This is a genomic window from Nocardioides ultimimeridianus (genome assembly GCF_054777895.1).
This window is the reverse complement of the sequence record NZ_BAAHAB010000005.1, coordinates 1-110,723: the sequence shown is the minus strand read 5'-3', so window position 1 is coordinate 110,723 and position 110,723 is coordinate 1. Positions and strand designations below refer to the sequence as shown.

The window sequence follows — 110,723 nt, the reverse complement described above, 5'->3', positions numbered from 1 at the left end:
CGCCGGCGCCACGCCCTACACCGTGCTCACCGGGTCCATGCGGCCGCACTACCCGCCCGGGACGTTGGTGGTGGTCAAGCCGACCGACACCGACGACCTGCAGACAGGTGACGTGGCGACGTACCAGATCACCTCGGGCGAGCCGGAGGTGGCGACGCACCGCATCCTCGCGGTGGGCGTCAACCTCAGCGGGGACCGGGTGTTCACGTTCAAGGGCGACGCCAACGATGCTCCTGATCCGAGGCCGGTCCTCCCGGTACAGATCAAGGGCAAGCTCTGGTACGCGGTGCCGTACCTCGGATATCTCAACAACGCTCTCAGTGGCGGCCAGCGGCAGATCGCCGTCTGGGTCGTCTCGGCCCTGCTGATCGGGTACGCCGCCTTCATGTTCGTCGGCGCCATGCGCGATCGGCGGCGAAGGCCGGAACAGCCCGCACGGCTCGAGCCGGTCGCAGCCACGGGGAGCACGACACCGGTCCGCGGTCCCTACGTCCCGCGGCCCCCGGACGCGGTGCCGCTGCTGCTCGTCGGCGGCGGAGCCGCAGCATTCATGGTGGTCGCCGGCTTCATCAACAGATCTCGACGCCGATCAACCACCTGATCCTCCCCCTCACCAACGACATCGAGGAGTCCCACCGATGATCCGCAGCTTCGTCGTCAGCCTGACGATCGCCCTCGTGGCGCTCGTCGCGGCTGCGCCGGCGCACGCGGACAACGAGCTGGGACTGAGCAGCGACGGCGTGCACTGGTCCTCGGCGCTGGCATCGCCGCTGTTCCCCGCGAGCCTGCACCTGGTGCCCGGCGAGTCCGAGCAGTCGACGTTCTACGTCCGCAACCAGGGGCCTACCAACGGACAGATGACGATCAACGCCTTCTCGACCGATGCCCAGCACCTGCTCGCCTCGGGATCGCTGGTCATCGCCGCGCGGGTCGGCTCCGGCGCGTGGACCAGCCTTCGGGTCGGTCGTACCCGCGTCCTGCCGGCCGTGCTCAAGATCGCCCGGAACGCCACGAGCAGCGTGACGGTGAAGGTGACGCTGCTGGCGTCGACCACCGCCCAGATGGACCTGGCGGCGGCGTTCCGGCTGCGGATCTTGATGTTCCAGGGCGACGTCAAGGGCATCAACACCGGCCACGGCGGCAATGGGAACGGCAATGGGAACGGCGACGGCAACGGCAACGGCGGGGGACAGGTCAAGGGGATCAACGTCGGCAACGGCGGCGGGCTGCCGAACACCGGCTCGCCGATCACGATGATGTGGATCTGGATCGCCGCCGGTCTCATCGGCTCGGGCATCGCGCTGGTGGCGCCCCGGCGTCGGCGGGAGGCCAGGGATGACTGAGCGCCCGCAGCGCCGGTGGTTCGGCCACGGCCGGACGCGCGCCCTGCTCGCGACGGGCCTGCTCCTCGGGACCGGAGCCGTCGCGACCTCGGCGTACTGGACCACGAAGAAGACCGTCACCGGGACGAGCTTCACCACCGGCACGATGCACATCGTGCTCGGGTCCACGTCGCTGAACCTGAGCGGCATGACCGCAGGATCGAGCGCAGCGTCGCTGTTCCCGGTGTCGAACACCTCCACCGGTGCCGTCGCGTTCTCCTACCGGATCAAGGCCTCGGCGACGAACACGCTCGGGTCCGCCCTCACCACGACCGTCCGCGTGGGCGGGTCGGTGAGCGGCAGCACCTGCACCGGAGGAACGCTGGTCGGCAGCGCCGGGGCCGCGTTGAACGGCTTCAACCAGCCGGCCGGAGCCGACCTCGCGCAGGGCGGAGCGGCCAACGTGTGCATCCAGGTGACGCTCCCCAGCACGGCCACCGTCGCCCCCGGCTCGACGTCGACCGTCACCTTCACCTTCCCCGCGACCCAGAAGCCATGATGACTGCACTGACGACGACCAGGCGGATCGCCCGCGAAGCGGCGCTGTGGACCGGTGGGGTCCTCGGCGCACTCTGCGCGATCGCCCTGCTGCTGGGCTGGGTCCTGCACGTGACGCCGCTGGTCTTCGCCTCAGGGTCGATGAGCCCGGCGTACCCCGTCGGCTCGCTCGGTGTGGCGCACGAGGTGCCGGTCACCGACCTGCGGATCGGTGACGTCGTCAGCGTCGTCAACGACCAGGGCGTGCGGGTCACGCACCGCATCGTCGCGATCGAGCCGCATGCCGACCTGGCCGCGCTCACGCTGCAGGGCGACACCAACGACGTACCCGACGACCAGAGCTACCTGGTCGGTGCGGTCCCGCGGGTCTCCTTCGGCATCCCGTACGCCGGCTACGTCCTCAACGCCGCAGCCAGCCCGTACGGAGTGGCCGTCACCGCGGCCGCCGTCATCGGGCTGCTGTTCCTCGGCTTCGGCTCGAGCAGTGGTACGCCGGGCGGCCCGGCCCGCCGGCGTACCCGCACCCTGATCCCGGTCGGCGTGGTGTCCGTCCTCGCCGTCGGCGGTCTGGCCGGCGCGAGCGGCGCGGCGCCGTGGGCGTTCACCTCGGCGTACTGGACCGACTCGGCGAGCCTCACGACGACCGCCACGGTCGCGGGCCCGGTGGACACGACCGCCCCGGTCCTGACCAACCCGCTGCCCGCCAACGGCGCCAAGGCCTCCTCGTGGGCGTCGCTGAGCACGTGCTCGGCGACCAGCCAGCTCTGCGTGAGCGCGACCGACACCGGGGGCTCGAACCTCAGCACGGTGACGGTCAAGCTCGTCCGCACGAACACCAACGAGTGCTGGAACGGGACCTCGTTCGTGAGCGGCACCGGGTGCGCGGCCCAGACGATGGTCGTGAACTCCGGCAGCCAGTACCGCACGTCGGGCCTCACCGCGGCGGCGATGACCGTGGGCGTCTACCAGGCCACCTACGTCGCGACCGACGGGGCGGGCAACACGACCTCGCTCGTCACCACCTTCGCCACCGACAACACCGCGCCGACGATCAGCGCCTCGGGCCCGGTGGCCGGCGTCCGGTACGCATCGAGCAACAGCGGCACGAACTCCTGGCGCCAGGCGTGCACCGCCGCCGACAGCGTCGTCTGCGTGACGGCGACCGATCCGGGCGGCGTGGGTGTGGACGTGAGCGCGACGACCTTCACGCTGGTCAACACGACCTCGAACACCTGCTGGAACGGCACCGCCTTCGTCGCCGGCTCGAGCTGCTCGGTCAGTGCGACCAACACCAACGCGACCTTCCCGAACGTCATCTACAGCGGACCGATCGACCCGAGCCTGCTCGGGAACGGCAGCACCACGTTCAGCTACACGCTGACCTGGCGGGTGAAGGACCTCGCGGGCAACCTGCAGACGGTGAGCATCGGCTTCACCCTCAAGTAGCACGCTGAAGCCTCAACCGGGACCTCAGGGTGCCGATAGGTGGGCATGAAGTCCCACCGCCGACGCCGCGTCGCGCCGCTGATCTGGATCAGCGGCGGGCTGGCCGCGGTACTGCTGATCCTCGGGGTCAGCGGCACGCTGTCCAGCTGGACCCGGGCGATCATCACCAACGACACCAACACCGTGCAGGCAGCCGACTCGCTGATCCTGCAGGAGTCCGGCCCCAACAGCGCGGTCTGCAACTCGACCGACAGCGGGGGCGTCGGGAACAGCTTCACCTGCTCCACGATCGACAAGTACGGCGGCATCGCTACCCCGCTCGCGCCCGGTGACGACCAGAGCGTCACCGTGACGCTCAAGAACACCGGCACCACCAGCGGCAAGCTCGACCTGGCGCCCGGGACCTGCGTCAGCACCGGTGGGAGCGTCACCGCCTCGGTGAGCATCTGCGACGTCGCGCAGGTGACCGTCGCATGCACGGCGCCGAGCGCGCTCGACACGACGGCCACGCCCGTGATCCTGTCGTCCTTCGCGAGCGCCACCGTCGTCGTGACGCTGCCGAAGAACACCTCGACCGACTGCACCTTCGACGTGACCGTCCCGTCGGACGCGAACCCGCAGATCGCCGGCCAGGTCGCCACCCAGCCCCTGGTCTGGACGCTGAGCTGAGGGACGGGTCATGGCACAGCACGCAGCACGACGCAGGCGCAGGCGCCGTCCCGGTCCGCGCAGCCTGCTGCTCGGCGCCTGCGCCGTCGCAGCCGCCCTGCTGACCCTCAGCGTCAACGGCACGCTGTCGGACTGGACCACCGCGGTGCTCTCCAACACCACCAACACCGTGGCCACGGCGACCGCCGTGATCCTCCAGGAGGTCGGCCCCGACGGCACGGCCGGACACGTCTCGCAGACCTGCCGCTCGAGTGACGCGGCGAGCAACTCCGCCACCTGCACCACCATCAACAAGTACGGCGGCACGACCTCCCCGCTGAGCCCCAACTCCAGCCAGTCGACCGATGTCGTCTTCACCAATCTCGGCGCCGCGAACGCGACCAGCTTCGTGCTGACGCCCGGCACCTGCTCCTCCACCCCGTCCAGCGGGACGCCCACCCCGAACAACCTGTGCACCACCGACCTGACGGTGGCGGTCAGCTGCTCGAACGGCGCGACCTACGCGGCCGGCTCGGCCTGGACCGACCTGGTCTACGCGGCGGGCGCCGTCAACAGCATGGGCACCCTGACCCACGCGGCCGGGCTGGCCTCCGGAGCGTCGGCGACCTGCCGGATCACCGTGGCGCTGCCCACCAACGCCTCGGTCCTGGACCAGGGCCTCACGCTGAGCCAACCCCTGAGCTGGACCCTGAACAAATGAGCCGGGGCCGGCACCGGCGGCGGCACCGCGCGCCGGGCCGCTGGATCGCCGCGACGGCGGCGGTCGCGCTCGCCGGGCTGACCTGGGGAACCTCGACCACCTTCTCCGGCTGGGTCGCCGGCTCGGTGACCAACGGCACCGACAGCGCGGCGATGGGCACGCTCGCGGTGACCCACGCCTACACCGGCGGTCCCTGCGTGGGTGGCCCGCGGATGTCGACCGTGCCGTGTGCGGTCGCGCTCGCGCCGGCCACGAGCCCGGCCGGGACCCTGTCGGACTCGATCACCAACAACAGCGGGGCCGCGATCACCCAGAGCCTGGCCGCGTCGTCCTGCGCCCCGGTCCGCTTCCTCAACAACCAGCAGGCGAGCGACCCGCTGATGCCCCGCAACGCCGTCGCCTTCCAGCAGGCCGACCCGTGGGGGAGCGCCACGGCGGCGGGCTTCAGCGGCTCGGGCTACGCCACCGACCTGGTCGGTACGTCGGGCAGCGGGCTGCTCGGGCTGCTGTCGAACAGCTACAGCATCGGGGTGTGGTTCAAGGCGTCCGACGCCCAGGGCGGCGGGCTGATCAGCCTCGACGCCAGCTACTCGAACGCGACCTCGGCCACCGGCAACCCGATGGTCTGGCTGGACACGACCGGCCACGTGAGCTTCTCCGCCAACGGGACGCTCGGGCTCAACGTCACCGGGACCAGCCCGGCGGCGTACTCCTCGGGCTGGCACCTGGTGGTGCTGACCGTCGACACGACCGGTGTCATCACGCTGACCAAGACGGTGAGCCTGTACGTCGACGGTGCGCTGGTGAAGAGCGCATCCGGCCTGACCCTGCTCACCAGCACCACCGGCATCTGGCACCTGGGCTGGGCCGACTTCACCAACCTGACCGCGCCGACGTCGGCGTACTTCCACGGCACGCTGGCGGGCGGCTTCGTCAACCAGTCGGCGGTGCTCACCGCCGGCCAGGTGAGCACGCTCTACGCGAGCGCGTCGGCGACGGCGTACCGGACGTCGCTCGCGGGGATCGGCGGCACGGCATCGATCTGGATGCTGGGCGACGACGGCATCACGACGTACGCCGGCGTGCTGCCCAGCCCGATGACCGACCCGTGCGGCCAGGTGAACGTCGCGCTCGCCTTCACCAACCCCACGGCCAGCGTGGCCTCGATGACCCTCAACGCCTTCGTCAGCGGCGGCAGCAGATCGATCGCAGCGCCCGCGGCAGGGGCGACGCAGAGCCTGACGGTCAGCACCTCGAAGGCGGGCGGCTACAGCAACGACATCGCGGGGCTGCACCTCTACGTGCCGCTGACCTTCACCTACGGGACCAGCCCGGCGACGGCGTGGACGATGGCGATGCAGTGGTCGGGCGATCCGAGGGACGTGTTCCTCGGATGAGCCGGCGACTCCTCACCCTCGCGCACTGGCTGCTGCTCGCCGTACTCGTCGGCGCCGTCGCCACGGCGGGCGGGTGGCGCCTGACCGGCGGCCGGTGGGAGCGCGTCGAGACCGCGTCCATGGGCACCGTGGCGCCGGTCAACACGCTGCTGTGGGTGGAGCCGGCATCCTTCGAGACGTTGCGGCCGGGGGACTTCATCACCTTCCACCCGCCCGGGCACCCCGACCTCACCTACAGCCACCGGGTGGCGGTCGTCGACGCCGACGGCACGATCCAGACCCAGGGCGAGATCACGGCACGCGACCCGTGGCGGCTGACCCGCGGCGACCTGGTCGGGAAGGTCGTCCTGCGGTGGAAGGGCGTGGGCTGGCTGATCGTCGCCGCACCGGTCCTCCTCGGCGGCGGGCTGGTGCTGTGGGTGCTGGTGTGGTCGGTCCGCGACCGCAGCTGGCGCGCGCCGGTCGCGATCGTCGGGGGAGCGCTGCTGCTGAGCGTCGCGATCGTCGTCTACCGGCCGCTGATCCGGGCCGAGCAGCTCGGCTTCGGCGAGGCGCCGGGCGGGGCGCGGGCGACGTACGTCTCGACCGGACTGGCCCCGATCCGGCTGCAGGCCTACCGCGGCGCGCACGTCGACCTGCGCGACGGCCAGGTCGGCTCGGTGACGATCACCCAGAAGGATCCCAGCGGGCGGTACGGCGTCGCGGTGCACCCGCACCTGCCCCCGTGGTGGTGGCTCGCGATCGTGGCCGTCTGCTTCCTGCCCGCGCTTTGGACGCTCGTGATCGGGCAGCCGGACCGGGCCACGCCGAGGCGCGGACCCACTCATAGAATGGCCGATCGTGCCCTCGATCGGAGTCTTCGCCCTGCAAGGTGACGTCCGCGAGCACCTCGTGGCGTTGACCGCCCTCGGTGCCGACGCCTTCACCGTGCGCCGCCCCGCCGAGCTCGAGCGCTGCGACGGGCTGGTGCTGCCGGGCGGCGAGTCCACGACCATGTGGAAGCTCGCGCGCGCCTTCGACCTCCTCGAGCCGCTGCGCGAGCGGGTCCGTGGTGGCATGCCGACCTTCGGCACCTGTGCCGGGATGATCATGCTCGCCGACCGGATCGTCGGCGGCACGCCCGACCAGGAGACCATCGGCGGCCTGGACGTGACGGTGCGGCGCAACGCCTTCGGCCGGCAGGTGGACTCCTTCGAGGACTCCCTGACCGTCGTGGGGCTGGACGACCCGGTGCACGCGGTGTTCATCCGTGCGCCCTGGGTCGAGCAGACCGGGCCGGACGTCGAGGTGCTGGCGACCGCGATGGATCACCCGGTCGCCGTACGCCAGGGGCACCTGTTGGCCACGTCCTTCCACCCCGAGGTCGACGGCGACGGCAGGATCCACCGAATCTTCCTCGACCTGGTGGCTGGATAGGATCGCTGGGATCGTCGTACGGGTAGGGAAGTAGGGAACGGAAATGTCTGGCCACTCCAAGTGGGCAACCACCAAGCACAAGAAGGCTGCGATCGACGCCAAGCGGGCCAAGAGCTTCGCGAAGCTGATCAAGGTCGTCGAGATCGCGGCCAAGGCCGGCGGCGCCGACCTCGCGGGCAACCCGGCGCTCGTCGACGCCGTCCAGAAGGCCAAGAAGTCCTCTGTTCCCAACGACAACATCGATCGCGCCATCAAGCGCGGTGCCGGCCTCTCGGGTGACGCGGTCGCCTACGACACGATCATGTACGAGGTCTACGGCCCGTCCGGTGTCGCGCTGCTCGTCGAGTGCCTGACCGACAACAAGAACCGCGCCGCGATGGAGGTCCGCACCGCGGTGTCCCGTAACGGCGGCACCATGGCCGACCCCGGCTCGGTCTCGCGTCTCTTCACCCGCAAGGGCGTCGTCGTCGTCGCGAAGTCGCAGGACGGGAAGGACGTCTCGGAGGACGACGTGCTGGAGGCGACCCTCGACGCCGGTGCCGAGGAGGTCAACGACCTCGGTGAGTCCTGGCAGGTCCAGTCCGAGGCGACCGACGTCGTCGCGGTGCGTACGGCGATCCAGGACGCCGGCCTCGACTACGACTCCGCCGACGTCGAGTTCGTCGCGTCGATGGACATCCCGGTCGGCGACGTCGCCACGGCCGAGAAGGTCATGAGGCTCGTCGACGTGCTCGACGACCTCGACGACGTGCAGAACGTCTTCAGCAACGCCGACATCCCCGACGAGGTGCTGGACTCGATCGACGCCTGATCGGAGTGTCGCGGTCGGCCGGCCGACGCGTCGGACTAACGTTCCCTACGAACACCTGTGCGGACGGAAGGCGGCTGCGATGCGTGTGCTCGGGATCGACCCCGGCCTGACCCGGTGCGGCCTGGGGGTCGTCGACGGTGCCGTCGGACGGCCCCTGACGCTCGTCGACGTCGGGGTGGTGCGTACGCCGGCGGACTGGTCGGTCCCCGAGCGCCTGGTCTTCATCGAGAAGGGCATCGAGGCCCGTCTCGACGAGTACGGTCCCGACGCGGTCGCCATCGAGCGGATCTTCGCCCGCAGCGACGTCTCCACGATCATGGGCACCGCCCAGGCCGCGGGCATCGCGATGGTGTGCGCCGCGCGCCGTGGCCTGCCGGTCGCGCTGCACACGCCCAGCGAGGTGAAGGCCGCGGTCTCGGGCAGCGGCCGCGCCGACAAGGCGCAGGTGGGTGCGATGGTCACCCGCATCCTCCGGCTGGACGCCATGCCGAAGCCGGCCGACGCCGCCGACGCGCTGGCGCTGGCCATCACCCACATCTGGCGCGGAGGCGCCCAGGCCCGGATCGACGCGGCGCTGGCCACGGCAAGGAGCAACCGATGATCGCCTTCGTCCGCGGCCGGGTCGCCGACCTGACGCTGAACAGCGCCGTCGTCGAGGTGGGCGGCATCGGGCTGGAGCTGATGTGCACGCCCGGGACCCTGGCGGGGCTGCGGCCCGGCCAGGAGGCGACGCTGCCCACGAGCATGATCGTGCGCGAGGACTCGATGACGCTCTTCGGCTTCGCCGACGAGGACGAGAAGGCCATCTTCGAGCTGGCGCAGACCGCCTCCGGCGTCGGGCCCAAGCTGGCCCAGGCGATCGTCGCGGTGCTCTCCCCGGACGGCGTCCGCACCGCCATCGCGACCGAGGACGTCAAGACCCTCACCAAGGTCCCCGGCATCGGGCAGAAGGGCGCGCAGCGCATCATCCTCGAGCTCAAGGACCGCATCGGCGCGCCCGTCGGCGCCGGCGGTCACGCCGCGATGCCGGTGGGGGAGCCGTGGCGCGACCAGGTGCTGCAGGGCCTGATCGGTCTCGGCTACAACGCCAAGGAGGCCGAGAAGGCGGTCGAGGCCGTGGGCGACGAGGCCGCCTCCGGCGTACCGAACGTGAGCGGGCTGCTGCGCTCCGCACTGCGGGCACTGGCGCGTTGACATGGCCTTCCACGAGGACGAGCTGGCGGCTGCCGAGGAGACCCACCTGCGGTCCCTGACGACCGCCGAGGCCGACGGCGACGAGCGGGCGGTCGAGGCGGCGCTCCGTCCGCGCACGCTCGACGAGGTCATCGGTCAGACGCGGGTGCGCGACCAGCTCGGCCTGGTGCTCGAGGCCGCCAAGCAGCGTGGGCGGGCGCCCGACCACGTCCTGCTGTCCGGTCCGCCCGGCCTGGGCAAGACGACGCTGTCGATGATCATCGCGGCCGAGATGGCCGCCGCCCTGCGCATCACCAGTGGTCCCGCCATCACCCATGCGGGCGACCTCGCCTCGATCCTGTCCGGCCTCAACGAGGGCGACGTGCTCTTCGTCGACGAGATCCACCGGATGTCGCGGCCGGCCGAGGAGATGCTCTACCTGGCGATGGAGGACTTCCGCGTCGACGTCGTCATCGGCAAGGGGCCCGGCGCCACGGCGATCCCGCTGGAGATCCCGCCGTTCACGCTGGTGGGCGCGACGACGCGGGCGGGCCTGCTGCCCGGACCGCTGCGCGACCGGTTCGGGTTCACCGCCCACCTGGAGTTCTACGAGCCGCACGAGCTCGACCTCATCGTGCACCGCTCGGCCGGTCTGCTCGGCGTCGAGCTGACTGACGAGGGCTCCGCCGAGATCGCGTCCCGCTCCCGTGGCACGCCGCGGATCGCGAACCGCCTGCTGCGGCGGGTGCGCGACTTCGCGCAGGTGCGTGCCGACGGGATCGTGACCCGTGGCGTCGCCGAGGCCGCGCTCGACCTGTACGAGGTCGACCAGCTCGGCCTCGACCGGCTCGACCGCGCCGTCATCGACGCGCTGTGCCGCCGCTTCGGCGGCGGGCCGGTGGGCGTGTCGACGCTGGCCGTGGCGGTCGGCGAGGAGCGGGAGACGGTCGAGGAGGTCGCCGAGCCGTTCCTGGTGCGCAACGGCTTCCTGGCCCGTACGCCGCGGGGGCGGATCGCCACGCCGGCGGCCTGGCAGCACCTCGGGCTGGCCCCGCCCGTCGTACCGCCCGAGGGTGGGGACGCGACCCTCTTCTCGGACTGATCCGGACGCGAACAGGTCCGATTGCGGGACGCGAGGGCCCTGCTGGCTATGCTTGCCCGTCGGTCCAGCGGTCCACCCGGGAGAAGGTCTTTCAACAATGCAGCAACTGCTCAGCTGGCTGCCGATCCTGCTGATCGCGGTCGTCTTCTGGCTGCTGATCATCCGGCCCGCGCAACGCCGTCAGTCGGCGACCCTGACCATGCAGAAGACGGTGGACGTCGGCGACGACGTCGTGCTCACCTCGGGCATCTTCGGGACCGTCGTGGAGCTGACCGACGACCACGTCGGGGTCGAGGTCGCCGAGGGCGTCACGCTGCGCGTGCTGCGCGGCGCTATCGGCTCGAAGGTCCACAAGGACGAGGCCGACGACCAGGCCGAGCAGGCCGACGAGCTCGACCCGGCCGACGAGGCCGACGGCGACACGATCCCCGGCAGCGACGACGTCGTCGTTGCCGATCGAGAGGACTGAGACCTTCCATGGCGGCACGACGCCACCGGCCCGGCCGGACGCTCATCATCTTCTTCCTCGGCGTTGCGGTGCTCTACGGGCTCGCGGCTCTGACCGGCACCTGGAAGCCGGCCCTCGGCCTGGACCTCCAGGGCGGCACCCAGATCACGCTGACCGCCACCAAGACGCCCTCGAAGGCGAACCTGGACGAGGCCCGCTCGATCATCGACCGCCGCGTCAACGCGTCCGGCGTGTCCGAGGCATCGGTCACGACCCAGGGCAACAACCACATCATCGTCTCGATCCCCAAGTCGACCAGCAACGCGGCCCAGCTCGAGGAGACCGCGAAGCGTCAGGCCGTGCTCCGGTTCCGGATGGTCGCGTGCCCGCTGATCGACGCGAACAACAATCCGATCGCGTCGCCGTGCGACAGTTCCGCGCCGTCGGGCCTGGCCGCCAACGGCCGACCGGCCCCGGCGTTCGGGAAGGTCGCCGCGAAGCCGACCGCCAAGCCCACCAGCAAGCCGACGGCCAAGCCCTCGGCGACCGCGACCGCGACGCCGCTCGCGACCTCGTCTGCGACGGCCGGCTCCGCCTCCGGCACGCCCTCGTCCGACCCCAACTCCGCCGAGGCCATCATCGCGTGGACGGCCGATCCCGACGCCGCGGCGAAAGCGGAGTACAAGGCGTACAGCTGCGTCCTCCGGCAGGTCAATCCAAACGGCTCGTCGACCGATCCCGGCAACTATGTGACCGAGCTGGTCAAGCCCGGCACTTCGACCGCGGTCCGGTTGCCTGACGATGCCAGTCGACCGCTCGTAGCTTGCGATGCCCCTTCGCTCAACAACGCCGGTACGGCGATGGCGACGCCGCAGAAGTACCTGCTGTCGCGGTCGGTCGTCGAGGGCACCGAGCTGACCGACGCCAAGGCCGAGGTCCCGCAGAACCAGATCGCCTGGGAAGTCGCGATCACCATGGGCAACGACAAGTCCAAGGCGTTCCCGCCCGGTAGCACCGGCGCTGAGGACGACTTCGCCACGATCACCAAGAAGTACAACGGCACGGGCCACCAGTTCGCGGTCGTCCTCGATGGTCAGGTCATCTCCGCCCCGACCATGAACGCCTACATCTCCGACGGGCGCTCCACCATCCAGGGCAACTTCAACGAGGAGTCCGCCCAGTCCCTCGCGACCAGCCTGAAGTACGGCTCGCTGCCGATCGCCTTCGAGCAGCCCAGCACGGAGACCATCGGTCCCTCGCTGGCCGGCAACCAGCTCCACGCGGGTCTCCTCGCCGGGGCCATCGGTCTCGCGCTGGTCATGCTCTACTGCCTGCTCTACTACCGCGGCCTGGGCATGGTCGTCGTGGCCTCGCTGTTCGTGGCGGCCTCGATCACCTACGCGATGGTGCTGCTGCTGGCGAAGGGCGCGGGCTTCACGCTCACCCTTCCCGGCATCGCGGGCCTGATCATCGCGGTCGGCATCACCGCCGACTCGTTCGTCATCTTCTTCGAGCGCATCCGTGACGAGATGCGCGAGGGCAAGTCGATGCGGGTCGCCGTCGAGTCCGGCTGGCATCGCGCCCGGATCACCCGGCTCGCGGCCAACACGGTCTCGGTGCTCTCCGCGCTGATCCTCTACATCTTCGCCAGCGGCGTGGTGAAGGGCTTCGGCTTCGCGCTCGGCCTCTCGACGCTCGTCGACCTGGCCGTGCTGTTCTGGTTCACCAAGCCGATGGTGTCCTACCTGGCGCAGTTCAAGGCGTTCAACTCCGGTCGGAAGTGGTCCGGCCTGAGCCGCGAGACACTCGGCATGGACACTGCGCGCACCGCGGGAGGGGAGGCCTGATGGGCAAGATGTCCCGTCTGGGCAACGACCTGTACCAGGGTCGCAAGTCCATCGACTTCATCGGCAAGCAGTGGCTGTGGTACTCCGTCTCCCTGACGCTGGTCACCATCGCCCTCCTCTCGGCCTTCGTCTTCAAGCCGTTGCACTACGGCGTGGAGTTCAAGGGCGGAACCTCCATCTCGGTCAACGTGGGTGCCGGCAACGCGACCCAGGCCAACGCCGACAAGCTGCAGACCGACATCGGCGACGCCCACATCCAGCAGGCCGGCTCCCCGGTGGTGACCACGGCCGGCGACAAGGCGCTGAGCGTCCAGGTGGAGAGCCTGAACCCCGCTCAGCAGCAGCAGGTCGCGAACGTGATCTTCAAGGACTTCCCGCAGGCCGGCAAGACCGTCGACGACCTCTCGATCACCTCCATCGGTCCGAGCTGGGGCAAGGAGGTCGCCAACCGCGCTGCCCTCGGCGTCGTGGTCTTCCTGATCGCCGTCGTCATCTTCATCTGGGTCTACTTCCGCGAGTGGAAGATGTCGGTCGGCGCCATGGTGGCGCTCGTCCACGACTGCGCGCTCACCATCGGTGTCTACGCACTGTCCGGCTTCGAGGTCACGCCGGCCGCCGTCACCGGCCTGCTCGCGATCCTCGGCTTCTCGCTCTACGACACCGTGGTCGTGTTCGACAAGATCAAGGAGAACACCACCAAGCTGCGCACCAAGACGCAGACGTACGGCGACGCCGCCAACCTCGCCGTCAACCAGACCCTGGTCCGCTCGATCAACACCTCGATCGTGGCGCTCATCCCGATCGGTGCGATCCTCTGGGTCAGCGCCGTCATGCTCGGCGCGAGCACGCTCAAGGACCTCGCGCTCGCGCAGTTCGTCGGCATGGGTGCGGGTGTCTACTCCTCGGTCATGCTGGCTCCCCGGGTGATCGTGCACCTCAAGTCGCGCACCAGCGAGGAGCAGGAGCGCGCCAAGCGTGCCGCCCGGGCCCGCAAGGCCCAGGTCGACCGCTACGCGTCGGTCCCGTCCTTCGCCGAGGACATGCCGGTCGTCGACCCGGACGCGCCGGCTGCCCGTCCGTCCCGCGACGGGGAGTACGACGACCGCGTCGCGCCGACCACACCCCGGCCCGAGCCGAAGACCTCGCCGATGGGCAAGGGCCGCACCCTGCCCACCCAGCACCGGCCGGTCGGCGAGAGCGGCGCCTCGGGCCGCACCCAGCCCGAGCGCAAGCCTCGCTCCAAGCGCGGCAAGTAGCCGGGATGCCCGAGTCGTCGACCGACGTACTCCAGCGGCTGGTGCGGGACGTCCCTGACTTCCCGCAGCCGGGCGTGATGTTCAAGGACATCATGCCGCTGCTGGCCGACCCCGAAGGCTTCCGCACGGTCGTCGCGACGCTGGCCGACGCCGGCCGCGACCACACCGGCGCGGTGGTCGTGGACAAGGTGATCGGCATGGAGTCGCGTGGCTTCATCCTCGGGGCGCCTGTCGCGCTGGCACTCGGTGTCGGGTTCGTCCCGGCCCGCAAGCCCGGCAAGCTGCCCGGTGAGACGCACGCCGTGTCCTACGCGCTGGAGTACGGCGAGGCCACCCTGGAGATCCAGGGCGACGCGCTGCGCCCGGGCGAGCGGATCCTGGTCATCGACGACGTCCTCGCGACCGGCGGTACGGCGCGGGCGACCTGCGAGCTGATCGAGCGCGCGGGTGCTGTCGTCCACCGCCTGGCCTTCCTGATGGAGCTCTCCTTCCTGCCCGGCCGGGATGCGACGGCCGGCCACGACGTCACGGCCCTGCTCACCGTCTGATCTCGGTCCATCCCCGTGCGGTCCTCCGGACGGGCTCACTAGACTGGGCCAATGGCTGAGGAACGCACCGCCCCGCGTCCCTCGGCGGTGCGCGCCCGCCTGGCCCGGATGGGCACGCGGAGCAGCGCCAACCCGGTGCTCGAGTCGCTGTTCCGCGCCGTACGGGCCAACCACCCGAAGGCCGATCTCGCGCTCCTCGAGCGCGCCTACACCACTGCCGAGCGGCTGCACGGCGACCAGAAGCGCAAGAGCGGCGACCCGTACATCACCCACCCGCTCGCGGTGACCACCATCCTGGCCGGCATCGGCATGACCGAGGCGACCCTGGTCGCCGCACTGCTGCACGACACCGTCGAGGACACCGAGTACACCCTCGAGGAGTGCCGCCGCGACTTCGGTGACGAGGTCGCCCAGCTCGTCGACGGCGTCACCAAGCTGGACAAGGTCGTCTACGGCGACAGCGCGCAGGCCGAGACCATCCGCAAGATGATCGTCGCGATGTCGCGCGACATCCGGGTGCTGGTCATCAAGCTCGCCGACCGGCTGCACAACATGCGCACGCTGCGGTTCGTCCCGCAGAAGAGCCAGGAGCGCACGGCCCGCGAGACGCTGGACATCTACGCCCCGCTGGCCCACCGGCTCGGCATGAACACGATCAAGTGGGAGCTCGAGGACCTCGCGTTCGCGACCCTGCACCCGAAGATCTACGACGAGATCGTGCGGATGGTCGCCGAGCGGGCGCCGTCGCGCGACCAGTTCCTCGCCGAGGTGATCAACCAGGTGGAGGCCGATCTGCGCGAGGCCAAGATCAAGGCGACCGTGACGGGGCGGCCGAAGCACTACTACTCGATCTACCAGAAGATGATCGTCGGCGGCCGCGACTTCTCCGACATCTACGACCTGGTCGGCATCCGGATCCTGGTCGAGCAGGACCGCGACTGCTACGGCGTCCTCGGGGTCCTGCACTCGCGGTGGAACCCGGTGCTCGGCCGGTTCAAGGACTACGTCGCGATGCCGAAGTTCAACATGTACCAGTCGCTGCACACGACCGTCATCGGCCCGCAGGGCAAGCCGGTCGAGATGCAGATCCGCACCTTCGCCCAGCACCGGCGCGCGGAGTACGGCGTCGCCGCGCACTGGAAGTACAAGGAGGACGGCCGCAGCGGCACCGACACCGAGAAGCGCGGCGACCTCGACGACATGTCCTGGGTGCGCCAGCTCCTCGACTGGCAGAGCGAGGTCGAGGACCCGGGGGAGTTCCTGGAGTCGCTGCGCTTCGAGATCAACCAGGCCGAGACCTACGTCTTCACCCCGCGCGGCGACGTCATCGCGCTCCCGACGGGAGCGACGCCGGTCGACTTCGCCTTCGCCGTGCACACCGAGGTCGGCTACAAGACCATCGGCGCCCGCGTGAACGGGCGCCTGGTGCCGCTGGAGTCCACGCTCGAGAACGGCGACGTGGTCGAGGTGTTCACGTCCAAGGCGCCGACCGCCGGCCCGTCGCGGGACTGGCTGACCTTCGTGAAGTCCCAGCGCGCGCGCTCCAAGATCCGCCAGTGGTTCACCAAGGAGCGCCGCGAGGAGGCGATCGAGCGCGGCAAGGACGAGATCGCCAAGCTGATGCGCAAGGAGGGCCTGCCCCTCAAGCGGCTGCTCAGCCACGACTCGCTCTCGCAGGTCGCCGAGCAGTTCAAGCTGGCCGACGTCTCGGCGCTGTACGCCGCCGTCGGCGAGCACAACCTGGGCGCCCAGACCGTCGTACGCAAGGTCATCGAGCTGCACGGTGGCGACCAGGGGGCCCAGGAGGACCTCGCCGAGGCGGTCACGATCACCGGGCGCCGGCACCGTTCCCGGCTCGCGGGCGGAGGTGACGTCGGGGTCATCGTCAAGGGCGCCCCGGACGTCTGGGTCAAGCTCGCCAAGTGCTGTACGCCGGTCCCGCCCGACGACATCCTCGGCTTCGTGACCAAGGGCGGGGGAGTCTCGGTCCACCGCAAGGACTGCACCAACGCCGCGAACCTGCTGGGCCAGCCGGAGAAGGTCCTCGACGTCGAGTGGGCGCCCACCGGCCAGTCGACCTTCCTGGTCAACATCCAGGTCGAGGCCCTCGACCGGTCGCGGCTGCTGACCGACATCACTCTCGTCCTCTCCGACGCCCACCTGTCGCTCCAGTCCGCGAACCTCACCACCTCCCGGGACCGGGTCGCCAAGCTGCGCTTCACCTTCGAGATGGCCGACGCCAAGCACCTCGACACGGTCCTCAACGCGGTCCGGTCGGTGCCGGGGGTCTTCGACGTGTACCGGGTCACCGCCTGACTCGCGAGCCGTCACCTCTGCACCCGCGAGGCGTCACCTCTGCACCCGCGAGGCGTCACCTCTGCACCCGCGAGGCGTCACCTTTGCACTGCCGAGGCGTCACCAACGCCTCGGCGTGTACGACGGCCGTAGCGCCAGCCGCAGCTCTCGCAGCCAGGCGTCGAGGCGCGGACCGCTGAAGTCGCCAGAACGGACCACGATGACGGTCCAGTGGTTCTCGCGCAGCCACGCTGCGCGCTCGGCGTCGTTGTCGACCTGCTCGGTCGTTCGCTCGTGCGCGTCGAAGCCGTTGTACTCGATGCACACCCGCTGAGCGACGTACGCGAAGTCGAGCCTGTACGTCGGGACGCCGTCGATCACGATCCAGTGCTGGGGCTCGGGCGCCGCGACTCCCGCGTCGATGATCGCCAGGAGCGTCCATGCCTCGCGCGGCGACTCGAGACGCGCATCGACCAGGGGGAGGAGCTCGCGAAGCTGGATGACCCCACGCCGACCGCGGAAGCGCGCGAGCTCCGAGCCCATGCTGTGCTCGTCGATGCCGTAGGCGCGAGCGAGCCCGCAGAGCGCGGCGAAGGCTTCCCGGCGCCGGAGGTTGCATCCGAGATCGAGGGCCGTCCGCAACGGACTGGTGCACGGGATCCCCGCGACGTCGGTGATGTCGGCCGGAAGAAGGTCGCGGGAGCGTCCCCGGACCGAGGTGTGCCGGCACCGCGTCCCGCCGCGGAGGACGCAGACCTCGGCCTCGGCACCGTGCGACTGCTCAGCGGCCGTATAGCAATCGACGCCCAGCAGCCACGCTGCCGTGCGATCAACCACGACCTGGTCCGGAGCGAGAACCAGACGGAGCGCCGCCACCCGGAGGTCGAGGTCATCGGGAGTCGTCGCGCCGACGTACACGTTGCGCAGGATCCGGCGTAGCGCACCTTCGGCCAGCAGCTTGCTCAGTCGAGCCCGACTCAGGCCCAGCTGCTCGAGCTGGTCTCGGGTGAACGGCCGCCCCGACGCGATCGGATCCATGGCGTGAGCGTGCCCGCCCGAGGACCGCCGAGCCAGAGCTCCGCAGCCGCCTGTGGATAAGTCGTGCACCCGCGACGGCCGACTGCCGCCCCCGAGATGCAGAAGCGACGCTTCGTAGGTGCAGACGTGACGCTTCGGTGGTGCAGAGGTGACGCCTCGCGGGTCAGCCGGAGAAGTCCTCCGAAGCCCGCCGCGCCATCTCCAGGAAGGACCGACGACCCTCGAGGTTCTCCTCGAGCTCGCGCACCTTCTTGGCGTCCCCGGCGGCCCGCGCCTTGTCGAGCTTGGCCTCGGCGTCGGCGATGGCGGTCTCGAGCTTGGAGACCATGTCGTCGGCACGCGCCGACTTCTCCGGGTCGGTACGCCGCCACTGCTCGTCCTCGACCTTGCGGATCGCCTGCTCGACGGTCCGCATCCGGCCCTCGAGGTCCTTGATCCGGTCCCGCGGGACCTTGCCGGCCGCGTCCCAGCGCTCGGCGATGTCGCGGAAGGCGGCCTTCGTGGCGGTCAGGTCGGTCACCGGCAGCAGCGCCTCCGCCTCGAGGAGGATCTGCTCCTTGACCTCGGCATTGGCGGCGAACTCCTGGTCCAGCGCGGCGTTCTCGGCGTCGCGCGCCCCGAAGAACCGGTCCTGCGCCCCGCGGAAGCGGGCCCACAGCTCGTCGTCGACGCTCTTCGGCGCCGGGCCGGCCGCCTTCCACTGCCGCATCAGCTCGCGGTAGCGGCCCGCGGTCGGACCCCACTCGGTCGACTCGGCGATCTTCTCGGCCTCGGCGACGAGGCGCTCCTTGATCACCTGCGCGCCGGCGCGCTTGCTGTCCTGCTCGGCGAAGTGGGCCTTGCGGGCCTTGGTGTAGGCCGACCGGGCGGTCGAGAAGCGCTTCCACAGCGCGTCGTCCACGGCCCGCTCGAGACGGGGCAGCGCCTTCCACTCGTCGAGGAGCTCCCGCAGCCGGTTGGCGCCGTTGCGCCAGTCGCGGCCGTTGGCGATCTTCTCGGCCTCGGCGGCGAGCTTCTCCTTGGCCTCGCGCGACTCGTTCGAGCGGGCGGCCTTCTCGGCCTTGCGGGCCTCGCGCTGGATCGCGATCACCGGGCCGAGCTCGTCGAGCTTGGCGCCGAGCGCGGCGAGGTCGCCCACCGCGTTGGCGTCGACCAGCTGCGCGCGCACGGTCTTCACCGAGGCGGCCGCCTCCTCGGGGGAGAGCAGCGCCGAGGAGACCCGCTTGTGCAGCAGGTCCACCTCGAGCGCGAGCGCTTCGTACCGGCGGGTGAAGAAGGCCAGGGCTTCGTCTGCCGAGACATCGGGCACCTGACCGACGGCGCGTTCGCCGTCGCTCGTCTTCACATAGACGGTGCCGTCGGAGTCGACGCGTCCCCAGTCGGAGGTAGTCACGGTAGGCAATGCTAATCGGGCCCGGCGCGGCCGATAGGCTGGGTCGGTGCTGATCGCCGGCTTCCCCGCAGGACCGTGGGGCACGAACTGTTATGTCGCGGCCACCTCAGCCGGCGCCGAGTGCGTCGTGATCGACCCCGGCAAGGACGCAGCCGCCGGGATCGCCGAGATCGTCCGCGAGCACCGGTTGAAGCCGGTCGCGGTGCTGCTCACCCACGGCCACGTCGACCACATGTGGAGCGTCGCCCCCGTCGCCGGGACGTACGACGCCACCGCATGGATCCACCCCGCGGACCGGCACCTGCTGACCGATCCGGTGGCGGGCCTGTCGCGCGAGTCGGCCGGCATGCTGCTCGGCGGCGACTACGAGTTCACCGAGCCCGACGACGTCCGCGAGCTCACCGACGGCGCCGCGCTCGAGCTGGCCGGGATCACCTTCACCGTCGACCACGCCCCCGGCCACACCGAGGGATCGGTGGCCTTCCGCAGCCCGTACGGCGGCGACGTGCCCGAGGTGATGTTCTCGGGTGACCTGCTGTTCCAGGGCTCGATCGGCCGCACCGACCTGCCCGGCGGCGACCACGCCAAGATGCTGGCGAGTCTGCGCACCAAGGTGCTCCCGCTGGCCGACGACATCGTCGTGCTGCCGGGCCACGGCGGGCAGACCTCCATCGGCCAGGAGCGGGCCACCAACCCCTTCCTCCAGGACCTCCTCGACGCGGGCACGACCGCGGCGCCGACGCGGGGGCTGTGATGGCCAAGCCCACGCCGCTCAGCGGCTTCCCCGAGTTCCTGCCGGCCGACCGGGTGGTCGAGCAGCAGGTGATCGCCACCTTGGCGCGGACCTTCGAACTGCACGGCTTCGGCAACGTCGAGACGCGCGCGGTCGAGCCGATGGACCAGCTGCTGAGCAAGGGGGAGACCTCCAAGGAGGTCTACGTCCTCAAGCGGCTGCACGACACGGACAAAGACGCCGGCATGGGCCTGCACTTCGACCTGACGGTGCCGTTCGCGCGCTACGTGCTGGAGAACGCCGGGAAGCTCGAGTTCCCGTTCCGCCGCTGGCAGATCCAGAAGGTCTGGCGCGGTGAGCGTCCCCAGGAGGGGCGCTTCCGCGAGTTCACCCAGGCCGACATCGACATCGTCGGCCGCGACGAGCTGCCGTTCCACCACGACGTCGAGGTCGCGCGCGTGATGGTCGAGGCGCTGTCGCAGCTCGCCTTCCTGCCCGGCTTCCGGCTGCAGGTCAACAACCGCAAGCTGATCCAGGGCTTCTACTCCGGCATCGGTGCGCCGGACGTCGAGAAGGTCATGCAGGTCATCGACAAGCTCGACAAGCTGCCCGTCGAGAGGATCCGCGAGCTGCTGCAGGACGACGCGGGTCTCGACGAGAAGCAGGCCGACCTGTGCCTCCGGCTCGCGACGATCGAGGCCGAGGACGACTCGTTCGTCGAGCAGGTCCGGGCGCTCGGCGTCGTGGACCCGCTCCTCGACGAGGGCCTCGAGGAGCTCGCGGCCGTCGTCGCGGGCTGTGCCTCGGTCACGTCCGACACGGTCAAGGTGGTGGCGGACCTGAAGATCGCCCGCGGCCTGGACTACTACACCGGCACCGTCTTCGAGACCCGGCTCACCGGGTTCGAGGGCCTCGGCTCGATCTGCTCCGGCGGTCGGTACGACGCGCTCGCCTCCGACGGCCGCAGCACCTACCCGGGCGTCGGCATCTCGCTCGGGCTGAGCCGGCTGCTCGTGCCGCTCGTCCAGAAGGGCGGGCTCACCGGCTCCCGGCCGGTGCCGAGCGCGGTGCTCGTCGCGCTCAACGAGGAGGACTCCCGCTTGGCCGCCGATGCCGTGGCCCAGCGGCTGCGCGCATCCGGCGTACCCACCGAGGTCGCCGCGAGGGCCGACAAGTTCGGCAAGCAGATCCGGTACGCCGAGCGCCGCGGTATTCCGTTCGTCCTCTTCGAGCGGACCGGCGAGACTGGCACGACGTACGAAGTCAAGGACATCCGCTCGGGCGAGCAGGTCACGGTCGACCCGGCCACCTGGATGCCGCCCGCAGTCGACCTGCGCCCGCAGGTCATCACGAAGGAGAACAAGTGATCCGCACCCAGGACGCCGGCACGCTGCGTGCCGAGCACGTCGGCCAGACCGTCACGCTCGCGGGCTGGGTGGCGCGGCGGCGCGATCACGGTGGGGTGGCCTTCATCGACCTGCGCGACGCCAGTGGCGTGGTGCAGATCGTCTTCCGCGACGAGGAGGAGGCGCACGCGCTCCGCAGCGAGTTCTGCATCGCCGTGACCGGCGAGGTCATCGCGCGGACCGAGGCCAACGTCAACCCGAACCTGCCCACCGGCGAGGTCGAGGTCGTCGTCGCGAAGCTCGAGGTCCTCAACCCGAGCGCGCCGCTCCCGTTCCCGATCGACGACGCGACCAGCGCCGGCGAGGTCGGCGAGGAGTCGCGGCTCAAGTACCGCTACCTCGACCTGCGCCGCAGCGGCCCCGCGGCCGCCATCCGCCTGCGCAGCAAGGTCAACAAGGCCGCCCGCGACGTGCTCGACGCCCACGGCTTCGTCGAGGTCGAGACGCCCACGCTGACCCGCAGCACCCCCGAGGGCGCGCGCGACTTCCTCGTCCCGGCGCGCCTGCACCCGGGCAGCTGGTACGCCCTGCCGCAGAGCCCGCAGCTGTTCAAGCAGCTGCTCATGGTCGGCGGCCTGGAGCGCTACTTCCAGATCGCGCGCTGCTACCGCGACGAGGACTTCCGCGCCGACCGCCAGCCGGAGTTCACCCAGCTCGACATCGAGATGAGCTTCGTGGACCAGGAGGACGTCATCGCCCTCACCGAGGACGTCCTCTCGGCGATGTGGGCGCAGATCGGCGTCACGATCCCCACGCCCATCCCGCGCATGACGTACGCCGACGCGATGCGTCTCTACGGCAGCGACAAGCCGGACCTGCGGATGGGCCAGGAGCTCGTCGAGTGCGCTGACTACTTCAAGGACACGCCCTTCCGCGTCTTCCAGGCCGAGTACGTCGGCGCGGTGGTCATGCCCGGCGGCGCGAGCCAGCCCCGCAAGCAGCTGGACGCGTGGCAGGACTGGGCCAAGCAGCGCGGTGCGCGCGGCCTGGCCTACGTGCTGGTGCAGGAGGACGGCGAGCTCGGGGGACCGGTCGCCAAGAACCTGTCCGAGGACGAGAAGGCCGGTCTGGCCGCCCACGTCGGCGCCCAGCCCGGTGACTGCATCTTCTTCGCGGCCGGTGCCACCAAGCCCAGCCGCGCCCTGCTCGGAGCGGCCCGCCTGGAGATCGGCCGCCGGTGCGGACTGATCGATGAGGACGCCTTCGCGTTCACGTGGGTCGTCGACGCCCCGATGTTCGAGCCCGCCTCCGACGCGGTCGCCTCCGGCGACGTCGCGGTCGGTGCCGGCGCCTGGACCGCTGTGCACCACGCGTTCACCGGCCCCAAGCCGGAGTTCGCCGACACCTTCGACACCGACCCGGGCAGCGCCCTGGCGTACGCCTACGACATCGTCTGCAACGGCAGCGAGCTCGGTGGCGGCTCGATCCGGATCCACCGCGAGGACGTGCAGAAGCGCGTGTTCAAGGTGATGGGCATCGACGACGACCAGGCGCAGGAGAAGTTCGGCTTCCTGCTCGACGCGTTCAAGTACGGCGCCCCGCCGCACGGTGGCATCGCGGTCGGCATGGACCGCATCGTCGCGATGCTCGCCAAGGTGGACTCGATCCGCGAGGTGATCGCCTTCCCGAAGTCCGGTGGGGGCTTCGATCCGCTCACTGCGGCGCCCGCTCCGATCACCGCGGAGCAAAGGAAGGAAGCGGGCGTGGACGCCTCGCCGACGAAGGATGTCCCGCCAGAGGCGTGAAGCGGGCGAAAGTCGCCTGAGGACGGTTGATATCGAACCGTTACGTGTCAGGCACCGTTCGGTGATCGTTCGAGCCATACAGTGGCGCACGGCACACCCGGACAGGGTTGGTGTGCCCTGATCGAACGAGGAGACATGCCGACCTTGGCAGCGACGTCGTCCCTGACGGGCCGAGTGCGATGAGCACGGTCCCGGACACCCATAACGAGAACGCCGCCGAGGAGATCGCTCCCGTCGCCGTCAAGGAGGGCGGCGGGACCGTCGCGCTCTCGCCGACGAAGCTGGCCTGGCGCCGTTTCCTCGCCGACAAGAAGTCGGTCGCGGCCGGCGTCGTGGTGATCATCTACCTGCTGCTCGGTGTGGCTGCCCCGTTCCTGGTGCACTTCGGGGTGCTGAAGCCCCTGGAGCTCCACCAGGAGCTCATCAACGACCTCAGCCTCCCGAGCGGCCACTTCGGCGGCATCAGCTGGAAGCACCCGCTGGGCGTCACCCCCGGCAACGGGTACGACGTGCTCAGCCGGGTCTGGTACGGCATCACGCTCTCGATGTTCATCGCCCTGTCCGCCTCGGTCATCTCGGTCCTCGTCGGCGTCGTGCTGGGCATCGTCGCCGGCGTCAGCGGCGGTTGGGTCGACGCCACCATCGGTCGCTTCATCGACCTGATGCTGTGCTTCCCCCAGACCCTGATGCTCCTGGCGCTGTCCAGCGTGGTGGTCGGGTTCCTGACCCAGACGGTGCACATCCCGTCGGGCGACCCGGCGCAGATCGTCTTCGTCATCGTCGTGATGGGCCTGTTCGGCTGGATGTCGCTCGCGCGCCTCATCCGCGGCCAGGTCCTCTCGATCCGCGAGCGCGAGTTCGTGCAGGCGGCCCGCCTGTTCGGCGCGAGCCGTCGGCGGCTGTGGTTCAAGGAGGTGCTCCCGAACCTGTGGGCGCCGATCCTGGTGAACTTCACGCTGATGCTGCCGCTCTACATCTCGACCGAGGCGGCGCTGGCGTTCCTGCAGGTGTCCGTCCAGCCCCCGACGCCGACGCTCGGCAACGTGCTGAGCAACGCGATGGAGACGGCGTCCCACGACTCGACGTTCTTCCTCATCCCGGCGTTCCTGATCGCTCTGATCGTCGTGGCCTTCAACCTGCTGGGTGACGGCCTGCGCGACGCCCTCGACCCCAAGGGTCACTAGCCCATCGACTTCCGATCCCACCGGGACCGGGGACCGTCGCCCGTTCGGGCGCCAACTCATAGAGGAGAAACCACATGGCGAAGATTCGCTCCCGAATCATGGGAGGCCTTGTCGCCGGAGCGATGGGGCTCACGCTAGCCGCGTGCGGTTCCGGCTCCAATGGCAACACGACCGAGGGGGCCGGCGACAAGGGCGGCACCATCACCGTCCTCGACATCAGCAACGCCTACAGCGGCACGGACCCGGCGGCGGTCTACCTCGGCGAGGAGATCGCCCAGTTCCGTCGGCTGGTCTACCGCGCCCTCGTCGCGTTCCCGATCAGCAAGGACGATAAGGAGTCGGGCACCCCGATCGCCGACATGGCGACCGACACCGGCACCCCGAGCGACGACGCCAAGACGTGGACGTTCACCATCAAGGACGGCCTGAAGTGGCAGGACGGCCAGCCGATCACGGCCGCCGACTTCGCCTACGGCCTCTCCCGCTCGTTCGACCCCAACCTGGTCCACGGCACCGGTGTCGGCACCACCTACCTGGCGCAGTACAACCTGGGCGGCCTCTTCAAGGCCGACGGCTCCTCGGCGTACCCGGGCCCGCTGACCGCGACCCCGGCGCAGCAGGCGCTGTTCGACAAGGCGGTCGTCGTCAAGGGCAACACGATCACCTACCACTTCTCCAACCCGGTCCCGGACTTCCCGCTGCAGGTCGCGGCGCTGTTCACCTTCGACCCGTACGAGAAGTCCTTCGACCACGGCACGAAGAACCTGTGGACCATCAACTCCGACGGTCCGTACATGCTGCAGGGCGACAAGTTCAACTCGGGCCGCGGCGGCACCTTCGTCCGCAACCCGAACTACGACCCGTCGACCGACAACCCGAAGCTGCGCGCGGCCCTGCCTGACCAGTTCGACTTCGAGTTCCTCTCGAACCTCGGTGCGATCTTCGACCGCCTGGTCGCGAACACCGGCAAGGACCAGACGGCCCTGTCGTTCGCCAACGTCGACACGCCGCACTACGCCGACATGGCCGACCTGTCCGACCGGTCGATCCAGACCACGTCGCCGTACACCCGCTACGTGTTCGTCAACGCGCTGACCGTCACGAACCCGAAGGTCCGCCGCGCCCTGCAGGTCGCTGCCGACAAGGCCGGCTACATCAAGGCCGAGGGTGGCAGCCACTGGGGAACGCCGACCTCGACCCTCGTCAGCTCCGGCATCCCCGGCTACGTCGAGAACCCGGCCACGAAGGACGACAACCCGGCCGGTGACCCGGCCGCTGCCGCTGCGCTGCTGAAGGAGGCCGGCGTGAAGACGCCGTACCCGATCACCTTCGGCTACTCGGACTCCTCGACGCAGAACGAGCAGGCTGCGGCTGCCATGCAGGCCGCGTGGAACAAGGCCGGCTTCAAGGTCACCCTGATGGGTGTCTCGCCCGACGCCAACCCGGACTACTACACGATCATGTCCGGACGCGACAAGAAGGTCGACGTGTTCATGGGTGGCTGGGCCGCCGACTGGCCGTCGATGCTCGCCGTCATCCCGCCGATCCTGAAGAGCAACCCTCCGGGTGCCCAGAACGGTGTCGGCTTCAACTACGGCTTCTACAGCAACAAGCAGGTCGACAGCTACATCCAGCAGGCGCAGCAGACGACCAGCCAGGACGAGCAGATCTCGCTCATGCAGAAGGCGGACGCGACCGCGGCCGCCGACGGCGCCTACATCCCGCTGGCGAACCAGAACAACTGGTTCCTCTACGGGTCGAAGGTCGGCGGGTTCCTGCCCGACGTCGCTTCGTCGTACTACCCGGACCTGGGCTCGGTCTACGTCGCCAAGTGACGACCTGACCACCTAGGAACAGCTAGGGAACCACCCGGGCCTGGGTGGGCGGCAACGCCCACCCAGGCCCTCCCCGGCCGCACCCGGCCACCTCTCGAGGCGCGAAGGAAGTCCCGTGTTTGCCTACATCGTCCGCCGGAGCATCATCGGAGTAGTCCTACTCCTAGCGATGTCCCTGGTCGTCTTCGTGTTGTTCTTCGTGCCGGGCGACCCGGCACGCAACACGTGCGGCAAGTTCTGCACCCCCCAGAAGCTCTCCGACATCCGCCGCGTCCTCGGCTACGACAAGTCGCCGGTGGAGCAGTACGAGCTGTTCGTGAAGGGCATCTTCGTGGGGCGCGACTACCCGGTCGACGACGCGTACCGCGCCAAGCTCGAGAAGCAGGACCCGACACTCATCACCCACTGCTCCGCTCCGTGCCTCGGCTTCTCCAACAGCGACCAGGAGACGGTGAACCACGAGCTCGCGGTGGCCGCACCGGTCACGATCTCGCTGTCGGTGGTCGCGTTCTTGATGTGGATGATCATCGGCATCCCCCTCGGGGTCCTGGCCGCCGTGAAGAAGGGCGGTTGGACCGACCGGATACTCGTCGGCAGCACCTTGGTCCTGTATTCGATGCCGGTGTTCGTCATCGGTAACTTCCTGCTCAAGTTCGTCGCCACGAAGTGGCAGTGGGTGCCGCAGCCGTCGTACGTCTCCATCGCGGACGGCGGCCCGATCCAGTGGTTCACGAACCTGCTGCTGCCCGCGATCACCCTCGCCGTGTTCTACATGGCCGCCTACGTCCGGATCACCCGCGCCTTCATGCTGGAGACCCTGACCGAGGACTACATCCGCACCGCCGAGGCCAAGGGCCTCAAGCGCGGCAAGATCCTGTTCAAGCACGCCCTCCGGGCGACCCTGACCCCGATCGTGACCATGGCCGGCCTCGACTTCGCCTCGCTGCTGGCCGGCGCGATCATCACCGAGTCGGTGTTCACCTTCCCGGGCCTGGGCTTCCTCGCTCGCGAGGCCAACCACAACGCCGACCTTCCGATCCTGATCGGGCTGCTGCTCGTCGCCGGTGCCGCGGTCGTGATCGCCAACATCGTGGTGGACATCCTGTACGCCTTCATCGACCCGCGCGTGCGGTTGGACTGAGAGGACCCGACATGAACCAGTTCCTCAGTGTCAACGACCTGCACGTCCACTTCCCGACGCCCGACGGCGTCGTCAAGGCCACCGACGGGCTCTCCTTCACCCTCGACCGGGGCCAGACCCTCGGCATCGTGGGCGAGTCCGGATCGGGCAAGTCCGTCTCGAGCTCGGCGATCCTCGGCCTGCACCGCGGCACGAACGCCCGGGTCAGCGGCGAGATCGTGCTCGACGGGGTCGACCTGCTCCAGCTCAGCGACGAGGAGATGCGGCAGCGGCGCGGCAAGGACGTCGCGATGATCTTCCAGGACCCGCTCTCCGCGATGCACCCGTACTTCACGGTCGGCAACCAGATCGCGGAGGCCTACCTCGTCCACGCCGACGTCTCGAAGAAGGTGGCGAAGGCGCGGGCGATCGAGATGCTGGACCGCGTCGGCATCCCGCAGCCCGCCCAGCGGGTCAACGACTACCCGCACCAGTTCTCCGGCGGCATGCGCCAGCGCGCGATGATCGCGATGGCGCTGATCAACGACCCGGCGCTGATCATCGCCGACGAGCCGACCACAGCCCTGGACGTCACCGTCCAGGCACAGATCCTGGACCTGCTCCAGGACATCCAGCGTGAGTTCAACTCGGCGATCATCATCATCACCCACGACCTCGGGGTCGTCGCCGAGATGGCTGACGACGTGCTGGTGATGTACGCCGGCAGGGCGGTCGAGTACGGCAGCTGCGCCAAGATCCTGGCGACCCCGGAGATGCCCTACACGTGGGGGCTCATGTCGTCGGTGCCGGATCTGACCGCCGACGTCGACGCCAAGCTGATCCCCATCCCCGGGAACCCGCCGAGCCTGCTCAACCCGCCGACGGGCTGTGCGTTCCACCCGCGCTGTGCCCACAAGGACAAGGTCCCCGACAACCTGTGCAGCACCCAGATGCCGGACCTGCTGCCGTCCGAGGACGGCAGCCGGCACCTGAGCCGCTGCCACCTCGCGAACCCGTTCGAGATCTTCGCGACCGAGGTCCTTCCGGAGATCGCGCCCGACCTGGCCGAGGAGGCCTGAGATGACTTCCGTTCCCGAGACGCCGACGGCGCCGCACGCCGCGACGGAGGCGGACCCGTCCGCGCCGCCCGTGCTGTCGGTCGAGAACCTGAAGATGTACTTCCCGGTCAAGAACCAGGGCATCATCCGGCGCACGATCGGCCACGTGAAGGCGGTCGACGGGGTGTCCTTCCAGGTCGCCGCCGGCGGCTCGCTGGGCCTGGTCGGCGAGTCCGGCTGTGGCAAGTCGACCACCGGGCGCCTGATCACCCGGCTGTACAAGCCGACCGAGGGCAAGGTCGTCTTCGAGGGGCGCGACATCGCCAAGGCGAGCCAGCGCTCGCTGATGCCGCTGCGCCGCGACATCCAGATGATCTTCCAGGACCCGACGACGTCGCTGAACCCGCGGCACACGGTCGGCTCGATCATCGGTGCGCCGCTCGAGATCCACAAGGTGCTGCCCAAGGACAAGGTCCTGCCGCGGGTGCAGGAGCTCCTCGAGATCGTCGGTCTCAACCCCGAGCACTACAACCGCTACCCGCACGAGTTCTCCGGCGGCCAGCGCCAGCGCATCGGCATCGCCCGCGCGCTCACGCTGCAGCCGAAGCTCCTGGTCGCCGACGAGCCGGTCTCCGCACTGGACGTGTCGATCCAGGCGCAGGTGATCAACCTGCTCCAGGACCTCCAGCGCGAGTTCAACATCGCGTTCCTGTTCGTCGCGCACGACCTGGCGATCGTGCGGCACTTCTGCCCCGAGATCGCGGTGATGTACCTGGGCAAGATCGTGGAGATCGGCGACCGGGACAGCATCTACAACAACTCTCACCACCCCTACACCCAGGCGCTGCTCTCCGCCGTCCCCGACGTCAAGCAGGCGACCATCGGGGGCCGGCGCGAGCGCATCCGGCTGCAGGGCGACGTGCCGAGCCCGATCAACCCGCCCTCGGGCTGCCACTTCCGCACCCGGTGCCCGATCGCGCAGGAGATCTGCGCGGAGGTCGAGCCGCCGCTGCTGCAGATCGGCCAGCGGCACAAGGTCGCGTGCCACTTCCCGGGCCGGCTCGGTCACGCTCCGATGGAGCCGTTCACCGCGCGGCTGCTCGGCGTCGACTCCTACGGCCAGCCCTCGCCCGAGGCGCAGCCCGCGGCCGAGCTCCACGACGAGCCCGGGTACGCCGACAAGTGGTTCGACCTGGACAAGCCGGGGATCGGCTCGGTCTGAGGTCGGAGGCACCACCTAGGCTCGACCGCATGGAGGGCCTGTTCGACATCGCCGGCGGTACGCCGACGGGTGGGTCGCTGAGCGATGCGACCCATGCCGCGGCGCCGCTGGCGGTGCGGATGCGTCCGCGCACGCTCGACGAGCTCGTCGGGCAGTCCCAGCTCAAGGCGCCGGGCTCCCCGCTGCGGCAGTTGGTCGAGGACGACAAGGCGCTGTCGCTGCTGCTGTGGGGCCCGCCCGGCACCGGCAAGACGACGATCGCCTCGATCATCAGCCACCAGACCGGTCGCCGCTTCGTGGAGGTCTCCGCGGTGTCGGCCGGCGTGAAGGAGGTCCGCGAGTCGATCGACGCGGCGCGCGCCGAGCTGATGGCCAGCGGCCGGCAGACGGTGCTGTTCGTGGACGAGGTGCACCGCTTCAGCAAGGCCCAGCAGGACGCGCTGCTGCCCGGCGTCGAGAACCGCTGGGTGACGCTGGTCGCCGCCACCACCGAGAACCCCAGCTTCAGCGTGATCTCGCCGCTGCTGTCGCGCAGCCTGCTGCTGCGGCTGGAGTCCCTGACCGACGACGACATCGCGGCCGTGCTCGAGCGCGCGGTCGCCGACGAGCGGGGGCTGGCCGGCGCGGTCACCCTGACCGACGAGGCACGCGACCACATCGTCCGGCTGGCCGGGGGAGACGCGCGGCGCTCGCTGACCTACCTGGAGGCGGCCGCCGGTGCGGCGGTCCCGACGCCCGCCGGGCCGCAGATCACCGTCGAGGTGGCGGAGGCGGCCGCCGACCAGGCCGCGGTGCGCTACGACCGCGACGGCGACCAGCACTACGACGTGATCAGCGCCTTCATCAAGTCGATCCGCGGCAGCGACGCCGACGCGGCGCTGCACTACCTGGCGCGGATGCTCGAGGCCGGGGAGGACCCGCGGTTCATCGCACGCAGGCTGATCATCAGTGCCAGCGAGGACATCGGTCTGGCCGACCCGACGGCTCTCCCGACCGCGGTCGCGGCCGCCCAGGCGGTGCAGCTGATCGGCATGCCGGAGGCCCGGATCACCCTCGGGCACGCCACCGTGGCGCTGGCGGTCGCGCCGAAGTCGAACGCGGCGTACCTCGCGATCGGGAAGGCCATCGCCGACGTGCGTGCGGGGAGGATCGGCGCGGTCCCGGCCCACCTGCGCGACGCCCACTACGCGGGCGCGGCCAAGCTGGGCCACGGGCAGGGCTACGTCTACAGCCACGACGAGCCGTTCGGCATCGCCGAGCAGCAGTACCTGCCGGACGTGCTGGCGGACGCCGCCTACTACCGGCCGACCGAGCTCGGGAACGAGGCCGCGGTCAAGCAGCGGTGGGAGCGGATCCGGGCGATCATCAGAGGCAGGACATAGCCGACTAGGCTTGCTTCCCGTGATCCCGCTTCTCCTGCTGGTCGTGGCCGTGCTGGTCGGTGTCGTCGTGTGGCTGACGGGCCAGCTGCGCAGCGCCCGGGCCGAGCGCGACGCCGCCGACGCACGCCTCGCCGATGCCGCCGACGGCGCCGAGGCGCTGCGGGTACAGCTCACCGAGCTCGAGGCGCAGCTGCAGAGCCAGGCGCTGGCCTCCCAGCGGCTGGTCACCTCCGACCGTGCGCCGGTCGTCGTGGACGACCGCGAGTTCGTCATCACCGACCTGGCCCGCGAGCGCGCGCTCGTCCCCGGGATCCCGGCGGTGCCGCTCCCGTTCGTCGACACGCTGCTGCGCGAGAGCCTGGTCCGTACGGCGTCGCTGGCGGCCGGCCTGCGGCACGCCCTCGCGCCGGAGGTCCGCAACCGGATCCGGTTCGAGATGAAGCGCGAGGTCAAGCGCTCGCGCAAGCAGCGCAGGACCGACCTGCGCCAGGCGCGCCGCGAGTTCGAGGCGCGCCAGCGCGCGGGGATCGAGCTCACCGGATGAGGTCGCAGTGAGGCGCGGGCTCTGGTTCGGCGCCGGCATGGCGGCCGGCGTGTACGGCATGGTCCGGGCACGACGGGTCGCCGAGGCGTTCACGCCCGACGGCATCGGAGACCGGATGAAGGCCGCCACCCTCGGCGCCCGGATGTTCCGCGACGAGGTCGCGCAGGGCGTGGCCGACTCCGAGACCGACCTGCGCCGCCGGTTCGGGCTGCCGTCGCCCGAGCCCGGGATGCCCGCTCTCGAGGCATCCCCGACCGCCCAGTCACCCCAGAACGATCCGAAGGAAATCCGATGACCGGCTACCTGAGCAGCGCTGAGATCCGGCGCCGCTTCCTCGCGCACTTCGAGGGCAACGGGCACACCGTCGTACCCTCCGCGTCGCTGCTGCTCGACGACCCGAACCTGCTGTTCGTCAACGCCGGCATGGTGCCGTTCAAGCCGTACTTCCTGGGTCAGGAGACCCCGCCGTACCGGCGCGCCACCAGCGTGCAGAAGTGCGTGCGGACCCTCGACATCGAGGAGGTGGGCAAGACCACCCGGCACGGCACGTTCTTCCAGATGAACGGCAACTTCTCCTTCGGCGACTACTTCAAGGAAGGTGCCATCGGCTACGCCTGGGACCTGATCACCAAGTCCCAGGACGACGGTGGCCTCGGGTTCCCCGAGGACAAGATCTGGGTGACGATCCTCCCCGAGGACACCGAGGCGCGGGACTTCTGGCTGAAGGTGGGCGTCCCCGCCGACCGCATCCAGCCGCGGGGCCTGAAGGACAACTACTGGAACATGGGCGTGCCGGGCCCGGGCGGCCCGTGCAGCGAGATCTACATCGACCGCGGTCCGGAGTTCGGCCCGGACGGTGGCCCGGACGCCGACGAGGACCGGTTCCTGGAGATCTGGAACCTGGTCTTCATGCAGGAGGAGCTCTCCGCGGTCCGCGCCAAGGACGACTTCGACATCGCCGGCCCGCTGCCCAGCAAGAACATCGACACCGGCATGGGACTGGAGCGGGTCGCGTACCTGCTGCAGGGCAAGCACAACATGTACGAGATCGACACCGTCTTCCCGGTCATCGCGCAGGCCGAGGCCCTCAGCGGCAAGAAGTACGGCGCCGACCCGACCGACGACGTCCGCTTCCGGGTCGTCGCCGACCACATCCGCTCCGGCCTGATGCTGATCAACGACGGCGTCACGCCCGGCAACGAGGGCCGCGGCTATGTCCTGCGCCGCCTGCTGCGCCGCGCGGTCCGCAACATGCGCCTGCTCGGGTACGCCGATCCCTCACTGCCCGAGCTGCTGCCGGTCTCGCGCGACAAGATGGGCGAGACCTACCCTGAGCTCTACACCGAGTGGGACCGCATCGCCCGGGTCGCGTTCGCCGAGGAGGAGGCGTTCCGCAAGACCCTCCAGGCCGGCACGCAGATCTTCGACCTGGCAGCCGCCGAGGTGAAGGACGCCGGCGCCACGACGATCACCGGCGACAAGGCGTTCGCGCTGCACGACACCTACGGCTTCCCGATCGACCTCACCCTCGAGATGGCCTCCGAGGCCGGCCTGGCCGTCGACGAGACCGGCTTCCGCGAGCTCATGGCCGAGCAGCGCGCCCGTGCCAAGGCCGACGCCAGGTCCAAGAAGGGCGGCCACGCCGACACCACCGTCTACCGCGGCATCCTGGACGCCAACGGCCCGACCGAGTGGCTCGCCTACGAGACCCTCGAGACCGAGTCGAAGGTGCTCGCAGCGCTCAAGGAGGGCGCGCGGGTCGACGTCCTGCGCGAGGGCGAGGTGGGCGAGCTGGTGCTCGACCGCACCCCGTTCTACGCCGAGTCCGGCGGCCAGGTGGCCGACGCGGGCGTGATCGAGTACGCCGGGGCCAAGCTCGAGGTGCTCGACGTGCAGCGGCCGGTGCGCGGCCTGGTGGTCCACCAGGTGCGCGTCGTGGACGGCGAGCTGCCCTCCGAGGCGACCGGGCTGCACGCCAAGGTCGACCCCGAGTGGCGCATCGGCGCCCGCCAGGCGCACTCCGGCACCCACGTGGTGCACGCGGCCCTGCGCGAGGTGCTCGGCCCGACCGCGCTGCAGTCCGGCTCCTACAACCGGCCCGGCTACCTCCGCCTCGACTTCGGCTGGACCCAGGCGCTCACGCCCGGCCAGCTGACCGAGCTCGAGGAGGTCTCGAACAACGCGCTGCGCGCCGACCTGCCGGTGGGCTGGCAGTACATGACCCTCGCCGAGGCCAAGGACTGGGGCGCGATCGCCCTGTTCGGCGAGACCTACGACGACACCAAGGTGCGCGTCGTCGAGATCGGCGGCCCCTGGTCGCGCGAGCTCTGCGGTGGCACGCACGTGGACCACTCCAGCCAGATCGGGACCATCGTCATCCAGGGCGAGGCGAGCGTCGGCTCCGGCAACCGCCGGGTCGAGGCCCTCACCGGCGTCGAGGGCTTCCGCTACCTGGCCCGGGAGCGCGACGTGGTCGGCCAGCTCACCACGCTGCTCAAGACCCAGCCCGGCGACCTCGTCGGCCGTGTCGAGGACCTCGTGGACCGGCTGCGGCAGAGCGAGAAGGAGATCGAGCGCATCCGGCTCGCCCAGCTGCTCGCCGGTGGCGCGGGCCTGGCCGACGCCGCGGTCGACGTCAACGGCGTACGCCTCGTCGCGCAGCGGCTGGACGGAGCGGGCGGTGGCGACGTCCGCACCCTCGCGACCGACGTCCGGGCGCGGCTGCAGGGCGGCGCGCCCGCGGCGGTCGTGCTGATCGGTGCCGCCGACGGCAAGGCGGCCATCGTGGCGGCCCTCAACGACGCGGCGCAGTCCCGTGGCCTCTCGGCCGGCGAGCTGGTGCGCGTGGCGGCTCCGTTCCTGGACGGCAAGGGTGGCGGCAAGGCCGACATGGCCCAGGGCGGTGGCACCGACGTGTCCCGGATCGACGAGGCGCTGGCCGCCGTCACCGCGGCTGTGGCCGGAGCCTGAGGGGTGCGCTTCGGCGTACGGCTCGGCATCGACCCGGGGGAGGCCCGGATCGGTGTCGCGCGCAGCGATCCCAGCGGCATGCTGGCCACCCCCGTCGAGACGGTACGCCGGGGCAAGGGCGACCTGCGCAGGCTGGCCCGGCTGGTGGCCGACGCGGAGGCGTTCGAGGTCCTCGTGGGCCTGCCGCGCTCGCTGAACGGGCGCGAGACCGCCTCGACCGACAAGGCCCGCGACCTCGCCGTGCGCCTGGCCGCGAAGATCGCACCCGTGCCGGTGCGCCTCGTCGACGAGCGGCTCACGACCGTGAGTGCGGAGGCTATGCTGCGCGATCAGCGCAAGGGCGCCGATCGCCGGGCCGTCATCGACCAGGCCGCGGCGATGGTGATCCTGCAGCACGCGCTCGACAGCGAGCGCGCCACCGGCAACCCGCCGGGAGAGCTGGTCGTCACCGAGTCCGAGGAGTCCGATGAGTGATCCGACCGGGGTGCCCGGGTTCCACGGCAGCGAGACGCCGACGCCGCAGAACCACAGCCACCGCGCGCCGCGCCGTCGCCGCTCCGCGCCGGCCGCGCTCGTGCTGGTGGTCCTGCTCGTCGTTCTCGGCGGGATCGTGTACGCCGGCGGCAGCTGGCTCAAGGACCGGCTCGCCGGCGACCCGGACTACCCCGGCCCCGGCACCGGGCGGGTCAGCTTCACCATCGCGAAGGACGAGTCCATCCGCGAGATGGGCAACGCGCTGAAGAAGCTCGACGTCGTGAAGTCCTCCGACGCGTTCGTGTCGGCCGCCTCGCACAACGCCGACGCGACCGGGATCCAGCCGGGCAGCTACCTGCTGAAGCGCCAGATGAAGGCCTCCGACGTCGTGGCCGTGCTGGTCGACCCGGCCAACCTCGACCAGAGCGTCGTGACGATCCCCGAGGGCACCCGCACCGCAACGGTGATCGAGCTCGTCGCCGCGCACTCGAAGATCACGCGGGCCGCGCTGAAGCAGGCCCTGGCGAAGCCGGGCAAGCTGGGGCTCCCGGCGTACGCCCACGGCGACCCGGAGGGCTACCTGTTCCCGGCGACGTACACGATCTCGCCGAAGGAGACCGCGACCCAGCTGCTCACGCAGATGATCGCGAAGTTCAAGCAGGAGGCGGCATCGATCGACCTCGTCGGTGCGTCGAAGGCCGTGAACCTCGACCCGGAGCAGACCGTGATCGTGGCCAGCATCCTGGAGTACGAGGCCAGCCGCAGCGCGGACTACCCGAAGGTCGCCCGCGCGATCTACAACCGGCTGCGGATCGGGATGCCCCTGCAGTCCGACGCGACGGTCTCCTATGCCAACAACCTGACCGGCCAGGTGTGGACCACCGCCGCGGAGCGGGCCGTGCAGTCGGCGTACAACACCTACACCCACCAGGGACTGCCGCCGGGTGCCATCGGCAACCCGGGCATCGAGACCATCAAGGCCGCCCTGCACCCGGCCAAGGGGCCGTGGCTGTACTGGGTCGTGGTGAACCTCGCGACCGGGAAGACGGTGTTCTCGACGACGTACGCGCAGCACCAGGCCGCCACCGAGCAGCTGCGTCAGTACTGCAAGACCTCCGACGCCTGCTGATGCGCTGCGCGGTCATCGGCGACCCGATCGCCCACTCCCTGTCGCCGGTCCTGCACCGTGCCGGGTACGACGCGCTCGGCCTGGCCGGGTGGGAGTACGACGCCGTGCAGGTGCCGGCCGGTGGGCTGGCCGGCTTCCTGCGGACCACCGGCGACGACGTCCGCGGCCTGTCGGTCACGGCGCCGCTGAAGCGCGAGGCGCTCGCCGCGGCGATCGGCGTCACGGACCGCGCGCGACTGGCCGGCGGCGCGAACACGCTGGTGCGTGACCAGGACGACCTCGGGTGGCTCGCCGACAACACCGACCTGCCGGGCGCCGTGGCGGCGATCCGTGAGCGCTGGTCCGGTCCGCTGCGCGAGGGCGTCGTGCTCGGGGGCGGGGCGACCGCGGCCAGCACCGGCCTGGCTCTCATCGAGCTCGGGGTGGAGCGGCTCCGGCTCGCGGTCCGCGATCCCGGTCGGGCGGCCGAGACGATCGGTGCTCTGCTGGCGCACCCGAGGGCTCCCCAGGTCGACGTGATCCACCTGACCGACGCCCGGGCCGCCGACGTCGTCGTGTCGACGATCCCCGTCGCGGCCCAGTCGCCCGAGCTGGTCGCCCGCATGACCGGCACGCCGGTGCTCTTCGAGGTCACCTACAACACCTGGCCCACGCCGCTCTCCGCGGCCGCGGCCGACGCCGGTCACGTCGTGGTGTCGGGGCTCGACCTGCTGGTCCACCAGGCCGTGCTGCAGTTCGCGATGTTCACCGGTGAGCCCGGGCCGCTCGACGCGATGCGCACCGCCGGCGAGGCCGCGCTCGCCGCCCGCGCGCCGCGTCAGGGGAGCTGACTCACCACACGACGCCGCGGTCGACGACCAGGTTCGCCCCGGTCACCGAGCGCGCCGCGTCGGAGGCCAGGTACAGCAGGTTCTCGGCCACCTCGACCGGCGGCATGAACCCGGGCATGACCGACATGCTGCGGCCCACCAGGTTCCAGTCCGCGTCCTCGGGCAGGCCGGCCGCGGCGGCGGTGATCAGCGGGGTGTCGATGCCGCCGGGGGAGACGCAGTTGACCCGCACGCCGTGCTTGCCGAGCTCGATCGACAGCGCGCGCATGCCCACGACGAGGGCGGCCTTGGAGGCGCAGTACTGGACGTTGTAGGGCTGCGCCATGACGCCGGAGATCGAGGCGACCGACACGACGTTGCCGCCGCTGGCGATCAGCGCCTCGGAGAAGTCCTGGGCGAGCATGAGCGGCGCGAGCGCGTTGACGTCGAAGTGGCGGCGCAGGTCGCCCGCGGTGATCGAGCCGACCGCGGCGAACTTCTGGATGCCTGCCACGTTGCACAGCACGTCGAGCCCGCCGAGCGTGGCGAGGGCATCGGCCACGAAGGCGCCGCGCTGCGCGTCGTCGGCCAGGTCGCAGGGCACGACCCCGTCGGCGGGCGCGACGTCGGTGCCGACGACGGTGGCTCCCTCGGCGCGGAAGAGCTCGGCGACGACCTGGCCGAGACCACCGGCCGCTCCGGTGACGACGACGCGGCGGCCGGTGAAGCGCTGGGGGCGGGCGGGGGTGTCCATGGCGCTATGGTAGAACACGTTCTACTTAGCGCGGATGTGGAGGCCCGACGGTGGAGAAGATCGACGTCCTGCTCTGGAGCGACGAGGCCGCCCGTGCCGCCGCCGCGCTCGCCCTCCCCGGCCAGCGGGGCCTGCAGGTGTCCGTCGCGGCCGACCTGCCGAACGCCACGCTGCTCATGGGCGACGGCCCCCGGCTGCGCGGCCTGGCCGAGATCTGGGTCGACTCCGTCGACGTCTGGCCCACCCTCGCCGAGCAGGTGTCCGGGGATGCCTACCTGGTGACCGAGTCGGTGCCCCAGCCCGTCGCGGACGCGGCGGACGGGGAGCTGCTGACCCACCTGACCTGGTTCCCCAAGCCCGATCGCCTGACCGAGGACGAGTTCTTCCACGGCTGGCAGGTGGTGCACACACCGTCCTCGGCCGCGCTGCACCCGTTGCGGCAGGGTTACGTCCGCGACGCGGTCGCCCGCACGCTCACGCCCGGGAGCCCGCCGGTGCGCGCCATCGTCAGTGAGCTCTTCGCCGAGGACGTCTACCTCGACCCGACCCGCCTCTTCGGCCCGCCGGAGACGCTGGAGCGCACGATGGCCGAGCTCCCGCTGTACGCCGATCACGAGGCCATCTCCAGCCGACCGGTGCGCCGCCTTCGGTAGGTTGCCGCCATGGAGTGGCACCTCGTCCCGGCAGTCACGTGCGCCGTGATCGGTGCCGCCGGCGGCCTGCTGGTGCCGCGCATCATCGGCTCGGTCCCCGAGCCGGAGCCGGACCCGGACGAGAAGCCGGGGGAGTACCCCGCCAAGGTCCCGTACGCCGACCTGGCCGTCCGCCCGCGGCTGCTGCCCGGATCGGTGGTGGCCGCCGGCCTCGCCGGGGCCGCGCTGGGTGCGGCGCTCGGATGGAGCTGGGCACTGCCGTGGCTGCTGTTCCTGCTGCCCGTGGGGATCGCGCTCGCCGTCATCGACTACGTGACCTGGTACCTGCCCACGCGCATCATCCGTCCGTCGTACGCCGTGGTCGGGGTGCTCGTCCTCGTCGCGAGCGCCGCGCGGCCGGACTGGCGCTACGCGGCCGCCTCGGCGCTCGGGTTCGTGCTGATCGGGGGCTACTACGGGCTGATGTGGCGGATCAGCCCGCGGATGATGGCGCGCGGCGACGTACGCCTCGGTGCCCTGCTGGGCCTCGCCGTCGGACCGTTCGGCGTGATGACCCTGCTGCTCTCGGTCCTGCTCGCCGCGCTGTCGATGCTCGTCGCGCTGCCGGTGATGCGGCTGCTCGGCAACACCGTCAAGCGCGAGGAGGGCGTGCTGGGCGGCCTCGGCAAGCGGCACCTGCCCTTCGGTCCGTTCCTGCTCATCGGCGCGCTGCTCGCGGTGCTGCTGGGACAGGTCCTGCCCGTGGCCTGACCCCATGGGAGGATTGCCCCATGTTGCGCTGGTTGACCGCGGGGGAGTCGCACGGCCCCTCACTGGTCGCGATCCTCGAGGGCCTGCCCGCCCACGTCGAGGTCACGACCGATGACATCGCCGACTCGCTGGCCCGCCGCCGCCTGGGCTACGGCCGGGGCGCGCGGATGAAGTTCGAGCAGGACGAGGTCACGATCACCGGCGGCGTACGCCACGGTGAGACGCAGGGCGGCCCGGTCGCGATCCAGATCGGCAACACCGAGTGGCCGCGCTGGGAGAAGGTCATGGCTGCCGACCCGGTCGACGCCGACGAGCTGGCCGCGATGGCGCGCAACGCGCCGCTGACCCGGCCCCGCCCCGGCCACGCCGACCTGGCCGGCATGCAGAAGTACGACTTCGAGGACGCCCGCCCGCTGCTGGAGCGCGCGTCCGCTCGTGAGACGGCGGCCCGCGTCGCCCTCGGCCGCGTGGCCAGCAACTTCCTCGAGCAGGCGACCGGCGCGCGCATCGTGTCCCACGTCGTGGAGATCGGCGGTGTCCGTACGCCGACCCGCGACCTGCCCACGCCCGACGACGTCGCGCGGCTCGACGAGGACCCCGTCCGCTGCCTGGACCCCGACGGGTCGAAGCTGATGGTGGAGCGGATCGACCAGGCGCACAAGGACGGCGACACCCTCGGCGGTGTCGTCGAGGTCGTCGTCTACGGGCTGCCGCCGGGCCTCGGCTCGCACGTGCACTGGGACCGGCGCCTCGACGCGCGCCTCGCCGGTGCGCTGATGGGCATCCAGGCGATCAAGGGCGTCGAGGTCGGCGACGGGTTCGAGCTCGCCGCCACCCCGGGCACCCAGGCGCACGACGAGATCGTCAAGGAGGACGGAGTGATCCGGCGTACCTCCGGACGCTCCGGCGGCACCGAGGGCGGCATGACCACGGGCGAGGCCCTGCGGGTCCGCGCCGCCATGAAGCCGATCGCCACCGTCCCGCGGGCGCTGCGCACCATCGACGTTGCGACCGGCGAGGAGGCCGTTGCCCACCACCAGCGCTCCGACGTGTGCGCGGTCCCGGCCGCCGGGATCGTCGCCGAGGCCATGGTCGCGCTCGTGCTCGCCGACGCCGTGACCGAGAAGTTCGGCGGCGACTCGCTGGGCGAGACCAAGCGCAACGTCGACAGCTACCTCGAGAACCTGCGCTACCGGTGACCGCTCCGCGCGCGGTCCTCGTGGGACCGATGGGCGCCGGCAAGACCACGGTCGCGCGGCTGCTCGGCCGGCGCTGGGACCTGCCGGTCCGCGACACCGACGACGACGTCGTCACCGCGACGGGTCGCGAGATCCAGGACATCTTCGTCACCGACGGCGAGGCCGCGTTCCGCGCGCTCGAGCGCGACGCCGTCGCGACCGCGCTGGCCGAGCACGGTGGCGTGCTGAGCCTGGGCGGTGGAGCGGTGCTCGATCCCGCGACCCGCGCGGCGCTGCAGGGTCACGCGGTCGTCTTCCTCAAGGTGGGCCTGTCCGACGCCGTACGCCGGATCGGCCTGGGCGAGAGCCGTCCCGTGCTCAACCAGGCCGTGGGCGGGGTCCGCACCCGGATCAAGTCCCTGCTCGACGAGCGCACCCCGATCTATGAGTCCGTCGCGACGATCACCGTCGACACCGACGGCCGCTCTCCCGAGGCGGTCGCCGACGAGATCGCCGAGCGGCTCGGAGCCTGAGAGCGCAGACGGAAGGGCCATGGGCCGGCTGACCCATGGCCCCTCCGTCGGGTCCGTCGTCGTCGCTCAGCCGACGCTGTTCCTGGCGGCGGCCGTCACGGTGACGCCGTCGGCCAGCTCGCGGATCTGGGCGTCGGACAGCGTGATCGTCGGCCAGACCTGGATCACGACGGTGCGGCCGTCGGTGGAGTAGCGGAAGGTCTTGGTGCCCTCGCCGTTGGTGGTGATCGTCCCGGCGGAGCCGTCCACGTCGATCGGCCCGGTCGTGCCCGGGGCCGTGGGCGCGGACGTCCCGGCGACCCGCTCGCGCGTCCCGTCCCGGTGGACCAGCCAGACGCCCCGCCCGTTCTTGACGAGCATGTCGCCACGCTGCGACCGCACCACGTGGCGCGGTGCGGTGCTCGTCCCGGCGGGGGCGTTCGCCTCCACGCTCACCACGATCTTCCCCTCGAAGTCGTCCAGGCTGCTGGTGTCGCCGGGCTTCGCGATGTCCAGGGAGTACGCCGTGGCGCCCTGCAGCACGAAGCCGTCGGGCACCTTGGCCACGGTGAAGCCGGGCAGCTGGGCGCCCGTGTAGTCGACGAGGCGGACCCCGGCGCTGTGCGACGAGGGGGCGGACGTCACCACGGCGGTCGTGACGCCGCCCAGCGCGAGGGCGCAGGCGGCGACACCGGCGCCGCGGACGGCACGCCGGCGCCCGACGGCCCGCCGGCCGCGGCGTACGTCCGCCGAGACGGTCGCGTCGTCGGTCGGGACGGGAGCGGTGCGCAGGGCACCGAGCTGGTCGAGCAGGTCGTTCATGACTGGTTCCTCTCCAGGGGCGGGTTCAGGGACAGCTGCGCGCGGAGCTTGTCGAGCGCACGGGCGGTCTGGCTCTTGACGTTGCCGGTCGAGCAGCCGAGGACCTCGGCGACCTCCTCGACGGAGCGGTCCTCGACGTGCCGGAGCACGACGACGGCCCGCATCCGCGGGGGCAGCGCGAGTAGTGCGGCCACCAGGTCGGCGTCGACCGGGGCAGCGGAGGCGACGGCGGGCCGGTCCGGCACCGTGTCGGCGTTGTGCTCGCGACGCACCCACGGTCGGCGGCGGTGGTCGATGAAACAGTTGACCAGGGTGCGGCGGGCGTACCCGCCCACGTTCATGCGCCGCACCCGGCCCCACGCCACGTAGAGCCGCACGAGCGCGGTCTGGACGAGGTCCTCGGCCAGGTGCGGGTCGCCGGTCAGGTGCAGGGCGGTGGCGAGCAGCTCGCCCCGGTGGTCCCGGACGAACGCCTCGTACTCGTCCTCGTGGTCGCGTCTCACAGCCCTCCAACGGATGGGACCCGCCCTGGGGTTGCATCTAGGCTCGGCGTCATGAGCGAGACCGTGCTGCACGTGGGCGGAGCATCGCCGTACGACGTCGTGATCGGGCGCGGGATCGCCGGCCGGCTGCCGGCCGTCCTCGGCGATCAGGTCCAGCGGGTCGCGTTCCTGTACGCCGCCGAGCTGGCCGAGCTCGCCGAGCCGGTGCTCGACGTGCTGCGTCCGTCCTACGACGTCCTCGCGCTCGGCCTGCCGAGCGGGGAGCAGGCCAAGACGGCCGACGTCGTCGCGGAGTGCTGGGACGCGCTGGGGGAGTCGGGCTTCACCCGGTCCGACGCCGTGGTGACCTTCGGCGGGGGAGCGACCACCGACGTGGGCGGCTTCGTGGCCGCGTCGTGGCTGCGGGGTGTCCGGGTCGTGCACGTCCCGACCACGCTGCTCGCCATGGTCGACGCGGCGGTCGGCGGCAAGACCGGCATCAACACCGCCGCCGGCAAGAACCTGGTGGGCGCCTTCCACGAGCCCGCCGGGGTGCTGGTCGACCTGGACACGCTGCTCACGCTGCCGCGCGAGGAGCTCGTCGCCGGCATGGGCGAGGTCGTCAAGTGCGGCTTCATCGCCGACCCCGAGATCCTGGCGCTGGTCGAGAAGGACCCCGCCGCTGCCACCGACCCCGCGGGCGAGATCCTGCCCGAGCTCGTGCAGCGCGCGATCCAGGTCAAGGTCGACGTGGTCGTCGCCGACCTCAAGGAGACCGGGGGAGCAGACAGCCACCCCGGCCGCGAGGTGCTGAACTACGGCCACACGATGGCGCACGCGATCGAGCGGGCCGAGGGCTTCACCATGCGCCACGGCGAGGCCGTCGCGATCGGCTGCTGCTACGTGGCCGAGCTCGCCCGGCGCACCGGTCACATCGACGACGCGCTCGCCGCCCGGCACGCCGCTGCCTTCGCGGCCGTCGGCCTGCCCACGACCTACGCCGGCGCCGACTTCGACACGCTGCTGGCCGGCATGCGCGTCGACAAGAAGTCGCGCGGCAACACGCTGCGCTTCGTGGTCCTCGACGACCTGGCCGCGCCGGTCGTGCTCACCGGGCCGAGCGAGGCCGACCTGCGGGCGGCGTACGACGTCATGGCGGGTGGCGCGCGATGAGGGTGCTGGTGCTCAACGGCCCCAACCTGGGCCGTCTGGGCAAGCGTCAGCCCGAGATCTACGGGCACACCACCCATGCCGAGCTCGCCGACCTCTGCGTGCGGTGGGGCGCCGATCTGGGGCTCGAGGTCGAGGTGCGCCAGACCAACCACGAGGGCGAGCTGCTCGACTGGCTCAACGAGGCAGCCGACGACGCCACCCCGGTCGTCCTCAACGCCGCCGCGTGGACCCACTACTCGCTGGCCCTGTACGACGCCTGCGCCCAGCTGACCGCGCCGCTGGTCGAGGTCCACATCTCCGAGCCCAAGGAGCGCCCGGAGGTCTTCCGGCACACCTCCTACGTCGAGCCGCACGCGATCGCGACGATCAGCGGTCGCGGCATCGAGGGCTACCGCCTCGCCCTCGCGGAGCTCACACAGGCGTAGCGGTCGTGCGCGGCTCGACGGTGCGCCGCAGCCGCAGGAGTGCCCGGTGCCGCGCGACGCGGACGGCGGTCACCGACATGTCCAGCGCCGCGGCGGTCTGCCGCGCATCCAGTCCCGCGACCTCCATCGCCGCCAGGACGTCGGCCTCCCGGGGCGAGAGGGTCGCGAGCTGACGGCTTACCCAGTCGCTCGCGGCGACGGACTCGGCGACCCCGTCGACCACGCCCCACAGCTCGGGGCGCAGGTCGCTGTCGGTCGGGTCGGTACGCCGGCGCTCGCTCCGGCGTTGCACGTTGAGCGAGACGTTGCGGGCGATGCCGAAGAGCCAACCCGCGAAGGCGTCCCGGTCGCCGGTGAAGTCCGCGATGGACTGCGCCGCGACCAGCCAGGTCTCGGACACGACGTCCTCAGGGCCGACGGCGACGTCGCGGCTCGGCCGGGTGCGCAACCAGACCAGCAGACGCCCGGTGGTGGCTTCGTACAGCTCACTCCAGGCGTCCGCCTCTCCGCTCCTCGCGCGCTCGACGAGGTCGTCGCGGTTCGTCACGCGCCGTCCTGGCCTCCGCTGATCCCGAGTGCGCTGCTGGACGTGCTGCCGTCATGGCCGCTCGTACCACGGTCGGTGCCGCTGGTCGGGTCGCCCGAACCACCGCCTCCGCTGCTCCCACCGCGACCACTCGTGTCGCTGGTGCCGGAGGCGGTGGGGCTCGGGTCGTCCCGTCCGCTGCCGCTCGTGCCGCCGTCTCCGCCGCTGGTCCCGTCGCCGGACCCGGAGCCGGACCCACTGGTGTCGCCGCTCGTGTCGTCCGACCCGCTCGATCCGCTCGACCCGGAGCCGTCGTCACTGCCGCTGGTGCCGGTGCTGTCGTCACCGCCGCGGCTGCCGCTGCCAGAGCCTTGGTCGTCGCCGGAGGTGCCCTGGTGGTTCTCGGGCGACCGATCGTCGCCCGTCCGCCCGCCGTGGTCGTGGTCATCGGTCCCCGCGGGGGACGTGTCGTCCTCCTCCGGGACCGACGTCGCGTCGTCGCTCGCGGTGGAGCTCGGCGTCGCCACCGCGGTCGTGGGCCTGTGCGGGTGCGGCGAGCGGTCGCTGTCGATGTGCGCGGCCGCCAGGGCGCCCGCGCCGCTCACGGCGATCACGGTCGCCGCTGCGGCGACACCGACGACCCAGCGCGGGGTGGCGCTGCCCGCCGTGGTGGGCACCGACGCGGCCGCGAGCAGTCCGAGCTGCTCGGAGAACGCCGGGTCCGCCGGTGTGGTCGGAACAGGGACCGTGAGGTCGGGATCGGGTCGTGTCATGGCTCTTCCTGGTGCCGGGTCGGCCCGCTCAGCGTAGCGTCGCGGAGCAGGCCCACCCGGTCGTCGGACCGATCAGCCGCGGCCGCTGTGGCCACCGTCGTCCGTGGCGTCGTCGGTCGGGTCGTCGGTCGGCGTGGGCGTCTCGGACTGGTCGTCGCCGCGGCCCTGGTGGTCGCCCTCGGTCTCGGTGGCCTCGGGGGTCTCCGGCGCCTCGGACTCGTTGTCGTCGCCCTGGCCGTCGTCGCCCTGGCTGTCATCGCCCTGGCTGTGGTCGCCCTGGCTGTGGTCGCCCTGGCTGTGGTCGCCGTGGTGATCGCCCTCGCCCTGGCTGTCGTCACCCTGGTCGTCGGTCGCGGCCTCGGACGGGTCGTCGGTCTGGTCGGCGTCGGGGGACTCGGTCTCCGGCGTGTCGGTCTCGGTGGCCTCCGGCGTCTCGGGGGCCTCGGTCTCCGGGGTCTCGGTGGCGTCGGTGGAGGGAGCGTCGGTCGGGTCGACCTGGGAGCTGCCGCCGGGCGACGTCGTGGCCGCTTCGACGGCGTACGCGCCTCCGAGCGTGCCGAGGATGAGGGCGGTCGATCCGGCGGCGATCTGGAACGGGCTGAGCTTGCGCATGGGTCTACTCCTGTCCGAGAGCGGGTGGGTGGCGGGCACGTCCCGTCGTGCTCGGTCACTCCGCTCATGTCACCGAGGAGCCGGGGCATTACATGCCTCGGTGGTCCGTGCCGCCGTCGTACCGTTCCCGCGGCCGGGGCGACCCGTCACCGGTTTCGGAACTCGCGTCCCCGACGACTAGACTCGGGCGCCGCTCGGTACGCCGAGCGACCGGACCTACGCGCGCGGGCGAGCCCGCGTCGTACTTCTTTGACACACTCAGGACATCGGCAGGGGCGAGAGACGCGCATGGCAACCACGAACGACCTCAAGAACGGCATGGTCCTCAACCTCGAGGGTCAGCTCTGGACCGTGGTGGAGTTCCAGCACGTGAAGCCGGGCAAGGGCCCCGCCTTCGTCCGCACCAAGCTCAAGCACGTCGAGACGGGCAAGAACGTCGACAAGACCTTCAACGCCGGCACCAAGGTCGAGACGGCCACCGTCGACAAGCGGACCTACCAGTACCTCTACAACGACGGCCAGAACTACGTGTTCATGGACGGCACCACCTACGAGCAGGTCGAGGTCGAGCCGGAGATCGTCGGCGACGCCGCGAACTTCATGCTCGAGAACACCGACGTCATCATCGCGATGAACGAGAGCCGGGTCCTGTACGTCGAGCTCCCCGCGTCGGTCGAACTCACCATCACCTACACCGAGCCGGGCGTCATGGGCGACTCCGCCACCGGCCGCACCAAGCCGGCGACCCTCGAGACCGGTGCCGAGATCCAGGTCCCGCTGTTCATCGAGAACGGCGAGAAGATCAAGGTCGACACCCGCGACGGCGGCTCCTACCTCTCCCGCGTGAAGGGCTGATGTCCGCCCGGAGCAAGGCTCGCAAGCGCGCGCTCGACGTCCTGTACGCCGCCGACATGCGCGGCGAGACCGGCGTCGAGGCGCTGGCCCGGGTCTCGGCCGAGTCCGAGGCGCCGAGCAACCCCTACACCGAGGTGCTGGTGCGCGGGGTCACCGAGCACCAGGAGCGCATCGACGAGGTCCTCCAGGAGTACGCCGAGGGCTGGACCCTCGCGCGGATGCCCGCCGTGGACCGCAACGTGCTGCGCATCGGCGCCTTCGAGATCCTCTTCGCCGAGGACATCCCGGACCCGGTGGCGGTCAGCGAGGCGCTCGCGCTGGTGACCGAGCTGTCGACCGACGAGTCGCCGTCGTTCGTCAACGGCGTCCTCGGCGCGATCGTGCGCTACAAGTCCGCCCTCATCTGAGGCGGCTCTGACGCTGGTCCCCTGACCACGACCTCCGTAGGGTCGGTCCCATGACCGACTCCACGGAGGTTGATGTCGTTGTCCTCGGGCTCGGGCCCGGCGGCGAGCACGCTGCGGCGGAGCTCGCGAAGGCCGGGCTCGAGGTGGTCGGCGTCGATCGCCGGCTGGTGGGCGGCGAGTGCCCCTACTTCGGCTGCATCCCCTCGAAGATGATGGTGCGGGCGGCCGGCCTGGTCGCCGAGGCGCGGCGGATCCCCGGTGTCGCCGGGGCCGTCGAGGTCCGGCCCAGCTGGGACCCGGTCGCGCGCCGCATCCGCGACGAGGCCACCGACGACTGGGACGACAAGGTCGCGGTGGAGCGCCTCGAGAAGGCCGGCGCGCGCTTCGTGCGGGGGACCGGTCGGCTGACCGGGCCGCGCACCGTCCGGGTCGACACCGCCGACGGGCCGGTGGACCTGACCGCCCGCCGCGGCGTCGTGCTCAACACCGGCACCGAGCCGGCGGTCCCGCCGATCGACGGGCTGGCGGACACGCCGTACTGGACCAACCGCGACGCGGTGCAGGTGACGACGCTGCCGGAGAGCCTGGTCGTGCTGGGCGGGGGAGCGATCGGCTGCGAGCTCGCCCAGGCGTTCGCCCGCTTCGGCGTACCGGTGACGGTGGTGGAGGCCGGGGAGCGCATCCTCGGGCCGGAGGAGCCGGAGGCGTCCTCGGTGGTGACCGAGGCGCTGGAGGCCGACGGTGTCACCGTCCTGACCGGAGTCGGGGCCTCCGCGGTGCGTCACGACGGTGGCTTCGAGCTCACCCTCGCCGACGGTACGTCGATCCGCTCCGCCGAGCTGCTGGTGGCGGCCGGCCGGCGGACCAACCTGGCCGACATCGGGCTGGATGCAGTCGGCCTCGACCCGTCCGTCCGTGCGCTGGACCCCGACGAGCAGATGCGCGTCGCGGACGGGCTCTGGGCGATCGGCGACATCACCGGCAAGGGCGCGTTCACCCACGTGTCGATGTACCAGGCGGCGGTGGCGATCCGCTCGATCCTCGGCCAGGACGGGCCGTGGGCGGACTACCGCGCCGTGGGCCGGGCGACCTTCACCGACCCGGAGGTCGGGTCGGTCGGCATGACCGAGAGGCAGGCGCGCGAGGCCGGCATCGACGTGCAGGTCGGCGTCACCGACCTCGCCTCCTCCAGCCGCGGTTGGCTGCACGGTCCTGGCGGCGCCGGGGTGATCAAGCTCGTCGCCGATGCGAGCAGGGGCATCCTGATCGGCGGCACGACCGTCGGCCCCTCCGGTGGGGAGATGCTCGGCTGGGTCGCGACCGCGGTCCATGCCGAGGTGCCGATCGCCACGCTGCGGGCCATGCACTTCGCCTATCCGACCTTCCACCGCGCCATCGAGACGGCACTCGCAGACCTCGCTTGACTGAGGGCCTGACAGGGGGATTGGAGCGGTCCGCGCTCGGGTAGGTTGGCCTCGCCGTACAACCTGCTCGGAGGTGGTGCCCGGTGAGTCAGCCCGCAGATCCCGTCGGTCCGGACCCGATGTCCGGACTCGGTCCGCGCCCCACAGTGCCGCCCCCGGTCGGCCCGCCGCCGACGTACCCGCCGGCCGCACCGCCAGCGCCGGCCGCCCCGGTGGCCGAGGAGCCGCGCCGGTTCATGTCGGCCACCGACTTCCTCGACCGCCGCGACAGCAGCGCCGAGCTCGGCCCGGCGACGTGGGGCTGGCGTGGCCGCGTACGCCGCTGGAGCGGCGGCCTGATCCGCCCGCGGATGGGCGCCAAGGAGCTGTCCCACCACCAGGACCGCCGCCAGATCCAGAAGGACTTCGACGGCCCGCGGACGATCGCGTTTGTCAACCCGAAGGGAGGCGCGGCGAAGACGACCGGCGTCCTGGCGGCCGGCTACACCTTCGGCACCGTCCGTGGTGGCGGCGTGGTGGCGTGGGACAACAACGAGACCCGCGGCACGCTCGGCATCCGCGGCTCGCGCAGCGCGCACCGCAACACCACCCGTGAGCTGCTCGAGGACCTCGGCCGGTTCAAGGACGTCTACCAGTCGCGGATCGGCGACCTCGGCGCGTTCGTGCGCTCCCAGGGCGACGCGCACTTCGACGTGCTCGCCTCCGACGAGCGCCCCGACGTCACCGGCCAGATCCACGCCAAGGACTTCACCGAGGTCCACCACCTGCTCGAGCGCTTCTACCGGGTGATCCTGGTCGACACCGGCAACAACATGCGTGCCGAGAACTGGCTGGCCGCCGCCGAGGCCGCCGACCTGCTCGTCGTCACCAGCACCATCCGCGAGGACACCGGCTACAGCGGCCTGTGGATGCTCGACGCCCTCCAGGACGCCGGCTACCAGAACCTCAAGTACAAGACCGTGACGGTGCTCTCCGATCCCAGCGACAAGGTCGACCCGAAGCTGGCCGCCGACCTCACCCAGGTCTACGAGCAGCGCACCCGCTCGGTCTACCGGATGCCCTACGACCCGGCGCTCGTCTCCGGCTCGGTCGTGCCCTACGACCAGCTCTCCGAGGCCACGAAGCGGGCCTGGCTGCGGGCGTGTGCGGGGATGGCCGGCGCCCTCTGACGTCGACGGTCATTGCCGCGTGATGTCCGACGCCGCGGCGATCGTGCTGCTCCGCAACACGCGGTTTGCGCCGAGGATCTCGAGGCCGATGATCCGGCCATCCGCATCGAAGTCGACTGCGATGGCGGCGCGGTCCAGGGGAACGTCGGCGACCCGCGTCTGCGTGACCTCGCCCGGCGCGACTTCGTCGACTAGGTAGATGTAAGCGGCGTCCGCCTCGCGGTCATGGGTCATGCGCATGAGGTGATCCTCCACGCCCGCGGGCCGCAGCGTCCCCTCTTCTGTTTCGTGCTCGAGCGAGGAGTGGCGTGGCAGCATCACGATGTGACTCCCGAATCGCCGCTTTCTGTCGATCTGACTGATGACGAACGGCGCTTGCTGCGCGCGGCGTTGTTGGATTGGGGCGGGCCCGCGAACCCGACGGACGAAATCGCGGTGGCCATGGGGTTCGCCGATGCTGCGACACTCTCGCGAGATGCCTGGGCACTGTGGAAGCGGATCGAGGAGACCGGCGCTCTGTCGCTGGCCGATTGGAGGCGCGTCCTGTTGGCGGTCGAGGTGGTGATTGTCAGCGACGTCGTCGGGTCCGGGCTGGACTGGTCGATCACTTCAGGCATCTCTGACGAGGAGTCGATCGACCTTCTGCGCGGTCTCCAGCGGAAGTTGCCGCGCTGGCGGAACAGCGTCCAGTTCGCCTTGACGAGGAGCGGGGCGGTCGAGGTGGTCGATCACGACCGGATCAATCCCGGGACGTCCGCCTAGAGAGCATGAAGCGGGCCTGGCTGCGGGCGTGTGCGGGGATGGCCGGCGCCCTCTGACGCATCCTCCTCGGGTCCTCGGGTACGGAGGGGGCGTCCGCATCCCGATCGAACGAGAAGGAGATCGACATGGGTCTCGACGACAAGCTCCAGAACACCGCCCAGGAGAAGATGGGCGAGGCCAAGGAGGCGTTGGGCAAGGCCGGCGACGACAAGGACCTCGAGAACGAGGGCAAGGCCGACCAGGTCAAGGGCGGCCTCAAGCAGGCCGGCGAGAAGGTCAAGGACGCCTTCAGCTGATGCCCTGAGCGGCCCAGCCGCGAAAGAACGTGACGACGGAGGGACTCTCGGGTCCCTCCGTCGTCGTCTGTCCGGCCGGGCCCAGGCCACGTGAGCGATCGGCGGAAGCGGGTACCCGCCCCTTATGACTGATTTCGGCTACACCCTGATGACCGAGCAGAGCGGACCCCGCGACCTGGTCGAGTACGCCGCCGCCGCGGAGCGGGCCGGCTTCGACTTCGAGGTCTGCAGCGACCACTACTCACCCTGGCTGGAGGAGCAGGGGCACGCGCCGTACGCGTGGTCGGTGCTGGGCGCGGTCGCCCAGGCGACCGAGCGCGTGGGGCTGATGACCTACGTGACCTGTCCCACCGTGCGGTACCACCCGGTCGTGGTCGCCCAGAAGGCCGCGACGCTGGCCCTGCTGTCCGAGGACCGGTTCACGCTGGGGCTCGGCGCGGGCGAGCGGCTCAACGAGCACGTGGTGGGCGAGGGCTGGCCCGGCGTCGAGACGAGGCACGCGATGCTGGTCGAGGCGATCGAGCTGATCCGCAGCCTGCTGGACGGCGAGACCGTCGACCACGCCGGCGAGTTCTACGCGGCCGACGCCGCGAGGCTCTGGGACCTCCCCGATCGCCCCGTCCCCATCGGTACGGCGGTGAGCGGGCCGCGCTCGATCAAGGCCCTCGCACCGCTGGCCGATCACCTGATCGCCGTCGAGCCGTCCGCCGACATCGTCGAGAAGTGGAACGCGACCGGTGGCGCCCCGCGGGTCGGCGACCCCGCGCGGGCCATCGGCCAGGTCCCGATCTGCTGGGCACCGGACGAGGCCGAGGCCCGCAAGCTCGCGCACGAGCAGTTCCGCTGGTTCGGCGGCGGCTGGGGCGTCAACGCCGACCTTCCCGACGTGCGCGGCTTCGACGCGGCCAGCCAGTACGTCCGCGAGGAGGACGTCGCGGGCTCCATCCCGTGCGGGCCCGACCTCGACGCGATCGCGGAAGCGGTGCTGGCCTACCCGCGCGCCGGCTTCACCGACGTCGCCATGGTGCAGGTCGGCGACCGCTACCAGCGGCAGTTCCTCGACGAGGCGGCCGAGCCGCTGCTGGAGCGGCTGCGCTCGGCCGGCTGACCGCACGGGGTAGGGTGGGCTCGACGTTCGACACCTTTAACGAGCCGTCCCGTGAGGCGGAGAAGGAGTCAGGCGCTGATGCCTGCAGAGCACCCGTCCCCAGGACGTGTCGTCCTGGATGCTGACGACGTCGGCCGAGCGCTGACCCGCATCTCGCACGAGATCCTCGAGCGCAACAAGGGCGCCGAGGACCTCCTCCTGCTGGGCCTGCACACCCGCGGCGTGCCGCTGGCGCAGCGGATCGCGGCCAAGATCGCCGAGGTGGAGGGTACGACGGTCGCGACCGGCTCGCTGGACGTGACGATGTACCGCGACGACCTGCGCTCGCACCCGACGCGCAGCCCGCACCAGACCCACATCCCCGCGGGCGGGATCGACGGCAAGACGGTGGTGCTCGTCGACGACGTGCTGTTCAGCGGCCGCACGATCCGTGCCGCGCTCGACGCGCTCAGCGACCTCGGCCGACCCGCCGTCGTACGGCTCGCGGTGCTGGTCGACCGCGGCCACCGCGAGCTGCCGATCCGTGCCGACCACGTCGGCAAGAACCTGCCGACCGCGCGCTCCGAGCGGGTCAGCCTGCGCCTGGTCGAGACCGACGGGGAGGACGAGGTGACCATCCGATGAGGCACCTGCTCAGCATCGACGACGTCGACGCCGCCCAGATCCAGGAGATCTTCGCGACGGCCGCCGAGATGCACGACGTGCAGAAGCGGGCGGTCAAGAAGCTGCCGGCCCTGCGCGGCCGCACCGTCATCAACCTGTTCTTCGAGGACTCCACCCGCACCCGGTCCAGCTTCGAGATCGCCGGCAAGTGGCTCTCGGCCGACGTCATCAACATCTCCGCCAAGGGCTCGAGCACCTCCAAGGGGGAGAGCCTGCGCGACACCGTCCTCACGGTGACCGCGATGGGGATCGACGGCCTGGTCGTGCGCCACTCCGCGAGCGGCGCCGCGCAGCAGATCAGCCGCTGGATCGACGTACCGGTCATCAACGCGGGCGACGGCACCCACGAGCACCCCACCCAGGCGCTGCTCGACGGCTACACGCTGACCCGCCGGCTGGGGAGCCTGGAGGGCAAGCACGTCGCCATCGTCGGCGACCTGACCCACAGCCGGGTCTTCCGCAGCAACATCAAGAGCCTGGCCAAGCTGGGCGCGAGGGTCACCGTCGTCGCGCCGCCGACCCTGATGCCCTCGGGCGTCGGCGACTGGTCGAAGGCGGAGGGGTTCGCGACGTCGTACGACCTCGACCCGGTGCTGCCCGAGGTGGACGCGGTGATGATGCTGCGGGTCCAGAAGGAACGCATGAGCGGCGGCTACTTCCCGACCGCCCGCGAGTACACCGTCGGCTACGGCCTCACCCGCGCCCGGCTCGGCCTGCTCCGGCCCGGGACCCCGATCCTGCACCCCGGCCCGATGAACCGCGGCCTGGAGATCTCGGCCGAGGCCGCCGACGCCATCGACCAGTCGGCCGTGCTCGACCAGGTCTCCGCCGGCGTCGCCGTGCGGATGGCCGTCCTGTACCACCTGCTGGCCGGACCGGAAGAGGGAGCGACGCCGTGAGCGTGCTGATCAGGGGAGCGCGGATCCTGGGCGGCGACGTCGCCGATGTGTACGTCGAGGACGGTGTCATCACCGAGATCGGCGCCATCCACGGCTCCACCGGCGGGACCGTCGACGCCGACGGACTCGTGCTGCTGCCCGGCTTCGTCGATCTGCACACCCACCTGCGCGAGCCTGGCCGCGAGGACGCCGAGACGATCCTGTCCGGCTCGCAGGCCGCCGCGGTCGGTGGATTCACCGCCGTGCTGGCCATGGCCAACACCAACCCGGTCACCGATACCGCCGAGGCCGCCGAGCGCGTGCTCGACCTCGGCGAGAAGGCCGGCCTGGTCGACGTCCAGCCGGTGGGCGCGGTCACCAAGGCGCTGGCTGGCGAGGAGCTCGCCGAGCTCGGCCTGATGGCCCGGTCCCGCGCGCGGGTGCGGGTCTTCTCCGACGATGGGAAGTGCGTGGCGGACCCGCGGGTCATGCGACGCGCGCTGGAGTACGTCAAGGCCTTCGGCGGCGTGGTCAGCCAGCACAGCCAGGACCCGGCGCTGGCGCCGTACGGGAGCGCCTGCTGCCACGAGGGCGAGCTGTCCGGAAGGCTCGGCCTGCCGGGCTGGCCCGGCGTCGCCGAGGACGTCATCGTCGCGCGCGACGTCATGCTCGCCCGCCACACCGGCAGCCGCGTGCACGTGGCGCACGTGTCGACCGCCGGCTCCGTCGAGGTCGTGCGCTGGGCCAAGTCGCAGGGCATCGACGTGACCGCCGAGGTCACGCCGCACCACCTGCTGCTGACCACCGACCTGCTGACCGGCTACGACCCGACGTACAAGGTCAACCCGCCGCTGCGGCCGGCCGAGGACGTCGAGGCGCTGCGCGCCGCGCTCGCCGACGGCACCATCGACGCCGTCGCGACCGACCATGCCCCGCACGCCCGGCACGACAAGGAGCACGCGTTCGTCGACGCGGCCTTCGGCATGCTCGGCCTGGAGACGGCGCTGTCGGTCGTCGCCACCGTCATGGTCGAGAACGGCCTGCTCGACTGGGCCGGTGTCGCGCGGGTGATGAGCGAGAGCCCCGCCCGGATCGCCGGCCTGGACGGGCACGGCCAGCAGATCGCGGTCGGCTCGCCGGGGAACCTCACGCTGGTCGACCCGTCGGCGAAGGTCACCATCGACCGTGACGCCTCGGTCTCGCTCAGCCGCAACAACCCGTGGCACGGCCGTGAGCTCACCGGCCGGGTGGTCGGCACCTTCCTGCGCGGACGGCCGACGGTCCTGGACGGCTCCCTGGTCTGAGCGGCCCGGAAGCGGCAGGATCGCGCCATGGACTTCAACGAGCAGATCATCGCGGCCTTCCGCGCCCACGGCGGGGACGTCCAGGAGCCGGTGGCGTTCGGCAAGGTGCTGATCCTCGTCCACATCCCGCGCAAGGACGGGTCGGTGCGGCCCCAGCCGCTGCGCAACGTGTCCGACGGCGACGCCTGGATGGTCGCCGGCTCGGCCGGCGGCTCCTCGAAGACGCCGGCGTGGGTGCACGGCCTGCGCCGCGCCGGGGAGGTCGACATCGAGGTGCCCGCGGACCCCACGCCCGAGACCGTGCGGGTGCGTGTCGAGGAGCTCGACGGAGCGGCGTACGACCGCGCCTGGCAGTCCTTCAAGGACACCGAGCCGGGGTTCGCGGAGTACGAGCAGCAGGCCGGCGGACGCCGGATCCCGGTCTTCCGGTTCACCCGCGCCTGACGTCGAGCGGATGCTCGTCGGACTGGTCTGCGCCGCGGGGACCTCTCTCTGCTACGGCGCGGGCTCGGTCCTGCAGGCGATGGCCGCGGGCACGACCGAGAGCACGGCGCTGGTCTCCCCGAGGCTGCTCCTGCGGGTGATGGGTGCGTGGCGCTACCTGGTCGGCCTGGTCCTGGACGCGGTGGGCTTCCTGCTCGCCCTCGCGGCGCTGCGCACCCTGCCGTTGTACGTCGTCCAGTCGGTCGTCGCGAGCTCGCTCGCGGTGACGGCCGTCCTGGGTGCGCTCGTGCTGCGGACCCGTCTCGATGCGGCCACGAGGGTCGCCCTCGTGCTGGTGGTGGCCGGACTCGGGTTGGTGAGCCTGTCGGCCGCCCCGGAGACTGCGACCGAGCCGGCCCGCGCCCTGGAGTGGCTGCTGCTCGTCCTCGCCGGCCTGCTCGTGCTGGCCTGCGTGCTGCTGGCGCGGATGCCCGGCGGCCGCGGCGCGGGAGCACTGGGCGGGGCGGCCGGCCTGGCGTTCGGTCTGGTGGCGGTCAGCGCCCGGCTGCTGTCGGCAAGGACGACCCACGGCTCGCTCGGTGCGATCGTCGGACAGCTGCTGGCCAGCCCGGCGTCGTACGCACTGCTGGGCGCGGCGCCCCTGGGCCTCGCGGCCTACGCGATCGCGCTGCAGCGGGGCACCGTGGTCCAGGCGACCGCACCGCTGGTGGTGGGGGAGACGGTGCTGCCGGCGCTCGTCGGGATCGCGCTGCTCGGCGACCATCCGCGCCCCGGCTGGACCGCGCCCGCCGTCGCCGGGCTGGTGCTCGCCACCGCGGCCGCGGTCATGCTGTCCCGCTTCGGCGAGGTGGCGCCGGTGCCAGCCGGCACGCTCCCGGCTGGTAGTGTCGCCGACGAACCGAACGTCCTTTAACGACCGTCCCGTGAGGCGGAGAAGGAGGCCCGGATGCCTTTGCATGCCATGCCAGCACTGCTCGTTCTCGAGGACGGCCGCACCTTCCGCGGCGAGTCCTACGGCGCCGAGGGGGAGACCTTCGGAGAGGCCGTCTTCTCGACCGGCATGACCGGCTACCAGGAGACGCTGACCGACCCGTCGTACCACCGTCAGGTGGTCGTGATGACCGCTCCCCACATCGGCAACACCGGGATGAACGACGAGGACCCCGAGTCCCGTCGGATCTGGGTCGCCGGGTACGTCGTCCGCGACCCCGCCCGCGTGCCCTCCAACTGGCGCTCGGTGCGCTCCCTGGACGAGGAGCTCAAGGAGCAGGGCGTCGTCGGCATCTCCGGCATCGACACTCGCGCCCTGACCCGCCACCTGCGGGAGACCGGCGCGATGCGCGTCGGCATCTCCACGGTCGAGACCGACCCCGAGGCGCTGCTGGAGAAGGTGAAGGCGTCCGCCGAGATGGTCGGCGCGAACCTCTCCGACGCCGTCTCGGTCACCGAGGCGTACGTCGTGCCCGCCGTCGGCGAGACCCGCTTCAAGGTCGCCGCCGTCGACCTCGGCATCAAGGCCAACACCCCGCGGATGATGAGCGAGCGCGGCATCGAGGTGCACGTGCTGCCGTCCACGGCGAGCATCGAGGACGTGCAGGCGGTCGGCGCCGACGGCCTGTTCTTCTCCAACGGTCCGGGCGACCCGGCCGCGACCACCGGCCAGGTCGAGCTGCTCCAGGCCGCGCTGGCCGAGGACATCCCGTACTTCGGCATCTGCTTCGGCAACCAGCTGTTCGGGCGCGCGCTCGGCTTCGGCACCTACAAGCTGAAGTACGGCCACCGCGGGATCAACCAGCCGGTGATGGATCGCACGACCGGCAAGGTCGAGGTCACCGCGCACAACCACGGCTTCGCGGTCGACGCCCCGCTCGAGGGCAGCACCACCACGCCGTACGGCGAGGCCACCGTCTCCCACATCAACCTCAACGACGACTGCGTCGAGGGCCTCGAGCTCCAGGACGAGAAGGGCCTCAAGGCGTTCTCCGTGCAGTACCACCCGGAGGCCGCGGCCGGCCCGCACGACGCGGCGTACCTCTTCGACAGGTTCTGCCAGCTCATGACCGAGAGGAAGGCCCGCTGATGCCGAAGCGCGACGACATCAAGTCCGTCCTGGTCATCGGGTCCGGCCCGATCATCATCGGCCAGGCCTGCGAGTTCGACTACTCCGGCACCCAGGCCTGCCGCGTGCTCAAGCAGGAGGGCCTGCGGGTCATCCTGATCAACTCCAACCCGGCCACGATCATGACCGACCCGGAGTTCGCCGACGCGACGTACGTGGAGCCGATCACCCCGGAGTTCGTCGAGAAGGTCATCGCCAAGGAGCGCCCGGACGCGATCCTGCCGACCCTGGGCGGCCAGACCGCCCTCAACGCCGCCACCGCCATGCACGAGCGCGGCGTGCTGGAGAAGTACGGCGTGGAGATGATCGGCGCCTCCTTCGACGCGATCCACCGCGGCGAGAACCGCGAGCTGTTCAACGACATCGTCCGCAAGGTCGGCGGTGAGGTGGCCCGCTCGGTCATCTGCCACACGATGGACGAGGTCGTCGCGGCCGTCGACACCCTCGGCGGTGCCTACCCGGTCGTCATCCGCCCGTCCTTCACCATGGGCGGCACCGGCTCGGGCATCGCCTACGACGTCGAGGACCTGCACCGCCTCGCCGGCGCCGGCCTGTCGGCCAGCCCGACCACCGAGGTCCTCATCGAGGAGTCGATCCTCGGCTGGAAGGAGTACGAGCTGGAGGTGATGCGCGACAAGAACGACAACGTCGTCATCATCTGCTCGATCGAGAACTTCGACCCGATGGGCACCCACACCGGCGACTCGATCACCGTCGCCCCGGCGATGACGCTGACCGACCGCGAGTACCAGCACCTGCGCGACCTGGCCATCGGCATCATCCGCGAGGTCGGGGTCGACACCGGCGGCTGCAACATCCAGTACGCCGTCAACCCCGCCGACGGCCGCGTCATCGTCATCGAGATGAACCCGCGGGTGTCGCGTTCCTCGGCGCTGGCGTCCAAGGCGACCGGCTACCCGATCGCCAAGATCGCCGCCAAGGTCGCCGTCGGCTACACCCTCGACGAGATCGCCAACGACATCACCGAGGGCACCGCTGCGAGCTTCGAGCCGACCCTGGACTACGTCGTGGTGAAGGTCCCGCGGTTCGCGTTCGAGAAGTTCCCGACCGCCGACGACACCCTCACCACCCACATGAAGTCCGTCGGCGAGGCCATGTCGATCGGCCGGAACTTCACCGAGGCGTTCAACAAGGCGCTGCGCTCCATGGAGAACAAGGCCGCGCCCTTCCGCTTCACCGGCGAGCCGGGGGACAAGGCCGAGCTGCTCGAGCTGGTCAAGCGCCCGCACGACGGCCGGGTCCAGAAGGTCATGCAGGCGATCCGTGCCGGCGCGACGCCGGAGGAGATCTTCGACGCGACGAGGATCGACCCCTGGTTCGTCGACCAGCTGTTCCTCATCAACGAGGTCGCCGAGGAGGTCGCCGCCGCCGAGTCTCTCGACGAGGCCACGCTGCGGCTGGCCAAGCGGCACGGCCTGTCCGACCACCAGGTCGCGGCGATCCGCGACGTGACCGAGGCGGAGGTGCGGGCGATCCGGCACGCCCTCGGCGTACGTCCCGTGTACAAGACCGTCGACACCTGCGCGGCCGAGTTCAAGGCGCTGACGCCGTACTACTACTCCTCCTACGACGAGGAGACCGAGGTCCTGCCGCGCGAGCGCCCGGCCGTCCTCATCCTCGGCAGCGGGCCCAACCGGATCGGCCAGGGCATCGAGTTCGACTACTCGTGCGTGCACGCGGCGCTCGAGCTGAGCAAGGCCGGCTACGAGACCATCATGGTCAACTGCAACCCGGAGACGGTCTCGACCGACTACGACACCGCCGACCGGCTCTACTTCGAGCCGCTGACGCTCGAGGACGTCCTCGAGATCTACCACGCCGAGCTCGCCGCGGGCCCGGTCGCGGGAGTGATCGCCACCCTCGGCGGCCAGACCCCGCTCGGCCTCGCGCAGGGCCTCAAGGACGCCGGCGTGCCCATCGTCGGCACCCAGCCCGAGGCGATCGACCTGGCCGAGGAGCGCGGCGCGTTCGGCCGCGTGCTCGACCGGGCCGGCCTGGTGGCGCCCAAGCACGGCACCGCGGTCTCGTACGACGACGCACAGGCGATCGCCCAGACGATCGGCTACCCGGTCCTGGTGCGCCCCAGCTACGTGCTGGGCGGGCGGGGCATGCAGATCGTGTTCTCCGACGAGCAGCTGAAGTCCTACCTGGAGCTGGCCACCGACCTGATCAGCGACGACCGGCCGGTGCTCATCGACCGGTTCATCGACGACGCGGTCGAGATCGACGTGGACGCGCTCTACGACGGTCACGAGCTCTTCCTCGGCGGCGTCATGGAGCACATCGAGGAGGCCGGCGTGCACTCCGGCGACTCCTCCTGCACGCTGCCGCCGATCACCCTCGGCGCCTCGGAGATCGAGCGGATCCGCGCGGCCACCGAGGGCATCGCCTCCGGCGTGGGCGTGCGCGGGCTGATCAACATCCAGTTCGCGCTCGGCTCCGACGTGCTCTACGTGCTCGAGGCCAACCCCCGCGCCAGCCGCACCGTCCCGTTCGTCTCCAAGGCCACCGGCACCTCGCTGGCCAAGGCAGCGAGCAGGGTGATGATGGGCGAGACGATCGCCGACCTGCGCAAGGAGGGCATCCTGCCCGCGACCGGCGACGGGGGAACCCTCCCCGCCGACGCGCCGATCGCGGTCAAGGAGGCGGTGCTGCCGTTCAACCGGTTCCGCACCCCCGAGGGCAAGTTCGTCGACTCCGTGCTCGGCCCGGAGATGAAGTCGACCGGCGAGGTCATGGGCTTCGACGCCGACTTCGGCACGGCGTTCAGCAAGTCGCAGGCGGCTGCGTACGGGCCCCTCCCGACCGGCGGCAAGGTGTTCATCTCGATCGCCAACCGCGACAAGCGCTCGATGATCTTCCCGGCGCGGGTGCTGGCCGACTACGGCTTCGAGCTGCTCGCGACGCAGGGCACCGTCGAGGTGCTGCGCCGCAACGGCATCAGCGCCACGGTCGTGCGCAAGCACTTCGAGGGCGAGGGCGGCGCGGGGGAGAAGACCTCGGTGCAGATGATCCTCGACGGCGAGATCGACCTGATCGTCAACACCCCGAACGGCTCGGCGTCCGAGGCGCGCGTCGACGGCTACGAGATCCGTGCGGCGGCGGTGCTCACCGGCACCCCCTGCATCACCACGGTGCAGGGCGCGGCCGCCGCGGTGCAGGGCATCGCGGCGATCCGGGCCGGCGACATCGGCGTGAAGTCCCTGCAGGAGTGGTCGGCCGAGGCGGGCCGTTGAGGCTCTACGACGCCGCGTTCAAGCACGGCTTCGCCAAGGTCGACCCGGAGAAGGCGCACCACCTGGCCTTCGGCGCCATCCGCGCCGCGGGCCCGGTGCTGGCGCGTGCGCCGTTCCCCGGCAAGCCGGTCCAGGCCCTGGGCCTGACCTTCCCGAACGTGCTCGGCCTCGCGGCCGGCTTCGACAAGCTCGGTGTCGGGTACGACGCGCTCGCCGGGCTCGGCTTCGGGCACGTCGAGATCGGCACCGTCACCGCGCTGGCCCAGCCGGGCAACCCGCAGCCGCGGCTGTTCCGGCTGGTCGAGGACCGTGCGGTCATCAACCGGATGGGCTTCAACAACGACGGCGCCGCCGCGGTCGCCCAGCGACTCTCGGCCCACCGCCGCCGCAGCGGGCGCGGACCGATCCTCGGCATCAACCTCGGCAAGTCCAAGGTGGTGCCGGACGAGGACCAGGCCGCGGTCGAGGCCGACTACGCGACCTCGACCCGCCTCCTGACGCCGTACGCCGACTACCTGGTCGTCAACGTCAGCTCTCCGAACACCCCGGGCCTGCGCAACCTGCAGGCCGTGGAGAAGCTCGCGCCGCTGCTCGCCCACGTGCGCCGGGTGGCCGACGAGACCCGGCCCGACCATCGCGTCCCGCTGCTGGTCAAGATCGCCCCCGACCTCGCCGACGAGGACGTCACGGCGGTCGCCGAGATGGCGCTGAGCCTCCGGCTCGACGGGATCATCGCCACGAACACCACGATCAGCCGCAACGGTCTGCGTGCCAGTCCGGAGAAGGTCGCGGCGTGCGGTGCCGGCGGCCTCTCCGGCGCCCCGCTCCGGGAGCGCTCGACCGAGGTCGTTCGCCGCCTCCGCGCCCGGGTCGGTCACGACCTGACCCTGATCGGCGTCGGGGGCATCTCGACCGCGGCCGACGCGCGCGAGCGGCTCGAGGCGGGAGCGGACCTCCTCCAGGGCTACACCGCGTTCATCTACGGTGGCCCCACGTGGCCGCGCGAGATCCTCAAGGGCCTGAACAAGTAGGGGTGAACCGCCATGGCGTTCGGTGACTACCAGCTCGAGCTCTACCTCGCCGCCCTCGGCGGCAACCTGCCGGCGCATCCGTTCTCGTTCGAGGAGCTCGAGCGCAACGCGATGGCGGCCCTGCCGCCCGAGCTGCGCACGTACGTCGCCGGTGGTGCCGGCGACGAGGCGACCCAGCGGGCCAACGTGGCGGCGTTCGGCGATCACGCGCTGGTGCCGCGGATGCTGCGCGCCTCCTCCGAGCGCGACCTGGGCGTCGACCTGTTCGGCACGCGGCGCACGAGCCCGTTCCTCGTGGCGCCGGTGGGCGTGCTCGGCATCTGCACGCCCGACCAGCACGGCGACATCCACGGCGCCGAGGCGGCGGCCGCCGCCGGCGTACCCTTCATCGGCTCGACGCTGATGAGCGACCCGCTGGAGGACGTCGCGGCGGCCACCGACGGCGTGAAGTGGTTCCAGCTCTACACGCCCAAGAACCGCGATCTCGCCGAGAGCTTCGTCCGCCGGGCCGAGCGGGCGGGCTACGAGGCGATCGTGGTCACCCTCGACACCTGGGTCCCCGGCTGGCGGCCGCGTGACCTGGCCTCGGGCAACTTCCCGCAGCTGCGCGGCAAGTGCCTGGCCAACTACACCTCGGACCCGGTCTTCCAGGAGCTGACCGGGGGGAGCGAGGACACCGGCACGATCGTGATGACCTGGGCCGGCGTCTTCGGCCACCAGGTCACCGCGGAGGACCTGCCCTGGCTGCGCGGCCTCACCGACCTGCCGATCCTGGTCAAGGGCGTCTGCCACCCCGACGACGCCCTCCAGGCGCTCGACGCCGGCATCGACGGGATCTACTGCTCCAACCACGGCGGACGCCAGGCCAACGGCGGGGGAGCGGCCCTCGACTGGCTGCGCGACGTCGCCGCGGCCGTCGACGGCCGGGTTCCGGTCGTCTTCGACTCCGGCGTCCGCACCGGCGCCGATGCCGCCAAGGCGATCGCGATGGGCGCCGACGCGGTCGCCATCGGGCGGCCGTACGTCTACGCGCTCGCGCTCGGCGGGGTCCCCGGAGCCGTCCACCAGCTGCGCTCCCTGCAGGCCGAGCTCGACCTGATCATGGCCGTCGACGGGTATCCGTCCCTGGCCGCCCTCACCCCCGACTCCCTCAGGAGGATCACCCGTTGAGCAGCTTCGGAGAGCGCGTGGCCGCTGCGATGGCCGAGCGCGGCCAGCTCTGCGTGGGCATCGACCCGCACAGCAGCCTCCTCCACGACTGGGGGTACGACGACGACCTGGCCGGCCTCGAGCGGTTCGCGCTCGGCGCGACGGAGGCCGTGGCGCCGTACTGCTCGGTGATCAAGCCGCAGTCGGCGTTCTACGAGCGCTTCGGCAGCGGCGGCATCGCCGTGCTGGAGAAGGTCATCGCCACCGGCCGCGAGGCGGGGGCGCTGGTGCTCCTCGACGTCAAGCGCGGGGACATCGGCTCGACCTCGCAGGCGTACGCCGACGCCTACCTCGACCCGCGCAGCCCGCTCGCCTCGGACGCGATCACGGTCAGCCCCTACCTCGGCTTCGGCTCGCTGACGCCGTTCGTCGACACCGCGCGCCGCTTCGACGCCGGCCTGTTCGTGCTCGCCGCGACCTCCAACAAGGAGGGCCCGGAGGTCCAGGAGGCCGTCACCGACGAGGAGCACGGCGGCCGCACGGTCGCCGCGGCGATGCTGGACCACCTCCGCGAGCTCAACGCCACCGCCAGCCCGCTGGGCTCCTTCGGTGCCGTGGTCGGCGCGACCATCGACGGCAGCGGCCTGGACCTCGCCATCAACGGCCCGATCCTCGCGCCGGGGTACGGCGAGCAGGGCGGCACCACCAACGACATCCTGCGGATCTTCGGGGCCGGCGCGGGCCACGTGCTCGCCAGCTCCTCGCGCGGCATCCTGCGGCTCGGGCCGGACCCGGTGGCGATGCGCGACGAGATCCGCCGGGCCAACGACGAGCTGCGGGGCCTGGCGGGGTGAGCCGGGCGCGGGTCGTCCGTCTCGCGGCCGCGGTCGTCGCAGCCGCGCTGGTCGTGGCCGGCATGCTGATCTGGCGTGCCCACCGCGATCGCGACCCGTACGCCGCCTACTGCGGACTGGTCGTCGACCACCGCGGCCTGATCTCGGCGGCGAGCGAGCAGGGAGCGACCACCGGTCTGATCGCCGCCCTGCCGAGCTTCCGCGCCCTGGCGGCCGGTGCGCCGTCGGACATCGCGGACGACTGGGCCGTGGTCGTCTCCGCGATCAGCAACCTCCAGGACGCGCTGACGGCCGCCGGGGTCGACCCGGCGACGTACGACCGCGCGCAACCGCCGGCCGGGCTCACCGCCGAGCAGCGGGGCGCCATCGACGCCGCGGCGACCCGGCTGGACTCGGGGGCGACCCGCGACGCGATGAGCGCGGTCGACCAGGAGGCCCGCGACGTGTGCCACAGCCCTCTGGTGATGTGACGACTCCACGTCGCACAAACTCCAGTACCTACCTGCGTTGCTGGCTGTCGGGGCGGCTGGCTAGTGTGCCGATGTGGCCCTACCTCCTCTGACCCCGGAACAGCGTGCGGCCGCGCTCGAGAAGGCGGCTGCAGCCCGCCGCGAGCGCGCCGCGATCAAGAATCGGCTCAAGCACTCGGGCGCGCAGATCGCCGACGTGCTGATCGAGGCCGAGACGAACGAGGTGCTGGCCAAGATGAAGGTCATCGACCTGCTGCAGTCGGTCCCGGGGCTCGGCAAGGTGCGGGCGCGCCAGATGATGGAGCGCATCGGCATCGCGGAGTCCCGGCGCGTCCGGGGGCTCGGTGCGAAGCAGATCGCCGCCCTGGAGCGTGAGTTCGGCCTCGACTGATGGCGAGCCGCTTGGTCGTGCTCGCCGGGCCGACCGCGGTCGGCAAGGGCACCGTCGTCGCCGACGTGCGCCGGCACCACCCCGAGGTGTGGCTGTCGGTCTCGGCCACCACCCGCAAGCCCCGGCCCGGTGAGGTCCACGGCGTCCACTACCTGTTCGTCGACGACGCGGAGTTCGACCGGATGGTCGCCGAAGGCGACCTGCTGGAGTGGGCCGTCGTCCACGGGCACAACCGCTACGGCACGCCCCGTCGGCCCGTCGACGAGGCCCTGGCCACCGATCGACCCGCCCTGCTGGAGATCGACCTCCAGGGTGCGCGGCAGGTCCGCGCGACGATGCCCGAGGCCCTGTTCGTCTTCCTCAAGCCGCCGTCCTGGGACGAGCTGGTCCGTCGCCTGGTCGGCCGCGGCACCGAGACCGAGGCCGAGCGGGAGCGCCGCCTGGCCACCGCGCGCGACGAGCTGGCGGCCGAGAGCGAGTTCGACGTGACGATCGTCAACCGTGAAGTTCATGATGCTGCCGAGCAGTTGGTAGCATTACTAAGTTCCCCGTCATCCGACCGTGAGGTATCTCCCTAGTGTCTGCCCCGAACATCGACGCCGTGGGTGTCACCAACCCGCCGATCGATGACCTGCTCGCCAAGACCGACAGCAAGTACCGTCTGGTCCTCTACGGAGCCAAGCGCGCCCGGCAGATCAACGCCTACTACTCCCAGCTCGGCGAGGGCCTGCTGGAGTACGTCGGCCCGCTCGTGGAGACCCACGTGCAGGAGAAGCCGCTGTCGATCGCGCTGCGCGAGATCGCCGACGACCTGCTGACCTGCGAGGAGATCGACCCGGCCGAGCTGGCCGCGGCCGAGGCCGCCGCCGAGGCGTCGACCTCCGCGTCCGAGTGACCTGAGGGCCACGACGGTGACCCGGGTCGTCCTGGGCGTCTCGGGCGGCATCGCCGCCTACAAGGCGTGCGAGCTGCTGCGACGGTTCACCGAGTCGGGGTACGACGTCACCGTCGTCCCCACGGCCGCCGCGCTGGAGTTCGTCGGTGCCCCCACCTGGGAGGCGCTGTCGGGCAAGGCCGTGGCGACCGAGGTCTTCGAGAACATCACCGACGTCCCGCACGTCCGGATCGGCCAGGAGGCCGACCTGGTCGTCGTGGCGCCGGCGACCGCGAACACGCTCGCGCGTGCCGCGCACGGGCTGGCCGACGACCTGCTCACCAACACGCTGCTGACCGCGCGCTGCCCGGTCGTGTTCGCCCCGGCGATGCACACCGAGATGTGGGAGCACCCCGCGACGCAGGCCAACGTGGCGACGCTGCGTGCCCGTGGCGCGGTCGTCATCGACCCCGCCGAGGGGCGACTCACCGGCAAGGACACCGGCAAGGGCCGGCTGCCCGACCCGGCCGAGATCTTCGAGCTGTGCGCCGAGGTGCTCGCCCGGGGCGCCGCGCCGACGCCGGACCTCGCCGGCTGGCACGTCGTGGTGTCCGCCGGTGGGACCCGCGAGCGCCTCGACCCGGTCCGCTACCTCGGGAACAACTCCTCGGGGCGTCAGGGCTACGCGCTGGCCCGCGCGGCGGCCGCCCGCGGTGCCGAGGTGACGCTGGTCGCCGCCAACGTGACGCTGCCGGACCCGGCCGGTGTCAAGGTCGTGCCCGTCCGGTCGACCGCCGAGCTGCGCGACGCGGTCCTCGCGGCCGCCCCCAGCGCGGACGCGGTCGTGATGGCGGCGGCGCCCGCCGACTTCCGTCCGGTGTCGACCTCGAGTGTGAAGATCAAGAAGGCCGCGGACGGCTCCGCGCCCACGATCGAGCTCGAGCAGAACCCCGACATCCTCAAGGAGCTCAGCGCTCAGCGCCCCCGCGAGGGCATCGTCGTGGTCGGCTTCGCGGCCGAGACCGGCGACGCGACCGGGGGCGTGCTCGACCTGGCGCGCGCCAAGCTGGCCCGCAAGGGCTGCGACCTGCTCGTCGTCAACGACGTCAGCGGCGGCGCGGTGTTCGGCGAGGACGAGAACGAGGCCGTCATCCTCGGGTCGGACGGGTCGGCCACCCCGGTGCCGCGCGGCTCGAAGGCGGCGCTGGCGCACGTCATCTGGGATCGTGTGGCAGCGCTCATTCCCTGAGACCATTGTCCGGACCTCGGACACGCTCGTGGGAGGGCCACGTAAAGTCCTCTACGGCACCCCCTCAAGACCAGGAGTTTGATGCAGTGACTGGACGTCTGTTCACCTCGGAGTCGGTGACCGAGGGTCACCCGGACAAGATCGCTGACCAGATCAGCGACACGATCCTCGACGCCCTGCTCGCCGACGACCCGATGAGCCGCGTGGCCGTCGAGACGCTGGTCACCACCGGGCTGGTCATGGTCGCGGGCGAGGTCACCACCTCGACGTACGCCCCGATCGCCAAGCTGGTGCGCGAGAAGGTCCTCGAGATCGGCTACGACGCGTCCGAGAAGGGCTTCGACGGCAACTCCTGCGGCGTCCAGATCGCGATCGGCGCGCAGTCGGCCGACATCGCCCAGGGCGTCGACGCCGGGTTCGAGGAGCGCGTGGACGGCTCCGCCGACGAGCTCGACCGCCAGGGTGCCGGCGACCAGGGCCTGATGTTCGGCTACGCCTGCGACGACACCCCCGAGCTGTTCCCGCTGCCGATCAAGATGGCCCAGACGCTCGCCGAGCGGCTGACCGCGGTGCGCAAGGACGGCACGCTGCCCTACCTGCGTCCCGACGGCAAGACCCAGGTCACCATCGAGTACGACGAGGACGACCGCGCCGTGCGCGTCGACACCGTCGTGCTGTCGACCCAGCACGCCGAGGACGTCGACCAGGAGACCCTGGCCAAGGACATCCAGATCCACGTCATCGAGCCGGTCCTCGAGCAGTTCAAGGACTCGGTCCCGTCCGACGGGCACAAGCTGTTCATCAACCCGACCGGCCGCTTCGTCGTCGGTGGCCCGATGGGCGACGCCGGCCTGACCGGCCGCAAGATCATCGTCGACACCTACGGCGGCATGGCCCGTCACGGCGGCGGCGCGTTCTCGGGCAAGGACCCGTCCAAGGTCGACCGCTCGGCCGCCTACGCCATGCGCTGGGTCGCCAAGAACATCGTCGCCGCGGGCCTGGCCCGTCGCGCCGAGGTCCAGGTCGCCTACGCGATCGGTGTCGCCAAGCCGGTCGGCGTGTTCGTCGAGACCTTCGGCACCGGCGTCGTCCCGGACGAGCAGATCCAGGCCGCGGTGCTCGAGGTCTTCGACCTGCGCCCCGCCGCGATCCTGCGCGACCTCGACCTGCGCCGCCCGATCTACGCCAAGACCGCGGCGTACGGTCACTTCGGTCGTGAGCTGCCCGAGTTCACCTGGGAGCGCACCGACCGCGCCGACGCGCTGAAGGCTGCTGCCGGCATCTAGTTCGTCACTCGTCGGGGGTCATTGGTAGAACAAGCCACATGACCCCCGACGAGCCCGTTTTGGACTTGCCCGGGCTGGTCCGGGACCGGGCCGCGGAGGGGCGCGCGAAGGCGGCGGCGACCCGTGCCCGCAAGGCGGCGTCGGTCGAGATCACCACCGAGCTCCCGGTGGCCCGCGTGGTGCTGGACCTGCCGCTGGCCCACCTGGACCGCGCGTTCGACTACGCGGTGCCGGTGACGATGGCGGAGTCGGCGCAGCCCGGCGTACGGGTCAAGGCGCGGTTCGCGGGGCAGGACGTCGACGGCTTCGTGCTGGAGCGGCGGGCGGACACCGACCACACCGGGGTGCTCGCTCCGCTGCGCCGTGTCGTGAGCGCCGAGCCCGTGCTCCGCCCGCAGGTGCTGGCGGTCATCGACCGCGTCGCCGAGCGGTACGCCGGGACCCGCTCCTCGCTGCTCCGCCTGGCCGTGCCGCCGCGGCACGCCACCGTGGAGAAGGAGCAGCGCGACGTCGTACCCGCCACCCCCGGCCGGGTCGAGCCGTCCTCGTGGGCCGCGTGGCCGCACGGCCCCGACCTGCTGCGGGCGCTCGCCCGCGGCGACAGCCCGCGCGCGGTGTGGGGCGCCCTGCCCGGGTCCCCCTGGCCGGCCCAGGTGGCGGCTGCGGCCGTCGCGACCCTGTCCGGCGGCCGGGGGACCCTCGTCGTCGTGCCGGACGGGCGGGACGCGGCCCGGGTCAGTCGCGCGCTCGACGACGCGGGATGCCCGCACGTCCTGCTCGCGGCCGACGCCGGCCCGGCCCAGCGCTACCGCGACTTCCTGGCGATCAGCAGGGGCGAGGCCCGGGTCGTCGTGGGGCCGCGCTCGGCGGTCTTCGCGCCGGTGCGCGACCTCGGGCTCGCGGTGGTGTGGGACGACGGCGACGACCTGCACGAGGAGCCGCGGGCGCCGTACTTCCACACCCGCGAGGTCGCGGTCATCCGGGCCGAGGTGGAGGGCTGCGGGCTGCTCGTCGGCGGGCACATGCGCACCCCCGAGGCCCAGCTGCTCGTCCGCACCGGCGTGGCCCGCGAGCTCGTCCCGCACCGCGACGCCCTGCGCGCCCACCTGACCACCGGCGTCACCGGCGCCACCGACTTCGAGCTGCAGCGCGACCCGTGGGCCCGCAGCGCCCGCCTCCCGCAGGAGGTGCACCGGCTGATCCGCGACGCGGTGGAGATCGGGCCGGTGCTGGTCCAGGTCCCGCGTCAGGGGTACGCCGCCGCGCTGGCCTGCGCCGCCTGCCGGACCCCGGCGCGCTGCGGCGCGTGCACCGGCCCGCTCCGGCAGGCCTCGGCCACCGCTCCGCCGGCCTGCGGCTGGTGCGGCACCGAGGATCCCGCGTGGACCTGCCCCGCGTGCGGCGACCGCGGGCTGCGGGCGCCGGTGGTGGGGGAGTCGCGGACCGCTGAGGAGCTCGGCCGGGCGTTCCCCGGGGTGCGGGTGGTGAGCTCGAGCGGCCAGCAGGTCAAGGACACCGTGCCCGACCGGCCCCGCTCGATCGTGGTCAGCACGCCCGGCGCCGAGCCGGTGGTCGACGGCTCCGGCTATGCGGCCGTGGTGCTGCTGGACACCTGGCTGGCCCTGGCCCGCCCGTCCCTGCGAGTGCGCGAGGAGGCGCTGCGGCGCTGGATGAACGCGGTCGCGCTGGTCCGCCCCGGCGGGCGGGCGCTGGCGGTCGGCGACCCGTCCGACCCGGTCCTGCAGTGCCTGGTGCGCTGGGCGCCGGCGGCCTTCGCCGGCCACGAGCTTGACGACCGCGCGTCGGCACACCTCCCGCCGGTCAGCCGGCTGGTCACGATCACCGGCGAGCCGGGAGCCGTCGACGACGCCCTGACCCTGCTGGACCTGCCCGAGCACGCCGAGGTGCTCGGGCCGCTGCCGGTCGAGGACGAGCAGCTGCAGGTCGTCGTACGGGTCCCGTACCCGGAGGGGCCCTCGCTCAGCGCCGCCTGCCGCGAGCTCAACCGGCTCCGCTCCGCGCGGAAGCTGGATCCGGTCCGGGTCCGCGTCGATCCCACCGACCTCTGAGGTCACCACTACCCTTGCCGGGTGGCTGTGCGACCCATCCGACTCTTCGGCGACCCGATCCTGCGCAAGAAGGCCCTCGAGGTCGTCGACTTCGACGCCGAGGTGCGCCAGCTCGTCGCCGATCTCACCGACACCATGCTCGAGGCGCCCGGCGCCGGCCTCGCGGCGCCGCAGATCGGCGTGGGCCTGCGCGTCTTCACCTGGTACGTCGACGGCGAGGTCGGACACCTGATCAACCCGACCCTGGACCTCTCGACCGAGATCCAGGACGGCCCGGAGGGCTGCCTGTCGCTGCCCGAGCTCACCTACGACTGCCGCCGCGCGCTGTCGGTCGTGGCCTCCGGCTTCAACATGTACGGCGACCCGGTGCGCGTCGAGGGCTCCGAGCTGCTCGCCCGGGCGATCCAGCACGAGACCGACCACCTGGACGGGATCCTGTTCATCGACCGGATCGAGTCCGAGGCCCGCAAGGCCGCGATGCGGGAGATCCGCGAGTCGGAGTGGTTCGGGCTGGAGCAGCCGCAGGTCCGCGTGAGCCCCCATTCCACCGGCGGGTTCGGCCTCTGATGCGGGTCGTCTTCGCGGGCACGCCGGAGGTGGCGCTGCCCTCGCTCGAGGCCATCGCGGCATCGCCCCACGAGCTGGTCGGCGTCGTCACGCGCCCGGACGCGCCCGCGGGCCGGGGCCGGCGCCTCACGCCGAGCCCGGTCGGAGCGCGGGCCGAGGAGCTCGGCGTACCGGTCCTCAAGCCGGCGCACCCTCGCGACCCCGACTTCCAGGAGGAGCTGAGGGCGCTCGCGCCCGACTGCTGCCCGGTCGTCGCGTACGGCGCACTGCTGCCGCAGTCCGCGCTCGACATCCCGCGGCACGGCTGGGTCAACCTGCACTTCTCGCTGCTGCCTGCCTGGCGGGGCGCGGCTCCGGTGCAGCGCTCGATCTGGGCCGGTGACGAGATGACCGGTGCCACGACGTTCCGGATCGTCAAGGAGCTCGACGCCGGTCCGACGTACGGGCTGATGACGGAGGTGGTCCGGCCGACCGACACCGCCGGCGACCTGCTCGGGCGTCTCGCCGAGGGCGGCGCGTCGCTGCTGGTCGCGACCCTCGACGGCATCGAGAGCGGCCAGATCGAGGCGCGCGAGCAGCCCGTCGACGGGATCAGCTTCGCGCCGAAGATCGAGGTCGAGGACGCCCGCGTCGACTGGTCGGAGCCCGCGGTCGCGATCGACCGGCGGATCCGCGCGTGCAGCCCGTTCCCCGGCGCCTGGACGGAGTACGCCGGCGAGCGGGTCAAGCTCGGACCCGTGACCCCGGTCGTCGCCGACCTCGCCCCCGGCGTGCTCGGCATCGGCAAGAACGAGGTCCTCGTCGGCACCGGCCGCGGCGCCGTACGCCTCGGCGAGGTCAAGGCGTTCGGCAAGAAGCAGATGGGCGCGGCCGACTGGGCGCGCGGTGCGCGGCTGCCCGACGGGGCCCGGTTCGCGTGAGTCGCCCTCGCCGCGTCGACCGGCCTCGGGCCGCGGCGCTGGCCGTGCTGCAGGCGGTCCGCTCCGACGACGCCTACACGAACCTGGTGCTGCCCGGGGTCATCAGCACCTTCGAGCTGGACGGCCGCGACGCCGGCTTCGTTACCGAGCTCGCCTCCGGCACGATCCGCCGCCAGGGCACCTACGACGCCGTGCTGTCCGCCTGCATCGACCGGCCGCTGCGCAAGGTCGAGGTGACCGTCCTCGAGGTGCTGCGCCTGGGCGCCCACCAGCTGCTCTCGATGCGGGTCCCGACCCACGCGGCGATCTCGACCAGCGTCGACCTCGCCCGCGACCGCAAGGGCCAGGGCGCCGGCGGGTTCGTGAACGCCGTGCTCCGCTCCGTCGCGAAGCGTGACCTCGACGACTGGCTGGCCGAGCTCGCGCCCGGCGCCAGCGCGGCCGACCTCGCGATCCGGCACAGCCACCCGGTCTGGGTGGTCGAGGAGCTGCTCCGGGCCAATCCGGACGCCGACCCCGACGCGCTGCTCGGCGCCGACAACATCCCTCCGCGGGTGACCCTCGTGGCCCGCCCCGGCCTGTGCGAGCCGGGCGAGCTGCCCGGTGAGCCGACGGCGTACAGCCCGTTCGGGGTGGTGCTCGACGGCGGCGACCCCGGCGCGGTCCCGGCCGTCGCGGAGGGCCGCGCGGGCGTGCAGGACGAGGGCTCCCAGCTCGTCGCGTACGCCGCCGCGACCGCACCCCTCGAGGGCCGCGACGGTGCCTGGCTGGACCTGTGCGCCGGACCGGGCGGCAAGGCCGCTCTGCTCGCCGCGCTCGCGCACCAGCGGGGCGCGCATCTCGACGCGCTGGAGCTGCACGAGCACCGGGCGCGCCTGGTGGAGCGCAACCTCGCGCCCATCGTGGCGATCGGCGGCAAGGTCACGGTGGCCGTCGGCGACGGCACGGACCGCCCCTACGTCCTCGACCTGTTCGACCGGGTCCTCGTCGACGCGCCCTGCTCCGGGCTCGGCGCTCTGCGCCGCCGGCCCGAGGCCCGCTGGCGTCGTACGCCGGCGGACCTGCCGGTCCTCGTCGACCTGCAGCGCCGCCTGCTGCTCAGCGCCCTGGAGCTGGTGCGGCCCGGCGGTGTGGTGCTCTACGCGACCTGCTCGCCGGTGCTCGCCGAGACGGCCGGCGTGGTCGAGGCGGTGCTGGCCGAGCGGAGCGACGTACGTCTCGACGACGTGGCGCCGCTCCTCCCGCACCTCACCGACGCGGCCGGTCCACTCCCGGGCACCGCCCAGCTGTGGCCGCACCTGCACGGCACGGACGCGATGTTCCTGGCGCTGCTCCGGAAGGCCTAGCCCCAGGTCAACGAGGCGCCGAGGGCCTGGACATCCGCGTCGCTCGTGCCCGAGCCGGCCTGGATGCTGACGAAGACGCCGTCGTGGACCTCGCTGGTCCACACGCCGGCGGCGTTGCCCTTGTCGGTCGACGAGGCCCAGGCGTCGTGGTCGGCCGCGGGGCGCCAGACGATGTCGGCGACCGCACCGCCGGGACCCTCGAGGCTCTGCTTGTCGTCGGCCACGGTCCCGACCTGCTTCCAGCCGGCGAGGTGGATGGCCACGTCCTGGCCGTGGTAGATCGCCGGCGGGGCGTCGCCGGAGCCCAACGTCTTCAGGGGCGCCAGCGTGCAGTCCTTCGCGCCGCTGGGTGCCTGTCGGATCCGTCCGGTCAGGCCCTGCAGGTCGAGGCCGGAGACGACCGGCCCGCGGCCCGAGGTGGTGTGGAACCTCGGCGTCGTGCTGCGCAGCGACGACTGGTAGCGGTCGAGGACCTTGGGTCCCTGCGCGCACCCCTTCGGGTGCCCGGCCGCGGAGCCTGCGGTCGTCGGCTGCCCGGCGAAGCCCGGGTTGGTCGCGGCGTTCGAGTGGCCGAGCTGGCTCCCGACGGTCGCGACCCCGACGATGCCCGCGACGGCGGCCGCGGCGGCGAGGGAGCCGCCCATCCGGCGGCGCGCCCGGATGCGGCCGCCCGCGGCGCGGGAGGTGCGAGCGAGGGCGTCGAGGTCGGGGTGGATGTCGTCGGCGTACTCGCGCAGGGCGGTGCCGAGACCGGACTCGAGCTGGTCGTCGTTCATGAGGTGGTCCTTTCGGAGACATGGGGTCGGAGGCGTTGGAGGGCGCGGCGGGCGCGGGTGCGGACGGCCGTCTCGGTGAGGCCGAGGTCCAGCGCCACATCGGTGACGCTGCGGTCCTCCCAGTAGCGGAGGACCACCACGGCCCGGTCGAGCGGATCGAGCGTGGCCAGCGCGGCGAGGAGGTCCAGCCGGTCGGCGCTGTCGGGCCCGGCGACCGCACCGGCGTCGTACGCCGCCAGGTCGCGCGGCTGCTCGCTGTTGCGCCGCAGCCGGCGGTGCGACAGGTAGGTGTTGAGCAGCATGGTGCGGGCGTAGCCGAGTGGGTTGTCGGTCGCCCGGACCCGCCGCCACGACGCGAAGACCTTGGCGTACGTCGCCTGGGTGAGGTCCTCGGCGAGGTGGTGGTCGCCGGTGAGCAGCAGAGCGGCGCGGTGCAGCCGGGTGCCCGTCTCCCACACGAAGGTCGTGAACTCGTCGTCTGCCATCACACCTCCTAGACGCCTCGACCCGGCGGTCGCGTTGCAGGGAATCTGTCATGCCGCGGCGTCGTTGGACCGCTCGTGAAGAAGATCGGGTTCCTCAGCTTCGGTCACTGGACGCCGGTGCCGTCCTCGCAGGCACGCTCGGCGTCCGACGTGCTGCACCAGTCGATCGACCTCGCGGTCGCGGCCGAGGAGCTGGGGGCGGACGGTGCCTACTTCCGGGTGCACCACTTCGCCCGCCAGCTCGCGAGCCCGTTCCCGCTGCTCGCCGCGATCGGCGCGCGGACCGAGCGCATCGAGATCGGCACCGGGGTCATCGACATGCGCTACGAGAATCCCCTCTACTTCGCCGAGGACGCCGGTGCCGCCGACCTGATCGCCGACGGCCGGCTGCAGCTGGGCATCTCCCGCGGGTCACCGGAGCAGGTGATCGACGGGTGGCGCTACTTCGGCTACGCGCCGGCCGAGGGGGAGACCGAGGCCGACATGGCGCGCCGGCACACCGAGGTGCTCCTCGAGGTGCTTAAGGGGGAGGGATTCGCCGAGCCGAGCCCCCGGCCGATGTTCGCCAACCCACCCGGGCTGCTGCGGCTCGAGCCGCACTCGGAGGGCCTCCGGGACCGGATCTGGTGGGGTGCCGCGTCGAACGGCACCGCCCGCTGGGCGGCCGGCCTGGGCATGCACCTGATGAGCTCGACCCTGAAGCAGGATGAGAGCGGTCAGCCGTTCCACGTCCAGCAGGCCGAGCAGATCCGCGTCTTCCGCGAGGCGTGGACGGAGGCAGGCCACGACCGCGAGCCGCGCGTGTCGGTGAGCCGATCGATCTTCCCGCTCGTCTCCGACCTGGACCGCGCCTACTTCGGTGCCCGGCCCGACGACGACCAGGTGGGCCAGATCGACGACATGAGGGCGATCTTCGGTCGCTCCTACGCCGCCGAGCCCGACGTCCTGGTGAAGCAGCTGGCCGAGGACGAGGCCATCGCCGCCGCGGACACGCTCCTGCTCACCGTGCCCAACCAGCTGGGTGTCGACTACAACGCCCACGTCATCGAGTCGATCCTGACCCACGTCGCCCCGGCCCTCGGCTGGCGGTAGCGTCGAGGGCATGACGGGTCCGGTCCAGGTACAGGTCACCTTCGACTGCGCGGAGCCGCGCCGGGTCGCGGAGTTCTGGAAGGCAGTCCTCGGGTACGTCGACCCGCCGGCGTACGAGGACGACGAGTCGTGGGCCGTCTGTCAGGACCCGGACGGCGTCCGGCCCCGGCTCTACTTCCAGCGGGTGCCGGAGGGCAAGACCGTCAAGAACCGGGTCCACCTCGACGTGAAGGTCGGCGCCGGACTGGTCGGCGCCGAGCGCCTCGAGGTGCTCGAGCGGGAGGGTGCCCGGCTCGTGGCACTCGGCGCCCGGCGCCTGCAGCTGCTGCTGGCCGACGAGGAGAACGAGTCGTGCCTGGTGATGACCGATGTCGAGGGCAACGAGTTCTGCCTCGACTAGCGTGGGCCTCGTGCCGAGCCCCTTCGTCGAGATAGAGGTCCCCGGGCCGCAGGGGATCCGGGTCGTCAAGGTGAGCAACCCGGACCGGATCTACTTCCCGGAGATCGGAGCCACCAAGCTCGACCTCGTCGAGTACTACCTCTCCGTCGGCGACGGCATCGTCAACGCGCTCGCCGAGCGGCCCTGCATGCTGCACCGGTTCCCCAAGGGACTGACCGGCGAGCCGGGGGAGAAGGTGCACCAGAAGCGGCTGCCCTCGGGTGCGCCCGACTGGGTCGAGACGGTCGAGCTGTACTTCCCGCGCTGGAAGCGCACGGCCGACGAGCTGTGCGTGACCGAGCTGGGTGCGGTGATCTGGGCGGTCCAGATGTCGACCGTCGAGTTCCACCCCTGGAACAGCCGCCGCGGTGCCACCGAGCAGCCCGACGAATGGCGCATCGACCTCGATCCCGGCCCGGATTCGACGTACGACGACGTCCGGAGGACCGCCCACGTGGCACACGAGGTCCTCGACGAGCTCGGGGCGGTCGGCTACCCGAAGACCAGCGGCTCCAAGGGCCTGCACGTCTACGTCCGGATCAGGCCCGATCTCGACCACAAGGGCGTACGCCGAGCGGCACTCGCCTTCGCGCGGGAGGTCGAGCGCCGTGCGCCGGACGTCGTCACGACGGCCTGGTGGAAGAAGGACCGCGACCCGAAGCACGTCTTCGTCGACTACAACCAGAACGCCCGCGATCACACCATCGCCGCCGCCTACTCGGTCCGAGGCCTGCCCGACGCCCGCGTCTCCACCCCGATCCGCTGGGACGAGATCGACGACGCCGACCCGCGCGACTTCACCATCCGCACCGTCCCGCAGCGGTACGCCGAGCTCGGCGACCTCCACCACGACATCGACGACCACGTCTTCGACATCGCGCCGCTCACCGAGTGGGCCGACCGCGACGAGGCGACGGAAGGCTCAGGCGCTGAGGGGGAGTGACATCACGGCCCGGAGCTGGCGGGCGTTCGCGTGCAGGACCACCGCCGCGAACCCGTTGCCGCAGGCCTCCTCGTGGTCGGCCTCCTCGTCCCACCGGTCGGCCAGCAGGTAGGCGACCAGCCGTGGGTCCTCGGCGCCCGTCGGCGTGAGCACGTCCGTGGCGGCCCGCTTGCGGGCCTCGCTGTTCATCATGGGCATCGTGCGCCTCCTCCTCGAAGCGGTTCTCTCCAGGAGGATCGGCGCGACCGGGGCCGATCGGAGGGTCCGTTCGGCCTGACTAGAGTGACCCACCGTGGGCATCCAGATCACGCCGTCGATCCTCAACGCCGACTTCGCGAACCTCGGGGCGGAGGTCGCACGGATCCCCAGCGCCGACTGGATCCACGTCGACGTCATGGACAACCACTTCGTCCCGAACCTGACGTTCGGGCCGACCATGGTCGAGGCGCTCGCCCGCAGCACCGACACGCCGCTGGACGCCCACCTGATGATCGAGGACCCCGACCGCAACGCCGTGACGTACGTCGAGGCGGGCTGCTCGAGCGTCACCTTCCACGTCGAGGCCGCCAAGGCGCCGGTCCGCCTCGCCCGCGAGATCCGCAAGGCCGGCGGCCGGGCGAGCATGGCCCTCAAGCCGGCGACCCCGATCGAGCCCTACGAGGACCTGCTGTCCGAGCTGGACATGCTGCTCATCATGACCGTGGAGCCGGGCTTCGGCGGTCAGCGGTTCCTCGACCTGTGCCTGCCCAAGATCCGCCGGGCGCGAGCCATGCTGGACAACCACGGCATCGAGACCTGGCTGCAGGTCGACGGCGGAGTGAGCCTGGAGACGATCGAGCGGTGCGCCGAGGCGGGGGCGGACACCTTCGTCGCCGGCTCCGCCGTCTACTCGGCCGACGACCCGGACGCGATGGTCCAGGCGCTGCGCGGCGCGGCGGAGAGCGCCTGCGCCCACTGATCCGGTGGATCTGCAGTCACCTGGTGACGGAGGATCCAGCCGGTCACGCACCGCGTGACCGGACTCACCCACCGGTTCCCGCCACGGATGTGCCACCATGGACCCCACAAGAGCTCGCGTGCTCTGGGGTCGGTGAAACTCCGAGCCGGCGGTTACAGTCCGCGACCCGATCACAGCCAGTGATCGGTTGACCAGGTGGAAATCCTGGACCGACGGTCAAAGTCCGGATGGGAAGCGCACGCAGGCGTCGACGGTCGAATGCCGTCGCGCCACACCTGCCCCGGAGTCCGCGACACGGATCCGTGAGGAGCAGCAGTGGCCTTCGCCGACGAGTACGACGCCATGCGGCGTGCGCTCGCGATCGCGGCCGCCCCCGGCGTACCCCTGCACCCGAACCCGCGCGTCGGCTGCGTCCTGCTCGCGCCGGACGGGACCGTGATCGCCGAGGGGTTCCACCACGGGGCCGGTACGCCGCACGCCGAGGTCGAGGCGCTGAGCGCCGCCGGGGACCGGGCCCGTGGCGCCACCGCGGTGGTGACGCTGGAGCCGTGCAACCACACCGGCCGCACCGGCCCCTGCGCCCAGGCCCTCATCGAAGCCGGAGTACGCCGGGTGGTGGTCGCCCAGCGCGACCCGAACCCGATCGCGGGCGGTGGCCTCGAGACCTTGGACGCCGCCGGGATCGAGACCGATGCGGGCCTGCTCGCCGAGGACGCCCGCGCCCTCAACCCGACCTGGACCTTCGCCCACGAGAACGGCCGGCCGTTCGTCACCTGGAAGTTCGCCACGACCCTGGACGGCCGCAGCGCCGCCACCGACGGCAGCAGCCGCTGGGTCAGCAGCGCCGCGGCGCGGCGCGACTCGCACCTGTTGCGCGCCCTGTGCGACACGATGCTGGTCGGCTCGAACACCGTCGAGGTGGACGACCCGCACCTGACCGTCCGGGACGCGGCCGGCGACCTGCTGCCCACCCAGCCGCTGCGCGCGGTGATGGGCAACCGCGACCTCCCGCCGAGCCGCCGGGTATTCGACGACGCCGCCGAAACGGTCCAGCTGTGCACCCACGACCCGCTCGAGGCCCTCCGCACCCTGTACGCCGACCACGGCCGCCAGCACGTCCTGTTCGAGGGCGGTCCCAAGCTGGCCGCGGTCTTCCTCAAGGCCGGCCTGGTCGACGAGGTCGTCAGCTACCTCGCACCGACCCTGCTCGGCAGTGGGAAGTCGGCCGTGGGCCGGCTCGGCATCCGCAGCATCGACCGGGCCCTTCGGTTCGACCTGGTCGATTCCCTGGTCCTGATGCCCGAGTCCGACGACCCTGACGACGAGCTGATCAACCTGCGGCTCACGCTGCGCCCCCGCACCACCGCGAACAACGAGGAGAAGTAGAGATGTTCACCGGCATCGTCGAGGAGCTCGGCACCGTCGTGGCCCTGGAGGACCAGGGCGACGCGATCCGGCTCACCATCGGCGCCACCACCGTGCTCGCCGACGCGGGCCTCGGCGACTCGATCGCCGTCAACGGCTGCTGCCTGACCGTCGCCGAGCGCGACGACACGACGTGGACCGCCGACGTCATGCAGGAGACGCTCGACAAGACCTCGCTGCGCGGCGTGCAGCCCGGCGACCGGGTCAACCTCGAGCGCGCGGTCACCCCGCAGACGCGGCTCGGCGGCCACATCGTCCAGGGGCACGTCGACGGCGTCGGCGAGATCCTCGCGCGCACCCCCAGCGAGCACTGGGAGGTCGTCGAGGTCAGCCTCCCCGAGCACCTGGCCCGCTACCTGGTGGACAAGGGTTCGATCACCGTCGACGGCATCAGCCTCACCGTCGTCGCGGCGGGCGACGCCAGCTTCACCATCAGCCTGATCCCCGAGACCCTCGCCCGCACGACCCTCGGCTTCCGCCAGGTCGGCGACCGGGTGAACCTCGAGGCCGACATCCTTGCCAAGCACGTTGAGAAGTTGCTGCAGTCAGGAGCGAACCGATGAGCCACAGCACCCAGCACGGCGGCGTACGCCTCGACAGCGTCGAGCGCGCCATCGCCGACATCCGCGACGGCCGGGCGGTGATCGTCGTGGACGACGAGGGCCGTGAGAACGAGGGCGACATCATCTTCGCCGCGTCCAAGGCGACGCCGGAGCTGATGGCGTTCACCATCCGCCACTCCAGCGGCGTCATCTGCGTGCCCATGCCCGGCGACATGCTCGACCGGCTCGAGATCCCGCTGATGACCCCGCACAACAAGGACGCCTACCGCACGGCGTACACGATCTCGGTCGACGCCCGCGACGGCGTCTCGACCGGCATCTCGGCCAAGGACCGCGCGCACACCGCCCGGGTCCTCGCCGACAGCGCCACCGAGCCGTGGGAGCTCACCCGGCCCGGGCACGTCTTCCCGTTGCGCTACCGCGAGGGAGGCGTGCTGGTACGCCGCGGCCACACCGAGGCCGCCGTCGACCTGGCCCGCCTCGCGGGGCTCACGCCGGCCGGTGTGCTGGTGGAGGTGGTCAACGAGGACGGCACCATGAAGCGCGCCACCGAGCTGCGCGCGTTCGCCGACGAGCACGACCTCGCGATGATCTCCATCGAGGACCTGGTCCGCTTCCGGAGGCGTACCGAGGTCCACGTGGTGCGCAACGCCGAGACCCGGCTGCCCACCACGCACGGCGACTTCACCGCCTTCGGCTACACCATCACCGTCGACGGCAGCGAGCACGTCGCCCTGGTGTACGGCGATCCGGCGAGCCTCTCCGACGGCACGCCCGTCCTGACCCGGGTCCACTCCGAGTGCCTCACCGGCGACGTGTTCGGCTCGCAGCGCTGCGACTGCGGCCCGCAGTTGGACGAGGCGATGGACCGCATCGTCGCCGAGGGCCGCGGCGTCGTGGTCTACCTGCGCGGCCACGAGGGCCGGGGGATCGGCCTGGTCGCCAAGCTGCAGGCCTACCAGCTCCAGGACGGCGGCCGCGACACCGTGGACGCCAACCTCGACCTGGGCCTGCCCGCCGACGCGCGGCACTACGGCGCGGCGACGCAGATCCTGCGCGACCTCGGCATCGGCGAGGTCCGGCTGCTCACCAACAACCCCGACAAGGTCGAGAACCTCGAGGACTACGGCATCAAGGTCGCCGAGCGGGTCCCGCTGACCCCGCACCCGAACGACCACAACCTCGCCTATCTGCTCACCAAGCGCGACCGGATGGGCCACCAGTTGCCCGATCTGGCCGTCGACCACCAGGACGAAGGAGTCAACTGACATGGCCGGACACGGCGCCCCCGACCTCGAGCCGATCGACTGCCACGACCTGCGGGTCGCGGTCATCGCGGCCAGCTGGCACACCCAGGTCATGGACGGCCTACTCGCCGGCGCCCAGCGCGCGCTCGCCGACTTCAAGATCGAGGCTCCGGTCGTTGTCCGGGTCCCCGGCACGTTCGAGCTGCCCGTCGCCGCGGCGGCCCTCGCTGCGTCGTACGACGCCGTCATCGCGCTCGGCGTGGTCATCCGGGGCGGCACGCCGCACTTCGACTACGTCTGCAACGCGGCCACCGACGGCCTGACCCGGGTCTCGATCGACGCCCAGACGCCGGTCGGCTTCGGGGTGCTCACCTGCGACGACGAGCAGCAGGCGCTGGACCGCGCCGGTCTCGAGGGGTCCAAGGAGGACAAGGGCTACGAGGCCACCTCCGCCGCCCTCCAGACGGCGTACACCCTGCGCAAGCTGCGCCGCCACGGCTGAGTCCCGAGCGGTCGCGCGGGTGGCCCGAATGCCCGGCGGGGGCCACCGAGCCCTAGTCTTGTCACCCGTGAAGACGTTCGACGAGCTGTTCGCTGAGCTGAGCGAGAAGGCACGCACGCGGCCGGAGGGCTCCGGCACCGTCAAGCAGCTCGAGGCCGGCGTCCATGCGATCGGCAAGAAGCTGATCGAGGAAGCCGCCGAGTCGTGGATGGCCGCCGAGCACGAGGGCAAGGACGCGACGGCGCTGGAGATCAGCCAGCTGCTCTACCACGCCCAGGTCCTCATGATCGCGAGCGGACTCTCGCTCGAGGACGTCTACACCCACCTCTAGGACATCACCATGTTGAAGGTCGCCGTACCCAACAAGGGCGCGCTCTCCGAGGCCGCGTCCACCATCCTGCGCGAGGCGGGCTACGCCCAGCGCAGCGAGTCCAAGCAGCTCACCAAGCTCGACCCGGAGAACGGCGTCGAGTTCTTCTACCTGCGTCCCAAGGACATCGCCGTGTACGTCGGCGAGGGCACCCTCGACGTCGGCATCACCGGCCGCGACCTGCTGCTCGACTCCGGCGCCAAGGCCGACGAGGCGATGCAGCTGGGCTTCGGGCGCTCGAAGTTCCGCTTCGCCGCGGTGCCGGGCACCTGCTCCAGCGAGGCCGACCTCGCGGGCAAGCGGATCGCGACGTCGTACGACGGCATGCTGACCCGCTACCTGGCCGAGAAGGGCATCGAGGCGACCGTCGTACGCCTCGACGGCGCGGTGGAGAGCAGCATCAAGCTCGGTGTGGCCGACGCGATCGCCGACGTCGTCGAGACGGGCACCAGCCTGCGCAACGCGGGCCTGGAGATCTTCGGTGACGCGATCCTCGAGTCCGAGGCCGTGATGATCACCCGTCCCGACGCCGCGCCGGAGGGACTCGAGGTGTTCGTGCGGCGGCTGGAGGGCGTGCTCGTCGCCCGCGCCTACGTGATGATGGACTACGACATCCCGGCCGCGAACGTCGAGCAGGCCGTCGCTCTGACCCCGGGCATCGAGAGCCCCACGGTCAGCCCGTTGCATCGCGAGGGCTGGGTCGCGGTGCGCTCCATGGTCGAGCGCGACAGGGCCCAGCGGGTGATGGACGACCTGTACACCGTGGGCGCACGCGGCATCATCACGACCGATCTGCATGCCTGCCGACTCTGACGGAGGCGGCGGCACGGGCGGTCGCCGCCTCGCCGCGATGCCGCCGCTGCCGCGCACGTGGCGGCCGATCGGCCCGCGCTACGCGGCGTACGCCTTCGGGGTGGTGCTGCTCGGCATCTTCCTGTTCATGTGGTTCACGTTCCCGCAGCAGACCAAGGACGCGATCTCCCCGCTGGAGCGGGCCACCGTCCTCGGCTTCGTGTTCGTCGGCGACGCGTTGCTCTACGCGCTGGCCCGGTCCCGGATCACGGCGACCGAGGAGGGCCTCGTCGTCGTCAACGGCTTCCGGACCCGCCGCTTCGAGTGGGCCCAGGTCGTCGCGATTCGGATGCCTCGGGGCGCGCCGTGGCCGACCCTGGACCTCTCCGACGGCACGACCTGCTCGGCGATGGGCATCCACCAGTCCGACGGCGCGAGGGCGCGCTACGGCGTACGGGAGTTGAAGACCTACCTCGCGCAGCGGGCGGCTACCCCAGGGCTCTGATGCCCCAGGTGGCGGCGAAGGTCTGCTCGGGCTCGAGCACGACGAGGTCGTCGCCGGAGTTGAAGGCGTCCGGGGGAGCGGTCATCGGCTCCACCGCCACGCTGACCCGCGGGGTCGCGGTGTCGTCGGCCGTGTAGACCTGCAGCCAGCGGTGGTGCTCGTCCACGCGCAGCTCGACGCCCCGATCACCGTCGGTGAGGCGGACCCGAGCGTCGTCGTCGAGGTCGGTGAAGGCGTCGTTGAGCACGGTGCGACCGAGGGGCCGCGCGGTCCGGAAGTCGAACTCGGTCCCGCTGACGTCGGTGCGCCCGGTCGGCAGCAGCCGCTCGTCGTCGACGAGGAGGCGGGTCGCGGCGGGCAGTTGGAGCGTCCAGTCGTCGCACGGGCCCTCGCCCGCGAGCAGGTAGGGATGCGCACCCGAGGCGTACGGCGCCGGCGCGCCGCTCCGGTTGGTCGCCGACTGGGTCACGGTGAGACCGTCGAGCCCGACCCGGTAGGTGAGGGTGAGGTCGAGCGTCCACGGGTAGCCGGTCTGCGCGGGCAGCCGGTAGCCCAGGGTCACCCGGTGCGGCTCCTGGGAGACCGGCGACCAGGCCGCCCACCGCACCAGGCCGTGCGAGGCGTTGTGCCGCTTGGGCTCGGTGAGGGCGAGCTGCTGCTCGGTGCCCTGGAAGGTGTAGCGGCCGTCCCGGAGCCGGTTCGGCCACGGCATCAGGATCTGCCCGCGGCCGCCCGAGGCCATCGCGGACTCGTCGAAGCCGTCGATCAGCGGGCGCCCGTCGTGCGTCAGGGAGCGGAGGGCGCCACCGCTCTGGGTCACCACGGCGACGTACCCGTCGGACTCGATCCGGTACTGGTCCCCACTCGGCGGCAGCATCAGAACGCCAGCCCTTCCCCTCGGTACGTCGGCACCGTCTCCACGACCTCGTCGCCCCGGATCAGGTGCACCTGGTTGCCGTGCTCGAACAGCTCGCCGGACTTCGCGTGCCGGAACCACACCAGGTCGCCGATCCGCAGCCGCGAGGTGCCGTTGCCGGTCAGCGGCGTCTGGACCTCGCCGGCGCCCTCGAGCCCGGTCAGCTTCAGGCCGGCGGGAGCCCAGGGGAGCGGCGAGCGGTCCGCGCCCGCAGGCCCCGACGCGATGAGCCCCCCGCCGTGCACGGTGACGACACCGGGTCCCGGGATCCGCGTGACCGGAAGGCCGAAGAAGGCGGCCGGGCGGGGCGTGAAGGCCCGGAAGTGGTCGAACAGGCCGGGCACGAGCAGGCCGGAGCCGGCGGTCACCTCGGTGACCTCGGGGTCCGCCGCGGACGACTCCAAGGAGCCCGAGCCGCCCGCGTTCCAGAACTCCAGGTCGACGAGCTCCTCGAGCGCAAACGCGATCGCCGCACGACGCTCGGCCAGCTGCGCGATCGAGCGCTGCTTGATCTGGCGCACGACGGTGGACTTCGCCCGCTGCCCCGGCACGTCGTCCGGTACGCCGGCGACCTGGCCCTCGTAGGTCATCACCCCGACCAGCCGGAACCCCGGCCGGTCCACGATCGTGCGCGCCAGCGAGACCACCGCGGAGGCGTCGAACAGCGGCGACCTTCGCGGCCCGATCTGCTGCCCGGCCATCCGCAGGCCCGCGTCGACGTCGATGGCGACCCGCACCGGCACGGCGTGGGAGTGCCGAACCGAGTCGATCACGTCGAGGTGGGCCGGGTCGTCGACCATCAGGGTGATCCGGGAGGCGGCCCGCGGCGAGGCGACGAGCGTGGCGATGGCCGCCCGGTCGACGCTCGGGTAGGCGACGACGATGTCGTCGCTGATGTCGTGCTCCTCCAGCCACAGCGCCTCGGCGACGGTGAAGCCGAGCACGCCGGCGAACCCCGGGTGCGCCAGCGCGCGGCTGATCAGTGCCGGCACCCGCAGGGACTTCGAGGCCACCCGGATCGGCGTACCTCCGGCGCGGCGGGTCAGGTCGTCGGCGTTGGCGTCGAAGGCGTCGAGGTCGACCACGAGCGTCGGGGTCGGGGACGGGCCGACACCTGCCACGGCGGACCCGAGGCGGTCGGCCAGTCTGTTGCGGGAGAGCCCGTCGCCCGATGAAGCAGCCTGCACGTGGTCATGGTTCCATGACCGCGTGAGTGACGCGCACCCGAACCAGCGAAGGCTGCAGGGATCGGAGTACGTCGACGACACCGGCGCCGCCGACCCGGCGCTCACCGCCGCCCTCCGTGCGTACGCCGAGGACCCGGCCGGCTATCCGCAGGTGCTCGCCGCGCTGGCCGACGCCCGCCTGCTGGTCCCGGTGGTCGCGGTGCTCGGCGAGGTGGAGGTCGGCGAGGACGGCCTCGCCCGCGACAAGACCAGCGACATGGCCGCGGTGCTGCTCACCGGTGCCGACGGGCGGATGGCCCTGATCGCCTTCACCGACACCGCCAGCCTGACCGCCTGGGACCCCGCCGCGCGGCCGGTCCCCGTGGCGGCGCACCTGGCCGCCGCGACCGCCGTACAGGAGGGCGCGGCAGCGCTGGTCATCGACGTGGCCGGCCCGGTCCAGCTCGCGCTCGAGGGTGACGACCTGCACCGGATCGCCGCGGGTTGGCGGCCCGTGCGGCTGCCGGACGGCGCCTGGGGCTGGCTCGGTGTGGCGGAGCCCACCGACGATTCGGCCGACCGGGAACAACTCCGGTAGCATCGGCGTTGACCGATCCGTCACCCCATGCGAATGAAGTGACGTATCCACAAGCGGGGACCAAGCAACAACACCGTCTCCCACCCGCATCGACCGAGGTTGGGTCGTCGGGTCCGGTCCACAGGCACTGCGCCGGCGCGAGCCGGAGGAGCAGGTGTCGTCGACTGGCTTCCGCTTGTATCAAGCGGGAGCCACTTCCAGTTTTAGCGTGCGGTGGCCTCCGGACAAGACGAACTTGGAGGACACATCAGCACCGAGCTGCGTATCAACGAGCGGATCCGGGTTCCCGAGGTCCGCCTCGTGGGACCCAACGGCGAGACCGTCGGCATCGTGTCGACCGACCAGGCTCTCAAGCTGGCCCAGGAGGCCGATCTCGACCTGGTCGAGATCGCGCCGATGGGCAAGCCGCCCGTCTGCAAGCTCATGGACTACGGGAAGTTCAAGTACGAGAACGCCCAGAAGGCCCGTGAGGCGCGTCGGAATCAGACGAACGTGATCATCAAGGAGATGAAGCTTCGTCCGAAGATCGACCAGCACGACTACGAGACCAAGAAGGGCCACGTCGTCCGGTTCCTGAACGCCGGTGACAAGGTCAAGATCACCATCATGTTCCGTGGTCGCGAGCAGCACCGGCCCGAGCTGGGCTTCCGGCTGCTGCAGAAGCTGGCCGAGGACGTCGCGGAGCTCGGCTTCGTGGAGTCCGCCCCGAAGCAGGACGGCCGGAACATGATCATGGTCCTGGGTCCGAACAAGAAGAAGGCCACCGCGCTGGCCGAGGTGAAGGCCGCCAAGCAGGAGGCCGCTGCCGAGAAGGCCGCCGAGGTCGCCGCCGAGCACGCAGACCGTCCGGCCGCCGCGAGCGCGCCGAAGAAGGCCAAGCGCGCCAACGAGGCCCTCGACCCCGACATCGACCTGTAGAGCAGATAGAGAGAGCAACGAGATGCCGAAGAACAAGACCCACTCGGGCGCGAAGAAGCGCTTCAAGGTGACCGGCAGCGGCAAGATCCTGCGGGAGAAGGCCGGCAAGCGCCACAACCTCGAGAAGAAGGCCTCCAAGGTCACCCGTCGCTTCACCGGCAACGTCGAGGTCGCCAAGAACGACGTCCCCCGCGCGAAGAAGATGCTCGGCCTCTGAGCCTGAGCACTCACCCCGAGCACCCGAGCTAGTAGGAGTAAGAGATGGCACGCGTCAAGCGCGCAGTAAACGCCGCCAAGAAGCGTCGTACCACCCTCGAGCGCGCCAGCGGCTACCGCGGCCAGCGCTCGCGGCTGTACCGCAAGGCCAAGGAGCAGGTCACCCACTCGCTGGTCTACAGCTACAACGACCGGAAGAAGAACAAGGGCAACTTCCGTCGCCTGTGGATCCAGCGCATCAACGCCGCCGCGCGTGCGCAGGGCATGACCTACAACCGCTTCATCCAGGGCCTGAACCTGGCGGGCGTCGAGGTCGACCGCAAGATCCTGGCCGACCTGGCCGTCAACGACGTGACCGCGTTCAACGCGCTCGTCGAGACCGCGCGCGCCGCGCTGCCCGAGGACGTCAACGCTCCGGCCTCCGCCTGAGCATGATTCCTCCTCTTTCCGCGGGCAACGCCCGTGTGAAGGACGCAAGGAAGCTGAGCCGCCGCTCGGAGCGATCCGAGCGGCGGCTCTTCCTCGCTGACGGCCCGAAGGCCGTCGAGGGCGCGCTGGAGCGCCCCTCCCGGGTGGTCGAGGTGTTCGCCACCGTCGCCGCCGCGGAGAAGTACGCCGACCTGCTCGGCCCCGCCGACGTGACGCTGGTCGAGGACCGCGCGCTCGCCTCGCTGTCCGACAGCGTCAGTCCCGCCGGCCTCGTCGCCGTCGTACGCCACATCGACGAGCCGCTCGACACCGTCATCGGCGACCACCGGCTGCTCGCCCTCTGTGCCGACATCCGGGACCCCGGCAACGCCGGCACGGTCCTGCGCTGCGCCGACGCGGCGGGTGCCGGCGGTGTGGTGTTCGCAGGCGACTCGGTCGACCCGTACAACCCCAAGACCGTGCGGGCGAGCGTCGGGAGCCTGTTCCACGTCCCGTTCGCCCTCGAGCGCGACCCCCTCGCCGCGGTCCGTGCCGCGCGGGCCGCGGGGATCACCGTGCTGGCCGCCGACATGGACGGCGAGTCCCTGTTCGACACCGACCTGAGCGGCCCGACCGCCTGGCTGTTCGGCAACGAGGCGTGGGGGCTTCCCGATGACCTGCGCGCCGCCGCCGACCGGGTCGTGAGCATCCCGATCTACGGCCGGGCCGAGTCGCTCAACCTCTCCACGGCGGCCGCGGTCTGCCTGTACGCCTCGGCTCGCGCCCAGCGTCCCTGACCGTCGAATCGCGAGTTCTCCGCAAAGGGGAGGCCGATGTCGGTGCTCGGTGCTTGGCTGATCCCATGACCGACATCCAGAGTGATCCGCGCCGTTGGAAGGCGCTCGGCGTCCTGGGCCTGATCCAGTTCATGCTGATCCTCGACGTCACGGTGGTGAACGTCGCGCTGCCCAGCATCAAGACCGACCTGTCGATGTCCGAGGCGAGCCTGGCATGGGTCGTGGAGGCATATGTCCTCGCGGCCGGCGGCCTGCTGCTCCTCGGCGGACGGCTCGCGGACCTCGCCGGCCGCCGAGCCGTGTTCCTCGTCGGCGTCGCCCTCTTCGGGATCGCGTCGGCGACCTGCGGCTTCGCGCAGACCGGGCTGATGATGGATGTGTCCCGGTTCGTCCAGGGCATGGGTGAGGCGATGGCCGCGCCGGCCTCGCTCGGCATCATCGCGGTCCTGTTCATCGACCCCGCCGAGCGGATCAAGGCGCTCGGCATCTTCGGCGGGCTGGCCGGCCTGGGGGGCACCTCCGGCACCGTCATCTCGGGCTTCATCACCCACGTGGACTGGCGCTGGATCTTCTTCATCAACGTGCCGGTCGCCATCGCCGCCCTGGTGCTGGTGCCGCGCCTGGTCTCGGAGAGCAAGGCAGCGCAGGCGCACCGCCCCGACGTCCTCGGCGCGGTCACCGGCACGGCGGGCCTGCTGGCCGTGGTCTACGGACTGCTCCACGCCGCCGACCACTCCTGGGGCTCCGCAGGGGTGCTGGTGCCGATCATCGGCGGGGTGGCGCTCGTCGCGCTGATGGTCCTCATCGAGGCCCGCTCGTCCGACCCGCTGATCCCGCTGTCGTTCTTCCGCAACCGCACCCGCGTCGTGACCAATATCGTCACGTTGTTCTTCTCCTCGGCGTTCTTCTCCTACTTCTTCCTGCTGACGCTGGTCGAGCAGCAGAACCTGGGTTGGGGCTCGATCAAGTGCGGCCTGTCCTACCTGCCGTTCGGGATCTTCATCGGTGCCGGCATCGGCATCGGCACCGGGCTCATGCCGAAGCTGGGGGTCAAGAGGCTCCTTGCCATCGGGTTCCTGCTCGACGCGGTCGGCATGGGGCTGGCCTCGATGATCGGCGGCGGCACCAGCTACTGGTCGGACATCCTGCCGGGCATGGTCCTGCTCGCATTCGGCTCCGGCCTGAGCTTCCCGGCGATCGGCAACGCCTCGCTGCACGAGGTCACCGGCGAGGACTCCTCCCTCGCCTCCGGCATCCAGCAGGCCATCCAGCAGATCGGTGGCGCGCTGGGTCTGGCGACCCTCGCCAGCATCGCGGTCAAGTACGCCGCCCACCACCCGGTGTTCCTGCCGGACGGCCGGGTCCTCGGTGACCTCGCCGGCGGTGCCCAGATCACCTACTGGATCGGCGCGGTGTCGCTCGCGATCGGCGGGGTGCTGGTGCTGGCCCTGATGGAGCACGTCGTCGCTGTGCCCCGCAACCCGCTGGCCGAGGTCGCCGAGGTTCCAGGAGGAGTGCAGCCCGAACCGGCCTGAGGGAGGCTAGATTCGGCGCATGGCCGCCGCCTCGATCGATCTCCTGCCCGACGGCGCCGTCATCGCTGACGCGGACGGCGTCGTCGTGCTGATCAACCGGTCCGCGGCCCGCATGCTCGGGGTCGCGGCCGACGACGCGGTGGGGGAGAAGCTCGGCGACGTCCTCGCCCTCACCGACCACGCCGGGGCCCGCTGGATCGACGTGGCCGACCCCTACCTCGGCCTCGCGATCAGGACCGGAGCCGGCGAGCAGAGCTGGCTGCTGCCCGACGGCACCGAGGTCCTCGTGACCGTGCGGCTCACCCGGCTGGGCAGGCTGGGGCCCATCGACCGGGTCGCGGTGAGCCTGCGCTCGGGCCGGGGACGCGCGCGGCTCGACCGGGAGCGGTCCGACCTGGTGGCCACGGTCGCCCACGAGCTGCGCTCGCCGCTGTCGGGCGTCCGCGGCTTCGTCAATGCGCTGCTGAACCGCTGGGACAAGCTCACCGACGACCAGAAGAAGCTGATGCTCACCACGGTCAGCGTCGACGCGGAGCGCCTGGCGCGGCTGATCGCCGAGCTGCTCGACGTAGCGCGGATCGACACCGGACGGCTGCACCTCAATTTCCGGTCGACCGACCTCGCGCTCAAGGCCGAGCGGGTCGTGCGCTCGATCGTGGTCTCCACCACGCGTCCGATCTCCCTGGAGATCGAGGAGCGCCCGATGGTCCACGCCGATCCCGACAAGGTCACGCAGGTGCTGACCAACCTCGTCGAGAACGCCGTCCGGCACGGCGAGGGGCAGGTCGTCGTCAGGATCCGGACGAGCCCCGGCGACCCGGGATACGCCGAGGCCGTCGTGACCGACGAGGGTGAGGGCATCCCGCCCGAGCAGCGCGACCGCGTGTTCACGAAGTTCTGGACCGTCGGGACCGGCGGCGGGTCGGGCCTAGGCCTCTACATCGTCAATGCCCTGATGAAGGCGCACGGCGGCACGATCGTCATCGACGACGCCCCCGGTGGCGGCAACCGCGTCACGGTCCGCTGGCGGTTGAGCGAGGCGACCGCATGACCGAGGACCCGAGGAGCCAGCAGGATCACAAGGCCATCCTGCGCCGCTGCCTGCAGGCCAGCCGGGACTCGCTGCTGGCCAAGCTCGATGGGCTGGGGGAGCGGGAGGCCCGGATGCCCCGGACACCGACCGGCACCAGCCTGGCCGGGATCGTCCTGCACTGCGCCAACGTCGAGCTGGTCTACTTCGGCCCCACCTTCGGCCGGCCGTGGCCGGAGCCGGAGCACCCGTGCTGCATCGCCGAGGAGAGGTACGACGAGGACCCGCAGGCCGACTGGGTCCTGCCGGCGGAGGTCCCGGTCGCCGAGCTGGCGGCCTTCTACCGACGGGTGTGGGCCTTCGCCGACGAGACCATCGCCTCCACCCCGCTCGACGGCGCGGGATCGGTGGCCCACTGGGGCGGTGAGCCCGTGACGCTGTTCCGGATCCTGGTGCACACCCTGGCCGACCTCGACCGGCATGCCGGCCATGCCGACATCCTGCGCGAGCAGCTCGACGGGGCGGTCGGCTGGCACGGGGACGGCAACAACGTGCCGGACGGCGTCGACTGGGCGGCGTACGTCTCCCGGCTGCGCGAGATCGCCGAGCGCTTCCCAGGCTGAGCCCGCGTCCACCCGCGGTATCCCGGTCGCGGCCCGCGCGCCGCGCTTCCTAGACTTGCCGCTGTCCCGCCCGCCGAGAAAGGCACCGATGTCCGGCCCCAACACCGACTACGACCCGGTCGAGGTCACGCCCCTGCAGCAGGCCGAGATCGACGCCGCCCGTGAGGCCGCGCTCGCGGCCATCGCCGCGGCCGCGGATCTCGAGCAGCTCAAGGCGGCGCGCCTCGAGCATGTGGGCGAGCGCTCGCCGATCGCACTGGCCAACCGCGAGATCGGCGCGCTCCCGCCGCAGGCCCGCAAGGAGGCCGGCCAGCGCGTCGGCCAGGCGAAGGGTGCGATCGCCAAGGCCCTCGCCGAGCGTCAGGTCGTCCTGGAGGCCGAGCACGAGGCGCGCATGCTGGTCGAGGAGGCCGTCGACGTGACGCTGCCGACCGACCGGGTGCCGGCCGGTGCGCGCCACCCCCTCACCACCGGCGCCGAGCTGATCGCGGACATCTTCGTGGCGATGGGCTGGGAGGTCGCCGAGGGCCCCGTCATCGAGGCGGAGTGGCTCAACTTCGACGCCCTGAACCTCGGGCCGGACCACCCGGCGCGGACCATGCAGGACACGTTCTGGACCGACCCCGCCGAGGACCACCTCGTGCTGCGCACCCACACCAGTCCGGTGCAGGCGCGCACCATGCTGACCCGCACGCCGCCGATCTACGTGGTGTGCCCCGGACGCGTCTTCCGCACCGACGAGTACGACGCCACGCACAGCCCGATGTTCCACCAGGTCGAGGGCCTGGCCATCGACGAGGGCATCTCGATGGCGCACCTGAAGGGCACCCTGGACCACTTCGCCACCCAGATGTTCGGCGAGGGCATCACGACGCGCTTCCGGCCGTCGTACTTCCCCTTCACCGAGCCCAGCGCCGAGGTCGACCTGATCTGCTTCGTCTGCCGCGGCGCGGGCTCCCTCGACGGCGCGACCTGCCGGACCTGTCGCGGCGAGGGCTGGATCGAGTGGGGCGGCTGCGGCATCGTCAACCCGCGCGTGCTGAGGGCCTGCGGCGTCGACAGCGACCACTACAGCGGCTTCGCCTTCGGCATGGGCATCGACCGGACGCTGATGTTCCGGCACGGGCTCGAAGACCTCCGGACCCTCTTCGAGGGCGATGTCCGGTTCACCACTGCGTTCGGGAGCGAGCTGTGAAGGCCCCCATCTCCTGGATCAAGGAGTACGTCGCCCTGCCCGACTCGGTCACCACCGAGGCGTTGACCGACCGCCTGACCGCGCTCGGGCTCAAGCTCGAGGCCATCGAGCGTGCCGACATCACCGGCCCGCTGGTGATCGGCCGCGTCCTGACCCAGGACAAGGAGCCGCAGAAGAACGGCAAGACGATCAACTGGTGCACCGTCGACGTCGGCGACGCCAACGGCACCGGCGAGCCGCAGGGCATCGTCTGCGGGGCGCACAACTTCGCGCCCGGTGACCTCGTGGTCGTCTGCCTCCCCGGCGCCGTCCTGCCGGGCGGGTTCGCCATCGCCGAGCGCAAGACCTACGGGCACCTGAGCGCCGGGATGATCTGCTCGGCCCGCGAGCTCGGCATCGGCGAGGACCACGACGGCATCATCGTGCTGCCCGCCGACGCGGGTGAGCCCGGCGACGACGTCTTCGCACTGCTCGGGCTGGACGAGGAGATCATCGAGTTCGAGATCAACCCGGACCGGGCCTACGCGCTCAGCCTGCGCGGCATCGCCCGCGAGGCCGCCCTCGGCTTCGACCTGCCGTTCACCGACCCCGCCGACCGGCCGACGCCGGCCGTCGACGGCAAGGCCTACGAGGTCGTGGTCGACGACCCCGCCGGCTGCCCGGTCTTCGCGACCCGCACGGTCAGCGGCTTCGACCCGGCGTCGCCGACCCCCGCCTTCATCAAGAAGCGGGTCGGGCAGGCCGGTATGCGCTCGATCTCGCTCGCGGTCGACGTCTCCAACTACGTCATGCTCGAGCTCGGGCAGCCCAACCACTGCTACGACCGGGCGAAGCTGGCCGGGCCGATCCGGGTCCGCCGTGCCCAGCCGGGGGAGAAGCTCACCACCCTCGACGATGTGTCGCGGACCCTGGACCCCGAGGACCTCCTCATCACCGACGACAGTGGCCCGATCGGGTTGGCCGGCGTGATGGGCGGTGCCGACACCGAGATCTCGGCGTCGACCACCGACATCGTGATCGAGGCGGCGCACTTCGACCCGACCACGATCTTCCGCCAGCAGAAGCGGCACAAGCTCGGCTCGGAGGCGTCCAAGCGCTTCGAGCGTGGCGTCGACCCGCTGCTGCCCGCCGTCGCGGCCGACCGGATCGTCGAGCTGCTCGTCGCCCACGGTGGCGCCACCGCCGATCCCGGCTTCACGCTGGTCGGCGCGGCTCCCGAGCCGGCGAGCATCACCATCGCCACCGACCTGCCCGCCCGGATCAGCGGCATCGCGGTCGACGACGCCACGGTCGTCAAGGACCTGACCGCGATCGGCGCCGCCGTCGAGGAGTCGGGCGACACCCTCCGGGTCACCCCGCCGAGCTGGCGCCCCGACCTCAACGACCCCTACGACCTGGTCGAGGAGGTCGTCCGGATCGTCGGGTACGACGAGGTGCCGTCCGTGCTGCCGCGGCGCGCCACCGGTCGCGGGCTCACCCGCTCCCAGCAGCTGCGCCGCCGCGTCGGCCGGACCCTCGCGGGCGCCGGCTGCGTCGAGGTGGTCAGCTTCCCGTTCGTCGGCACGGCGACCTTCGACCAGCTCGGGCTGCCCGCCGACGACCCGCGTCGCACGACAGTCGGCCTGGCGAACCCGATCAGCTCCGAGGAGCCGGCGTACACCACGACCCTGCTGCCGGGGATCCTCAAGGCCGCGAACCGCAACCTGGGTCGCGGCGCGCAGGGTGTCGCGCTGTTCGAGACGGCCACGGTCGCGTTCCCGACCGGTGGCGGCACGCCCATCTACGGCGTCGACGGCCGGCCGAGCGAGGCCGAGCTGCAGGCGCTGCTCGACGCGCTCCCGCGCCAGCCGCTGCACCTGGCCGCGGTCCTCGCCGGCGAGTCCGAGCGTGCGGGCTGGTGGGGCGCGGGCCGCACCGCCGGTTGGTCGGACGCGATCGGGCTCGTGCGTCGCCTGGCCGAGGAGCTGGGCGTGGCGGTCACGACGACCGCCGCGACGCTCGCCCCGTGGCACCCCGGCCGGTGCGCCGAGCTGCGCATCGACGACGCGGTGCTCGGGCACGCGGGCGAGCTGCACCCCGCGGTCTGCCGGGCCTTCGGCCTGCCGCAGCGTACGGCGGTCCTGGAGATCGATCTCGATCTGTTGATGGGTGCTGCGCCCGACGTACGACCCGGGCCGTCGTTCTCGACGATGCCGCTCGCCAAGGAGGACGTCGCGCTGGTGGTGGACGCCGACGTGACGGTGGCCGCGGTGCAGGAGGCCCTGCGCGAGGGCGCCGGCGAGCTGCTCGAGTCGGTCCGGCTCTTCGACGTCTACACCGGTGAGCAGATCGGGGAGGGGCGCAAGTCGCTGGCCTTCGCGCTCCGCTTCCGGTCGCCCGACAGCACGCTCACCGAGGCCGAGACGGGGGCCGCGCGGGACGCGGCCGTGGCGCGCGCCGCGGAGCTGACCGGGGCGGTCCAGCGCGTCTGAGCGTCCGGACCGACCGATGAAGCATATACCTTCATTTCCTACAAATGAAGGTATATGCTGTCCCAGTGACCCGACCTCCGCTCGCTGCGCTGATCGGCGACGTCGTCGGCTCCAAGGCGGAGTGGGCGCGCCGGGAGGACCTGCACGCCCTGGTCGCCACGGCGATCGAGGCGGTCAACGCCCGGATGTCGCCGGTGGTGCCGCTGCGGATCACCGTGGGCGACGAGTACCAGGGGTGCTTCGCCACCGTGGGCGAGGCGTGCCGGGCCTCGCTCGCCCTGCGGCTCGCGCTGCTGCCCGCGCACGACGTCCGGCACGGCATCGGCTGGGGGACCACCTCGGTGCTCAGCCAAGAGCCACGGGTCGAGGACGGGCCGGCCTGGTGGGCGGCACGCGACGCCATCGAGCAGGCCGAGGCCGCGTCGGGCCGGGCGGCGCTGCGGGGGTCGCGCACGGCGTACGCCTGCGCACCGGAGGTGGACGGACCGCGGCCCGAGGCCGTCAATGCCGCGCTCCTGTGCCGCGACGAGCTCGTCGGTGCACTGTCGGAGCGATCGGTCATGCTGTTGCGCGGGATGCTCGAGGGCCGCACCCAGCGCGAGCTGGCCGCGGATCTCGGCGTCTCGGCGTCGGCCCTGTCCCAACGGGTGCGGCGCGACGGGCTCGGGACGCTGGTGCGCGCCGACGAGCTGCTGGCACAGGTGGGCTGAAGACGGGAGGACGCGGATGAGCTGGGTCGCGCTGCTGCTGATCGGCCTCGGCGTCACCGATCTCGTGCACTCGCTGCGCCACCGCCCCCTGCTGCCCGAGTGCGTCGGCGCTGCGACCGTGGTGTCCGTCGCCCTGCTCGGCGGGCTCACCCATGTCCGCGACCTGGCAGCGGTCGTGGTCCTCGTCCTGGTCACCCTGGGGTGGGGCCGCACCGTCACCCGCGGCTTCGGGCGCAACCGGCCTGCCGTCCCCCTGACCCTGCTCGCGGTCGCGCTCGGGATGGCGATCCTCTGCTCGCCCTGGGCCGGGACCGCCGCCGGTCCGCTCCAGGACTGGCTTGATGACGCGTCCCTGCCGGTGCTGCAGGGCATCTCGGCCGACCGGCTGCTGCTCGTCACGGGCGCCGCACTGGTCCAGCTGTCGACCGGCAACGTCGTGGTCCGGCTGGTCCTCTCGGCCACCCACACCATCAGCCCGATGCGCCAGGACACCCCGAGCGGTCCCGAGCAGGAGCTCAAGGGCGGGCGGCTGCTCGGACCGATGGAGCGTCTGGTCATCTTCGGCTGCGGCCTCGGCGGCGCCCTCACGGCGGCCGGCGTGGTGATCGCGGCCAAGGGCCTGCTCCGGTTCCCCGAGCTGCAGTCGCGGCGCGGCGAGGACCGCATCCACCTCCTGACCGAGTACTTCCTGGTCGGCAGCTTCGTCAGCTGGCTCGTCGCGCTGGGCGCCCTGGTGATCGCGCAATGACCCGCCTGGGCGTCCTCGACGACGTGACCTGGGACGGCTCCCCGGTCCCGGGCGAGCGGACGCACGCGCTGCTCCGTGCGCTGGTCGAGGCGGGCCCGCGCGGCGCCGGCGAGAAGGCCCTGATCGAGGAGATCTGGACCGACGCCCTCCCGGCCAACCCGGCGAAGGCGCTCCAGGTCGTCGTCTCACGCGCCCGATCGGCCACGTCCGCGGCCGCGATCGAGCGCACCGCGGTCGGCTACCGGCTCGCCCTCGCGCCGGAGGAGGTCGACGCCTGGGCCCTGCGGCCGGTGGGGCTGCGCCTGGCCGCGCAGGGTTCGTACGCCGAGGCCCTGCCGCTCCTCGAGCGCGCGACCCCCGACGAGGAGGTCGTGGCGGCGCTGCTGCGGGCGACGGCGGCCGTCCACGGCGTACCCGCCGCCCTGGAGTGGTACGAGCAGCACCGCACCGCCCTGGCCGACCGGCTCGGCATCGACCCGTCGCCGGCCCTGCAGGAGCTCCACCGCGAGCTGCTGGCCAGCGACAGCCCGGTCCGCTCGGGGCTGCGCCACTACGCCTCCAGCCTGGTCGGCCGTGACGACGCCCTTGACGAGCTGCGCGGCCTGCTGCGCGCGCACCGAGTCGTGTCGATCCTGGGCCCGGGCGGTCTGGGCAAGACGCGCCTGGCCCAGCTCGCGGCGGCGTACGCCGAACAGCCGGTGGTCCACGTCGTGGAGCTCGTCGGCGTGGTCGACCCCGAGGACCTCGCCTCCGAGATCGGCTCCGCGCTCGGCGTACGCGACTCGGTGAGCGGGCGCCGGGTGCTGACCGCCGCGGAGCGCCGCGACGTCCGCACCCGGATCGCGCAGCAGCTCGACCAGGCCTCCACCCTGCTCGTGCTCGACAACTGCGAGCACCTGATCGGGGCGGTGGCCGACCTGGTCGCGTTCCTGGTGACGGCCGCACCCCGGCTGCGGGTGCTGACGACGACCCGGATCCCGCTCGCGATCGCAGCGGAGCAGGTCTTCCCGCTGAGCACCCTCGACGTCGCCGACGGGGCCGAGCTGTTCTGCCAGCGGGCAGCGGCCGCGCGGCCCGGAGTCGCCCTGCCCGCGGACACGATCGCGCGCATCGTCACTCGCCTCGACGGCCTGCCGCTCGCGATCGAGCTGGCCGCGGTGAAGGTGCGGGCGATGAGCGTCGCCGAGGTCGACGTACGCCTGGAGAACCGCTTCGCCCTGCTCCGCGGCGGCGACCGGAGCGCCCCGGACCGGCACCAGACCCTGCTCGCCGTCATCGACTGGTCCTGGAACCTCCTGGACCAGGCCGAGCGACGGGCTCTGCGTCGGCTCTCGGTCTTCCACGACGGCTTCGCGATCGGCGGCGCCGAGGCGATGCTCGGCCCGGATGCGCTGGCCGTCGTCGAGCGGCTCGTCGACAGCTCACTGCTCGTCGTCTCCGAGGCTCCCGTCGACGGCCCCCGCGAGGATCCGGTGGGGGTGCGCTACCGGATGCTGGAGACGGTGCGCGAGTTCGGCCGGATGCAGCTGGTCGACGCGGGGGAGCGGGACGACGCCGTGGCCGCCCAGCGCGCGTGGGCAGCCGACTTCTGCACCGCGTGGGGTGCCCGGCTGTTCACCACCGACCAGGTCGAGGCGGTCGGCGCGGTGCGCGCCGAGAGCACGAACCTGGCCGACGTCCTCCGCCAGGCGATCGCGGCCGGCGATCGGGGCGCCGTGGTGAGGATCTTCAGCGCGTTGGGCGGCTACTGGGCGATCGTCGGCGACTACCCGCGGGCCTTCACGGTCGGCCCCGCAGTCGCGCGCGCGATCGACGACTGGGTGCCCCCGGACGACCTGGTCGAGCCGACGCGCGTCGCGCTCGCCAGCTGCCTGATGGGCGCCATCCTGACCGGCGCCGTCGAGGAGGCCGTGCTGCGGGGCATCGCCGACCGCATCGGCATCGACTCGCCCAGCGCCCACCTCCGCACGATGCTCGCCATCCTGCTCGCCCACGACCGGCGCGGCACCGGGGAGACCGAGGCGCTGCTGGAGGGACTCACGCAGGACCCCGACCCCCGCGTGCGGGCGACGGCGTACCAGTTCCTCAGCCACGAGCGCGAGAACGGCGCGGATCCCTCCGGGGCGATCGAGGCGGCGAGCGCGGCTCTCGAGCTGACCACCGGCGAGCACGGTCCGTGGCTCGGCGCGTCGCTGCACGCCCAGCTCTGCGCCCTGTACGCCCAGATCGGCGACGTCGCCGGCGCCGCCGCGCACGCCTCGGCCGCGCTGCCCGCCCTCCGGCGGCTCGGCGCGACCGACGACGTGGTGCAGGCGGAGGTGATCCTCGGCATGGCCGCCCTCGAGACGGGGCGGGTCGACGAGGCCGAGCGGATCGTCGAGGCACTCGGCGAGATCAGCGGCCAGGGCCCCTTCGGGTCGCAGGGCGCCTTCCACTCCCTGTGCGGGGAGGTCCTGCTCGCGCGCGGGCGCATCGACGAGGGGCTCGCCCGCTTCCGTGACAGCATCGCCGCGATGTCCCAGCTCCGGTTCCCGGGAGCCGAGGACGGCCCGAACATGGTGCCCTGGGTGATCTTCACCGAGGCCAGCGCGCTCGCGGCCCACGTCCGGCACGCGGAGGGCGACCAGGGTGCCGACCTGTACGCCGCGCTCGCGGCCAAGGCGTCCGCCGTGCTCGCCGACTCGCGCCAGATGATCGACCTTCCCGTCGCCGGCGTACTGCTGTTCTCGCTCGGCCTGTGGTCGCTGAACCGCGACGCCCTGCCACCGGCCGACGCGCTCCGGCTGCTGGTCGTGGCCGACGGCCTGTCCTACCACCGCTTCGCACCCGCGCTGCGCTGGGAGCGGGCCGTCAAGGACGCCGAGCGGATCGCCCCCGGTGTGCTCGAGCAGGCGCAACGCGAGTACGCCGGGCGCCGCGGAGCAGATCTGCTCGACGACGCCCGGCGCCTGGTCACCCGGCTCTACTGACGGCTCACATCTTGCGCGCGTAGCTCCGCACGGCCAGGGGCGCGAAGATCGCGACGACGATGGCGCAGCCGCCGAGGGCCCAGAGCACCTCGATGGTGACGTCGCCCCGGTTCATCAGGTCCCGGACCGCGGTGACGACGTGCGAGACCGGGTTCAGCTGCACGAAGGTCTTGAGCCAGCCCGGCAGGGTGCTGGTCGGCACGTAGGCGTTCGACAGGAACGTCAGCGGGAACATGATCATCATGCCGATGCCCTGCACGGCCATGGCGGAGCGAGCGACGGTGCCGAGCGCGACGAAGATCCACGACAGCGACCAGCCCGCGACGATCGTCAGCAGCCAGCCCGCCGCGACACCGCCGACGCCGCCGCCGGGCCGGTAGCCCATCAGCATGCCGACGGCGATGGTGATGGTCGCCGCGATGCCGTACCGCAGCAGGTCCGCGATGACCGGTCCCGCCAGCGGGGCGATCCGTGCGATGGGCAGCGACTTGAAGCGATCGAAGACGCCCTTGTCCATGTCCTCGCGCATCTGGGTGCCGCTGGCCATCGACGCCGTCAGGGTGGTCTGGGCGAGGATGCCGGGGATCATCAGCGGCAGGTACGCGCTCACCGATCCGGAGATCGCGCCGCCGAAGATGTAGCCGAACATCGCGGTGAACAGGATCGGCTGGAGCGCGACGTCGAAGAACTGCTCCGGGTTGCGGCGCATCTTCTTCAGCGCCCGCCACGCCATGGCCAGCGTCTGGTGCACGGTGTCGCGCAGGCCGGGCCGCACGGCCAGGCCCGTGGTGGGGTCGGCGAGCGCGCCGCCGACCAGGGTCTGAGGGGTGCTCTGCAGGGTGGTCATCTCAGGCCACCTCCCGTCCGGTCTCGGTGTCAGCGGTGTCGTCGTCGGAGTGGTGCCCGGTGAGGGCGAGAAAGACCTCGTCGAGGGTGGGCTGGCGCACCGAGGCGGTGGTGATGTCGAGCTGCGCCTCCCGCAGCGCGATGAGTACGTCGGCGGCGCGGTTCGCGTCCGCCAGCGCGACATTCAGCCCGCCGGCCTCGGGGGTCAGCACCGGCGCCTCGCCGAGCAGGCGCTCGACGATGGTCGCGGCCTGCGTGGTGCGGTCCTTGTCGGCGAACCGCACGTGCAGCGTGGAGTCGCCGACGCTCGACTTGAGCTGCTCGGGGGTGCCCTCGGCGACCTTGCGGCCGCGGTCGATGACCGCGATCCGGTCGGCGAGCTGGTCGGCCTCGTCGAGGTACTGGGTGGTCAGCAGGATCGTCGCGCCGTTCGCGACGAGCTCGCGGATCGTGTCCCACATCTGCCCGCGGGTGCGGGGGTCGAGCCCGGTGGTCGGCTCGTCGAGGAAGATCAGCGGCGGCTGGGCGATGAGCGAGGCGGCCAGGTCGAGCCGGCGCCGCATGCCCCCGGAGAAGTCCTTGATCTGGCGGGTGGCGGCGTCGGTGAGGTCGAACCGCTCGAGCAGCTCCCCGGCGATGACTCGGGCCTGCCGCGTCGAGCGGCCGAGGAGCCGCGCGAACAGGACGAGGTTCTCGGCCGCGGTCAGGTTCTCGTCGACCGAGGCGTACTGCCCGGTCACGCCGACGAGTTGGCGGATCTGGTGCGGCCGCGACTGCACGTCGATGCCGAAGATGGACGCGCGACCTCCGTCGATCGGCAGCAGGGTCGCGAGCATGGACAGGGTCGTGGTCTTGCCGGCGCCGTTGGGGCCGAGCACGCCGAAGACCTCGCCCCGGCGTACCTCCAGGTCGATGCCGTCGACGGCACGGAAGTCTCCGAAGGTCTTGACCAGGCCGACCGCCTCGACGGCGAGGGGAGTGGTGGGGTTCATGCCCCTAGAGTGAGGGTGGGCGGTTTCAGTCCGCCTTCACATTTCCCGGGGCCCGGTTTCAGCGCCCGAAACCCGTTGCACATGAACATGCAGGGTTGTGTATGATCATGCATATGGACAAGGTCAAGGTCGCCGTCGCCGGCGCCAGTGGGTACGCCGGAGGCGAGGTGCTCCGGCTGCTGCTCGGCCATCCCGGCGTGGAGATCGGCGCACTCACCGCCGGGTCGAACGCCGGGGAGACGCTGGGCTCCCTCCAGCCCCACCTGCTGCCGCTCGCCGACCGTGTCCTCCTCGAGACCACGGTGGAGAACCTCGCCGGTCACGACGTCGTCTTCCTCGGACTCCCGCACGGCCAGTCCGCCGCCATCGCCGAGCAGCTCGGCGAGGACGTCGTCGTCGTCGACTGCGGCGCCGACTTCCGGCTCGAGGACGCCGCCGAGTGGGAGCGCTTCTACGGCAGCGACCACGCCGGCACCTGGCCCTACGGCCTGCCCGAGCTGCCCGGTCTGCGGGCGAGGCTCGAGGGCGCCAAGCGGATCGCGGTCCCCGGCTGCTACCCGACCATCTCCAGCCTTGCGCTGGCCCCGGCGGTCGCGGCCGGCCTGATCGAGCCCGACGTCGTGGTGGTCGCCGCGTCCGGCACCAGCGGTGCCGGCAAGTCCGCCAAGCCGCACCTGCTCGGCAGCGAGACCATGGGCAACACCAGCGCCTACGGCGTCGGCGGCGTCCACCGGCACACCCCGGAGATCACCCAGAACCTCGGCCGCCTCACCGACGCGGAGGTCAAGGTCTCCTTCACCCCGCTGCTGGTCCCGATGAGCCGCGGCATCCTCGCCACCTGCAGCGCCCCGATCGCGGCCGGCGTCACCGCCGAGCAGGCCCGCCAGGCCTATCTCGACGCGTACGCCGAGGAGCCGTTCGTCCACCTGCTGCCGGCCGGTCAGTGGCCGCAGACCCAGAGCGTGCTCGGCTCCAACGCCGTCCACCTGCAGGTGACCGTCGACGAGACCGCCGGCCGGCTCGTGGTCGTGGGCGCCATCGACAACCTGGCGAAGGGCACCGGCGGTGCCGCCGTACAGTGCATGAACCTGGCTCTCGGCTTCCCCGAGACCACCGGCCTCTCGACCGTAGGAGTCGCGCCGTGACCGAGCCGTCCCGGACCTTCCGCCTCGCCCGCTACCCCGAGACCCTGGCCGTCGTCCGGCTCGCGGCCGGTGCGGAGATCCCCGAGTGGGCCGAGTCGTCCTCGATCTTCTCGATCACCGCGACCGCGACCGAGACGACCGTGATCTGCGCGGGCCGCAGCGTCCCGAAGAAGGCCAAGCACGAGAAGCCGTTCACGGCCTTCCGGGTCGCCGAGGACCTCGCGTTCGACGAGGTCGGCGTGCTCGCCGCGCTGCTGGCGCCGCTGGCCGAGGCCGGGATCCCGGTGCTGACCCTGTCGACGTACGACACCGACTGGATCCTGGTGCGGACCGGGCAGGCCGACCGGGCCGAAGAGGCGTGGCGACGATCGGGGCACGACACCGCCCCTGCCGTCCCCTCCCACCTCAGCTAACGCAAGGATCACCATCGTGAGCGTCACCCATCCCGCCGGCTTCGTCGCGGCCGGCGTCGCCGCCGGCCTGAAGTCGACCGGCGCCAAGGACTTCGCCCTCGTCGTCAACCAGGGCCCCACCTTCGACTCCGCCTCCGTGTTCACCAGCAACCGCTGCAAGGCCAACCCGGTCCTGTGGAGCGAGCAGGTCGTGAAGGACGGCGTCGTCAAGGCCGTCGCCCTCAACTCCGGCGGCGCCAACTGCTACACCGGCCCCGAGGGCTTCCAGACCACCCACGCCACCGCGGAGAAGGTCGCCGAGCTCGTCGGCATCGGGGCGGGCGACGTGGTCGTCTGCTCCACCGGGCTGATCGGCCTGACCAGCACCCGCGAGAACATCCTCGGCGGCGTCGCCGACGCTGCAGCGCGGCTGTCGACCGATGGCGGCGACGACGCGGCACACGCCATCATGACCACCGACACGGTGAGCAAGCAGGTCGTGGTCGAGGGCGACGGCTGGTCCATCGGCGGCATGGCCAAGGGCGCGGGCATGCTCGCCCCGGCGCTCGCCACGATGCTGGTCGTGATCACCACCGACGCCGTCGTACCCGCGACCGAGCTCGACCGGGCCCTGCGCGCCGCGGCGAAGGTCAGCTTCGACCGGCTCGACTCCGACGGCTGCCAGTCCACCAACGACACGGTCACCGTGATGGCCTCCGGCGCCAGCGGGGTCACGCCCACGCCCGAGGAGTTCACCGCCGCCCTCACCGAGCTGTGCACGACCCTGGCCACGAAGCTCCTCGCCGACGCCGAGGGCGCCAGCCACGAGATCGCGATCACGACCGTCAACGCCGCCACCGAGGACGAGGCGGTGGAGGTGGGCCGCAGCGTCGCTCGGAGCAATCTGTTCAAGGCCGCGGTGTTCGGCAACGACCCGAACTGGGGCCGCATCCTCGCCTCCGTCGGTACGACGAGCGCCGCCTTCGACCCGGCCGACCTCGACGTCGCGATCAACGACGTGTGGGTGTGCCGGAAGTCGACGCCCGCCGCGGACCCCGCCACGGTCGACCTCACGCCGCGCTCGGTTACCGTCACCATCGACCTGAAGGCGGGCGACGCCCAGGCCACCGTCTGGACCAACGACCTCACCCACGCCTACGTCCACGAGAACAGCGCCTACAGCTCATGAACCAGCCCGGACGCCCCGACCAGACCAAGGCCACCACGCTCGCGGGAGCGCTGCCGTGGCTGAAGGCCTACCACGGAAAAATCGTCGTCATCAAGTACGGCGGCAACGCCATGACCGACGACACCCTCAAGCGCGCGTTCGCGGAGGACATCGCGTTCCTGCGGTTCGCCGGCTTCCGCCCGGTCGTCGTGCACGGCGGTGGCCCGCAGATCTCGCAGATGCTCGACCGCCTCGGCATCGAGTCGGAGTTCCGCGGTGGCCTGCGAGTGACGACGCCCGAGGCGATGGACGTGGTCCGCATGGTCCTCGTCGGCCAGGTCCAGCGCGAGCTGGTCGGCCTGATCAACGAGCACGGCCCGCTCGCGGTCGGCCTCTCCGGTGAGGACGCGGGCCTGTTCACGGCCACCGCGACCGGCACCGTCGTCGACGGCGAGGAGGTCGACCTCGGCCTCGTCGGCGAGGTGACCCACGTGCGTCCCGAGTCGGTGATCGACCTGATCGAGGCCGGCCGGATCCCGGTCGTCTCCAGCGTCGCGCCCGACGCCTCCGGCGTCGTGCACAACGTCAATGCCGACTCCGCGGCGGCCTCCCTGGCCGCTGCGCTCGGCGCCGAGAAGCTGCTCGTCCTGACCGACGTCGAGGGCCTCTACGCGTCGTGGCCCGACCCCGACGAGGTCATCGGCGAGATCAGCCCGGAGGCGCTCGAGGCGATGGTCCCGTCGCTGGCCAGCGGGATGATCCCGAAGATGACCGCCTGTCTGCAGGCGGTGCGCGGGGGAGTCCCGCGCGCCACCGTGGTCGACGGCCGCGAGCCGCACGCGGTGCTGCTCGAGCTGTTCACCGACGAGGGCGTCGGCACGCAGGTGCTGCCCGGGGTGAGCACCAAGACGCGCAAGGCCCGGGAGGTGGGCAGATGAGCACCTCGAGCGAATGGCTGGACCGGTACGCCGGCGCCGTCATGAACACCTTCGGCACCCCCAAGTTGGTCCTGGCCAGCGGCAACGGCGTGCGGGTGAGCGACGTCGACGGCAAGGAGTACGTCGACTTCCTCGGCGGCATCGCGGTCAACACCCTCGGTCACGCTCACCCGGCCCTGGTCGGTGCGGTCACGAAGCAGCTGGAGACCCTCGGCCACATCTCCAACTTCTTCGCCAGCACCCCGCAGATCGAGCTCGCCGAGAAGCTGCTCGCCGTCGTCGCCCCCGGCACGGACGGTCGCGTCTTCTTCTGCAACTCCGGCGCGGAGGCGAACGAGGCCGCCCTCAAGATGACCCGGCGCACCGGTCGCACGCGCATCGTGGCGATGGAGCAGGCCTTCCACGGCCGCACGATGGGCGCCCTCGCACTCACCTCGAAGGCCGCCTACCGCGAGCCGTTCGAGCCGCTGCCCGGCGACGTCACCTGGGTCCCGTACGCCGACGCGGACGCGCTCGCCGCCGCGGTCGACGACAACACGGCCGCCGTGATCATCGAGCCGCTCCAGGGTGAGGCCGGGGTCAACGTGGCATCCACGGAGTTCCTCGTCGCCGCTCGGCGGATCGCCACCGAGCACGGCGCCCTGCTCTGGCTCGACGAGATCCAGAGCGGGATGGGCCGTACCGGTCACTGGCTGGCCAGCCACCCCTCCGGCGTCGTCCCCGACATCGTCACGCTCGCGAAGGGCCTCGCCGGGGGCATCCCGATCGGTGCCTGCATCGGTCTCGGTGACGCCGCGACGCTCCTCCAGCCGGGCAACCACGGCACGACCTTCGGGGGCAACCCGGTCGCGACCGCCGCGGCGCTCGCGGTCATCGACACCATCGAGTCCGACGGCCTGCTGGGCAATGCGGTCGCGATGGGCGACCGGCTCCGTGCCGGCCTCGCCGACGACCCGCGCGTGACCGAGGTCCGTGGCTGCGGCGTCCTGGTCGGCCTGACCCTGGCCGCGGAGCAGGCACCCGCGGTCGTCACCGCGGCGCAGGACGCCGGCTGGATCATCAACGCCACCGGCCCGGACCGGATCCGGCTCGCGCCGCCCCTGGTCGTGACCGCCGACGACATCGACGCGTTCGTGGCCGCCTGGCCGTCCATCCTCGACGCTGCAGGAGTCGCCCGATGACCCGACACTTCCTCCGCGACGACGACCTCACACCCGCCGAGCAGGCGGAGGTCCTCGACCTCGCGGCCACCCTGAAGGCAGCGCCGTACGACGCCAAGCCGCTGGCCGGCCCGCACACGGTCGCGATGATCTTCGACAAGCCGACGCTGCGCACCCAGGCGTCCTTCGCTGCTGGCATCGCCGAGCTCGGCGGCAACGCGATGCTCGTCGACGGAGCGCTGGCCGGCATCGGCAAGCGCGAGTCGGTCGCCGACGTGGCCCGGGTGCTGGGTCGCCAGGCCTCGATGATCGTGTGGCGCACCTACGCCCAGACCGCCCTCGACGAGATGGCCGCGATGTCCGGCGTACCGGTCGTCAACGCCCTCACCGACGAGTTCCACCCCTGCCAGCTGCTCGCCGACCTGCTCACGATCCGCGAGCACAAGGGGGAGACGGCCGGCCTGACGGCGGCCTTCCTCGGCGACGCGGCCTGCAACATGGGCAACTCCTGGGCGCTCGCCGGCGTGACTGCGGGGATGCACGTCGTCTTCGGCTGCCCGGAGGGCTACGTGCCCGATGCCACCGTGCTCGACGCCGCCGCCGAGATCGGCGAGCGGACGCGCGGCTCGGTGCGGATCGCCGTCGACGCCGACGTCGCCGTGAAGGACGCCGACGTCGTGGTCACCGACACCTGGGTGTCGATGGGCAAGGAGGACGAGGCCGCGGCCCGGCGTGCGGTCTTCGCCCCGTACGCCGTCACCTCCGACCTGATGGCGGCCGCGAACGACGACGCGATCGTGCTGCACTGCCTGCCGGCGTACCGGGGCAGCGAGATCGAGGCCGAGGTCATCGACGGTCCGCAGAGCGTGGTCTGGGACGAGGCCGAGAACCGCCGGCACGCCCAGAAGGCGATCCTGGCCTGGCTGCACGAGCGACGCGGGACCGGCGGATGAGCGAGCACGCCCTGACCCCGCTGACCAAGAGCGCCCGCCTCCAGCTGATCACCGAGCTGCTCGGCGGCCGTGAGGTGCACTCGCAGCCCGAGCTGGCCGAGCTGCTCGCCGAGCGCGGCGTCCACGTCACCCAGGCCACGCTCAGCCGCGACCTCGTGGAGCTGGACGCCGTCAAGGTCCGCGCCCCCTCCGGCTCGCTGGTGTACGCCGTCCCGGCGCTCGGCGGCGACCGCACCCCGGTCGCGGGGGAGTCCGCGGCCGCCGGCCACCGGCTCGCCCGCCTCGCCACCGAGCTCCTGGTGAGCGCCGAGGCGAGCGCCAACCTGGTCATCCTCCGCACCCCGCCGGGTGCGGCCCAGTTCCTCGCCAGCGCCGTCGACCGTGCGGACCTGCTGGACGTGCTCGGCACCATCGCCGGCGACGACACGGTCCTCGTCATCGGCCGCGACCCGGCCGGCGGCGACAAGCTGGCCAAGAAGTTCACCGCCCTCGCAGAAGGAAGCATCACCGAATGAGCAAGGTCCTCACGTCCCTCCCCGTCGGCGAGAAGGTCGGCATCGCGTTCTCCGGTGGGCTCGACACCTCGGTCGCTGTCGCCTGGATGCGGGACAAGGGAGCGATCCCGTGCACCTACACCGCCGACATCGGGCAGCCCGACGAGCCCGACATCGCCGGCGTACCCGTCCGGGCGCGGCAGTACGGCGCCGAGATCGCCCGCGCGGTCGACATCAAGCCGCAGCTGGTCGAGGAGGGCCTGGCCGCGCTCGCGTGCGGCGCCTTCCACATCCGCTCCGGCTCCAAGGCCTACTTCAACACCACGCCGCTGGGCCGCGCCGTCACCGGCACGATGCTGGTGCGGGCCATGCAGGCCGACGACGTCAACATCTGGGGCGACGGCTCGACGTACAAGGGCAACGACATCGAGCGGTTCTACCGTTACGGCCTGATGGCCAACCCGGAGCTGCGCATCTACAAGCCGTGGCTGGACGCCGACTTCGTCAACGAGCTCGGCGGCCGGCACGAGATGAGCGAGTGGCTCGCCGCGCACGACCTGCCGTACCGCGACTCCACCGAGAAGGCCTACTCCACCGACGCCAACATCTGGGGCGCGACGCACGAGGCCAAGGTCCTCGAGCACCTCGACGTCTCGCTCGAGATCGTGGAGCCGATCATGGGCGTGAAGTTCTGGGACCCGAGCGTCGCGATCGAGACCGAGGACGTCACCGTCACCTTCGAGGCGGGCCGCCCGGTCGCCCTCAACGGCAAGCGGTACGACGAAGCGGTGGCCCTCGTGCACGAGGCGAACACCATCGGCGGTCGTCACGGCCTCGGCATGTCGGACCAGATCGAGAACCGCATCATCGAGGCCAAGTCGCGCGGCATCTACGAGGCCCCGGGGATGGCGCTGCTCTTCGCGGCGTACGAGCGCCTGCTCAACGCCATCCACAACGAGGACACCCTCGCCAACTACCACCTGGAGGGCCGCAAGCTCGGCCGGCTGCTCTACGAGGGCCGCTGGCTGGACCCGCAGGCCCTGATGCTGCGCGAGTCGATCCAGCGCTGGATCGCGTCGCTGGTCACCGGCTCGGTCACCCTGCGGCTGCGCCGCGGCGACGACTACACGATCCTCAACACCGAGGGCCCGAACTTCTCCTACCACCCCGAGAAGCTCTCGATGGAGCGCGTCGAGAACGCCGCCTTCGGCCCGACGGACCGGATCGGGCAGCTGACGATGCGCAACCTCGACATCGCCGACAGCCGCGCCAAGCTCGAGCTGTACGCCGGACAGCCGCTCGACCAGGGCACGGTGCTCGTCGAGAACGGCACCCTGTTCGGCGAGCTCCCGGCCGGCGGCTACGACCAGATCACCGCCAATCCGGACGTGGTCGAGGACCCCGATGCGCAGGCCGTGATCGAGGAGGCCGCTATGGAGCTCGGGACCGACTGATGCCCGAGCCCATCCACCGCACGGCCGCGCGGCTGCTGCCGGTGTCGCCGCAGGGACGCGTGCTGCTGCTCGAGGCGCAGGATCCGGCCCGTCCCGGCGACCTGCACTGGATCAGCGTCGGAGGCGCCGTCGACCCGGGGGAGTCGCACGAGGAGGCGGCACTCCGCGAGCTCGTCGAGGAGACGGGCATCGTCGCGGACCTCGCCTCCGTCGTCGGCCCGCTCGGCACCGGCACGCACCCGTTCTCCTGGAACGGCACCGACTACGTGTCCCACTCGACCTTCTTCGCGCTCCCGCTCGAGGAGGACGTCACGGTGAGGTTCGACGGCCTCGACGCCGGCGAGGTGGGCAACATCTTCCGTGCTGCCTGGTGGACGCCGGACGACCTCGCCGCCGACGGCTCAGCGGCCTCGGACGACATGCCCGACATGATGCGCGCTGCGATCGCAGCGGTGGGAGGAACGCCATGAGCGAGATCAGCACCACCAACGAGGGCAAGCTGTGGGGCGGCCGGTTCCAGGGCGGACCGTCGCCGGAGCTCGAGGCGCTGTCGCGCTCGACCCACTTCGACTGGCGCCTGGGGCTCTACGACATCGCGGGCTCCCACGCCCATGCCAAGGCGCTCGGCACCGCCGGCCTCCTCACCGCCGAGGAGGAGAACGAGCTGCACCGCGGGCTCGACGTCCTCGCAGATCGCTTCACCTCCGGTGCACTCCGACCTGCCGAGTCCGACGAGGACGTGCACGGCGCGCTCGAGCGGCTGCTGATCGAGGAGGTCGGGCCCGACGTCGGCGGCAAGCTGCGCGCCGGCCGCTCGCGCAACGACCAGATCGCGACGCTGTTCCGCTGCTACCTGCTCGACCACGCCGTCCGGATCCGGGGACTGGTCCTGGACCTGGTCGGAGCTCTCGCCGAGCAGGCCGAGCGCCACCTCGGGGACCAGCCCGCGATCATGCCCGGCCGCACCCACCTCCAGCACGCCCAGCCGGTGCTGCTGTCGCACCACCTGCTCGCGCACGCGTGGCCCCTGGTCCGCGACGTCGAGCGGATCGACGACTGGCGCCGCCGCGTCGAGGCGGACTCCCCGTACGCTTCGGGGGCGCTGGCGGGCCAGAGCCTCGGACTCGATCCGGAGCTCGTCGCACGAGAGCTGGGCTTCACCGGCTCGACCGCCAACTCGATCGACGGTACGGCGGCCCGCGACTTCGTCGCCGAGTTCGCCTACGTCACCGCTCAGATCGGCATCGATGTCAGCCGCATCGCCGAGGAGGTCATCCTCTGGGCGACCAAGGAGTTCGACTTCGTGACGCTGCACGACTCCTGGTCCACGGGGTCGAGCATCATGCCGCAGAAGAAGAACCCGGACATCTCCGAGCTCGCCCGCGGCAAGGCGGGCCGACTGGTCGGGAACCTGACCGGGTTGCTGACCACGCTCAAGGCGCTGCCGTTGGCGTACAACCGGGACCTTCAGGAGGACAAGGAGCCGGTGTTCGACTCGGTCGACACCCTCGAGGTCCTGCTGCCGGCGTTCACCGGACAGATCGCCACGCTGGTCTTCAACGTCGAGCGGATGGCAGAGCTCGCACCACAGGGGTTCTCGCTGGCGACCGACATCGCCGAGTGGCTGGTGCGCCAGGGCGTGCCGTTCCGGATCGCCCACGAGCTGGCCGGTGCCTGTGTCCGTACGGCGGAGGCCCGCGGCGTGGAGCTCGATGCGCTCACCGACGAGGAGTTCGCGGAGATCTCGCCCGCGCTCACCCCGGATGTCCGCCTGGTCCTCACCGCGCAGGGCTCGGTGGAGTCGCGCAACGGGCGTGGCGGCACGGCTCCCGAGCGGGTCGTCGAGCAGCTCCAGCAGCTGCGCGCGCGTGCCGCACGGGGCGCTACTCAGGCGTAGATCGGCCCTCCCGGCGCCGAAGGGGACCCCCGATTTGGCACGGCGTTCGTGTGTCTGTAATGTTCTCTCTGTCGCCGCAAGCGGCCGAAGCCCCCGGGGAAACCGAGGGCTTCTTGCTTGCCCAGACCGACCGCCGAGGGGCGGGGCCAACGTCAAGTTGACCGAGTACCGCAACGTGAGTAGCGTTGCTCAGGTTGCCCCGCGAAAGGGCACCGGGTCACCGGTGAGACACGCGGGTGTGTCTGATGTTTGAGAACTCAACAGTGTGTCATGCATTTGATTGTTGTGAAATGTTTGTGCGGCGG

116 protein-coding genes and 1 riboswitch (1 of these 117 running past the window's edge) are annotated in these 110,723 nt (G+C 71.6%); of the genes, 100 read left to right on the top strand and 16 right to left on the bottom strand.

The genetic code is table 11. From position 1 onward, the window contains the following. From ACYU8V_RS05770 to ACYU8V_RS05685, 18 genes are all read left to right on the top strand, one after another. Nucleotides 1-601, top strand: partial view of a signal peptidase I gene (locus ACYU8V_RS05770; RefSeq protein ID WP_460845848.1) — the 3' portion only. It extends 98 nt beyond the left edge of the window; the window shows 601 of its 699 coding nt (coding positions 99-699); the start codon falls outside the window, past its left edge; the stop codon is at nucleotides 599-601. Nucleotides 602-638: 37 nt separating this feature from the next. Then, a complete protein-coding gene (locus ACYU8V_RS05765; RefSeq protein WP_460845846.1) occupies nucleotides 639-1,343 on the top strand; it encodes a hypothetical protein in 705 nt (234 codons plus the stop codon). Next, entirely contained in the window at nucleotides 1,336-1,881 is a 546-nt protein-coding gene (locus tag ACYU8V_RS05760) for a SipW-dependent-type signal peptide-containing protein (protein WP_460845845.1), read from the top strand. The genes ACYU8V_RS05765 and ACYU8V_RS05760 overlap by 8 nt, the downstream gene beginning before the upstream one ends. Further along, nucleotides 1,881-3,326 (top strand): signal peptidase I, encoded by a 1,446-nt coding sequence (locus tag ACYU8V_RS05755; RefSeq protein ID WP_460845844.1) that lies wholly within the window; start codon nucleotides 1,881-1,883, stop codon nucleotides 3,324-3,326. The genes ACYU8V_RS05760 and ACYU8V_RS05755 overlap by 1 nt, the downstream gene beginning before the upstream one ends. A gap of 45 nt (nucleotides 3,327-3,371) precedes the next feature. Beyond that, nucleotides 3,372-3,995 (top strand): hypothetical protein, encoded by a 624-nt coding sequence (locus ACYU8V_RS05750; protein WP_460845843.1) that lies wholly within the window; start codon nucleotides 3,372-3,374, stop codon nucleotides 3,993-3,995. Nucleotides 3,996-4,005: 10 nt separating this feature from the next. Continuing rightward, a complete protein-coding gene (locus tag ACYU8V_RS05745) occupies nucleotides 4,006-4,695 on the top strand; it encodes a hypothetical protein (RefSeq protein WP_460845842.1) in 690 nt (229 codons plus the stop codon). Further along, on the top strand, nucleotides 4,692-6,092 hold the full coding sequence (locus ACYU8V_RS05740) for a LamG-like jellyroll fold domain-containing protein (protein ID WP_460845841.1): 1,401 nt from the start codon (nucleotides 4,692-4,694) through the stop codon (nucleotides 6,090-6,092). The genes ACYU8V_RS05745 and ACYU8V_RS05740 overlap by 4 nt, the downstream gene beginning before the upstream one ends. After that, nucleotides 6,089-6,967 (top strand): S26 family signal peptidase, encoded by an 879-nt coding sequence (locus tag ACYU8V_RS05735; RefSeq protein WP_460845840.1) that lies wholly within the window; start codon nucleotides 6,089-6,091, stop codon nucleotides 6,965-6,967. The genes ACYU8V_RS05740 and ACYU8V_RS05735 overlap by 4 nt, the downstream gene beginning before the upstream one ends. After that, nucleotides 6,933-7,508 (top strand): pyridoxal 5'-phosphate synthase glutaminase subunit PdxT, encoded by a 576-nt coding sequence (gene pdxT / locus ACYU8V_RS05730; protein ID WP_460845839.1) that lies wholly within the window; start codon nucleotides 6,933-6,935, stop codon nucleotides 7,506-7,508. Before ACYU8V_RS05735 ends, pdxT begins: the two co-directional genes overlap by 35 nt. A gap of 43 nt (nucleotides 7,509-7,551) precedes the next feature. Continuing rightward, nucleotides 7,552-8,319 carry a YebC/PmpR family DNA-binding transcriptional regulator gene (locus ACYU8V_RS05725; protein WP_460845838.1) on the top strand — a complete coding sequence of 256 codons (768 nt, stop codon included), beginning with the start codon at nucleotides 7,552-7,554 and terminating at the stop codon, nucleotides 8,317-8,319. A gap of 79 nt (nucleotides 8,320-8,398) precedes the next feature. After that, nucleotides 8,399-8,920, top strand: a complete 522-nt coding sequence (gene ruvC, locus ACYU8V_RS05720; RefSeq protein ID WP_460845837.1) for a crossover junction endodeoxyribonuclease RuvC — start codon at nucleotides 8,399-8,401, stop codon at nucleotides 8,918-8,920. After that, entirely contained in the window at nucleotides 8,917-9,513 is a 597-nt protein-coding gene (ruvA, locus tag ACYU8V_RS05715; protein WP_460845836.1) for a Holliday junction branch migration protein RuvA, read from the top strand. Before ruvC ends, ruvA begins: the two co-directional genes overlap by 4 nt. A 1-nt stretch (nucleotide 9,514) precedes the next feature. After that, on the top strand, nucleotides 9,515-10,594 hold the full coding sequence (ruvB, locus tag ACYU8V_RS05710; protein WP_460845834.1) for a Holliday junction branch migration DNA helicase RuvB: 1,080 nt from the start codon (nucleotides 9,515-9,517) through the stop codon (nucleotides 10,592-10,594). Nucleotides 10,595-10,691: 97 nt separating this feature from the next. Next, a complete protein-coding gene (yajC, locus tag ACYU8V_RS05705) occupies nucleotides 10,692-11,063 on the top strand; it encodes a preprotein translocase subunit YajC (protein ID WP_460845833.1) in 372 nt (123 codons plus the stop codon). Nucleotides 11,064-11,071: 8 nt separating this feature from the next. Beyond that, on the top strand, nucleotides 11,072-12,889 hold the full coding sequence (secD, locus tag ACYU8V_RS05700; RefSeq protein ID WP_460845832.1) for a protein translocase subunit SecD: 1,818 nt from the start codon (nucleotides 11,072-11,074) through the stop codon (nucleotides 12,887-12,889). Beyond that, nucleotides 12,889-14,145: a protein translocase subunit SecF gene (secF, locus tag ACYU8V_RS05695; protein WP_460845831.1), complete on the top strand. Its 1,257-nt coding sequence runs from the start codon at nucleotides 12,889-12,891 to the stop codon at nucleotides 14,143-14,145. Before secD ends, secF begins: the two co-directional genes overlap by 1 nt. Nucleotides 14,146-14,150: 5 nt before the next feature. Beyond that, complete coding sequence (locus ACYU8V_RS05690) at nucleotides 14,151-14,693, top strand: adenine phosphoribosyltransferase (protein WP_460845830.1); 543 nt, start codon at nucleotides 14,151-14,153, stop codon at nucleotides 14,691-14,693. 51 nt (nucleotides 14,694-14,744) lie between these two features. Continuing rightward, nucleotides 14,745-17,009 carry a RelA/SpoT family protein gene (locus tag ACYU8V_RS05685; RefSeq protein WP_460845828.1) on the top strand — a complete coding sequence of 755 codons (2,265 nt, stop codon included), beginning with the start codon at nucleotides 14,745-14,747 and terminating at the stop codon, nucleotides 17,007-17,009. Nucleotides 17,010-17,108: 99 nt separating this feature from the next. On the opposite strand, the gene ACYU8V_RS05680 is transcribed toward ACYU8V_RS05685, so the two are convergent. Together ACYU8V_RS05680 and ACYU8V_RS05675 are read right to left on the bottom strand one after the other, a co-directional pair. Beyond that, entirely contained in the window at nucleotides 17,109-18,026 is a 918-nt protein-coding gene (locus ACYU8V_RS05680) for a type IV toxin-antitoxin system AbiEi family antitoxin domain-containing protein (RefSeq protein WP_460845827.1), read from the bottom strand. Between the two features lie 163 nt (nucleotides 18,027-18,189). After that, nucleotides 18,190-19,419: a DUF349 domain-containing protein gene (locus tag ACYU8V_RS05675; protein WP_460845825.1), complete on the bottom strand. Its 1,230-nt coding sequence runs from the start codon at nucleotides 19,417-19,419 to the stop codon at nucleotides 18,190-18,192. A 46-nt stretch (nucleotides 19,420-19,465) separates the two neighbouring features. Here ACYU8V_RS05675 and ACYU8V_RS05670 point away from each other — a divergent pair, with 46 nt between their 5' ends. The 15 genes from ACYU8V_RS05670 (at nucleotide 19,466) to ACYU8V_RS05600 (ending at nucleotide 37,051) form a co-directional block, all read left to right on the top strand. Next, nucleotides 19,466-20,173 (top strand): MBL fold metallo-hydrolase, encoded by a 708-nt coding sequence (locus ACYU8V_RS05670; protein WP_460845823.1) that lies wholly within the window; start codon nucleotides 19,466-19,468, stop codon nucleotides 20,171-20,173. After that, nucleotides 20,173-21,519 carry a histidine--tRNA ligase gene (gene hisS, locus ACYU8V_RS05665; protein WP_460845821.1) on the top strand — a complete coding sequence of 449 codons (1,347 nt, stop codon included), beginning with the start codon at nucleotides 20,173-20,175 and terminating at the stop codon, nucleotides 21,517-21,519. Before ACYU8V_RS05670 ends, hisS begins: the two co-directional genes overlap by 1 nt. After that, complete coding sequence (aspS, locus tag ACYU8V_RS05660) at nucleotides 21,516-23,303, top strand: aspartate--tRNA ligase (RefSeq protein ID WP_460845820.1); 1,788 nt, start codon at nucleotides 21,516-21,518, stop codon at nucleotides 23,301-23,303. The genes hisS and aspS overlap by 4 nt, the downstream gene beginning before the upstream one ends. Nucleotides 23,304-23,482: 179 nt before the next feature. Then, entirely contained in the window at nucleotides 23,483-24,487 is a 1,005-nt protein-coding gene (locus ACYU8V_RS05655) for an ABC transporter permease (protein WP_460845819.1), read from the top strand. Nucleotides 24,488-24,585: 98 nt separating this feature from the next. Then, nucleotides 24,586-26,322, top strand: coding sequence for an ABC transporter substrate-binding protein (locus ACYU8V_RS05650; RefSeq protein WP_460845818.1), 1,737 nt, complete (start codon nucleotides 24,586-24,588; stop codon nucleotides 26,320-26,322). A gap of 115 nt (nucleotides 26,323-26,437) precedes the next feature. Further along, nucleotides 26,438-27,463: an ABC transporter permease gene (locus ACYU8V_RS05645; protein ID WP_460845816.1), complete on the top strand. Its 1,026-nt coding sequence runs from the start codon at nucleotides 26,438-26,440 to the stop codon at nucleotides 27,461-27,463. Nucleotides 27,464-27,474: 11 nt separating this feature from the next. After that, the gene (locus tag ACYU8V_RS05640; protein WP_460845815.1) at nucleotides 27,475-28,521 is read left to right on the top strand and encodes an ABC transporter ATP-binding protein; all 1,047 of its coding nucleotides are present in this window, start codon (nucleotides 27,475-27,477) and stop codon (nucleotides 28,519-28,521) included. A 1-nt stretch (nucleotide 28,522) separates the two neighbouring features. After that, complete coding sequence (locus tag ACYU8V_RS05635) at nucleotides 28,523-29,722, top strand: ABC transporter ATP-binding protein (protein WP_460845814.1); 1,200 nt, start codon at nucleotides 28,523-28,525, stop codon at nucleotides 29,720-29,722. A 29-nt stretch (nucleotides 29,723-29,751) separates the two neighbouring features. Next, entirely contained in the window at nucleotides 29,752-31,104 is a 1,353-nt protein-coding gene (locus tag ACYU8V_RS05630) for a replication-associated recombination protein A (protein WP_460845812.1), read from the top strand. Between the two features lie 19 nt (nucleotides 31,105-31,123). After that, nucleotides 31,124-31,648: a hypothetical protein gene (locus ACYU8V_RS05625; RefSeq protein WP_460845811.1), complete on the top strand. Its 525-nt coding sequence runs from the start codon at nucleotides 31,124-31,126 to the stop codon at nucleotides 31,646-31,648. A 7-nt stretch (nucleotides 31,649-31,655) separates the two neighbouring features. Next, nucleotides 31,656-31,943, top strand: a complete 288-nt coding sequence (locus ACYU8V_RS05620; RefSeq protein ID WP_460845810.1) for a DUF6167 family protein — start codon at nucleotides 31,656-31,658, stop codon at nucleotides 31,941-31,943. Beyond that, nucleotides 31,940-34,618, top strand: a complete 2,679-nt coding sequence (gene alaS / locus ACYU8V_RS05615; protein WP_460845808.1) for an alanine--tRNA ligase — start codon at nucleotides 31,940-31,942, stop codon at nucleotides 34,616-34,618. Before ACYU8V_RS05620 ends, alaS begins: the two co-directional genes overlap by 4 nt. A gap of 3 nt (nucleotides 34,619-34,621) precedes the next feature. Then, complete coding sequence (gene ruvX / locus ACYU8V_RS05610) at nucleotides 34,622-35,092, top strand: Holliday junction resolvase RuvX (protein ID WP_460845806.1); 471 nt, start codon at nucleotides 34,622-34,624, stop codon at nucleotides 35,090-35,092. Further along, nucleotides 35,085-36,221: an endolytic transglycosylase MltG gene (gene mltG, locus ACYU8V_RS05605; protein WP_460845805.1), complete on the top strand. Its 1,137-nt coding sequence runs from the start codon at nucleotides 35,085-35,087 to the stop codon at nucleotides 36,219-36,221. Before ruvX ends, mltG begins: the two co-directional genes overlap by 8 nt. Next, nucleotides 36,221-37,051, top strand: coding sequence for a shikimate dehydrogenase (locus ACYU8V_RS05600; RefSeq protein WP_460845804.1), 831 nt, complete (start codon nucleotides 36,221-36,223; stop codon nucleotides 37,049-37,051). The genes mltG and ACYU8V_RS05600 overlap by 1 nt, the downstream gene beginning before the upstream one ends. Nucleotide 37,052: 1 nt before the next feature. Here the strand turns inward: ACYU8V_RS05600 and ACYU8V_RS05595 are convergent, their stop codons facing one another. Then, entirely contained in the window at nucleotides 37,053-37,784 is a 732-nt protein-coding gene (locus ACYU8V_RS05595) for an SDR family NAD(P)-dependent oxidoreductase (protein ID WP_460845803.1), read from the bottom strand. Between the two features lie 50 nt (nucleotides 37,785-37,834). Here ACYU8V_RS05595 and ACYU8V_RS05590 point away from each other — a divergent pair, with 50 nt between their 5' ends. From ACYU8V_RS05590 to ACYU8V_RS05575, 4 genes are read left to right on the top strand one after another with little or no spacing between them, the layout of a single operon-like run. Next, the gene (locus tag ACYU8V_RS05590; RefSeq protein WP_460845801.1) at nucleotides 37,835-38,437 is read left to right on the top strand and encodes a hypothetical protein; all 603 of its coding nucleotides are present in this window, start codon (nucleotides 37,835-37,837) and stop codon (nucleotides 38,435-38,437) included. 9 nt (nucleotides 38,438-38,446) lie between these two features. Beyond that, nucleotides 38,447-39,187 carry a prepilin peptidase gene (locus ACYU8V_RS05585; protein ID WP_460845799.1) on the top strand — a complete coding sequence of 247 codons (741 nt, stop codon included), beginning with the start codon at nucleotides 38,447-38,449 and terminating at the stop codon, nucleotides 39,185-39,187. A gap of 20 nt (nucleotides 39,188-39,207) precedes the next feature. Next, on the top strand, nucleotides 39,208-40,386 hold the full coding sequence (aroC, locus tag ACYU8V_RS05580; protein ID WP_460845797.1) for a chorismate synthase: 1,179 nt from the start codon (nucleotides 39,208-39,210) through the stop codon (nucleotides 40,384-40,386). Next, complete coding sequence (locus ACYU8V_RS05575) at nucleotides 40,383-40,898, top strand: shikimate kinase (RefSeq protein ID WP_460845794.1); 516 nt, start codon at nucleotides 40,383-40,385, stop codon at nucleotides 40,896-40,898. The genes aroC and ACYU8V_RS05575 overlap by 4 nt, the downstream gene beginning before the upstream one ends. 66 nt (nucleotides 40,899-40,964) lie before the next feature. Here ACYU8V_RS05575 and ACYU8V_RS05570 read toward each other — a convergent pair whose 3' ends face one another. Both ACYU8V_RS05570 and ACYU8V_RS05565 read right to left on the bottom strand, forming a co-directional pair. Continuing rightward, a complete protein-coding gene (locus ACYU8V_RS05570) occupies nucleotides 40,965-41,699 on the bottom strand; it encodes a hypothetical protein (protein ID WP_460845792.1) in 735 nt (244 codons plus the stop codon). Next, a complete protein-coding gene (locus tag ACYU8V_RS05565; protein WP_460845790.1) occupies nucleotides 41,696-42,202 on the bottom strand; it encodes a SigE family RNA polymerase sigma factor in 507 nt (168 codons plus the stop codon). The genes ACYU8V_RS05570 and ACYU8V_RS05565 overlap by 4 nt, the downstream gene beginning before the upstream one ends. 51 nt (nucleotides 42,203-42,253) lie before the next feature. On the opposite strand from ACYU8V_RS05565, the gene aroB reads away from it, so the two are divergent. Continuing rightward, nucleotides 42,254-43,354 (top strand): 3-dehydroquinate synthase, encoded by a 1,101-nt coding sequence (aroB, locus tag ACYU8V_RS05560; protein ID WP_460845789.1) that lies wholly within the window; start codon nucleotides 42,254-42,256, stop codon nucleotides 43,352-43,354. Further along, complete coding sequence (locus ACYU8V_RS05555) at nucleotides 43,351-43,779, top strand: type II 3-dehydroquinate dehydratase (RefSeq protein WP_460845787.1); 429 nt, start codon at nucleotides 43,351-43,353, stop codon at nucleotides 43,777-43,779. The genes aroB and ACYU8V_RS05555 overlap by 4 nt, the downstream gene beginning before the upstream one ends. Here the strand turns inward: ACYU8V_RS05555 and ACYU8V_RS05550 are convergent. The 3 genes from ACYU8V_RS05550 to ACYU8V_RS05540 all read right to left on the bottom strand — a co-directional run bounded on the left by ACYU8V_RS05550 (nucleotide 43,766) and on the right by ACYU8V_RS05540 (nucleotide 45,690). Next, nucleotides 43,766-44,326, bottom strand: a complete 561-nt coding sequence (locus ACYU8V_RS05550) for an RNA polymerase sigma factor (protein ID WP_460845786.1) — start codon at nucleotides 44,324-44,326, stop codon at nucleotides 43,766-43,768. The two genes, ACYU8V_RS05555 and ACYU8V_RS05550, sit on opposite strands and share 14 nt — an antisense overlap. Beyond that, entirely contained in the window at nucleotides 44,323-45,078 is a 756-nt protein-coding gene (locus ACYU8V_RS05545; RefSeq protein WP_460845785.1) for a hypothetical protein, read from the bottom strand. Before ACYU8V_RS05545 ends, ACYU8V_RS05550 begins: the two co-directional genes overlap by 4 nt. 72 nt (nucleotides 45,079-45,150) lie before the next feature. After that, the gene (locus ACYU8V_RS05540) at nucleotides 45,151-45,690 is read right to left on the bottom strand and encodes a hypothetical protein (protein WP_460845784.1); all 540 of its coding nucleotides are present in this window, start codon (nucleotides 45,688-45,690) and stop codon (nucleotides 45,151-45,153) included. Between the two features lie 288 nt (nucleotides 45,691-45,978). On the opposite strand from ACYU8V_RS05540, the gene efp reads away from it, so the two are divergent. The 4 genes from efp (at nucleotide 45,979) to ACYU8V_RS05520 (ending at nucleotide 49,545) form a co-directional block, all read left to right on the top strand. Next, nucleotides 45,979-46,545: an elongation factor P gene (gene efp / locus ACYU8V_RS05535; protein ID WP_460845783.1), complete on the top strand. Its 567-nt coding sequence runs from the start codon at nucleotides 45,979-45,981 to the stop codon at nucleotides 46,543-46,545. Then, nucleotides 46,545-46,952, top strand: a complete 408-nt coding sequence (gene nusB / locus ACYU8V_RS05530) for a transcription antitermination factor NusB (protein WP_460845782.1) — start codon at nucleotides 46,545-46,547, stop codon at nucleotides 46,950-46,952. Before efp ends, nusB begins: the two co-directional genes overlap by 1 nt. 50 nt (nucleotides 46,953-47,002) lie before the next feature. Continuing rightward, nucleotides 47,003-48,376 (top strand): dihydrolipoyl dehydrogenase family protein, encoded by a 1,374-nt coding sequence (locus tag ACYU8V_RS05525; RefSeq protein WP_460845780.1) that lies wholly within the window; start codon nucleotides 47,003-47,005, stop codon nucleotides 48,374-48,376. Between the two features lie 83 nt (nucleotides 48,377-48,459). Then, entirely contained in the window at nucleotides 48,460-49,545 is a 1,086-nt protein-coding gene (locus tag ACYU8V_RS05520; protein WP_460845779.1) for a MinD/ParA family ATP-binding protein, read from the top strand. A gap of 9 nt (nucleotides 49,546-49,554) precedes the next feature. Here the strand turns inward: ACYU8V_RS05520 and ACYU8V_RS05515 are convergent, their stop codons facing one another. Further along, nucleotides 49,555-49,785, bottom strand: a complete 231-nt coding sequence (locus tag ACYU8V_RS05515) for a DUF2283 domain-containing protein (RefSeq protein WP_460845777.1) — start codon at nucleotides 49,783-49,785, stop codon at nucleotides 49,555-49,557. A 3-nt stretch (nucleotides 49,786-49,788) separates the two neighbouring features. Between ACYU8V_RS05515 and ACYU8V_RS05510 the strand changes: the two genes are divergently transcribed. The 23 genes from ACYU8V_RS05510 (at nucleotide 49,789) to ACYU8V_RS05400 (ending at nucleotide 72,582) form a co-directional block, all read left to right on the top strand. Then, nucleotides 49,789-50,307 (top strand): hypothetical protein, encoded by a 519-nt coding sequence (locus ACYU8V_RS05510; protein ID WP_460845776.1) that lies wholly within the window; start codon nucleotides 49,789-49,791, stop codon nucleotides 50,305-50,307. Nucleotides 50,308-50,432: 125 nt separating this feature from the next. Next, nucleotides 50,433-50,603, top strand: coding sequence for a CsbD family protein (locus tag ACYU8V_RS05505; RefSeq protein WP_460845775.1), 171 nt, complete (start codon nucleotides 50,433-50,435; stop codon nucleotides 50,601-50,603). 124 nt (nucleotides 50,604-50,727) lie between these two features. Further along, complete coding sequence (locus ACYU8V_RS05500) at nucleotides 50,728-51,711, top strand: TIGR03557 family F420-dependent LLM class oxidoreductase (RefSeq protein ID WP_460845774.1); 984 nt, start codon at nucleotides 50,728-50,730, stop codon at nucleotides 51,709-51,711. A gap of 78 nt (nucleotides 51,712-51,789) precedes the next feature. Continuing rightward, a complete protein-coding gene (gene pyrR / locus ACYU8V_RS05495) occupies nucleotides 51,790-52,335 on the top strand; it encodes a bifunctional pyr operon transcriptional regulator/uracil phosphoribosyltransferase PyrR (RefSeq protein WP_460845773.1) in 546 nt (181 codons plus the stop codon). Continuing rightward, nucleotides 52,332-53,273: an aspartate carbamoyltransferase catalytic subunit gene (locus ACYU8V_RS05490; RefSeq protein ID WP_460845772.1), complete on the top strand. Its 942-nt coding sequence runs from the start codon at nucleotides 52,332-52,334 to the stop codon at nucleotides 53,271-53,273. Before pyrR ends, ACYU8V_RS05490 begins: the two co-directional genes overlap by 4 nt. Continuing rightward, complete coding sequence (locus tag ACYU8V_RS05485) at nucleotides 53,270-54,556, top strand: dihydroorotase (RefSeq protein ID WP_460845770.1); 1,287 nt, start codon at nucleotides 53,270-53,272, stop codon at nucleotides 54,554-54,556. The genes ACYU8V_RS05490 and ACYU8V_RS05485 overlap by 4 nt, the downstream gene beginning before the upstream one ends. Nucleotides 54,557-54,583: 27 nt before the next feature. Continuing rightward, nucleotides 54,584-55,000 carry a nitroreductase family deazaflavin-dependent oxidoreductase gene (locus ACYU8V_RS05480; protein WP_460845769.1) on the top strand — a complete coding sequence of 139 codons (417 nt, stop codon included), beginning with the start codon at nucleotides 54,584-54,586 and terminating at the stop codon, nucleotides 54,998-55,000. Between the two features lie 10 nt (nucleotides 55,001-55,010). Further along, nucleotides 55,011-55,913, top strand: coding sequence for a hypothetical protein (locus tag ACYU8V_RS05475; protein ID WP_460845767.1), 903 nt, complete (start codon nucleotides 55,011-55,013; stop codon nucleotides 55,911-55,913). A gap of 33 nt (nucleotides 55,914-55,946) precedes the next feature. Next, nucleotides 55,947-57,080 carry a glutamine-hydrolyzing carbamoyl-phosphate synthase small subunit gene (gene carA, locus ACYU8V_RS05470; RefSeq protein ID WP_460845766.1) on the top strand — a complete coding sequence of 378 codons (1,134 nt, stop codon included), beginning with the start codon at nucleotides 55,947-55,949 and terminating at the stop codon, nucleotides 57,078-57,080. Beyond that, on the top strand, nucleotides 57,080-60,376 hold the full coding sequence (gene carB / locus ACYU8V_RS05465; RefSeq protein WP_460845765.1) for a carbamoyl-phosphate synthase large subunit: 3,297 nt from the start codon (nucleotides 57,080-57,082) through the stop codon (nucleotides 60,374-60,376). Before carA ends, carB begins: the two co-directional genes overlap by 1 nt. Then, on the top strand, nucleotides 60,373-61,407 hold the full coding sequence (locus ACYU8V_RS05460; protein ID WP_460845763.1) for a quinone-dependent dihydroorotate dehydrogenase: 1,035 nt from the start codon (nucleotides 60,373-60,375) through the stop codon (nucleotides 61,405-61,407). Before carB ends, ACYU8V_RS05460 begins: the two co-directional genes overlap by 4 nt. 12 nt (nucleotides 61,408-61,419) lie before the next feature. Then, entirely contained in the window at nucleotides 61,420-62,577 is a 1,158-nt protein-coding gene (locus ACYU8V_RS05455; protein ID WP_460845762.1) for an alpha-hydroxy-acid oxidizing protein, read from the top strand. Further along, nucleotides 62,574-63,410, top strand: coding sequence for an orotidine-5'-phosphate decarboxylase (gene pyrF, locus ACYU8V_RS05450; protein ID WP_460845761.1), 837 nt, complete (start codon nucleotides 62,574-62,576; stop codon nucleotides 63,408-63,410). The genes ACYU8V_RS05455 and pyrF overlap by 4 nt, the downstream gene beginning before the upstream one ends. Then, complete coding sequence (locus ACYU8V_RS05445; protein WP_460845760.1) at nucleotides 63,407-63,880, top strand: hypothetical protein; 474 nt, start codon at nucleotides 63,407-63,409, stop codon at nucleotides 63,878-63,880. Before pyrF ends, ACYU8V_RS05445 begins: the two co-directional genes overlap by 4 nt. A gap of 73 nt (nucleotides 63,881-63,953) precedes the next feature. Continuing rightward, a complete protein-coding gene (gene mihF, locus ACYU8V_RS05440; protein ID WP_460845758.1) occupies nucleotides 63,954-64,271 on the top strand; it encodes an integration host factor, actinobacterial type in 318 nt (105 codons plus the stop codon). Beyond that, nucleotides 64,271-64,849: a guanylate kinase gene (gene gmk, locus ACYU8V_RS05435; protein ID WP_460845756.1), complete on the top strand. Its 579-nt coding sequence runs from the start codon at nucleotides 64,271-64,273 to the stop codon at nucleotides 64,847-64,849. The genes mihF and gmk overlap by 1 nt, the downstream gene beginning before the upstream one ends. After that, complete coding sequence (gene rpoZ, locus ACYU8V_RS05430; RefSeq protein WP_460845755.1) at nucleotides 64,849-65,166, top strand: DNA-directed RNA polymerase subunit omega; 318 nt, start codon at nucleotides 64,849-64,851, stop codon at nucleotides 65,164-65,166. The genes gmk and rpoZ overlap by 1 nt, the downstream gene beginning before the upstream one ends. Before the next feature lie 16 nt (nucleotides 65,167-65,182). Further along, nucleotides 65,183-66,394 carry a bifunctional phosphopantothenoylcysteine decarboxylase/phosphopantothenate--cysteine ligase CoaBC gene (coaBC, locus tag ACYU8V_RS05425; RefSeq protein ID WP_460845754.1) on the top strand — a complete coding sequence of 404 codons (1,212 nt, stop codon included), beginning with the start codon at nucleotides 65,183-65,185 and terminating at the stop codon, nucleotides 66,392-66,394. Between the two features lie 86 nt (nucleotides 66,395-66,480). After that, nucleotides 66,481-67,680 carry a methionine adenosyltransferase gene (gene metK, locus ACYU8V_RS05420; RefSeq protein WP_460845753.1) on the top strand — a complete coding sequence of 400 codons (1,200 nt, stop codon included), beginning with the start codon at nucleotides 66,481-66,483 and terminating at the stop codon, nucleotides 67,678-67,680. Nucleotides 67,681-67,718: 38 nt separating this feature from the next. Then, complete coding sequence (locus tag ACYU8V_RS05415) at nucleotides 67,719-69,749, top strand: primosomal protein N' (protein WP_460845752.1); 2,031 nt, start codon at nucleotides 67,719-67,721, stop codon at nucleotides 69,747-69,749. Between the two features lie 21 nt (nucleotides 69,750-69,770). Then, nucleotides 69,771-70,316, top strand: a complete 546-nt coding sequence (gene def / locus ACYU8V_RS05410) for a peptide deformylase (protein WP_460845750.1) — start codon at nucleotides 69,771-69,773, stop codon at nucleotides 70,314-70,316. Beyond that, nucleotides 70,316-71,236 (top strand): methionyl-tRNA formyltransferase, encoded by a 921-nt coding sequence (gene fmt / locus ACYU8V_RS05405; RefSeq protein ID WP_460845749.1) that lies wholly within the window; start codon nucleotides 70,316-70,318, stop codon nucleotides 71,234-71,236. The genes def and fmt overlap by 1 nt, the downstream gene beginning before the upstream one ends. Continuing rightward, nucleotides 71,233-72,582 carry an RsmB/NOP family class I SAM-dependent RNA methyltransferase gene (locus ACYU8V_RS05400; RefSeq protein WP_460845747.1) on the top strand — a complete coding sequence of 450 codons (1,350 nt, stop codon included), beginning with the start codon at nucleotides 71,233-71,235 and terminating at the stop codon, nucleotides 72,580-72,582. Before fmt ends, ACYU8V_RS05400 begins: the two co-directional genes overlap by 4 nt. Here ACYU8V_RS05400 and ACYU8V_RS05395 read toward each other — a convergent pair. Both ACYU8V_RS05395 and ACYU8V_RS05390 read right to left on the bottom strand, forming a co-directional pair. Beyond that, a complete protein-coding gene (locus tag ACYU8V_RS05395; protein ID WP_460845745.1) occupies nucleotides 72,579-73,358 on the bottom strand; it encodes a hypothetical protein in 780 nt (259 codons plus the stop codon). The genes ACYU8V_RS05400 and ACYU8V_RS05395 overlap by 4 nt on opposite strands. Beyond that, complete coding sequence (locus ACYU8V_RS05390) at nucleotides 73,355-73,843, bottom strand: sigma-70 family RNA polymerase sigma factor (protein WP_460845744.1); 489 nt, start codon at nucleotides 73,841-73,843, stop codon at nucleotides 73,355-73,357. The genes ACYU8V_RS05395 and ACYU8V_RS05390 overlap by 4 nt, the downstream gene beginning before the upstream one ends. Before the next feature lie 75 nt (nucleotides 73,844-73,918). Here ACYU8V_RS05390 and ACYU8V_RS05385 point away from each other — a divergent pair, with 75 nt between their 5' ends. Genes ACYU8V_RS05385 through ligD form a run of 3 tightly spaced genes read left to right on the top strand, consistent with a single transcriptional unit; the run spans nucleotide 73,919 to nucleotide 76,317 of the window. Beyond that, the gene (locus ACYU8V_RS05385; RefSeq protein WP_460845743.1) at nucleotides 73,919-74,935 is read left to right on the top strand and encodes an LLM class flavin-dependent oxidoreductase; all 1,017 of its coding nucleotides are present in this window, start codon (nucleotides 73,919-73,921) and stop codon (nucleotides 74,933-74,935) included. Between the two features lie 10 nt (nucleotides 74,936-74,945). Continuing rightward, nucleotides 74,946-75,335: a VOC family protein gene (locus ACYU8V_RS05380; RefSeq protein ID WP_460845742.1), complete on the top strand. Its 390-nt coding sequence runs from the start codon at nucleotides 74,946-74,948 to the stop codon at nucleotides 75,333-75,335. Between the two features lie 10 nt (nucleotides 75,336-75,345). Next, entirely contained in the window at nucleotides 75,346-76,317 is a 972-nt protein-coding gene (ligD, locus tag ACYU8V_RS05375; RefSeq protein ID WP_460845740.1) for a non-homologous end-joining DNA ligase, read from the top strand. Here the strand turns inward: ligD and ACYU8V_RS05370 are convergent. Then, entirely contained in the window at nucleotides 76,297-76,515 is a 219-nt protein-coding gene (locus ACYU8V_RS05370) for a hypothetical protein (RefSeq protein WP_460845738.1), read from the bottom strand. The genes ligD and ACYU8V_RS05370 overlap by 21 nt on opposite strands. A gap of 94 nt (nucleotides 76,516-76,609) precedes the next feature. Between ACYU8V_RS05370 and rpe the strand changes: the two genes are divergently transcribed. The 8 genes from rpe (at nucleotide 76,610) to ACYU8V_RS05330 (ending at nucleotide 82,679) form a co-directional block, all read left to right on the top strand. Next, nucleotides 76,610-77,275, top strand: coding sequence for a ribulose-phosphate 3-epimerase (rpe, locus tag ACYU8V_RS05365; RefSeq protein ID WP_460845736.1), 666 nt, complete (start codon nucleotides 76,610-76,612; stop codon nucleotides 77,273-77,275). A 114-nt stretch (nucleotides 77,276-77,389) separates the two neighbouring features. Next, a riboswitch (FMN riboswitch) is annotated at nucleotides 77,390-77,519 on the top strand. A gap of 98 nt (nucleotides 77,520-77,617) precedes the next feature. Further along, nucleotides 77,618-78,661, top strand: coding sequence for a bifunctional diaminohydroxyphosphoribosylaminopyrimidine deaminase/5-amino-6-(5-phosphoribosylamino)uracil reductase RibD (gene ribD / locus ACYU8V_RS05360; protein ID WP_460845998.1), 1,044 nt, complete (start codon nucleotides 77,618-77,620; stop codon nucleotides 78,659-78,661). Between the two features lie 2 nt (nucleotides 78,662-78,663). Then, on the top strand, nucleotides 78,664-79,263 hold the full coding sequence (locus tag ACYU8V_RS05355; protein WP_460845735.1) for a riboflavin synthase: 600 nt from the start codon (nucleotides 78,664-78,666) through the stop codon (nucleotides 79,261-79,263). Further along, the gene (locus tag ACYU8V_RS05350) at nucleotides 79,260-80,531 is read left to right on the top strand and encodes a bifunctional 3,4-dihydroxy-2-butanone-4-phosphate synthase/GTP cyclohydrolase II (RefSeq protein ID WP_460845733.1); all 1,272 of its coding nucleotides are present in this window, start codon (nucleotides 79,260-79,262) and stop codon (nucleotides 80,529-80,531) included. The genes ACYU8V_RS05355 and ACYU8V_RS05350 overlap by 4 nt, the downstream gene beginning before the upstream one ends. Nucleotide 80,532: 1 nt before the next feature. Beyond that, entirely contained in the window at nucleotides 80,533-81,012 is a 480-nt protein-coding gene (gene ribH / locus ACYU8V_RS05345; protein ID WP_460845731.1) for a 6,7-dimethyl-8-ribityllumazine synthase, read from the top strand. Between the two features lie 67 nt (nucleotides 81,013-81,079). Continuing rightward, nucleotides 81,080-81,343, top strand: a complete 264-nt coding sequence (locus ACYU8V_RS05340) for a phosphoribosyl-ATP diphosphatase (protein WP_460845730.1) — start codon at nucleotides 81,080-81,082, stop codon at nucleotides 81,341-81,343. A 9-nt stretch (nucleotides 81,344-81,352) separates the two neighbouring features. Then, nucleotides 81,353-82,195: an ATP phosphoribosyltransferase gene (hisG, locus tag ACYU8V_RS05335; protein ID WP_460845727.1), complete on the top strand. Its 843-nt coding sequence runs from the start codon at nucleotides 81,353-81,355 to the stop codon at nucleotides 82,193-82,195. Beyond that, nucleotides 82,179-82,679 (top strand): PH domain-containing protein, encoded by a 501-nt coding sequence (locus ACYU8V_RS05330; RefSeq protein ID WP_460845726.1) that lies wholly within the window; start codon nucleotides 82,179-82,181, stop codon nucleotides 82,677-82,679. The genes hisG and ACYU8V_RS05330 overlap by 17 nt, the downstream gene beginning before the upstream one ends. On the opposite strand, the gene ACYU8V_RS05325 is transcribed toward ACYU8V_RS05330, so the two are convergent. Then, complete coding sequence (locus tag ACYU8V_RS05325; RefSeq protein ID WP_460845724.1) at nucleotides 82,663-83,556, bottom strand: aldose 1-epimerase family protein; 894 nt, start codon at nucleotides 83,554-83,556, stop codon at nucleotides 82,663-82,665. The genes ACYU8V_RS05330 and ACYU8V_RS05325 overlap by 17 nt on opposite strands. Further along, entirely contained in the window at nucleotides 83,556-84,782 is a 1,227-nt protein-coding gene (locus ACYU8V_RS05320; RefSeq protein ID WP_460845723.1) for an amino acid deaminase/aldolase, read from the bottom strand. Before ACYU8V_RS05320 ends, ACYU8V_RS05325 begins: the two co-directional genes overlap by 1 nt. Nucleotides 84,783-84,804: 22 nt before the next feature. Between ACYU8V_RS05320 and ACYU8V_RS05315 the strand changes: the two genes are divergently transcribed. The 13 genes from ACYU8V_RS05315 to ACYU8V_RS05255 all read left to right on the top strand — a co-directional run bounded on the left by ACYU8V_RS05315 (nucleotide 84,805) and on the right by ACYU8V_RS05255 (nucleotide 98,979). Further along, complete coding sequence (locus ACYU8V_RS05315) at nucleotides 84,805-85,359, top strand: SseB family protein (protein ID WP_460845721.1); 555 nt, start codon at nucleotides 84,805-84,807, stop codon at nucleotides 85,357-85,359. A gap of 213 nt (nucleotides 85,360-85,572) precedes the next feature. Further along, nucleotides 85,573-86,277: a translation initiation factor IF-3 gene (infC, locus tag ACYU8V_RS05310; protein WP_460845719.1), complete on the top strand. Its 705-nt coding sequence runs from the start codon at nucleotides 85,573-85,575 to the stop codon at nucleotides 86,275-86,277. A gap of 22 nt (nucleotides 86,278-86,299) precedes the next feature. Next, nucleotides 86,300-86,494, top strand: coding sequence for a 50S ribosomal protein L35 (gene rpmI, locus ACYU8V_RS05305; RefSeq protein WP_460845718.1), 195 nt, complete (start codon nucleotides 86,300-86,302; stop codon nucleotides 86,492-86,494). A gap of 44 nt (nucleotides 86,495-86,538) precedes the next feature. Further along, the gene (rplT, locus tag ACYU8V_RS05300; RefSeq protein ID WP_460845716.1) at nucleotides 86,539-86,922 is read left to right on the top strand and encodes a 50S ribosomal protein L20; all 384 of its coding nucleotides are present in this window, start codon (nucleotides 86,539-86,541) and stop codon (nucleotides 86,920-86,922) included. 35 nt (nucleotides 86,923-86,957) lie between these two features. Then, the gene (locus tag ACYU8V_RS05295; protein WP_460845715.1) at nucleotides 86,958-87,698 is read left to right on the top strand and encodes a TrmH family RNA methyltransferase; all 741 of its coding nucleotides are present in this window, start codon (nucleotides 86,958-86,960) and stop codon (nucleotides 87,696-87,698) included. Nucleotides 87,699-87,763: 65 nt separating this feature from the next. Beyond that, nucleotides 87,764-89,233, top strand: coding sequence for an MFS transporter (locus ACYU8V_RS05290; RefSeq protein ID WP_460845713.1), 1,470 nt, complete (start codon nucleotides 87,764-87,766; stop codon nucleotides 89,231-89,233). Nucleotides 89,234-89,252: 19 nt separating this feature from the next. Continuing rightward, entirely contained in the window at nucleotides 89,253-90,284 is a 1,032-nt protein-coding gene (locus tag ACYU8V_RS05285) for a sensor histidine kinase (protein WP_460845712.1), read from the top strand. Further along, nucleotides 90,281-90,886 carry a DinB family protein gene (locus tag ACYU8V_RS05280; RefSeq protein ID WP_460845711.1) on the top strand — a complete coding sequence of 202 codons (606 nt, stop codon included), beginning with the start codon at nucleotides 90,281-90,283 and terminating at the stop codon, nucleotides 90,884-90,886. The genes ACYU8V_RS05285 and ACYU8V_RS05280 overlap by 4 nt, the downstream gene beginning before the upstream one ends. An 88-nt stretch (nucleotides 90,887-90,974) precedes the next feature. Continuing rightward, nucleotides 90,975-92,081, top strand: coding sequence for a phenylalanine--tRNA ligase subunit alpha (pheS, locus tag ACYU8V_RS05275; RefSeq protein ID WP_460845710.1), 1,107 nt, complete (start codon nucleotides 90,975-90,977; stop codon nucleotides 92,079-92,081). Continuing rightward, nucleotides 92,078-94,552, top strand: coding sequence for a phenylalanine--tRNA ligase subunit beta (pheT, locus tag ACYU8V_RS05270; RefSeq protein ID WP_460845709.1), 2,475 nt, complete (start codon nucleotides 92,078-92,080; stop codon nucleotides 94,550-94,552). Before pheS ends, pheT begins: the two co-directional genes overlap by 4 nt. A 65-nt stretch (nucleotides 94,553-94,617) precedes the next feature. Further along, complete coding sequence (locus ACYU8V_RS05265; RefSeq protein ID WP_460845708.1) at nucleotides 94,618-95,262, top strand: SatD family protein; 645 nt, start codon at nucleotides 94,618-94,620, stop codon at nucleotides 95,260-95,262. A 16-nt stretch (nucleotides 95,263-95,278) separates the two neighbouring features. Continuing rightward, nucleotides 95,279-96,010 (top strand): hypothetical protein, encoded by a 732-nt coding sequence (locus ACYU8V_RS05260; RefSeq protein ID WP_460845707.1) that lies wholly within the window; start codon nucleotides 95,279-95,281, stop codon nucleotides 96,008-96,010. After that, the gene (locus ACYU8V_RS05255; protein ID WP_460845706.1) at nucleotides 96,007-98,979 is read left to right on the top strand and encodes an ATP-binding protein; all 2,973 of its coding nucleotides are present in this window, start codon (nucleotides 96,007-96,009) and stop codon (nucleotides 98,977-98,979) included. Before ACYU8V_RS05260 ends, ACYU8V_RS05255 begins: the two co-directional genes overlap by 4 nt. Before the next feature lie 4 nt (nucleotides 98,980-98,983). Here ACYU8V_RS05255 and ACYU8V_RS05250 read toward each other — a convergent pair whose 3' ends face one another. Next, nucleotides 98,984-99,826 (bottom strand): ABC transporter permease, encoded by an 843-nt coding sequence (locus tag ACYU8V_RS05250; RefSeq protein ID WP_460845705.1) that lies wholly within the window; start codon nucleotides 99,824-99,826, stop codon nucleotides 98,984-98,986. A gap of 1 nt (nucleotide 99,827) precedes the next feature. After that, complete coding sequence (locus ACYU8V_RS05245) at nucleotides 99,828-100,817, bottom strand: ATP-binding cassette domain-containing protein (protein WP_460845704.1); 990 nt, start codon at nucleotides 100,815-100,817, stop codon at nucleotides 99,828-99,830. 107 nt (nucleotides 100,818-100,924) lie between these two features. Here ACYU8V_RS05245 and argC point away from each other — a divergent pair, with 107 nt between their 5' ends. From argC to argH, 10 genes are read left to right on the top strand one after another with little or no spacing between them, the layout of a single operon-like run. Beyond that, a complete protein-coding gene (argC, locus tag ACYU8V_RS05240) occupies nucleotides 100,925-101,962 on the top strand; it encodes an N-acetyl-gamma-glutamyl-phosphate reductase (protein ID WP_460845703.1) in 1,038 nt (345 codons plus the stop codon). Beyond that, nucleotides 101,959-102,375: an ACT domain-containing protein gene (locus ACYU8V_RS05235; protein ID WP_460845702.1), complete on the top strand. Its 417-nt coding sequence runs from the start codon at nucleotides 101,959-101,961 to the stop codon at nucleotides 102,373-102,375. Before argC ends, ACYU8V_RS05235 begins: the two co-directional genes overlap by 4 nt. Before the next feature lie 16 nt (nucleotides 102,376-102,391). Next, the gene (argJ, locus tag ACYU8V_RS05230) at nucleotides 102,392-103,543 is read left to right on the top strand and encodes a bifunctional glutamate N-acetyltransferase/amino-acid acetyltransferase ArgJ (RefSeq protein WP_460845700.1); all 1,152 of its coding nucleotides are present in this window, start codon (nucleotides 102,392-102,394) and stop codon (nucleotides 103,541-103,543) included. Further along, on the top strand, nucleotides 103,540-104,460 hold the full coding sequence (gene argB, locus ACYU8V_RS05225) for an acetylglutamate kinase (protein ID WP_460845698.1): 921 nt from the start codon (nucleotides 103,540-103,542) through the stop codon (nucleotides 104,458-104,460). Before argJ ends, argB begins: the two co-directional genes overlap by 4 nt. Then, nucleotides 104,457-105,641, top strand: a complete 1,185-nt coding sequence (locus ACYU8V_RS05220; RefSeq protein WP_460845697.1) for an acetylornithine transaminase — start codon at nucleotides 104,457-104,459, stop codon at nucleotides 105,639-105,641. The genes argB and ACYU8V_RS05220 overlap by 4 nt, the downstream gene beginning before the upstream one ends. Next, nucleotides 105,638-106,573, top strand: coding sequence for an ornithine carbamoyltransferase (argF, locus tag ACYU8V_RS05215; protein WP_460845695.1), 936 nt, complete (start codon nucleotides 105,638-105,640; stop codon nucleotides 106,571-106,573). Before ACYU8V_RS05220 ends, argF begins: the two co-directional genes overlap by 4 nt. Beyond that, the gene (locus tag ACYU8V_RS05210; RefSeq protein WP_460845693.1) at nucleotides 106,570-107,088 is read left to right on the top strand and encodes an arginine repressor; all 519 of its coding nucleotides are present in this window, start codon (nucleotides 106,570-106,572) and stop codon (nucleotides 107,086-107,088) included. Before argF ends, ACYU8V_RS05210 begins: the two co-directional genes overlap by 4 nt. Then, on the top strand, nucleotides 107,085-108,521 hold the full coding sequence (gene argG / locus ACYU8V_RS05205) for an argininosuccinate synthase (RefSeq protein WP_460845691.1): 1,437 nt from the start codon (nucleotides 107,085-107,087) through the stop codon (nucleotides 108,519-108,521). Before ACYU8V_RS05210 ends, argG begins: the two co-directional genes overlap by 4 nt. Beyond that, nucleotides 108,521-108,991 (top strand): NUDIX hydrolase, encoded by a 471-nt coding sequence (locus ACYU8V_RS05200; protein WP_460845689.1) that lies wholly within the window; start codon nucleotides 108,521-108,523, stop codon nucleotides 108,989-108,991. Before argG ends, ACYU8V_RS05200 begins: the two co-directional genes overlap by 1 nt. Continuing rightward, on the top strand, nucleotides 108,988-110,418 hold the full coding sequence (gene argH, locus ACYU8V_RS05195) for an argininosuccinate lyase (protein WP_460845686.1): 1,431 nt from the start codon (nucleotides 108,988-108,990) through the stop codon (nucleotides 110,416-110,418). The genes ACYU8V_RS05200 and argH overlap by 4 nt, the downstream gene beginning before the upstream one ends. Nucleotides 110,419-110,723: the final 305 nt, after the last annotated feature.

What these genes read in the sequence shown, in the direction of transcription:
- argF (WP_460845695.1), top strand. Translation starts at nt 105,638, where the DNA reads ATGACCCGACACTTCCTCCGCGACGACGACCTCACACCCGCCGAGCAG.
- ruvA (WP_460845836.1), top strand. Translation starts at nt 8,917, where the DNA reads ATGATCGCCTTCGTCCGCGGCCGGGTCGCCGACCTGACGCTGAACAGC.
- ACYU8V_RS05725 (WP_460845838.1), top strand. Translation starts at nt 7,552, where the DNA reads ATGTCTGGCCACTCCAAGTGGGCAACCACCAAGCACAAGAAGGCTGCG.
- ACYU8V_RS05585 (WP_460845799.1), top strand. Translation starts at nt 38,447, where the DNA reads ATGGAGTGGCACCTCGTCCCGGCAGTCACGTGCGCCGTGATCGGTGCC.
- efp (WP_460845783.1), top strand. Translation starts at nt 45,979, where the DNA reads ATGGCAACCACGAACGACCTCAAGAACGGCATGGTCCTCAACCTCGAG.
- ACYU8V_RS05390 (WP_460845744.1), bottom strand. Translation starts at nt 73,843, where the DNA reads ATGGCAGACGACGAGTTCACGACCTTCGTGTGGGAGACGGGCACCCGG.
- nusB (WP_460845782.1), top strand. Translation starts at nt 46,545, where the DNA reads ATGTCCGCCCGGAGCAAGGCTCGCAAGCGCGCGCTCGACGTCCTGTAC.
- ribH (WP_460845731.1), top strand. Translation starts at nt 80,533, where the DNA reads ATGGCCGGACACGGCGCCCCCGACCTCGAGCCGATCGACTGCCACGAC.
- ACYU8V_RS05250 (WP_460845705.1), bottom strand. Translation starts at nt 99,826, where the DNA reads ATGACCACCCTGCAGAGCACCCCTCAGACCCTGGTCGGCGGCGCGCTC.
- ACYU8V_RS05745 (WP_460845842.1), top strand. Translation starts at nt 4,006, where the DNA reads ATGGCACAGCACGCAGCACGACGCAGGCGCAGGCGCCGTCCCGGTCCG.
- ACYU8V_RS05650 (WP_460845818.1), top strand. Translation starts at nt 24,586, where the DNA reads ATGGGAGGCCTTGTCGCCGGAGCGATGGGGCTCACGCTAGCCGCGTGC.
- ACYU8V_RS05600 (WP_460845804.1), top strand. Translation starts at nt 36,221, where the DNA reads ATGCGCTGCGCGGTCATCGGCGACCCGATCGCCCACTCCCTGTCGCCG.
- ACYU8V_RS05415 (WP_460845752.1), top strand. Translation starts at nt 67,719, where the DNA reads ATGACCCCCGACGAGCCCGTTTTGGACTTGCCCGGGCTGGTCCGGGAC.
- ACYU8V_RS05680 (WP_460845827.1), bottom strand. Translation starts at nt 18,026, where the DNA reads ATGGATCCGATCGCGTCGGGGCGGCCGTTCACCCGAGACCAGCTCGAG.
- ACYU8V_RS05200 (WP_460845689.1), top strand. Translation starts at nt 108,521, where the DNA reads ATGCCCGAGCCCATCCACCGCACGGCCGCGCGGCTGCTGCCGGTGTCG.
- ACYU8V_RS05740 (WP_460845841.1), top strand. Translation starts at nt 4,692, where the DNA reads ATGAGCCGGGGCCGGCACCGGCGGCGGCACCGCGCGCCGGGCCGCTGG.
- ACYU8V_RS05630 (WP_460845812.1), top strand. Translation starts at nt 29,752, where the DNA reads ATGGAGGGCCTGTTCGACATCGCCGGCGGTACGCCGACGGGTGGGTCG.
- ribD (WP_460845998.1), top strand. Translation starts at nt 77,618, where the DNA reads ATGCGGCGTGCGCTCGCGATCGCGGCCGCCCCCGGCGTACCCCTGCAC.
- ACYU8V_RS05500 (WP_460845774.1), top strand. Translation starts at nt 50,728, where the DNA reads ATGACTGATTTCGGCTACACCCTGATGACCGAGCAGAGCGGACCCCGC.
- ACYU8V_RS05255 (WP_460845706.1), top strand. Translation starts at nt 96,007, where the DNA reads ATGACCCGCCTGGGCGTCCTCGACGACGTGACCTGGGACGGCTCCCCG.
- ACYU8V_RS05455 (WP_460845762.1), top strand. Translation starts at nt 61,420, where the DNA reads ATGGCGTTCGGTGACTACCAGCTCGAGCTCTACCTCGCCGCCCTCGGC.
- hisS (WP_460845821.1), top strand. Translation starts at nt 20,173, where the DNA reads ATGGCCAAGCCCACGCCGCTCAGCGGCTTCCCCGAGTTCCTGCCGGCC.
- argB (WP_460845698.1), top strand. Translation starts at nt 103,540, where the DNA reads ATGAACCAGCCCGGACGCCCCGACCAGACCAAGGCCACCACGCTCGCG.
- aroB (WP_460845789.1), top strand. Translation starts at nt 42,254, where the DNA reads ATGAGCGAGACCGTGCTGCACGTGGGCGGAGCATCGCCGTACGACGTC.
- ACYU8V_RS05525 (WP_460845780.1), top strand. Translation starts at nt 47,003, where the DNA reads ATGACCGACTCCACGGAGGTTGATGTCGTTGTCCTCGGGCTCGGGCCC.
- ACYU8V_RS05260 (WP_460845707.1), top strand. Translation starts at nt 95,279, where the DNA reads ATGAGCTGGGTCGCGCTGCTGCTGATCGGCCTCGGCGTCACCGATCTC.
- hisG (WP_460845727.1), top strand. Translation starts at nt 81,353, where the DNA reads ATGTTGAAGGTCGCCGTACCCAACAAGGGCGCGCTCTCCGAGGCCGCG.
- ACYU8V_RS05355 (WP_460845735.1), top strand. Translation starts at nt 78,664, where the DNA reads ATGTTCACCGGCATCGTCGAGGAGCTCGGCACCGTCGTGGCCCTGGAG.
- argH (WP_460845686.1), top strand. Translation starts at nt 108,988, where the DNA reads ATGAGCGAGATCAGCACCACCAACGAGGGCAAGCTGTGGGGCGGCCGG.
- ACYU8V_RS05540 (WP_460845784.1), bottom strand. Translation starts at nt 45,690, where the DNA reads ATGCGCAAGCTCAGCCCGTTCCAGATCGCCGCCGGATCGACCGCCCTC.
- yajC (WP_460845833.1), top strand. Translation starts at nt 10,692, where the DNA reads ATGCAGCAACTGCTCAGCTGGCTGCCGATCCTGCTGATCGCGGTCGTC.
- ACYU8V_RS05545 (WP_460845785.1), bottom strand. Translation starts at nt 45,078, where the DNA reads ATGACACGACCCGATCCCGACCTCACGGTCCCTGTTCCGACCACACCG.
- rplT (WP_460845716.1), top strand. Translation starts at nt 86,539, where the DNA reads ATGGCACGCGTCAAGCGCGCAGTAAACGCCGCCAAGAAGCGTCGTACC.
- ACYU8V_RS05325 (WP_460845724.1), bottom strand. Translation starts at nt 83,556, where the DNA reads ATGCTGCCGCCGAGTGGGGACCAGTACCGGATCGAGTCCGACGGGTAC.
- ACYU8V_RS05760 (WP_460845845.1), top strand. Translation starts at nt 1,336, where the DNA reads ATGACTGAGCGCCCGCAGCGCCGGTGGTTCGGCCACGGCCGGACGCGC.
- ACYU8V_RS05370 (WP_460845738.1), bottom strand. Translation starts at nt 76,515, where the DNA reads ATGCCCATGATGAACAGCGAGGCCCGCAAGCGGGCCGCCACGGACGTG.
- ACYU8V_RS05480 (WP_460845769.1), top strand. Translation starts at nt 54,584, where the DNA reads ATGGACTTCAACGAGCAGATCATCGCGGCCTTCCGCGCCCACGGCGGG.
- ACYU8V_RS05285 (WP_460845712.1), top strand. Translation starts at nt 89,253, where the DNA reads ATGGCCGCCGCCTCGATCGATCTCCTGCCCGACGGCGCCGTCATCGCT.
- pheS (WP_460845710.1), top strand. Translation starts at nt 90,975, where the DNA reads ATGTCCGGCCCCAACACCGACTACGACCCGGTCGAGGTCACGCCCCTG.
- ACYU8V_RS05555 (WP_460845787.1), top strand. Translation starts at nt 43,351, where the DNA reads ATGAGGGTGCTGGTGCTCAACGGCCCCAACCTGGGCCGTCTGGGCAAG.
- ACYU8V_RS05755 (WP_460845844.1), top strand. Translation starts at nt 1,881, where the DNA reads ATGACTGCACTGACGACGACCAGGCGGATCGCCCGCGAAGCGGCGCTG.
- pyrR (WP_460845773.1), top strand. Translation starts at nt 51,790, where the DNA reads ATGCCTGCAGAGCACCCGTCCCCAGGACGTGTCGTCCTGGATGCTGAC.
- ACYU8V_RS05750 (WP_460845843.1), top strand. Translation starts at nt 3,372, where the DNA reads ATGAAGTCCCACCGCCGACGCCGCGTCGCGCCGCTGATCTGGATCAGC.
- ACYU8V_RS05690 (WP_460845830.1), top strand. Translation starts at nt 14,151, where the DNA reads ATGCCCGAGTCGTCGACCGACGTACTCCAGCGGCTGGTGCGGGACGTC.
- ACYU8V_RS05475 (WP_460845767.1), top strand. Translation starts at nt 55,011, where the DNA reads ATGCTCGTCGGACTGGTCTGCGCCGCGGGGACCTCTCTCTGCTACGGC.
- ACYU8V_RS05635 (WP_460845814.1), top strand. Translation starts at nt 28,523, where the DNA reads ATGACTTCCGTTCCCGAGACGCCGACGGCGCCGCACGCCGCGACGGAG.
- ACYU8V_RS05210 (WP_460845693.1), top strand. Translation starts at nt 106,570, where the DNA reads ATGAGCGAGCACGCCCTGACCCCGCTGACCAAGAGCGCCCGCCTCCAG.
- mltG (WP_460845805.1), top strand. Translation starts at nt 35,085, where the DNA reads ATGAGTGATCCGACCGGGGTGCCCGGGTTCCACGGCAGCGAGACGCCG.
- ACYU8V_RS05330 (WP_460845726.1), top strand. Translation starts at nt 82,179, where the DNA reads ATGCCTGCCGACTCTGACGGAGGCGGCGGCACGGGCGGTCGCCGCCTC.
- alaS (WP_460845808.1), top strand. Translation starts at nt 31,940, where the DNA reads ATGACCGGCTACCTGAGCAGCGCTGAGATCCGGCGCCGCTTCCTCGCG.
- ACYU8V_RS05515 (WP_460845777.1), bottom strand. Translation starts at nt 49,785, where the DNA reads ATGCGCATGACCCATGACCGCGAGGCGGACGCCGCTTACATCTACCTA.
- ACYU8V_RS05380 (WP_460845742.1), top strand. Translation starts at nt 74,946, where the DNA reads ATGACGGGTCCGGTCCAGGTACAGGTCACCTTCGACTGCGCGGAGCCG.
- ACYU8V_RS05220 (WP_460845697.1), top strand. Translation starts at nt 104,457, where the DNA reads ATGAGCACCTCGAGCGAATGGCTGGACCGGTACGCCGGCGCCGTCATG.
- fmt (WP_460845749.1), top strand. Translation starts at nt 70,316, where the DNA reads ATGCGGGTCGTCTTCGCGGGCACGCCGGAGGTGGCGCTGCCCTCGCTC.
- ACYU8V_RS05290 (WP_460845713.1), top strand. Translation starts at nt 87,764, where the DNA reads ATGACCGACATCCAGAGTGATCCGCGCCGTTGGAAGGCGCTCGGCGTC.
- secD (WP_460845832.1), top strand. Translation starts at nt 11,072, where the DNA reads ATGGCGGCACGACGCCACCGGCCCGGCCGGACGCTCATCATCTTCTTC.
- carB (WP_460845765.1), top strand. Translation starts at nt 57,080, where the DNA reads ATGCCGAAGCGCGACGACATCAAGTCCGTCCTGGTCATCGGGTCCGGC.
- argG (WP_460845691.1), top strand. Translation starts at nt 107,085, where the DNA reads ATGAGCAAGGTCCTCACGTCCCTCCCCGTCGGCGAGAAGGTCGGCATC.
- ACYU8V_RS05640 (WP_460845815.1), top strand. Translation starts at nt 27,475, where the DNA reads ATGAACCAGTTCCTCAGTGTCAACGACCTGCACGTCCACTTCCCGACG.
- ACYU8V_RS05350 (WP_460845733.1), top strand. Translation starts at nt 79,260, where the DNA reads ATGAGCCACAGCACCCAGCACGGCGGCGTACGCCTCGACAGCGTCGAG.
- ACYU8V_RS05490 (WP_460845772.1), top strand. Translation starts at nt 52,332, where the DNA reads ATGAGGCACCTGCTCAGCATCGACGACGTCGACGCCGCCCAGATCCAG.
- carA (WP_460845766.1), top strand. Translation starts at nt 55,947, where the DNA reads ATGCCTTTGCATGCCATGCCAGCACTGCTCGTTCTCGAGGACGGCCGC.
- ruvC (WP_460845837.1), top strand. Translation starts at nt 8,399, where the DNA reads ATGCGTGTGCTCGGGATCGACCCCGGCCTGACCCGGTGCGGCCTGGGG.
- ACYU8V_RS05595 (WP_460845803.1), bottom strand. Translation starts at nt 37,784, where the DNA reads ATGGACACCCCCGCCCGCCCCCAGCGCTTCACCGGCCGCCGCGTCGTC.
- ACYU8V_RS05505 (WP_460845775.1), top strand. Translation starts at nt 50,433, where the DNA reads ATGGGTCTCGACGACAAGCTCCAGAACACCGCCCAGGAGAAGATGGGC.
- ACYU8V_RS05765 (WP_460845846.1), top strand. Translation starts at nt 639, where the DNA reads ATGATCCGCAGCTTCGTCGTCAGCCTGACGATCGCCCTCGTGGCGCTC.
- ACYU8V_RS05245 (WP_460845704.1), bottom strand. Translation starts at nt 100,817, where the DNA reads ATGAACCCCACCACTCCCCTCGCCGTCGAGGCGGTCGGCCTGGTCAAG.
- secF (WP_460845831.1), top strand. Translation starts at nt 12,889, where the DNA reads ATGGGCAAGATGTCCCGTCTGGGCAACGACCTGTACCAGGGTCGCAAG.
- argC (WP_460845703.1), top strand. Translation starts at nt 100,925, where the DNA reads ATGCATATGGACAAGGTCAAGGTCGCCGTCGCCGGCGCCAGTGGGTAC.
- ACYU8V_RS05280 (WP_460845711.1), top strand. Translation starts at nt 90,281, where the DNA reads ATGACCGAGGACCCGAGGAGCCAGCAGGATCACAAGGCCATCCTGCGC.
- ACYU8V_RS05685 (WP_460845828.1), top strand. Translation starts at nt 14,745, where the DNA reads ATGGCTGAGGAACGCACCGCCCCGCGTCCCTCGGCGGTGCGCGCCCGC.
- gmk (WP_460845756.1), top strand. Translation starts at nt 64,271, where the DNA reads ATGGCGAGCCGCTTGGTCGTGCTCGCCGGGCCGACCGCGGTCGGCAAG.
- ACYU8V_RS05570 (WP_460845792.1), bottom strand. Translation starts at nt 41,699, where the DNA reads ATGAACGACCTGCTCGACCAGCTCGGTGCCCTGCGCACCGCTCCCGTC.
- aroC (WP_460845797.1), top strand. Translation starts at nt 39,208, where the DNA reads ATGTTGCGCTGGTTGACCGCGGGGGAGTCGCACGGCCCCTCACTGGTC.
- ACYU8V_RS05395 (WP_460845745.1), bottom strand. Translation starts at nt 73,358, where the DNA reads ATGAACGACGACCAGCTCGAGTCCGGTCTCGGCACCGCCCTGCGCGAG.
- ACYU8V_RS05735 (WP_460845840.1), top strand. Translation starts at nt 6,089, where the DNA reads ATGAGCCGGCGACTCCTCACCCTCGCGCACTGGCTGCTGCTCGCCGTA.
- ACYU8V_RS05655 (WP_460845819.1), top strand. Translation starts at nt 23,483, where the DNA reads ATGAGCACGGTCCCGGACACCCATAACGAGAACGCCGCCGAGGAGATC.
- rpmI (WP_460845718.1), top strand. Translation starts at nt 86,300, where the DNA reads ATGCCGAAGAACAAGACCCACTCGGGCGCGAAGAAGCGCTTCAAGGTG.
- ruvB (WP_460845834.1), top strand. Translation starts at nt 9,515, where the DNA reads ATGGCCTTCCACGAGGACGAGCTGGCGGCTGCCGAGGAGACCCACCTG.